115 protein-coding genes, 1 tRNA gene, 1 other RNA gene and 1 pseudogene (2 of these 118 only partly in view) are annotated in these 115,343 nt (G+C 35.0%); 82 read left to right on the top strand and 36 right to left on the bottom strand.

Annotation, left to right across the window (positions count from 1 at the left end):
• From purL to KDE13_RS06715, 8 genes are all read left to right on the top strand, one after another.
• Positions 1-1,722 carry the 3' portion of a phosphoribosylformylglycinamidine synthase subunit PurL gene (gene purL / locus KDE13_RS06750; RefSeq protein WP_212143186.1) on the top strand. The gene continues 474 nt to the left of window position 1, outside the view, so the window shows 1,722 of its 2,196 coding nt (coding positions 475-2,196); the start codon falls outside the window, past its left edge; it ends in the stop codon at positions 1,720-1,722.
• A gap of 65 nt (positions 1,723-1,787) precedes the next feature.
• Positions 1,788-2,846 (top strand): SDH family Clp fold serine proteinase, encoded by a 1,059-nt coding sequence (locus tag KDE13_RS06745; RefSeq protein WP_212141012.1) that lies wholly within the window; start codon positions 1,788-1,790, stop codon positions 2,844-2,846.
• Positions 2,847-2,850: 4 nt separating this feature from the next.
• The gene (locus KDE13_RS06740) at positions 2,851-3,603 is read left to right on the top strand and encodes a DnaJ domain-containing protein (protein WP_212141013.1); all 753 of its coding nucleotides are present in this window, start codon (positions 2,851-2,853) and stop codon (positions 3,601-3,603) included.
• A 19-nt stretch (positions 3,604-3,622) separates the two neighbouring features.
• Complete coding sequence (purH, locus tag KDE13_RS06735; protein ID WP_212141014.1) at positions 3,623-5,155, top strand: bifunctional phosphoribosylaminoimidazolecarboxamide formyltransferase/IMP cyclohydrolase; 1,533 nt, start codon at positions 3,623-3,625, stop codon at positions 5,153-5,155.
• Positions 5,156-5,658: 503 nt separating this feature from the next.
• On the top strand, positions 5,659-6,699 hold the full coding sequence (msrB, locus tag KDE13_RS06730) for a peptide-methionine (R)-S-oxide reductase MsrB (protein ID WP_420838377.1): 1,041 nt from the start codon (positions 5,659-5,661) through the stop codon (positions 6,697-6,699).
• Between the two features lie 89 nt (positions 6,700-6,788).
• Positions 6,789-7,130 carry a hypothetical protein gene (locus KDE13_RS06725; RefSeq protein WP_212141015.1) on the top strand — a complete coding sequence of 114 codons (342 nt, stop codon included), beginning with the start codon at positions 6,789-6,791 and terminating at the stop codon, positions 7,128-7,130.
• An 8-nt stretch (positions 7,131-7,138) separates the two neighbouring features.
• Positions 7,139-8,323 (top strand): peptidase M50, encoded by a 1,185-nt coding sequence (locus KDE13_RS06720; RefSeq protein ID WP_229204382.1) that lies wholly within the window; start codon positions 7,139-7,141, stop codon positions 8,321-8,323.
• Complete coding sequence (locus KDE13_RS06715) at positions 8,313-8,606, top strand: metal-sulfur cluster assembly factor (protein ID WP_212141016.1); 294 nt, start codon at positions 8,313-8,315, stop codon at positions 8,604-8,606. Before KDE13_RS06720 ends, KDE13_RS06715 begins: the two co-directional genes overlap by 11 nt.
• A gap of 421 nt (positions 8,607-9,027) precedes the next feature.
• Here the strand turns inward: KDE13_RS06715 and ftsZ are convergent, their stop codons facing one another.
• From ftsZ to KDE13_RS06695, 4 genes are all read right to left on the bottom strand, one after another.
• The gene (gene ftsZ, locus KDE13_RS06710; RefSeq protein ID WP_212143185.1) at positions 9,028-10,167 is read right to left on the bottom strand and encodes a cell division protein FtsZ; all 1,140 of its coding nucleotides are present in this window, start codon (positions 10,165-10,167) and stop codon (positions 9,028-9,030) included.
• Between the two features lie 13 nt (positions 10,168-10,180).
• Complete coding sequence (ftsA, locus tag KDE13_RS06705) at positions 10,181-11,599, bottom strand: cell division protein FtsA (RefSeq protein WP_212143184.1); 1,419 nt, start codon at positions 11,597-11,599, stop codon at positions 10,181-10,183.
• Between the two features lie 5 nt (positions 11,600-11,604).
• Positions 11,605-13,062, bottom strand: coding sequence for a peptidylprolyl isomerase (locus KDE13_RS06700; protein ID WP_212143183.1), 1,458 nt, complete (start codon positions 13,060-13,062; stop codon positions 11,605-11,607).
• A gap of 108 nt (positions 13,063-13,170) precedes the next feature.
• Positions 13,171-13,746, bottom strand: a complete 576-nt coding sequence (locus KDE13_RS06695) for a class II aldolase and adducin N-terminal domain-containing protein (RefSeq protein WP_212141020.1) — start codon at positions 13,744-13,746, stop codon at positions 13,171-13,173.
• Between the two features lie 126 nt (positions 13,747-13,872).
• Here KDE13_RS06695 and rsmH point away from each other — a divergent pair, with 126 nt between their 5' ends.
• From rsmH to KDE13_RS06680, 3 genes are read left to right on the top strand one after another with little or no spacing between them, the layout of a single operon-like run.
• Positions 13,873-14,793 (top strand): 16S rRNA (cytosine(1402)-N(4))-methyltransferase RsmH, encoded by a 921-nt coding sequence (gene rsmH, locus KDE13_RS06690; protein WP_212143182.1) that lies wholly within the window; start codon positions 13,873-13,875, stop codon positions 14,791-14,793.
• Between the two features lie 8 nt (positions 14,794-14,801).
• On the top strand, positions 14,802-15,095 hold the full coding sequence (locus tag KDE13_RS06685; RefSeq protein WP_212143181.1) for a hypothetical protein: 294 nt from the start codon (positions 14,802-14,804) through the stop codon (positions 15,093-15,095).
• On the top strand, positions 15,092-17,029 hold the full coding sequence (locus KDE13_RS06680; RefSeq protein WP_212141023.1) for an FUSC family protein: 1,938 nt from the start codon (positions 15,092-15,094) through the stop codon (positions 17,027-17,029). Before KDE13_RS06685 ends, KDE13_RS06680 begins: the two co-directional genes overlap by 4 nt.
• Here KDE13_RS06680 and KDE13_RS06675 read toward each other — a convergent pair.
• Positions 17,008-17,514 carry a hypothetical protein gene (locus KDE13_RS06675; RefSeq protein WP_212141024.1) on the bottom strand — a complete coding sequence of 169 codons (507 nt, stop codon included), beginning with the start codon at positions 17,512-17,514 and terminating at the stop codon, positions 17,008-17,010. The two genes, KDE13_RS06680 and KDE13_RS06675, sit on opposite strands and share 22 nt — an antisense overlap.
• Before the next feature lie 98 nt (positions 17,515-17,612).
• On the opposite strand from KDE13_RS06675, the gene KDE13_RS06670 reads away from it, so the two are divergent.
• From KDE13_RS06670 to KDE13_RS06645, 6 genes are all read left to right on the top strand, one after another.
• Positions 17,613-18,476 (top strand): D-amino-acid transaminase, encoded by an 864-nt coding sequence (locus KDE13_RS06670; protein WP_212141025.1) that lies wholly within the window; start codon positions 17,613-17,615, stop codon positions 18,474-18,476.
• Between the two features lie 31 nt (positions 18,477-18,507).
• Entirely contained in the window at positions 18,508-19,029 is a 522-nt protein-coding gene (locus tag KDE13_RS06665; protein WP_212143180.1) for a 2-thiouracil desulfurase family protein, read from the top strand.
• Complete coding sequence (locus tag KDE13_RS06660) at positions 19,022-19,303, top strand: hypothetical protein (RefSeq protein WP_212143179.1); 282 nt, start codon at positions 19,022-19,024, stop codon at positions 19,301-19,303. Before KDE13_RS06665 ends, KDE13_RS06660 begins: the two co-directional genes overlap by 8 nt.
• Positions 19,304-19,468: 165 nt before the next feature.
• Positions 19,469-21,544, top strand: coding sequence for a bifunctional C40 family peptidase/M15 family metallopeptidase (locus KDE13_RS06655; RefSeq protein ID WP_212143178.1), 2,076 nt, complete (start codon positions 19,469-19,471; stop codon positions 21,542-21,544).
• A 50-nt stretch (positions 21,545-21,594) separates the two neighbouring features.
• On the top strand, positions 21,595-22,902 hold the full coding sequence (locus tag KDE13_RS06650) for an ATP-dependent DNA helicase (protein WP_229204381.1): 1,308 nt from the start codon (positions 21,595-21,597) through the stop codon (positions 22,900-22,902).
• Positions 22,903-23,433, top strand: a complete 531-nt coding sequence (locus KDE13_RS06645) for a hypothetical protein (protein ID WP_212141030.1) — start codon at positions 22,903-22,905, stop codon at positions 23,431-23,433.
• Positions 23,434-23,471: 38 nt separating this feature from the next.
• Here KDE13_RS06645 and lolA read toward each other — a convergent pair whose 3' ends face one another.
• A complete protein-coding gene (gene lolA / locus KDE13_RS06640) occupies positions 23,472-23,984 on the bottom strand; it encodes a LolA-like outer membrane lipoprotein chaperone (protein ID WP_212142093.1) in 513 nt (170 codons plus the stop codon).
• 94 nt (positions 23,985-24,078) lie between these two features.
• Here lolA and secA point away from each other — a divergent pair, with 94 nt between their 5' ends.
• The gene (secA, locus tag KDE13_RS06635) at positions 24,079-26,679 is read left to right on the top strand and encodes a preprotein translocase subunit SecA (protein ID WP_212143176.1); all 2,601 of its coding nucleotides are present in this window, start codon (positions 24,079-24,081) and stop codon (positions 26,677-26,679) included.
• Between the two features lie 102 nt (positions 26,680-26,781).
• Entirely contained in the window at positions 26,782-27,978 is a 1,197-nt protein-coding gene (locus tag KDE13_RS06630; protein ID WP_212143175.1) for an ABC transporter permease, read from the top strand.
• A gap of 143 nt (positions 27,979-28,121) precedes the next feature.
• Here KDE13_RS06630 and KDE13_RS06625 read toward each other — a convergent pair whose 3' ends face one another.
• Both KDE13_RS06625 and KDE13_RS06620 read right to left on the bottom strand, forming a co-directional pair.
• Complete coding sequence (locus KDE13_RS06625; protein ID WP_212141034.1) at positions 28,122-28,499, bottom strand: heat shock protein transcriptional repressor HspR; 378 nt, start codon at positions 28,497-28,499, stop codon at positions 28,122-28,124.
• Positions 28,500-28,502: 3 nt separating this feature from the next.
• Complete coding sequence (locus KDE13_RS06620; RefSeq protein ID WP_212141035.1) at positions 28,503-29,387, bottom strand: DnaJ C-terminal domain-containing protein; 885 nt, start codon at positions 29,385-29,387, stop codon at positions 28,503-28,505.
• A gap of 156 nt (positions 29,388-29,543) precedes the next feature.
• Here KDE13_RS06620 and KDE13_RS06615 point away from each other — a divergent pair, with 156 nt between their 5' ends.
• From KDE13_RS06615 to KDE13_RS06595, 5 genes are all read left to right on the top strand, one after another.
• Entirely contained in the window at positions 29,544-30,953 is a 1,410-nt protein-coding gene (locus KDE13_RS06615) for a Do family serine endopeptidase (protein ID WP_212141036.1), read from the top strand.
• Between the two features lie 827 nt (positions 30,954-31,780).
• Positions 31,781-32,461: a response regulator transcription factor gene (locus tag KDE13_RS06610; protein ID WP_212143174.1), complete on the top strand. Its 681-nt coding sequence runs from the start codon at positions 31,781-31,783 to the stop codon at positions 32,459-32,461.
• Complete coding sequence (locus KDE13_RS06605) at positions 32,461-33,702, top strand: ArsS family sensor histidine kinase (protein WP_212141038.1); 1,242 nt, start codon at positions 32,461-32,463, stop codon at positions 33,700-33,702. The genes KDE13_RS06610 and KDE13_RS06605 overlap by 1 nt, the downstream gene beginning before the upstream one ends.
• Positions 33,703-33,728: 26 nt before the next feature.
• Complete coding sequence (locus KDE13_RS06600) at positions 33,729-34,178, top strand: pyridoxal-5'-phosphate-dependent protein (RefSeq protein ID WP_212141039.1); 450 nt, start codon at positions 33,729-33,731, stop codon at positions 34,176-34,178.
• 35 nt (positions 34,179-34,213) lie between these two features.
• The gene (locus KDE13_RS06595) at positions 34,214-35,662 is read left to right on the top strand and encodes a potassium/proton antiporter (protein ID WP_212141040.1); all 1,449 of its coding nucleotides are present in this window, start codon (positions 34,214-34,216) and stop codon (positions 35,660-35,662) included.
• A gap of 501 nt (positions 35,663-36,163) precedes the next feature.
• Here the strand turns inward: KDE13_RS06595 and KDE13_RS06590 are convergent.
• Positions 36,164-37,438 carry an O-acetylhomoserine aminocarboxypropyltransferase/cysteine synthase family protein gene (locus KDE13_RS06590; RefSeq protein WP_212143173.1) on the bottom strand — a complete coding sequence of 425 codons (1,275 nt, stop codon included), beginning with the start codon at positions 37,436-37,438 and terminating at the stop codon, positions 36,164-36,166.
• Between the two features lie 133 nt (positions 37,439-37,571).
• Here KDE13_RS06590 and KDE13_RS06585 point away from each other — a divergent pair, with 133 nt between their 5' ends.
• The 14 genes from KDE13_RS06585 (at position 37,572) to KDE13_RS06520 (ending at position 49,267) form a co-directional block, all read left to right on the top strand.
• Positions 37,572-37,904: a hypothetical protein gene (locus KDE13_RS06585; RefSeq protein ID WP_212141042.1), complete on the top strand. Its 333-nt coding sequence runs from the start codon at positions 37,572-37,574 to the stop codon at positions 37,902-37,904.
• On the top strand, positions 37,901-38,527 hold the full coding sequence (locus tag KDE13_RS06580) for an HAD family hydrolase (RefSeq protein WP_212143172.1): 627 nt from the start codon (positions 37,901-37,903) through the stop codon (positions 38,525-38,527). Before KDE13_RS06585 ends, KDE13_RS06580 begins: the two co-directional genes overlap by 4 nt.
• 52 nt (positions 38,528-38,579) lie before the next feature.
• Positions 38,580-38,834: a DUF2018 family protein gene (locus KDE13_RS06575; RefSeq protein ID WP_212142086.1), complete on the top strand. Its 255-nt coding sequence runs from the start codon at positions 38,580-38,582 to the stop codon at positions 38,832-38,834.
• The gene (locus KDE13_RS06570; protein ID WP_212143171.1) at positions 38,827-39,288 is read left to right on the top strand and encodes a hypothetical protein; all 462 of its coding nucleotides are present in this window, start codon (positions 38,827-38,829) and stop codon (positions 39,286-39,288) included. The genes KDE13_RS06575 and KDE13_RS06570 overlap by 8 nt, the downstream gene beginning before the upstream one ends.
• A gap of 9 nt (positions 39,289-39,297) precedes the next feature.
• Positions 39,298-40,191, top strand: coding sequence for a polyprenyl synthetase family protein (locus tag KDE13_RS06565; RefSeq protein WP_212143170.1), 894 nt, complete (start codon positions 39,298-39,300; stop codon positions 40,189-40,191).
• On the top strand, positions 40,191-41,477 hold the full coding sequence (gene hemA / locus KDE13_RS06560) for a glutamyl-tRNA reductase (protein WP_212143169.1): 1,287 nt from the start codon (positions 40,191-40,193) through the stop codon (positions 41,475-41,477). The genes KDE13_RS06565 and hemA overlap by 1 nt, the downstream gene beginning before the upstream one ends.
• Positions 41,477-43,183 (top strand): proline--tRNA ligase, encoded by a 1,707-nt coding sequence (locus tag KDE13_RS06555; RefSeq protein WP_212143168.1) that lies wholly within the window; start codon positions 41,477-41,479, stop codon positions 43,181-43,183. The genes hemA and KDE13_RS06555 overlap by 1 nt, the downstream gene beginning before the upstream one ends.
• Positions 43,174-43,629 (top strand): FxsA family protein, encoded by a 456-nt coding sequence (locus KDE13_RS06550; protein ID WP_212143167.1) that lies wholly within the window; start codon positions 43,174-43,176, stop codon positions 43,627-43,629. The genes KDE13_RS06555 and KDE13_RS06550 overlap by 10 nt, the downstream gene beginning before the upstream one ends.
• Positions 43,629-44,564: a hydroxymethylbilane synthase gene (gene hemC / locus KDE13_RS06545; RefSeq protein ID WP_212143166.1), complete on the top strand. Its 936-nt coding sequence runs from the start codon at positions 43,629-43,631 to the stop codon at positions 44,562-44,564. The genes KDE13_RS06550 and hemC overlap by 1 nt, the downstream gene beginning before the upstream one ends.
• A 128-nt stretch (positions 44,565-44,692) precedes the next feature.
• Positions 44,693-45,502, top strand: coding sequence for a DUF2314 domain-containing protein (locus KDE13_RS06540; protein WP_229204077.1), 810 nt, complete (start codon positions 44,693-44,695; stop codon positions 45,500-45,502).
• 8 nt (positions 45,503-45,510) lie between these two features.
• Positions 45,511-46,158 (top strand): hypothetical protein, encoded by a 648-nt coding sequence (locus tag KDE13_RS06535; protein ID WP_212142081.1) that lies wholly within the window; start codon positions 45,511-45,513, stop codon positions 46,156-46,158.
• Positions 46,159-46,373: 215 nt separating this feature from the next.
• The gene (locus tag KDE13_RS06530; RefSeq protein ID WP_212142080.1) at positions 46,374-46,520 is read left to right on the top strand and encodes a hypothetical protein; all 147 of its coding nucleotides are present in this window, start codon (positions 46,374-46,376) and stop codon (positions 46,518-46,520) included.
• Positions 46,521-46,827: 307 nt separating this feature from the next.
• Entirely contained in the window at positions 46,828-48,630 is a 1,803-nt protein-coding gene (locus tag KDE13_RS06525) for a menaquinone biosynthesis decarboxylase (protein WP_212143165.1), read from the top strand.
• 40 nt (positions 48,631-48,670) lie between these two features.
• Positions 48,671-49,267 carry a LysE/ArgO family amino acid transporter gene (locus KDE13_RS06520; RefSeq protein WP_212143164.1) on the top strand — a complete coding sequence of 199 codons (597 nt, stop codon included), beginning with the start codon at positions 48,671-48,673 and terminating at the stop codon, positions 49,265-49,267.
• A 474-nt stretch (positions 49,268-49,741) separates the two neighbouring features.
• Here the strand turns inward: KDE13_RS06520 and KDE13_RS06515 are convergent, their stop codons facing one another.
• Positions 49,742-50,326: a flavin reductase family protein gene (locus tag KDE13_RS06515; protein WP_212143163.1), complete on the bottom strand. Its 585-nt coding sequence runs from the start codon at positions 50,324-50,326 to the stop codon at positions 49,742-49,744.
• A 10-nt stretch (positions 50,327-50,336) separates the two neighbouring features.
• On the bottom strand, positions 50,337-51,386 hold the full coding sequence (locus KDE13_RS06510; RefSeq protein WP_212143162.1) for an HdrB C-terminal domain-containing protein: 1,050 nt from the start codon (positions 51,384-51,386) through the stop codon (positions 50,337-50,339).
• A gap of 90 nt (positions 51,387-51,476) precedes the next feature.
• Between KDE13_RS06510 and KDE13_RS06505 the strand changes: the two genes are divergently transcribed.
• The 3 genes from KDE13_RS06505 to rnpB all read left to right on the top strand — a co-directional run bounded on the left by KDE13_RS06505 (position 51,477) and on the right by rnpB (position 54,157).
• Positions 51,477-52,295: a thiamine-phosphate kinase gene (locus tag KDE13_RS06505; RefSeq protein WP_212143161.1), complete on the top strand. Its 819-nt coding sequence runs from the start codon at positions 51,477-51,479 to the stop codon at positions 52,293-52,295.
• Positions 52,273-53,397, top strand: coding sequence for a tRNA pseudouridine(13) synthase TruD (gene truD / locus KDE13_RS06500; RefSeq protein WP_212143160.1), 1,125 nt, complete (start codon positions 52,273-52,275; stop codon positions 53,395-53,397). Before KDE13_RS06505 ends, truD begins: the two co-directional genes overlap by 23 nt.
• 440 nt (positions 53,398-53,837) lie before the next feature.
• An RNA gene (gene rnpB, locus KDE13_RS06495) (RNase P RNA component class A) lies at positions 53,838-54,157 on the top strand.
• Positions 54,158-54,167: 10 nt separating this feature from the next.
• On the opposite strand, the gene KDE13_RS06490 is transcribed toward rnpB, so the two are convergent.
• From KDE13_RS06490 to KDE13_RS06475, 4 genes are read right to left on the bottom strand one after another with little or no spacing between them, the layout of a single operon-like run.
• Positions 54,168-54,386, bottom strand: a complete 219-nt coding sequence (locus KDE13_RS06490) for a hypothetical protein (RefSeq protein ID WP_212142074.1) — start codon at positions 54,384-54,386, stop codon at positions 54,168-54,170.
• On the bottom strand, positions 54,383-54,754 hold the full coding sequence (gene fliS, locus KDE13_RS06485; RefSeq protein ID WP_212141062.1) for a flagellar export chaperone FliS: 372 nt from the start codon (positions 54,752-54,754) through the stop codon (positions 54,383-54,385). The genes KDE13_RS06490 and fliS overlap by 4 nt, the downstream gene beginning before the upstream one ends.
• Before the next feature lie 8 nt (positions 54,755-54,762).
• Entirely contained in the window at positions 54,763-56,556 is a 1,794-nt protein-coding gene (gene fliD / locus KDE13_RS06480; RefSeq protein ID WP_212142073.1) for a flagellar filament capping protein FliD, read from the bottom strand.
• Positions 56,557-56,558: 2 nt separating this feature from the next.
• Entirely contained in the window at positions 56,559-56,927 is a 369-nt protein-coding gene (locus KDE13_RS06475) for a FlaG family protein (protein WP_212141064.1), read from the bottom strand.
• Positions 56,928-57,026: 99 nt separating this feature from the next.
• Between KDE13_RS06475 and KDE13_RS06470 the strand changes: the two genes are divergently transcribed.
• From KDE13_RS06470 to KDE13_RS06380, 19 genes are all read left to right on the top strand, one after another.
• Positions 57,027-57,371 carry an ornithine carbamoyltransferase gene (locus tag KDE13_RS06470; protein ID WP_212143159.1) on the top strand — a complete coding sequence of 115 codons (345 nt, stop codon included), beginning with the start codon at positions 57,027-57,029 and terminating at the stop codon, positions 57,369-57,371.
• The gene (rsmD, locus tag KDE13_RS06465; protein ID WP_212143158.1) at positions 57,364-57,933 is read left to right on the top strand and encodes a 16S rRNA (guanine(966)-N(2))-methyltransferase RsmD; all 570 of its coding nucleotides are present in this window, start codon (positions 57,364-57,366) and stop codon (positions 57,931-57,933) included. Before KDE13_RS06470 ends, rsmD begins: the two co-directional genes overlap by 8 nt.
• A gap of 72 nt (positions 57,934-58,005) precedes the next feature.
• Complete coding sequence (locus KDE13_RS06460) at positions 58,006-59,064, top strand: flagellar basal body P-ring protein FlgI (protein ID WP_212141067.1); 1,059 nt, start codon at positions 58,006-58,008, stop codon at positions 59,062-59,064.
• Positions 59,064-59,366, top strand: coding sequence for a rod-binding protein (locus tag KDE13_RS06455; RefSeq protein WP_212141068.1), 303 nt, complete (start codon positions 59,064-59,066; stop codon positions 59,364-59,366). The genes KDE13_RS06460 and KDE13_RS06455 overlap by 1 nt, the downstream gene beginning before the upstream one ends.
• Positions 59,367-59,419: 53 nt before the next feature.
• A complete protein-coding gene (locus KDE13_RS06450) occupies positions 59,420-59,620 on the top strand; it encodes a flagellar biosynthesis anti-sigma factor FlgM (protein ID WP_212141069.1) in 201 nt (66 codons plus the stop codon).
• A gap of 18 nt (positions 59,621-59,638) precedes the next feature.
• Positions 59,639-60,061 (top strand): flagellar export chaperone FlgN, encoded by a 423-nt coding sequence (locus tag KDE13_RS06445; protein ID WP_212141070.1) that lies wholly within the window; start codon positions 59,639-59,641, stop codon positions 60,059-60,061.
• Positions 60,062-60,063: 2 nt separating this feature from the next.
• Positions 60,064-61,935 carry a flagellar hook-associated protein FlgK gene (gene flgK / locus KDE13_RS06440; RefSeq protein WP_212143157.1) on the top strand — a complete coding sequence of 624 codons (1,872 nt, stop codon included), beginning with the start codon at positions 60,064-60,066 and terminating at the stop codon, positions 61,933-61,935.
• Entirely contained in the window at positions 61,935-62,696 is a 762-nt protein-coding gene (locus tag KDE13_RS06435) for a TIGR02757 family protein (RefSeq protein WP_229204380.1), read from the top strand. The genes flgK and KDE13_RS06435 overlap by 1 nt, the downstream gene beginning before the upstream one ends.
• 65 nt (positions 62,697-62,761) lie before the next feature.
• Complete coding sequence (locus KDE13_RS06430; RefSeq protein ID WP_212143156.1) at positions 62,762-63,295, top strand: superoxide dismutase family protein; 534 nt, start codon at positions 62,762-62,764, stop codon at positions 63,293-63,295.
• A 111-nt stretch (positions 63,296-63,406) separates the two neighbouring features.
• Entirely contained in the window at positions 63,407-64,168 is a 762-nt protein-coding gene (locus KDE13_RS06425) for a TSUP family transporter (RefSeq protein ID WP_212143155.1), read from the top strand.
• 90 nt (positions 64,169-64,258) lie between these two features.
• A complete protein-coding gene (locus KDE13_RS06420; protein ID WP_212141074.1) occupies positions 64,259-64,936 on the top strand; it encodes a F0F1 ATP synthase subunit A in 678 nt (225 codons plus the stop codon).
• A 557-nt stretch (positions 64,937-65,493) separates the two neighbouring features.
• Positions 65,494-67,440 carry an AraC family transcriptional regulator gene (locus tag KDE13_RS06415; RefSeq protein ID WP_212143154.1) on the top strand — a complete coding sequence of 649 codons (1,947 nt, stop codon included), beginning with the start codon at positions 65,494-65,496 and terminating at the stop codon, positions 67,438-67,440.
• A 207-nt stretch (positions 67,441-67,647) separates the two neighbouring features.
• The gene (locus KDE13_RS06410; protein ID WP_212141076.1) at positions 67,648-69,222 is read left to right on the top strand and encodes a flavocytochrome c; all 1,575 of its coding nucleotides are present in this window, start codon (positions 67,648-67,650) and stop codon (positions 69,220-69,222) included.
• Entirely contained in the window at positions 69,222-69,647 is a 426-nt protein-coding gene (locus tag KDE13_RS06405) for a cytochrome c3 family protein (protein ID WP_212143153.1), read from the top strand. Before KDE13_RS06410 ends, KDE13_RS06405 begins: the two co-directional genes overlap by 1 nt.
• A gap of 9 nt (positions 69,648-69,656) precedes the next feature.
• Positions 69,657-70,247, top strand: coding sequence for a cytochrome c3 family protein (locus KDE13_RS06400; protein WP_212143152.1), 591 nt, complete (start codon positions 69,657-69,659; stop codon positions 70,245-70,247).
• Between the two features lie 126 nt (positions 70,248-70,373).
• A complete protein-coding gene (gatB, locus tag KDE13_RS06395; protein ID WP_212143151.1) occupies positions 70,374-71,798 on the top strand; it encodes an Asp-tRNA(Asn)/Glu-tRNA(Gln) amidotransferase subunit GatB in 1,425 nt (474 codons plus the stop codon).
• A 47-nt stretch (positions 71,799-71,845) separates the two neighbouring features.
• The gene (locus KDE13_RS06390) at positions 71,846-72,742 is read left to right on the top strand and encodes an NAD(P)H-dependent glycerol-3-phosphate dehydrogenase (protein WP_212143150.1); all 897 of its coding nucleotides are present in this window, start codon (positions 71,846-71,848) and stop codon (positions 72,740-72,742) included.
• The gene (locus KDE13_RS06385; protein WP_212142060.1) at positions 72,739-73,791 is read left to right on the top strand and encodes a glycoside hydrolase family 3 N-terminal domain-containing protein; all 1,053 of its coding nucleotides are present in this window, start codon (positions 72,739-72,741) and stop codon (positions 73,789-73,791) included. Before KDE13_RS06390 ends, KDE13_RS06385 begins: the two co-directional genes overlap by 4 nt.
• A 69-nt stretch (positions 73,792-73,860) precedes the next feature.
• Positions 73,861-73,935: transfer RNA gene (locus tag KDE13_RS06380), tRNA-Gly, on the top strand.
• 5 nt (positions 73,936-73,940) lie between these two features.
• Here KDE13_RS06380 and KDE13_RS06375 read toward each other — a convergent pair.
• From KDE13_RS06375 to rarD (KDE13_RS06365), 3 genes are read right to left on the bottom strand one after another with little or no spacing between them, the layout of a single operon-like run.
• Entirely contained in the window at positions 73,941-74,408 is a 468-nt protein-coding gene (locus KDE13_RS06375; RefSeq protein WP_212143149.1) for a hypothetical protein, read from the bottom strand.
• Positions 74,405-75,295, bottom strand: coding sequence for an EamA family transporter RarD (gene rarD / locus KDE13_RS06370; RefSeq protein ID WP_212143148.1), 891 nt, complete (start codon positions 75,293-75,295; stop codon positions 74,405-74,407). The genes KDE13_RS06375 and rarD (KDE13_RS06370) overlap by 4 nt, the downstream gene beginning before the upstream one ends.
• Positions 75,296-76,183 (bottom strand): EamA family transporter RarD, encoded by an 888-nt coding sequence (gene rarD / locus KDE13_RS06365; protein WP_212143147.1) that lies wholly within the window; start codon positions 76,181-76,183, stop codon positions 75,296-75,298. It abuts the gene before it with no gap.
• A gap of 132 nt (positions 76,184-76,315) precedes the next feature.
• On the opposite strand from rarD (KDE13_RS06365), the gene KDE13_RS06360 reads away from it, so the two are divergent.
• The 9 genes from KDE13_RS06360 to mnmH all read left to right on the top strand — a co-directional run bounded on the left by KDE13_RS06360 (position 76,316) and on the right by mnmH (position 85,521).
• Positions 76,316-77,656 carry a class II 3-deoxy-7-phosphoheptulonate synthase gene (locus KDE13_RS06360; RefSeq protein WP_212143146.1) on the top strand — a complete coding sequence of 447 codons (1,341 nt, stop codon included), beginning with the start codon at positions 76,316-76,318 and terminating at the stop codon, positions 77,654-77,656.
• Between the two features lie 93 nt (positions 77,657-77,749).
• Positions 77,750-78,706, top strand: a complete 957-nt coding sequence (locus tag KDE13_RS06355) for an NAD(P)-binding domain-containing protein (protein WP_212141086.1) — start codon at positions 77,750-77,752, stop codon at positions 78,704-78,706.
• A 3-nt stretch (positions 78,707-78,709) separates the two neighbouring features.
• Positions 78,710-80,953, top strand: a complete 2,244-nt coding sequence (locus KDE13_RS06350) for a coiled-coil domain-containing protein (protein ID WP_212143145.1) — start codon at positions 78,710-78,712, stop codon at positions 80,951-80,953.
• Positions 80,950-81,651: a tRNA1(Val) (adenine(37)-N6)-methyltransferase gene (locus KDE13_RS06345; protein WP_212143144.1), complete on the top strand. Its 702-nt coding sequence runs from the start codon at positions 80,950-80,952 to the stop codon at positions 81,649-81,651. Before KDE13_RS06350 ends, KDE13_RS06345 begins: the two co-directional genes overlap by 4 nt.
• Entirely contained in the window at positions 81,642-82,019 is a 378-nt protein-coding gene (locus KDE13_RS06340) for a YkgJ family cysteine cluster protein (protein WP_212142052.1), read from the top strand. Before KDE13_RS06345 ends, KDE13_RS06340 begins: the two co-directional genes overlap by 10 nt.
• On the top strand, positions 81,995-83,257 hold the full coding sequence (locus KDE13_RS06335) for a tetratricopeptide repeat protein (RefSeq protein ID WP_212143143.1): 1,263 nt from the start codon (positions 81,995-81,997) through the stop codon (positions 83,255-83,257). Before KDE13_RS06340 ends, KDE13_RS06335 begins: the two co-directional genes overlap by 25 nt.
• A complete protein-coding gene (trpC, locus tag KDE13_RS06330) occupies positions 83,254-84,042 on the top strand; it encodes an indole-3-glycerol phosphate synthase TrpC (protein ID WP_212143142.1) in 789 nt (262 codons plus the stop codon). The genes KDE13_RS06335 and trpC overlap by 4 nt, the downstream gene beginning before the upstream one ends.
• Positions 84,042-84,527 carry an HIT family protein gene (locus KDE13_RS06325; RefSeq protein WP_212141092.1) on the top strand — a complete coding sequence of 162 codons (486 nt, stop codon included), beginning with the start codon at positions 84,042-84,044 and terminating at the stop codon, positions 84,525-84,527. The genes trpC and KDE13_RS06325 overlap by 1 nt, the downstream gene beginning before the upstream one ends.
• Positions 84,514-85,521 carry a tRNA 2-selenouridine(34) synthase MnmH gene (gene mnmH, locus KDE13_RS06320; RefSeq protein WP_212143141.1) on the top strand — a complete coding sequence of 336 codons (1,008 nt, stop codon included), beginning with the start codon at positions 84,514-84,516 and terminating at the stop codon, positions 85,519-85,521. Before KDE13_RS06325 ends, mnmH begins: the two co-directional genes overlap by 14 nt.
• Positions 85,522-85,904: 383 nt before the next feature.
• Here mnmH and KDE13_RS06315 read toward each other — a convergent pair whose 3' ends face one another.
• Complete coding sequence (locus tag KDE13_RS06315) at positions 85,905-87,449, bottom strand: inorganic phosphate transporter (protein ID WP_212141094.1); 1,545 nt, start codon at positions 87,447-87,449, stop codon at positions 85,905-85,907.
• A 125-nt stretch (positions 87,450-87,574) separates the two neighbouring features.
• Between KDE13_RS06315 and KDE13_RS06310 the strand changes: the two genes are divergently transcribed.
• Positions 87,575-88,495, top strand: a complete 921-nt coding sequence (locus KDE13_RS06310; protein WP_229204379.1) for a Ppx/GppA phosphatase family protein — start codon at positions 87,575-87,577, stop codon at positions 88,493-88,495.
• A 46-nt stretch (positions 88,496-88,541) separates the two neighbouring features.
• Positions 88,542-88,985 (top strand): GatB/YqeY domain-containing protein, encoded by a 444-nt coding sequence (locus tag KDE13_RS06305; protein WP_212141095.1) that lies wholly within the window; start codon positions 88,542-88,544, stop codon positions 88,983-88,985.
• A gap of 82 nt (positions 88,986-89,067) precedes the next feature.
• On the opposite strand, the pseudogene KDE13_RS09830 reads toward KDE13_RS06305, so the two are convergent.
• The 16 genes and pseudogenes from KDE13_RS09830 to KDE13_RS06225 form a co-directional block, all read right to left on the bottom strand.
• A pseudogene (locus KDE13_RS09830) lies at positions 89,068-89,781 on the bottom strand (methyl-accepting chemotaxis protein); the annotation flags it as partial.
• 551 nt (positions 89,782-90,332) lie between these two features.
• On the bottom strand, positions 90,333-90,836 hold the full coding sequence (locus KDE13_RS06295; protein WP_212142049.1) for a PAS domain-containing protein: 504 nt from the start codon (positions 90,834-90,836) through the stop codon (positions 90,333-90,335).
• Between the two features lie 61 nt (positions 90,837-90,897).
• Positions 90,898-92,127 carry a type II secretion system F family protein gene (locus tag KDE13_RS06290; protein WP_212143140.1) on the bottom strand — a complete coding sequence of 410 codons (1,230 nt, stop codon included), beginning with the start codon at positions 92,125-92,127 and terminating at the stop codon, positions 90,898-90,900.
• On the bottom strand, positions 92,124-93,860 hold the full coding sequence (locus tag KDE13_RS06285) for a GspE/PulE family protein (protein WP_212142125.1): 1,737 nt from the start codon (positions 93,858-93,860) through the stop codon (positions 92,124-92,126). The genes KDE13_RS06290 and KDE13_RS06285 overlap by 4 nt, the downstream gene beginning before the upstream one ends.
• Positions 93,860-94,399: a hypothetical protein gene (locus KDE13_RS06280; protein ID WP_212141099.1), complete on the bottom strand. Its 540-nt coding sequence runs from the start codon at positions 94,397-94,399 to the stop codon at positions 93,860-93,862. The genes KDE13_RS06285 and KDE13_RS06280 overlap by 1 nt, the downstream gene beginning before the upstream one ends.
• A complete protein-coding gene (locus KDE13_RS06275) occupies positions 94,399-94,932 on the bottom strand; it encodes a hypothetical protein (protein WP_212143139.1) in 534 nt (177 codons plus the stop codon). Before KDE13_RS06275 ends, KDE13_RS06280 begins: the two co-directional genes overlap by 1 nt.
• Positions 94,925-95,740 carry an ATP-binding protein gene (locus KDE13_RS06270; RefSeq protein ID WP_212143138.1) on the bottom strand — a complete coding sequence of 272 codons (816 nt, stop codon included), beginning with the start codon at positions 95,738-95,740 and terminating at the stop codon, positions 94,925-94,927. The genes KDE13_RS06275 and KDE13_RS06270 overlap by 8 nt, the downstream gene beginning before the upstream one ends.
• Entirely contained in the window at positions 95,733-97,259 is a 1,527-nt protein-coding gene (gene mshL / locus KDE13_RS06265; RefSeq protein ID WP_212142044.1) for a pilus (MSHA type) biogenesis protein MshL, read from the bottom strand. Before mshL ends, KDE13_RS06270 begins: the two co-directional genes overlap by 8 nt.
• Entirely contained in the window at positions 97,237-97,611 is a 375-nt protein-coding gene (locus tag KDE13_RS06260; protein ID WP_212141103.1) for a hypothetical protein, read from the bottom strand. The genes mshL and KDE13_RS06260 overlap by 23 nt, the downstream gene beginning before the upstream one ends.
• A complete protein-coding gene (gene pilO / locus KDE13_RS06255) occupies positions 97,608-98,234 on the bottom strand; it encodes a type 4a pilus biogenesis protein PilO (protein WP_212143137.1) in 627 nt (208 codons plus the stop codon). The genes KDE13_RS06260 and pilO overlap by 4 nt, the downstream gene beginning before the upstream one ends.
• Positions 98,231-99,727 carry a C4-dicarboxylate ABC transporter gene (locus KDE13_RS06250; RefSeq protein WP_212143136.1) on the bottom strand — a complete coding sequence of 499 codons (1,497 nt, stop codon included), beginning with the start codon at positions 99,725-99,727 and terminating at the stop codon, positions 98,231-98,233. The genes pilO and KDE13_RS06250 overlap by 4 nt, the downstream gene beginning before the upstream one ends.
• Before the next feature lie 53 nt (positions 99,728-99,780).
• A complete protein-coding gene (gene era, locus KDE13_RS06245) occupies positions 99,781-100,650 on the bottom strand; it encodes a GTPase Era (RefSeq protein WP_212141106.1) in 870 nt (289 codons plus the stop codon).
• 47 nt (positions 100,651-100,697) lie between these two features.
• Entirely contained in the window at positions 100,698-102,020 is a 1,323-nt protein-coding gene (hslU, locus tag KDE13_RS06240) for an HslU--HslV peptidase ATPase subunit (protein ID WP_212141107.1), read from the bottom strand.
• The gene (gene hslV, locus KDE13_RS06235) at positions 102,020-102,562 is read right to left on the bottom strand and encodes an ATP-dependent protease subunit HslV (protein WP_212142039.1); all 543 of its coding nucleotides are present in this window, start codon (positions 102,560-102,562) and stop codon (positions 102,020-102,022) included. Before hslV ends, hslU begins: the two co-directional genes overlap by 1 nt.
• Positions 102,562-103,011 (bottom strand): 50S ribosomal protein L9, encoded by a 450-nt coding sequence (rplI, locus tag KDE13_RS06230; RefSeq protein ID WP_212141109.1) that lies wholly within the window; start codon positions 103,009-103,011, stop codon positions 102,562-102,564. The genes hslV and rplI overlap by 1 nt, the downstream gene beginning before the upstream one ends.
• A gap of 203 nt (positions 103,012-103,214) precedes the next feature.
• Positions 103,215-104,435 carry an argininosuccinate synthase gene (locus KDE13_RS06225; RefSeq protein ID WP_212143135.1) on the bottom strand — a complete coding sequence of 407 codons (1,221 nt, stop codon included), beginning with the start codon at positions 104,433-104,435 and terminating at the stop codon, positions 103,215-103,217.
• 115 nt (positions 104,436-104,550) lie between these two features.
• On the opposite strand from KDE13_RS06225, the gene KDE13_RS06220 reads away from it, so the two are divergent.
• Genes KDE13_RS06220 through KDE13_RS06205 form a run of 4 tightly spaced genes read left to right on the top strand, consistent with a single transcriptional unit; the run spans position 104,551 to position 107,201 of the window.
• On the top strand, positions 104,551-104,796 hold the full coding sequence (locus KDE13_RS06220; protein WP_212142124.1) for an RNA-binding S4 domain-containing protein: 246 nt from the start codon (positions 104,551-104,553) through the stop codon (positions 104,794-104,796).
• Positions 104,793-105,203 carry a tRNA (adenosine(37)-N6)-threonylcarbamoyltransferase complex ATPase subunit type 1 TsaE gene (gene tsaE / locus KDE13_RS06215; RefSeq protein WP_212142038.1) on the top strand — a complete coding sequence of 137 codons (411 nt, stop codon included), beginning with the start codon at positions 104,793-104,795 and terminating at the stop codon, positions 105,201-105,203. Before KDE13_RS06220 ends, tsaE begins: the two co-directional genes overlap by 4 nt.
• On the top strand, positions 105,196-105,924 hold the full coding sequence (lptB, locus tag KDE13_RS06210; RefSeq protein ID WP_212141112.1) for an LPS export ABC transporter ATP-binding protein: 729 nt from the start codon (positions 105,196-105,198) through the stop codon (positions 105,922-105,924). The genes tsaE and lptB overlap by 8 nt, the downstream gene beginning before the upstream one ends.
• Before the next feature lie 2 nt (positions 105,925-105,926).
• Complete coding sequence (locus tag KDE13_RS06205; protein WP_212143134.1) at positions 105,927-107,201, top strand: RNA polymerase factor sigma-54; 1,275 nt, start codon at positions 105,927-105,929, stop codon at positions 107,199-107,201.
• Positions 107,202-107,749: 548 nt separating this feature from the next.
• Here KDE13_RS06205 and KDE13_RS06200 read toward each other — a convergent pair.
• Positions 107,750-108,565, bottom strand: a complete 816-nt coding sequence (locus KDE13_RS06200; RefSeq protein WP_229204378.1) for an adenylosuccinate lyase — start codon at positions 108,563-108,565, stop codon at positions 107,750-107,752.
• A 258-nt stretch (positions 108,566-108,823) separates the two neighbouring features.
• Here KDE13_RS06200 and KDE13_RS06195 point away from each other — a divergent pair, with 258 nt between their 5' ends.
• The 7 genes in view from KDE13_RS06195 to KDE13_RS06165 are tightly spaced (at most 50 nt apart) and all read left to right on the top strand, a layout consistent with a single transcriptional unit that may run on beyond the window.
• On the top strand, positions 108,824-109,918 hold the full coding sequence (locus KDE13_RS06195; RefSeq protein WP_420838380.1) for an MlaE family ABC transporter permease: 1,095 nt from the start codon (positions 108,824-108,826) through the stop codon (positions 109,916-109,918).
• Positions 109,915-110,655 carry an ABC transporter ATP-binding protein gene (locus tag KDE13_RS06190; protein ID WP_212141912.1) on the top strand — a complete coding sequence of 247 codons (741 nt, stop codon included), beginning with the start codon at positions 109,915-109,917 and terminating at the stop codon, positions 110,653-110,655. Before KDE13_RS06195 ends, KDE13_RS06190 begins: the two co-directional genes overlap by 4 nt.
• A complete protein-coding gene (locus KDE13_RS06185) occupies positions 110,656-111,582 on the top strand; it encodes an MlaD family protein (RefSeq protein ID WP_212141913.1) in 927 nt (308 codons plus the stop codon). It abuts the gene before it with no gap.
• Entirely contained in the window at positions 111,579-112,172 is a 594-nt protein-coding gene (locus KDE13_RS06180) for an ABC-type transport auxiliary lipoprotein family protein (RefSeq protein WP_229204045.1), read from the top strand. The genes KDE13_RS06185 and KDE13_RS06180 overlap by 4 nt, the downstream gene beginning before the upstream one ends.
• A gap of 50 nt (positions 112,173-112,222) precedes the next feature.
• Positions 112,223-113,644 carry a COG3400 family protein gene (locus tag KDE13_RS06175; RefSeq protein ID WP_212141118.1) on the top strand — a complete coding sequence of 474 codons (1,422 nt, stop codon included), beginning with the start codon at positions 112,223-112,225 and terminating at the stop codon, positions 113,642-113,644.
• 50 nt (positions 113,645-113,694) lie between these two features.
• Positions 113,695-114,735 (top strand): 3-dehydroquinate synthase, encoded by a 1,041-nt coding sequence (aroB, locus tag KDE13_RS06170; RefSeq protein ID WP_212143131.1) that lies wholly within the window; start codon positions 113,695-113,697, stop codon positions 114,733-114,735.
• On the top strand, positions 114,732-115,343 hold the beginning of the coding sequence (locus KDE13_RS06165; protein ID WP_212143130.1) for a mechanosensitive ion channel domain-containing protein. It continues 969 nt past the right edge of the window; 612 of the gene's 1,581 nt are visible here — the first part of the coding sequence; it begins with the start codon at positions 114,732-114,734; its stop codon lies beyond the right edge, outside the window. Before aroB ends, KDE13_RS06165 begins: the two co-directional genes overlap by 4 nt.

The raw sequence follows: 115,343 nt of genomic DNA, 5'->3' as shown, positions 1-115,343 counted from the left end.
GGGATACCAACAATAGGCGGTGAGACAAGCTTTGATGAGAGTTTTAACGGCAATATCTTAGTAAATGCCTTTGCACTTGGGCTTGTGAAAAGTGATGAAATTTTTTATGGCAAAGCCGAAGGTGTCGGTAATCCTGTCATATATGTAGGCTCAAAAACAGGTCGTGATGGGCTTGGCGGTGCGGTTATGGCAAGCGATAGCTTTAACGATGAGAATAAATCTTTACGCCCGACCGTGCAAGTAGGCGACCCGTTTGCTGAAAAACTGCTGATGGAGGCGTGTTTGGAGCTATTTAAAAATGACTATATAGTAGGTATTCAGGATATGGGTGCAGCAGGACTTACAAGCTCTAGCTTTGAGATGGCTGGACGAAGTGGTAGTGGTATGCGTATGCACCTTGATCGTGTTCCTATGCGTGAAGAGGCGATGACGCCGTATGAGCTTATGCTTAGTGAGAGCCAAGAGAGAATGCTTATATGTGCCAAAAAAGGGTACGAAGATAAAATTTTAGAAATTTTTAAAAAATGGGATCTTGACGCAGAGGTTATCGGCGAGGTAACAAACTCAGGCAAAATGGAGCTTTTTTGGCACGGCGAATTAGCAGGAGAGATACCTATTAATCCATTGGCACAAGCTGCTCCTATACTTGATCGCCCAATTGCACGTCCAAAATATCTTGACACAATAAAAGATATAAGCTTGGATAAATTTAGTAGAGTTGACAATGCAACAGCATTTAAAAAATTACTTCGTGATCCGCATATCCTTAATAAATCCTTTATCTATGATCAATATGATGCAAATATTGGCACAAACACGATCCGTCAGCCAGGTTGCCTAGGTGCAGTAGCGATCCGCGTCAAAGAGAGCGGTGCGGCTATTGCTATGGGTATAGAGTGTTCGCCACGCCATAACTACGTCGATCCAAAGATAGGGGCGGCACTAGCGGTAGTAGCGAGTGGGCGAAAAGTTGCTATGAGCGGAGCTATGCCACTTGCCATCACAGACTGTTTAAACTACGGTAATCCTGAAAATCCTGAGGTAATGTGGCAGTTTGCACAGGGTTGTGAAGGCATAAAACAGGCGTGTCGTGAGCTAAATACACCAGTTGTCAGTGGTAACGTAAGTCTTTATAACGAAACCGAAGGCGTTAGCGTCTATCCGACTCCTGCGATCGTTAGCGTAGGAGTAAATACGGATGCAAATAAAAATTTACCAAGCGTATTTCAAAATAGTGGCACAGCAATATATCTCATCGGCGATACGAGTGGCGAGTTTGCGGCGAGTTTATATATGAAGGCACTTTTTGACGCAGTCGGTGGCGAGTTGCGAGATATTGATTATAAAAAAGAACGAGCTCTTTGGGAGCTTGTGATAGAGGCAAATGGGCTAAATTTATTAGAATTTGCTAATTCAGTAGGCACTGGTGGCGTGGCGATAAGTCTAGCTAAGATGGCTTGTGTGAGTGGTATCGGCGTAGAAGCTAAGTGTGAATTTGGCGATGAGAGATGGATATATGATGAGAGCTTTTCACGTGCGGTTGTAGGCGTAAAAGATGAAGTTAAATTTAAAACTTTGGCGGAAAAATTTGGACTAAAAGTAGCAAAAATCGGCGTAACTGGTGGAGATAGATTTATAATCAATGGCATAAATGAGAACTTAAAGGATATAAGTGAGATATATTTTGGTGAGTTTGCTAGGATAATTAAACAAGAAGATTAAATTTATTTAGTTTCAAAATGTAATGTGCGACTAAATAGAGTAAAAATAAATTTAAAGGATAGAAAATGAGTATCAAGGAGCTTTTATTTACAAAAGATGACGAGACGCAGGTAACACAGGAGAGTAGGGCAGATGGTAAAAGTATAGCAAAGCCACCAGTGCTATTTAGGCAGACGCAAGATCTTATCAAAAAGATAGAGGTAAAGCTCGGCGGCACATTAATTACTTACTACAACTCAAACGCAGGTAGTGTCTGCGGTAACGATGCGAGTGCAATGTATGAAATTTTAAAAGGCAGAAAGATAGAAAATGCCTTTTTTTATATCAAAAGCGATGGCGGTAGCGGCATTGCCTCTCTTCGTATCATCAGTACCATACGCAGTGCGTGTAAAAATTTAACTGCACTTATCCCAGCCAACTGTGCTTCTGCTGCGACGATGATGGCACTTGGAGCAAATGAGATTGTTATGGGACCACTTGCTTACCTCACTCCTGTGGATACATCGCTAAAACACGATCTAAGCCCAACTGATAAGCGAAACGATCTAGTAAGTGTGTCAATGGATGAGCTAAGTCGTGTGATAAAGCTATGGAAATCAAACGAGAAAGATAATGATCAAAACCCATACAAATCGCTATATGAGTATATACATCCGCTAGTTTTTGGTGCAGTTGATAGGGCTAGTTCACTCTCGCTTAAAATTTGTCGTGAGATACTACGTTATCACATTGATGATGAAGAGGCTATTAAAAACATATCTGAAAAGTTAAATAGTGACTATCCTGCACACGAGTATCCGATACTTTTCCGTGAAGCTGAAGAGATCGGGCTACATGTGAAAAAGATGGATAGCGAGCTTGATGAGATGCTTCAAGAACTAACTATGCTTTACTCTGAGATGGGGCAGCGAGCATTTACTGACTTTGATGAGAATAGCTATCATGATAATAATATCGCAAATATCATTGAAGCAAACGGCAAACAAATTTATTATCAGATAGATAAAGACTGGTTTTACCGCCCTGATGAACGTAGATGGAATGCCATAAATGACGAAAGCTCATGGCGTAAAAATGAGCTAGTCGGCGGTAAGATAAAAAATACGATTTATCATTTATGGTAGGATAATGAATTTACTAACGCTCATTTTTATAATATTTGTCATATATATATTAACGTCAAATTTTAGAAAAAATCCACAGAATTTAAGTGGTTATCATCCAAATTTCGCCTTTGCAGAGGCAAAATATTTAGTTGCACTTATTGCAAAGGTGGCAAAAAGCGATGGGCATGTAAATGAGCTTGAAGCACATCTTATCAGTGAAATTTTAGATGATATCACAGCAAGGCTCGGGGGCTCTACTGCTATAAGAGAGAACTTAAAACAAATTTATAATATAGAAAAAGAGAATTTAAATAATACTTATGAATTGGCGAATGAGTACTCACGCCAGTTCATACCAAGCCACGATGTAGCGGTCGCTCGGATAGCGTTTCTTATAAATTTAGCCTATATTGACGGCTCTATCTCAAGAGCTGAGATGGATATTATAGAGAGTATTGCAAGTGGATTTGGCGTGAAAAACTCGGCTTTAAGGATAATTTTATCGCAGTTTGAGAGCTTTTATGATAACCGTAGTTCTCGAAATAGCTATCAAGATAGCAGTCTAAAACAGAGTGTAAAAAATCCGTATGATGTTTTAGGCTTACCGCACAATGTGTCATTTGAAGTAGTCAAAAAACGATACAGAGAGCTAGTCAAAAAGTATCATCCTGATATTTTAATGGGGCGTGGTGAGAGCGATGAGATGATACAAAACTCAACACAAAAGTTACAAGAGATAAACGAAGCATATGAAGAGATAAAAAATAGGCAATAAAACTTTAAAAGGAGCAAGAATGAGAGCATTAATCAGTGTTAGCGACAAGAGCGGAATAGTTGAGTTTGCAAAGGATTTAGCAAATTTGGGCTTTGAGATACTTTCAACTGGCGGAACGCACAAACTACTAAACGAAAACGGCGTAAAAGCAATAGAAGTGAGCAAATATACCGACTCGCCTGAGATGTTTGATGGGCGTGTAAAAACACTTCATCCTAAAATTCACGGTGGAATACTTCACAAAAGAGATGACGCAAACCACGTAGCACAAGCTACGAAGAATAATATCGGCAGTATTGATTTAGTGTGTGTAAATTTATATCCTTTTAAAGAAACGACTATTCGTACTGATGATTTTAACGAGATAATAGAGAACATTGACATCGGCGGACCTGCGATGGTGCGAAGTGCGGCGAAAAACTTCAAAGATGTCTATATCGTTACAAGCCCGCTTGATTATGACGCAGTCGTGGCAAATTTAAAAAGTGGTGAAAATCAATATGAGTTTAAAAGAGCTTTGATGATAAAAGCCTACGAGCATACAGCAGCTTATGATGCTATGATCGCAAACTATATGAACGAGCGATTTAACGGCGGTTTTGGCGATATGAGATTTATCTCAGCGAGTAAGGTTTTTGATACTCGTTATGGAGAAAATCCGCACCAAAAGGGAGCCTTATATGAGTTTGAATACTACTTTAGCAACAACTTCACAGCTTTAAAGGGTGAGGCCAGTTTTAATAATATGACTGATATAAATGGAGCTGTGGCACTTGCGACTAGTTTTGGTGAAGCTCCTGCTGTAGCGATAGTTAAGCACTCAAATCCTTGCGGTTTTGCAGTTAAAAGTAGTTTGCTTGAAAGCTATGTGGAGGCATTAAAATGCGATCCGATCTCAGCCTATGGCGGAGTTGTAGCGATAAATGGCACACTTGATGAATCGCTAGCGAATGAGATAAATAAAATTTACGTTGAAGTGATAATCGCTGCAAATGTTGATGAGGCAGCATTAAAAGTATTTGAGAGTAAAAAACGTATCAAAATTTTTACTCAAAATAATAAATTTTTAGTCCGAGCAAATGATAAGTATGACTTTAAACACGTTGATGGCGGATTTGTTTTTCAAGAAAGCGATGAAGTGAAAGATGATGAGTTAAAAAATATGAGACTTATGAGTAAAAGAGCAGCAAGTCAAAGTGAGCTAAAAGATGCTGATATCGCTTGGAAGGTGGCAGCTCTGACTAAAAGTAATTGCGTAGTTTATGCCAAAAATGGTGCAGTAGTGGCAATAGGGATGGGTATGACTAGTCGTGTGGATGCTGCACGTGCGGCGGTGGCAAAAGCAAATGATTTAGGGCTTGATCTAAGTGGTTGTGTACTAGCGAGTGAGGCATTTTTCCCATTTAGAGACAGTATAGATATAGCAGCAAAAGTGGGCGTAAAATGCGTTATAGAGCCAGGTGGAAGTATGCGTGATGATGAAGTAGTGGCTGCAGCTGATGAGTATGGGATGGCATTATATTTTACAGGAGTAAGACACTTTTTACATTAAAATTTTAAATTTCTATCATTTAGCTTGTCTTTTTCGTTTAGAGATTTATAAAAATTTAGCTTGGCAAACTATCCGTTTAGCATAGGCTAAATTTTTATTTTATGACATAGATATTTGTACTATCTTTATACCATTTAAATATTCAAATACCACTCACTGATGTCTTAAACATTGGTTAGCAAATTAAAATTAATAAAAGGTAATTTTTATTACAAACAAGTAAAATGAATAAAATATTGCAAAGCAATCTTTATATTTTTATAGAATTTTTGCTTAATAGATACTTCTTAAAGGGGTTAGTAGCTAAGTATCGCATTTTATTTTATAAACTTTGATTTTAGTATTTAAACGAATTTAGATATTATAAAAACAACTTTACTAATTTTAAAAGCCAAAGGCATTGATACTGATGCAATATAATAGAGTGATAAATTTAGTTATTTCACACTTTTTAACTCTTATTTTCATATAATTTTTATAAATTTATTTAAAAAGGATATGTTATGAGAAAATTTATTATTGTATTTTTAACAGTAGCGGTGGCTTTTAGCCTTATGTTTGGAGTTAATAGTGATAAAAAAATAATGAAAGAGAGTAAAAATATGCAAAATTTAACTGAAATTTATTTAGCTGGTGGGTGCTTTTGGGGAGTGCAAGGCTACTTTAAACGCATACCAGGTGTGGTGCAGACAACCGTAGGATACGCAAATGGCAAGAGTGAAAGCACGAGTTATGGAGAATTAAAACAGACTGATCACGCTGAAACTATGCTTGTTAAATTTGATAAAAATAGGGTAGCTTTAGCAGAGATTTTAGCACACTTTTTCCGTGTTATAGATCCAACTTCTGTAAATAAGCAGGGCAATGACATCGGCCGGCAGTATCGCACAGGGATTTATTACACTGATGCTTCACAGTTGCCAGTTATAGAGGCGACTATCGCATACGAGCAGAGCAAATTTAAAGACAGGATCGCTGTTGAGGTTGAACCGATTAAGAATTTCATAACGGCTGAGGAGTATCATCAAGATTATCTGGATAAAAATCCGACCGGCTATTGCCATATTGACCTTAGTCTAGCACAAAAGCCACTTTATGAGTATAAATTTAAGCCACTTAGTAAGGATGAACTAAAACAAAAGCTAACTACCGAGCAATACGCTGTAACGCAAGAAAGTGCGACGGAGCGACCTTATACTAGCGAGTATGATAAATTTGACGAGGCTGGGATATATGTGGATATTGTGAGTGGTAGACCGCTATTTTCAAGTGTGGATAAGTATGATGCAGGATGTGGTTGGCCTAGTTTTACAAAGGCTATAACAACTGATGCTTTGCAATACAAACAAGATAACTCACATGGTATGAAACGCGTTGAGGTGCGTTCAAGCGTAGCAGACAGCCATCTAGGGCATGTGTTTGACGATGGTTTAGTGAATCGTGGCGGTCTAAGATACTGCATAAATGGAGCAAGTTTGAGATTTATACCGCTTTCAAAGATGGTAGAGCTTGGATATGCCGCTTTTGTGCCGTATGTCAAATGATAAAATTTATTGAGCTAAATCAATGCTAAGTTTATTATTTAAGAGTATAATACTCTGATTTTAAAATAAATTTAATAAAAGGACAGAGTATGAGCTTTTTTGATGGTTGGCAGGAGTTTTTAGTAGATGGTGCGAGTGTGCCATTTTATAAATTTAGTGAGAACGGCATAAGCTATGTTGGCTTTGATTCACGCAAATGTATGCCACCTGAGCCTATGCTAAATGCGATGCTTGCACTCAAACTATTTGGCAAAGAGAGCAAGGTCGTAATGGTAAATCATAAATTTCCAGCTGGGCTGATACCTAAAATAGAGTCGAGCTTTGATGTGGAGCGTGAAAATTTAAGTGGTGAAGAGGTAAAACTTACATTTAGTTTAAAAGATGGCGTGGATATTAGTAGTTTTGACTTTACTCAGACCTGCCATGGCTAGTGTGAGCGATGATGCTTTTAAACACCTTTGCACCACCGTTTAAGCTAGTGGGTGGCTACTTTATCGTAGGAATTTTGTTTTTACTAATGAGCGTTTTTGTCTTTTTTATGGCTGATTTTACTACCATAACTTCGCTAAATACAGCTGGGTTTATGCATATTTATTTTGTAGGCTTTGTGATGAGTATCATCATAGGGGCGTTATATCAGCTTACTTCTGTGATATTAGAGAAGTCCTTTTTTAGTATAAAAGGAGCGTTTGTAAATTTATTTATCTATGCTTTGGGCGTGGCGGTGATGAGTGCTGGTATGATAAGTGGTAAAATATGGCTCATGCATAGCGGTGGATTGCTGCTTTTTCTCTCACTGCTATTTTTTGACGTAACATATTTGCTTAGTTTTATTGGCAATACAAAGAGAAGCCTAGCAGCATTTTTATTACTCGTTTCAGCGGTGTTTTTGCTTATTGGTTTAGTGCTCGGTTTTTGTCTGTTGATGATATTTTCAGGAGTTTTAAGTCTTGATTTTGCGATGACCTTAAAATTCCATATCTATTTTGTAGTTGGGTTTGTATTTTTCATTATAGTTGGCGTATCAACTGTGCTATTACCCATGTTTGCACTTGCACATGATCTTAAATTTACGCTCTCAAAACTAGCCTTTGGCTTTTACATTTTAGCTGGTGCTTTGTTGGTCTTTAATGACACGACGGCTTTTGTGGCATTTGCTTTGGCGGTGTTTAGCTTTGTGGCTGAGGCATTAAAGATACTAAAAAAACGTGTGCGAAAAGCACTTGATTATTGGAGTGTGAATATATTTTTATCACTCATCGCACTTATTGTATTTTGTGTCTTTTATGCATTAAGACTTGAAGATACGGCGTTGTTTTGTCTGCTTTATGGCTTTTTATACTCATTTATCGTGGCACACCTTTATAAAATCGCACCATTTCTTATATGGTATCACTATGTTGCGCCGTTTGTTGGCAAGACAAAAGTGCCTTTGCTTGATGATATGATAGTGAAGTCGCCGACATATATAGCTATAGCTTTTAATGCTTTAGGACTTGTTTTGTATGTGTTTGGTATGGCTTACGCTGGCCTTGGTGCGATACTAGTTAGTGTGGTGCTCGTAACATATAACATTATAAATGTGTTTAAATTTATAAAATTTGGAGTAAAAAATGAGAGATAAAATTTATGATGAGCTAAGATTAATAGTTGATCCCGAAGTCGGCTTTGATATCGTGTCGTTGGGGTTAATATACGACGTAGTAGTTAGTAATGAAAAGGCAGTGGTAACAATGACACTTTCAACTCGTTCGTGTCCATTGCACGAGCTGATTTTAAGCTGGGTAAATGACGCTGTGCTTAGAGTGGATGGTATCACTGAGTGCGATATAGATCTAGTTTGGGAGCCTGAGTGGAATATAAATATGGCTAATGATGAGGTAAAAGCTGCACTTGGGGTAAGATAAAATGAGTAGTTGCTAGATCACTCTAAATTCATAAAATAAATGTAAAATTTACTTATTTAAAAGTAAGATCTATTAAAATTGGATGAATTTGGTATATACATTTAGTATCATGTAATCTTGGATAGCTTTTTATAGTTTAAAATTTGACAAATATACTTTTATGATATTTACAGAGTAAATAATTAGAGTTTTAAAATGAGCTAGTTTGAAAGCCAAAAATCAGCGAGTGTAAATATTAGCTTTATATGTGGGTTTATAGTAAATATAGAAAACTTATAAACAAACATGGAGTAGTTAAATTTTTAGCTTTTTATAAAAATACTAAAAATATAGCTTAGAAATTTATATAGCTGATTTTATAGTTTATTGTATCTTTGTAAATTTAAAGCAAAAGCGGACTTATCTGTCCGCTCTGTCATTTTTAGTCCATTTGATAACGCATATATGATGGTACATCAAGTTGAGTCATATACTCTTCGCTATTGTATCCACCGCTTACCTTTTGAAGACGGAGAATCCTCTCTTTTTTGAGAGACTCATTTATATCGTTTGAACTCTCTTTGTTCTCTTTGGCTTCTTCTTTAGCACCCTTAAATCCAGTTGCTATAAGTGTTACTTCAACCCTATTGTTTTCCATATTTTCATCGCTTGTTGTACCAAATATAACATCTGCATCTTCGTCAGCAGCTTCATATACAAGCTCCATAGCTTCGCTTATATCTGTTAGCGGAGATGATGGGTGAATTCTAAAATGCACCAAGACGCCAAGTGCACCGTTTATGGTCATATTATCAAGCAGTGGCGACTGTATAGCATTTTTAATCGCTTCTTGTGCAGCATCTTCGCCACTTGCTTCACCGACTCCCATTAGTGCTAAACCACGATGCCCCATTATAGTCTTGACATCGGCGAAGTCAAGGTTTATATCGCTTTTACCAGAGTCAAGTACAATTGTACTCATACCGCTAACAGCACGAGCCAACACATTATCAACCATCTCAAAGCTCTCTTTTAGACCAGCTTTTTTATCGATGAGCGTTAGTAGTTTATCGTTTGGTATAACAACTATCGAATCACTCTCTTTACGTAGCTCGTCTAGGCCCATTTCAGCTAGTTTACGGCGTTTTCTACCTTCAAACATAAAAGGTATTGTTACTACGGCAACAGTTAGAGCACCCACATCTTTTGCCGCTTGAGCTACGATAGGTGCAGCACCTGTACCTGTACCGCCACCAAGACCTGAGGCGATGAAAACTATGTCAGAAGTCTCTAATGCACTCTTTATCTCATCAAAGCTCTCTTGTGCCGCCTCTTTGCCTACTTCTGGTCTCATACCTGCACCAAGACCTTTTGTCTTTTTCTCGCCAAGTTGAATTTTTGTATGTGCCGGAGAATTCTCGAGTGCTTGAGCATCAGTATTAGCGACGATTAGATCAATGTTTAATGCTGAATTTTCTCTTATCATATGATTTATCATATTTCCACCACCACCACCTACACCGACGACCTTGATCTTTGCACCGTAGATACTTTTATTCTCCTCTACTGTAAAGCTACCCATTTTTAAATTCTCCTTAAAATAATTGTGTAATTCGTTGCCAAAATTTTGATATAGTGCTTGGCTGCTTTTCTTGTTTGCTTATATCTGCAATATTTGCAAGCTCTTCTTTGTTGTTTGTTTCATTTGTAAAATCACTAATAAATTCTATCCCTTCATCTTCAAAATGATTTAGATCTGGTTTTTTTATACTATCTTTTTGTCTATCTTCTTCAAAAATATTACTAAAATTTAATTTTGGTTTTACTGTTATTTCACCACTATACCGCATTCTCTTCTCAGAATCGATCTCGTACGATGTAAAATTTCCAGCTCCATACATACAAAGTCCTATAGCACAAGAATTTGCAGGTTCCCTCATTATCTCATAAAGCCCATCCATCTCTTTTGGCTTTGCTATTCTAACTGGCATCTTATCAAATATAGCAGAAGCCAAATCTCGTATGCCTTCTAGTTTTGTCATGCCACCAGTCAAGACGATACCTGCACCTATAAGGTCTTTATATACACTATTTTCTAAAAATTGAGCTAGTATCATAAAGGTCTCTTCGGCACGTGCATATATGACATTTGAGATAACATCAAGTGATACTTCGTGCGTTTTGTTCTCGTCGCCAAGTATTGGTATTTCGATCATGTCGGCAGTTTTGTTTATGATTGAGCCATAGTTTGTTTTTATCTCTTCGGCTTTTGGTAGTGGCGTATGAAGTGCCATTGATAGATCGTTTGTAATATTTGATGAGCCAACACCTAAAAATTCGTTGTATCTTATCGAATTTCCGGAGTGTATAACCATATTGCACGTAGCACCACCCATATCTATAAGTACAGCACCCAACTCTTTTTCATCTTTTGTTAGTGTAGCTATGGCTGAGGCATATCCTGAAAGGACAATATTATCTATCTGAATTCCAGCCGAGCTTATGGCTTTTCTAAGATTGCTTAGGGATGATTTTTGTACTGTTACTATGTGTGTTTGTACTTCAAGGCGTGTACCATTCATGCCTATAGGATCTTCAATGTGCTCTTGTCCATCTACTTTAAAATTATATGGTAAAACGTGAAGTTTTTCATAGTCACTAGGTATGTTTGCCGTGTGATCAGCCATTTGCATGGCACGTTCTATCTCGCGTATTCCGATCTCGTGGTTTGGTATATTTACAACGCCACTACTATCAACACTCTTTGTATATGCTCCAGAGATTGATACTACCACTTTATCATAGCGTGTTCCTGCAACTCTTTGGGCTTCTAATAGTGCATTTTTGATAGATTTTGATGCAAGTTCTATGTTTGTTATGACACCTTTTTTTATACCTTGTGTCTTTTCTGTGCCTATACCTATAACTTTTAGACTATCGTTTTCATCTTGTTGTGCTATAATGGCACAAATTTGAAAAGATCCGACATCTATACCTAAAATTTTAGTACTCAAAATAATTACCTTTTGACATATTCTTTGATCTCATAACGCTTTTGTAATTCGTTGGTTAGATCTTTTATGAGTTCGTTATTTTTCAACGACAGTATATTTTGTTCTAACATACTTTTATACTCATCACTAACGTTGTTAGTAAGCAATTTTTGTTCCAATATCTTGTAGATAACGGCTTTGTTGCCTAATGTTATATAACCTTGTTTGTTAGGGGAGTCAAATATTTGATTAATAAAGGCTTGAACTTCATGATTTTGAAGTCCTTCTAAATTTGTGTTAGTGTTACGACTTATAAAGCCTATATCTTTACCTTTAAAATTATTTAGCTCCACTTTCGCTTTTTCGCTTAATATCTCTTTTAGTTTGCTCTCTTTATAAATTTCTTTTACTTGTTCTTTTGCTTGGTCAAAAGTCATAGGTTGTGGTGGCGTTATACTTTTTACTCTAACTATCAGATAGCCATCATTATATATAAAAGGCTTTAGCGTCTCACCGATCTTTGCACTATCTAGCTCATCTGTTTGTAGTTGAGTTTCTCCTTGTGTGTATGTCATCTCACTTTCGGTTGCTAACTCGCCTTTTTTAACAGCGATATATTTTTCTAGTGCGTTGGTTTTGCTTTGTTCGATATTGTAGTCATTTCTAACCCGCTCTTTAATATTGTCAAATATAAGTATCTTATCATCCGTGTCTTTATATTTCTCCTTATTTTCATTATAGTAATTAGTTAAAATACTATCATTTACATCTTCATTTTTTGAAGGGATAAATAGTGTTTCAAGTCCATATGTTCGCTTTGTCATATAATTATTTTTATTATTTTCCCAAAGCTTTTTTAACTCATCATCATTATATGTAACTTCACTTTCATCAGCATTTATGACCTGTATAGCTAACCTGTCTTGCATAAAAAAACTAGCAATTATCGCATCTTTGTCTATACTTGTAGTTGGAAGATTTAGTGCAAAAGTTAGTTTATTTAAAAGTATACTGCGTTTTAAATTTTTCTCATAATCATTTGGATTTATCCTGGCACGGCGAAGCACATCGTAGTATAAATTTTTATTAAAAACGCCATCTGTTTGGAAATTTGGATCGACTATTATATATTTTAATACATCTTCGTCATTAACGCTCAGTCCTATATCATCTGCAAAATTTAGTAGTAAATTTTCATTTATAACTGTTTGGAGTGCAAGTGTTTCCAATCCTAACTCTTCAGCTTTTTCCTGCGTTAGTTTGCCATCGAAAATACTGCTATAATAATCATATAGCTGGTTATACTTTTGTTGAAGCTCGTTTACACTAATATTTCTATGTCCAACAGATGCCACTGAAGTAGCTCTGTTTTTGTTTAGATCGTATGCACCCCAGCCAACAAAACCAGCTCCAACAAAAGCTATAACGCTTATCCAGATCGTTACAACTAGGTATTTTTTGTTTTTTTGCATCCAAGTTATCATTAAATTTCCCTTATATTACTAACAATAAAATAAGTCGCATTTTACTAAAAATAGCCTTAAATAACCTTAAAATCGAGCTTTGAAACTAAAATTTTGTTAGTAAATTTGTTAGTTGTGATCATTTACTAAATGCAATAACTTGCAACTATTTTCAAGTATCGCTATCTCTTTGGCTAATTGTTGAGATGTGCGAGCAAATGCATAAATTCCATAGCCTTTAATAATGATTATATTTGTATTTTTCTCTATCATATATCGATATATTTCAGTCTCTGCTCGTTCATACCAGTCTTCAAATTGCTTTGGATCATAGACTGAAATTTCTCCAAATCTTGTATATCCGAAATAATCTTTTGGAGTTATACTTTGATGTTTCATCGCATATGCAGTCGTATATGGCGGTATCGCATAGCATATAAATTTTGCTTCATTTATATTTTTATAGATATTTAGATGTATATCAGCATCAAGGCTAGCGTCATTCCAGCGGTAGTCCTTTTTTGAAAAAAGTAGCACTAAATCATCATCTCTAAGATCATCAAATATGGCATTTTGTCTATTTATTATGAATTGATTACGCCCATTGCGTGCAGAAATAGAGCCATGAAATACTCCAAAGAAATTTTTACGAAACATTGAAAGAGATATTTTTTTAAGTTCATTTATAGAGTGCTTAAGATCCATTTTTGCCCCTTGTTTGGCGTGATTATACTTTGAAATTTCTAAAATTTATGTAAAATTTTACATAATGATACATTTTTAAGTAAAAATTTGATAAATTTCACATAAATTTTATAAAAAGAGAGAGCTTTGCAAAGTCCACACATTAGTGTTTTATTAGATGAAGTTACTGATATTTTTGCAGATATTAAAGGCACATTTATTGACTGCACTTTAGGCTATGCTGGACACTCTAATGCAATGCTTACAAAAAATAAAAATATAAATTTGATAGCTTGTGATCGTGATGATGAAGCTATAGAGTTTAGCTCAAAACGTCTTAGCAAATTTAAAGATAGAGTAAAAATTTATAAGAGTAATTTTTCGCAACTTATGGAAAATTTAAGTCAAGATGAGCTTAAAGACGTTCGTGGTATATTTGCTGATATAGGCGTTAGCTCACTTCAGATAGATAAAAACGAGAGAGGATTTTCGATAAACTCTGATACTTTGGATATGCGTATGGATGTTTGTGCGAGGATTAGTGCGTATGATGTTGTAAATGGCTATTCTCAAGAAAAACTCTCTGAGATATTTTATAAATTTGCAGAACTACATAATGCACAAACTATCGCTGCAAAGATCGTATCAGCAAGAGCAAAGCAACCGATAAAAAGTGCAAAAGAGCTTACACAAATCATCGGTAAAAATAGATTAAATGGCCGAAGCGTGAGCTTAGCGATATTAGCATTTCAAGCCATTAGAATCGAAGTAAATGACGAGTTAGGTGAGCTTGAGAGGCTTTTAAGTAGCATAAAAAATGCAAATTTTAAAGATTGTAAAGTTGCGGTAATTAGCTTTCATTCACTCGAAGATAGAATAGTGAAAAATACCTTTAAAGAGTGGGCTAAAAACTGTATCTGTCCTAGCGATGTAATGAGATGCATGTGTGGAAACAACCACGCGATAGGAAAAATTTTAACAAAAAAGGCAATAGTGCCAAACATGAATGAGATAGCATATAACTCGCGTGCAAGTTGTGCTAAAATGCGTCTATTTCATATATATTAGGTGTTGATATGCAAGAAAAAGATGAACTTCTTAAGCTTCATGATAGCGAACAAAAACGTGAGATAAATTTAAGCTTTAAAATGCTTATTATGGTCTATTTGGCGATGTTTATTGCATTTGCTATCTGTCTTCCTAAAATTTATATTGCAAATAAAATCTACTACATAAGCCGTGATATCGCCGATATAAGTGGCAAACGTGATGTTTTATTAGAAGAAAATAAAGCCCTTAGTATAAAGCTTGAAAATCTAAGATATAAAAATCAAATTTTAAACTTACTTAATCAGCAGCAGTGGAAATGACGGCATTTTTTCGCTCTTATGATCCTGCAAATTTTTATCTTATATATTCGCTAAAAGCTACATTTGCTATCGCTCTTAACTGCTTTTTGGGGTATTATTTTTTTAATATAAATGGTGCAATCTTTTCAGTAAATATCACAATGGGTATATTTTTTTTAAGTACTCTTGAGTGTAAAGATAGCCATAAATTTGGCTTTTTAACCCTTTATATCATACTTTCTATCGCCTTTATGCCTTTTGTTGTGCCACTTATAAAGCTTGGTACAATACTTGCGTTGTTTGTTTTTATATGGGTATTTTTGCTCTCATTGACGTCGCTTTATAATGTGAATTTGCATAAAATTTTAATCGCCACAAATACAACAGGGCTAGTTGGATTTATAGTTCAAAGTAGTGGAGGCATAATTTTAGACGACGCTATTGGAGGATTAGCACTTGGTGGTGTAAGTGCAATCATCATAAAAATGGGCAAATTCGCAAAATATGGAGCATTTACTAAAGATAGTATGCGGATACTTCTTGATGATGCATATGCTTGTGTAAAAGTGCTTGGTGCAGATGATTTTTATCAACAAAGAGATCAGATGTTATCACATATTGCCAAATTTAAAAGTATCTTTGCTACTGAAAGTGTAAATTTAAAAGATATAAAGCTTGTCAGAAATTATTCTCGTGCTATATTTTATCTTTATAAGATAGAAGAGATAGCTTATGTCTTAGCACCGATTCATTCATCGTTTAAAAAGATAGAGGATACTCGATATTTAGATGAGATAAGAGAAGAAATTTTATACAATATCAATGAGTTAAAGGGGCTATTTGAAGGTAAAAGTGCAATTATAAAAATGGATATATTAAATTTAGTTAGAAGTGGAATATATAAGGTTTTTGCTAGTTCTCTTGATGTGCTTTACTTTAAATTTAAGCTTATAAAAGATGGTGGCGAAGATAAAATAGAATTTAAAAAAGCTAAAAAAACTACTTTGCTTTCAGTCATAAAAAAGATAAATTTAAAAGATGAAACAACACTTAGTGCTTTGCGGTTGGCATTTTGTATGAGTGCGGCTATATTTATATCTCAACTTACTAAGATAGATCATGGCATATGGATAGCAATAGCTGTGATGAGTATAAAACAAGATAGTCATAAAATAGTAAAAATTTCTGGTGTTGATAATATTTTGGGTGCATTTTTTGGCTTGGCTCTTGCACTTTTTACTATTTATGTATTTAGTGATGGTTTGGGTATTGTAATACTTTCCATTGTAGGTATATTTTTTGTATATTATCTGAAGCAATACAAGCAGATCGCCTTTACAACGGCATTTATGTTTGAGTTTAGTTTAGTGTTTTATATGATTAAAAATGACTTTTTGCAGCTAGTTTTGCAGAGATTGACAGATATTATGATAGGATTTATGCTTGTTTTTGTAGTGTCGCTTTTTACAGCCACAAAAGATACTAAACAACTAAAAGCTAAGCTTAAAAGCAGTTTAATGAATTTTAAAAATTTTATAGACACAACGCTCATTGAACGTAAAGGACATACGTTTAGTATACAAGAGATCGATATTGCAAATGCTATTAGATCATACGAACAAGAGCTTTGGCAAAGTGATATTAGTGAACAAAAAAGATATGAGTTAAGGCAAATTTGTAATATCTTAAACGATGCAAATATAGATCTGATAAAGCTTAGAAACTATCTTAAATTTTTAAATCAAAATGAGCTAATGGTCGACGTGAGCCTTAAAAATGACTTAGATATATTATCGAGTCGTTTCGAGATGCTTTCTAGGAAAGTAGATAATTTGCCATATTATTTTTTACAAAATGCCAAAGATAAGTTGCTTTGTAACGATGAGAGAGTACAAAAACTATCCACTTCTATCATAACAAAACAAAATGAAATTTACTCACTGCTATCTTTGTAAGAGATGAGCTTTTCTAAGACGTATTGCTCTAAGTCCTTTTTTGATACATCATTTTTTATAGCAGTATTATAAATTTCTTCGACGCGAGTTGAGTATTTTTCATATTTAAAATATGGAAAATGTACCTCCCAAGCACGTTTGATAAGCTCAGCACTCATCTCTTTTCTAGCCCAAATTTTAAACATATCAAAGCCTAAAAATACTACTGATGTCACCACTATTGTAGCCACTATAGAGATGTGAGCGTCTGTTATTGCTAAAAAATGGTGTGTTACAAGAAGAAGCGGTAGTAAAAATATTATACAAATTAGAGTATAAATTTTGTATGTTTTTGCGTGGTTAAATCTAAAATTTAACTTAGCACCATCTATTAGCATATTTTCGTTAAAAAGAGTGTTTGCCTCAAGCAGATCACGAAAAAGTACAGGCTGTTTTGAGACAACAAATATATTATCTAATATCGTTTTTTTTAATTGTTCTTGCATTTATCCAGACTTTTTAGTAAAATTTAGTCTCAATTATACCAAATTTCCATAAAACTTAACAAATTTTCGCTACAATTTTACAAAAACAAGGGGTAAAAATGGCTACAAATTTAGATATTGTCTTTATAAATGGCGAATTTCTGCCAAGCAGTGAAGCTAAAATAAGTGCATTTGATCGTGGTTTTATCTTTGGTGATGGCATATATGAGGTGGTGCCAGTTGTAAATTCACGCTTGGTTGATAGGGATGATTTTTGGGAGAGGTTTGAGCGAAGTTTGATGGCGATTGAGCTAAAGCTTCCTTATAAAAAGGAAAAATTTGAAGAGATTTTATACGAAGTTATCACGCAAAATGGTTTAAAAGAGGGTGGTGTATATCTACAGATAACACGCGGAGCTGCACCTAGGGATTTTTACTTTGTTAATGGTTTAACGCCTAGCGTTTTTGTATTTTGCTATGAGGCAAATGTGATAGATAATCCACTTGCAAAAAGTGGCATAGAGATAGTTAGTGTAGAGGATATTCGCTGGAGTCGTCGTGACATAAAGTCTATCTCGCTTCTAGCTCAGTGTTACGCTAAAAACGAGGCTCATAAAAGGGGTGCGTATGAGGGATTAATGGTACAAAATGGTTTTGTAACTGAGGGGTGTAGCTCAAGTGCTTTTATCATAAAGGATAAAACATTAATTACAAAACCACTTTCAAATGAAATTTTGCCCGGAATCCGTCGTAAAACATTGCTGAAATTTGCCGAGCTTGTTGGATTAAAAGTGGAGCAAAGAGAATTTAGTATAGATGAAGTTTATGGTGCCGATGAGGCGTTTATATCGGCTGCCACGCTCATACTTTTACCTATTATCAAGGCCGATGGTCGATTTATAAATGGTGGTAAAGTAGGCAAATATGCTATAAAGCTTCGTGAGCTTTACGTACGAAAAATGCTTGATGAAGCTGGTGTATAGAATTTGTAAATTTGATAAATTTGGCAAATAGATGAGTAAAAATGAAAATTTTACAGGTGAGAGTGTGCTTGTTAGTGCTTGTTTGCTTGGTTTTAATTGCAAATATAATGGTAGTAACAACTCAAATGATAAGCTAAACCAAAAACTTAAAGCACTTAGTAGGTTTTATATGCTCGTACCTGTTTGTCCCGAGGAGCTTGGTGGTCTAAATACACCACGTGAACCAGCCGAGATAGTCGTTATGAACTTGAAAAATAACCAGCAAGATGAAAAATCGTATAAAGTTATGACTAAATTTTCGCAAACTGACGTAACGGCTGAGTTTGAGCTAGGAGCCAATATGTGCGTAAAAATCGCTAGCAAGATATCGTGCAAGATTGCTATTTTAAAAGAGCGAAGCCCAAGTTGTGGGAGCGGACAAATTTATGATGGCACTTTTAGTAACATACTAAAAAGTGGCGATGGGTTAGCTACAAGAGCGTTAAATAAAATCGGTATAAAAATTTATGGTGAGAGCGAGATAGACATGCTTTTGGAGAGTTTAGTTGAGTAGGCAAAATGCTGTTTTAGAAGTTGTATTAAAATGTCTTGTTTTAGTGCTTTTAGTGGCATTTTTGTTGACATTGTTATTTAGCGGATATACCTTTTTACAAGGTGATTTTAGCGAGTTTAATATAAATTTATATACGTTTTTTGCTATTTGTTTAGTTGTTTTTACTACCATCTACAGCTATTTAAGCAAAGAGAAGTTAAAAAGCTCACAAAAGAGTTTAAAACACACTTTTGGCAGGCGGTGCAGTTTGATTGTAGTGCAACTTGCTTTATAAATGCACTTCAAAACGTTATTGTAGTAGAGATTTTAGCTTAGATTTATGTCGATATTGGGCGTATCTTAATGTAAATGGCATACATATGCAAAATGATGACAAGAAGATGTTTTGCGTCTTTGTTACCATTTTAGATAGTATTAAATTTAAAAAGGAAAGTTAGTTTTGAAGTTTAAAATTTTATCGTTTTTAGTGGTTTTTATATTTATTGGATGTGCGAAAAACATAAATGTTTTACCAATACAAGAAATAAATGAGCCTCAAAATGAGCGTATAAGGTTAATAGACTTTGAGTTACCTCAGACGATAAATTCATTACCATTTAGTGGGTTAAATGTAAGTTTTGACGAAAAAGAGTTACTTGAAAGACGCTTTAAAGTCTTTACGCTTAAAGGGATAAAACAGAGTTCAAAGGAGTTATTTTGGGCGTTTGATGTCTATAAACCATCAAAGACAAAGACCTATTATGGCTCAAATTTTCGCCCTATACCACTTAAATGGTTTGAAGCTCAAAAGAAAAATGCAAATTTTACCGCACTTAACTCCATTCAAATTTATGCTTTAACTACTGCAAATACGGCTTTGCGAAACTTTCCAACCGATGAGCCGATATTTTATAATCCAAGCAATCCGGGTGAGGGCTATCCATTTGACTACTTGCAACTTTCAACTTTAAGTATCGGCTACCCAGTATTTGTCTCACACCTTTCACTCGATAGAGCGTGGGCGTTTGTGAGCGATGACACGACTTGGGGTTGGCTCAAAGTTGAAGATATTAAATTTATAAGTGATGAGACGGCAAATAAATATGCAAAGCAGAAATTTTTGACGATAAAAGTGGATAAAACACCGATATATAGTGAAAATGGAGCATTTTTATTTTACGCTAGGATAGGGGCTTTGTTACCTTTTGAGAGTGAAAATACAAGTGAGTTTGTGGGACAAATTTATACTCGTGCTGGACTTGTTAGATATAAAGCATCAAAACAAGTAGCAACACACTTTCCGATGATGCTAAACGATGAGAATGTTAAATTTTTATCGCAGTCATTACTAGGTCAGCCTTATGGCTGGGGCGGCGTGGATAGATTGCGTGACTGTTCGCTATTTTTAAAGGATTTTATGGCTAGTTTTGGCGTGTGGCTACCTAGGAACTCAGGCATTCAGGCAAATGTCGGTACTAAAATTAATCTAAAAGGACTAAGCAACGACGAGAAAAAACGTATCATAAAAGAGCGTGGAGTACCATATCTCACGCTCATACACCTGCCGGGACACATTATGCTTTATGCAGGATACAAGGATGATGAAATTTATGTTATGCACGATGCTTGGGGGATAAAAACTACAGATAATGGCAGGGCACTGATCGGACAAACGGCGATAACTACGCTTGAGATAGGCAAGGGCAGAGTGGATGTGAATGATGAGAGTTTATTAATCTCAAAAATTGATTCTATCAATATTTTAAGAGATATAGAACCCTTTAAAATCTCAAGTGTCAAGAGCAAGCAAAGTGAGCCACTATCAATAGATATAAAAACAGCAAACATTAATCTAGATCCAAGGATAATAGCATTACAAGATGCTTATAGCGTTAAAATAGTGGATAATAAAGTATTTTTTGATGATGGCACGAGTATTAAATTTGATGACTTTATGCCTAAAGATAGTAAATGTAGCACTGAGGCTGATGTGCAGGATATGAACGCACTACCTTATGCCGCTTTTATGCCCTTAAATGCACCGTTAAGTGATAGCGGTAGGTGCAGAAACTACGAGTTTTTAAGTAAAATTTATGGCAGTAGCGAGAGTGAAGTAAAAGCAAATTTAAAAGATGTGGTTTGGTTAAAAGATACTTTAAACTTAAAACTTAAATTTAATAGCCAAAATGGTGCTGCGGATGCCCTACAAGCCGTAAGTGATGAGCTAAATGAGCTGGTTAAAAATGACCCTAAAATGCTTGAGTATCTTAAAAATCCTGGTGGAACATTTAAGTGGCGAGTTATCGCTGGGACTAGTCAACTCTCAGCCCATAGCTACGCTATAGCGGTAGATATAAACGTGGATAAGAGCCACTACTGGCGTTGGCACAATGGGTATAAAAATTTAATCCCTGAAAGTATCGTGCATATATTTGAGCGACATAAGTTTATCTGGGGTGGTCGCTGGGAGCACTTTGATACTATGCACTTTGAGTATCGCCCAGAAATGTTTGGCGTAAAGCAGACGGTTTGGTGATAAAAATAGCATAAAATGCGAGATAGGAGCAAGGAGTGTTAGCTCAAATTTTGAGTATTTTAGAGCATTCAAATATATTTTTAACAGGTGGCGGTGGAGTTGGCAAAACTTATCTAACACAAGCTATCATAAAATACTACCGAAATGAGCTAAAAAATGTCATAATACTTGGTTCAACTGGCATAAGTGCCGTTGGGCTAGGTGGGGTAAGCGTTCATAGCTTTTTTAAATTTGGGATATGTAAGAATTACGAAGAGTTACGTAGCTTTGATAAAAAACAACGAAACAAACTCTCTCAACTTCGTGCGATACTAGATATTTGTGACTTGCTTGTGATAGATGAGATCTCTATGGTTAGCTCTGATGTGATGGAGATGGTGCGATATCGCCTAAATACTTCTAAATTTAAAGGGCGTGTTCTGCTAGTTGGGGACTTTTATCAGCTACCACCTGTTTTTAAGAGTGAAAATAACCCAAATGCACTTTTTAAATTCACCTATGCATTTAGTTCACACGCTTGGAGTGAGCTAGGGCTTACAAATGTTGAATTGCTCGTGTCTAAACGCACACGAGATATTAAATTTTATGAAATTTTGTCACGGCTTAGAGTAGGCATTTTAGATGATGAGGTAATTGAGTATATTAGCTCACTTAGAGTTGATAAATTTGAAACTAGCGAAGATGATAGTGTGCTTTTTGGGCGAAATTTAGAGGTAGATAGGCTAAATGAAGAACGATTAAACGCTATAAACGCTCCGATGGAGACCTCTGTCGCACAGGTTAACTTAATGAGAGAAAATCTACATCCAAATACCGTGCAGAGCTGGATAAATTCGCTATCCGCACCATTAAATTTAAATATGAAAATCGGCACGAAGATAATTTTTACTACAAATAAATGGGGCGAGTATTATAACGGCGAACAGGGCAAGATAGTCCAGATCATCAAGGAAAATGGTATTTGCGAGAGCGTAATTGTGCAAAAAGATAGTGGTGAGATAAGCGAGATAACTAAAAACTTATACGAACTTGGTGAGTTTGATATAGTTGGCGATGAGATAGAGCAAAACACTTTGGCAACATTTTTGCAGTTTCCTTTCAAACTTGCCTACGCTCTGACTATCCACAAATCGCAGGGAATGAGTATAAACTCGCTCTTTTGCGATCTAAATCACATTTTTGCAAACGGGCAGCTTTATGTCGCACTATCCCGTGCCAAAGACCCAGCTAGGCTAAAACTTTTTTATAATAGAAGCGGTGATTTTAGGCAGTATTTAAGAAAAGTGGTTAAAATTGACGATGAAGTTTTTAAATTTTATAAAGAGAATAAATTTGAAAATATTAAGGAGAATTTTTAGATGAAAAAGCTTATTTTGACTGTGATTTTAAGTGTTTTTGTGTGGGCTGACGTACTTAGAGTAACGGATTTTCAGACTGATATATACTCAAAAGCGGCGGCAAATTTAACAAAGAAGATTAATCTAAACTTAGAAGTCATTGGTCGTGATGTAGTGGATAATGAATCATATATACTTGACGCTTTAAACGTTATCGTGGGTAGCTTTTACGTTGAAGATATCCTTACCTCAATGGGCAAAGAAAAATTTAAAGAGATGTTTATCAAATACGCCGCCAAAAAACATGCCATTGATATTGATGATGTATTGATACTAAATATAAAAGTAATAAATGATCTTGAATTACGAGAGATTATTAAGGCGATACAAACGCAAAATCTCTGCTCAACGCCAATGACACAAGCTGAGATAGAAAGACCACGCAAAAAAGGAAATGACATTATAATAGCACCTGATTCATCTATGATGGATCAGCGTCCAATAGATCTAAAAAACATTCAGGAATTTGGCAAAGATTTTGGTGAGCAGTAGATCGTAGAGCTTTGAAAATATCTCAAAGCTCATTAAATTTATTGATTGATTATATCATATCCTTGCGGTATTATCGGAGTTAATGTTTTAGTTGGTATAAGAGCGTCTTTGATTGTATTTTGAAGTGTGATTTTTATCTTGTTACCAAGCTTGTCTTTATAATCAATCGTGCTTGGAAGGTCATCTTTAAGGGTGATTAGATAATCAACACCGTCGTATATCGCTTTATAAAGTGTCGGCTGAATCTGCTCCGCGTGAGTTAAAATCTGCGTTAAATTTGGCGTGTCATCAAGGTGCGAGATGATAGCTTGTTCTAATTCGTCCTCTATAACTATCACACGATTTTTTTCAAAATAAATCCTTTTTGGTGTTGGGTTTTTATATATCCAAAGTGCGGTATTATCGCTTTTAGCGTAAAATATACCTGTGTAGCTTATGGCTTTACCTTCGCTATTTACAACTTGCACAAAATCGCTCTGCAAACTTTTAAAATTTAATTCAGCCGAAAAACTAGTAATTACAAATGCGGCGAGTATTATAATTTTTCTCATTTTACATCCTTTTTGCGTTATTCTAGCTCACTTTAATTAAATAAATAGTTAAAGTATGCTACAATCTATGATTTAAAATTTACAAAGGTTACAGATGATATCAGCGATATTTAGACAAATTTTTGGTACTAAAAATGACAGAGAAGTTAAGGCGTATGCAAAGCGTGTGAAGCATATAAACGCATTAGAGCCGAAGTATCAGGCGATGAGTAATGATGAGCTAAAGGCAGCATTTGAGACTTTTAGAGCAGAAATAAAAGAAGGCAAAGGCCTCGATGATGTGCTAAATGATGTATTTGCTATCGTGCGTGAAGCTAGTAAAAGAACTCTTGGCATGAGGCACTTTGATGTCCAGCTAATAGGCGGTATGGTGCTTCATGATGGCAAAATAGCTGAGATGAAAACAGGTGAGGGTAAGACGCTCGTGGCAACTCTGCCTGTCGTACTAAATGCGATGAGTGGTAAGGGTGTTCATGTCGTCACTGTCAATGACTACTTAGCTAAGCGTGATGCGACTCAGATGGGTGAGCTTTATAAATTTTTAGGACTTAGCGTAGATGTGGTGCTAAGTGGCGTTTATGAAGATGGAGTGCGACAAGCCGCCTATAAAGCCGATATAACATATGGTACAAATTCAGAGTTTGGCTTTGATTATCTGCGGGATAATATGAAATTTGATGCAAAAGACAAGGTGCAAAGAGGCCATAATTTTGTTATTGTAGATGAGGTGGATAGCATTTTAATAGATGAGGCTAGAACACCGCTTATCATCTCAGGTCCGACAAATCGAACGCTTGATGGTTATATAAAGGCAAATGAGGTGGCTCAAAAGCTTACACGTGGAGAGCCAGCAGATGTTAATGTGCCGGGTTCAAAGCCGACTGGCGATTTTGTCGTGGATGAGAAAAATCGCACGATAATGATAACCGAAGAGGGCATAAATAAGGCAGAAAAGCTATTTGGTGTAGAAAATTTATATAATCTTGAAAATGCTATTTTAAGTCATCATTTAGACCAAGCACTTAAAGCACATAACCTTTTTGAGCGTGATGTGCATTATGTCGTAAAAGAGAATGAAGTCGTGATAGTTGATGAATTTACAGGGCGTTTAAGCGAGGGCAGACGCTTTAGTGAGGGGCTTCATCAAGCATTAGAAGCAAAAGAGGGTGTGCAAATCCAAGAAGAGAGTCAAACTCTAGCTGATACTACTTATCAAAATTATTTTAGGATGTATGATAAACTAGCTGGTATGACGGGCACGGCACAGACAGAAGCGACTGAGTTTTCTCAAATTTATAAGCTTGAGGTTATCTCAATACCTACAAATGTGCCAGTCATCAGAGTGGATAAAAATGACCTTATTTATAAAACTCAGGCAGAAAAATTTAAAGCCGTTATTGATGAGATAAAGCTATCTCATGACAAGGGGCAACCGGTGCTTGTAGGAACAGCAAGTATCGAGCGAAGTGAAGTTTTACACGAGATGTTAGTAAAAGCAAAAATTCCTCACTCTGTATTAAATGCTAAAAATCATGAAAAAGAGGCTGAGATTATCGCTGAAGCTGGTGCAAAAGGTGCTGTGACAATAGCTACAAATATGGCTGGACGTGGCGTTGATATACGTATAAATGATGAGGTGCGTAGTCTTGGTGGACTTTACATAATAGGCACAGAGAGACATGAGAGTAGGAGGATAGATAACCAACTTCGTGGCCGTGCAGGACGCCAAGGGGATCCTGGTATGAGTAGATTTTACTTAAGTTTGGAGGATAATTTACTTAGGATTTTTGGCTCAGACCGCATAAAAGCGATAATGGATCGCTTGGGGATCGAAGAAGGCGAGAGTATAGAGAGCAAGATGGTAACCCGTGCTGTTGAAAACGCCCAGAAAAAGGTAGAAAGTCTACACTTTGAGGCCAGGAAACACCTACTTGAATACGATGATGTCGCAAATGAGCAGAGGAAAACGATATATAAATACCGCGATGAGCTACTGGATAAAGAGTTTGATATGAGCGAGAAAATCGCACAAAATCGCTCAGAGTATGTAGCAAATTTATTGGATATGGCTGATATTTTCCATGGCGGATTAAAAGATGATTATGATCTTAAGGGCTTATGTTTACTTGTCGCAAATGACTGCGGTGAGAGCATAGATGAAAATGAGCTAAAAGGGCTTGAGTATGATGAAATTTTAACTAAAGTTACCGACATACTCGCAAAAAGCTATAGTAATAAGATGAGCGTTGTTGCACCAGAGCAGCAGCGTGAAATAGAGAAAATTTTATACTTACAAGTGCTTGATAAGGCATGGAGAGAGCATTTGTATCAGATGGATATACTAAAAACAGGCATAGGTCTGCGTGGATACAATCAAAAAGATCCACTAACTGAGTATAAAAAAGAGAGTTATAATCTCTTTATGGAGCTTGTGCTTCGCTTAAAAACTGAGAGCATAAAGATGCTTCAAATGGTGCGTCTAAGAAGCCAAGAAGAGCAGGAGCGTGAGACAGCGGCTATGCGTGAGCGTATGCAGACCGAGCATAATGAGGGCTTGCATCAAAATAATGAGCCAAAACTAGCCGTAATGGGTGGGAAAAAGATACCACGCAACTCACTTTGTCCTTGTGGAAGTGGTAAAAAATACAAAGATTGTTGCGGTAAAAGTGGTCCTAAAAAGGGCATTTTTGCTTAAAATTATCGGTGCGTTAAAAACAAGACGAACTATAAATTTATAAAAAATTTGTGAGTGTTTAATACGAACGCCACTAAAAAGTCAAATTTAAAAGGGTCATCAATGACATTACCAAAGTATCTGTTGTTTAAATACCTACGCTTTGACAAGTCCCAGCCGTTTATTACATTGAGTGCGATATTGGCGTTTTTAGGCGTTAGCGTGGGTCTTATGGTACTTATAGTAGCGATGGCTATAATGAATGGATTTGATAAAGAGTTTGAACGTAAGCTCTTTACAATGAATTATCCTATAACGATAGCAAGTGCCTTTAAGGGTGATATAAATGATGTTTTAGTGGATGAATTAAAAGCGAAATTTCCGTCACTTAAATTTAGCCCATATATCAACACGCAAGTTATATACAAAGGTGCAAATTCGCTTGAGGGTGGTCTGCTTTTTGGTGTAAATTTTGATGATGAGAAACAGATAAATTCTGTCGTGCGTGAGGCACTTGGCGAGAAGTCGGTAAATGAGTTTGAAATTTTAATCGGTCAAGGGATAAGAAGCGGATTTAGACTTGCCGATAATGACAAGCTGACAATTATATTTACACACTCAGACCCTAGTGGCTTTGCACTCATTCCAAAGATGAAACGCTTTGATGTGAGTGCAACTTTTAGCTCTGGGCTTATCGCTTATGACAAAGCATATTCGTATGTAAATGTTGCTGATCTTAGAAAGGTGCTAGGGTATAAAGAGGGTGTATATGATGGTATACACGTATATTCGTTAAAGCCATTTGATGATATAAATTTAGTTCAAAATAATCTTCCTATTGGGTTAAAGGCGATCGGCTGGTGGCAACAAAATGGTAACTTTTTTTCAGCTCTTGCACTCGAAAAACGTGCATTATTTATCGTGCTTATGCTTATTATCCTTGTGGCATCGCTAAATATCATAAGCTCACTTTTAATGACTGTGATGAATCGGCGTCAAGAGATCGCCTTGTTGCTTGCACTTGGAGCTAGTAAGATGGAGATAAAGAATAGTTTTTTTTATCAAGGGCTTGTTATTGGTGGTAGCGGGATAGTCTTTGGGTTGATTTTAGGTTTTTTAAGTATTTGGTTACTTGGTAGTTTTGATATTATAAACCTACCGGCCGATGTTTATGGTAGTTCAAAGTTACCTATGGAGCTATCACTTATCGACCTTGCAATGATAGTTGTTGGAGCAGTCGTTATTGTAGCACTTTCGTCATTTTACCCAGCAAAAAAAGCAACGCAAATAAACGTGCTTGAGACGCTGAGAAATGAATAAATTTATAGATTTTTGAGATTATAAATTTATATTTAAAGTGGCAAAAGCAAAAAGAATATTAATATGCCTACAAAAACTTTTAAAAATTTGAAGTAGCTTTAAATTTAACTGATAATTTTGATGTAATTTATCAGTTAAATTTGCTATTTGTTCTCTTCATAAAATATCAAATCAAAGCTATTTTTACGTTTGACTAGCGATTTTTTAGTTGGTATAGTTCCTCCATTTGGCCTATCTAACTTGGCTCTTAGCTCTGCTATTGTAGTTTCAAATTCATCCATTTTTTCTTTAAGCTGCAATATCACATCAACGCCAGCTAAATTTACGCCAAGATCGCGTGTTAGACGCAGTATCATCTTGACGCGATCCACGTCACGTTGTGAATAAAGTCGCATCTTTCCCTCTGTGCGAGATGGTTCTACAAGCCCTTCACGCTCATATTGTCTTAGGGTCTGTGGATGTATGCTTAAGATCTTTGCAACAACACTTATTAGGTATAGCGGTTCATCGTAATTTTGCATATTTTACTCCGGTAAATTTTCTTTTAAGCTTTTAACAAATTCAGGGTCAAGCTCGACTAAATTTGGTAGTTTTACACGTGCTTTTAAGTATAAGTCGCCATAAATTCCGCTCTTCCTATTTTGCACTCCATATCCTTTTAGCCGTATCTTTGTACCTGTTTTTGAGCCTTCAGCTATCTTTATAGTTACATCTTTTTTGTATGTATGAATTTCTACTTTACCGCCAAAGAGCATAGTTTTGAGTGGTATCTCTACATCCTTATACAAGTCATCTCCATCCCTTTCATACTCACTACTTTGTTCTATATTTACGCTTAAAAGCAAGTCACCGACTCTGCCACCAGCACTTTTACCTTTGCCTTTTATACGCAGTTTCTCGCCATCATTTATGCCACTTGGTATCTTGATTTTTATGCTGTTGCCATTTAAATTTATAGAGTGTTCGCCACCTATGACGGCTACGTCAAACGGTATATTTATCTTTGCGTTTATATCAAGTCCTGTACTAAATCCACCAAAGTCCTCCGCTCCAAATCCGCCAAAACTGCTAAAACCACCATTAAATTTACTCCTGCCACCACTAAAACCGCCACCAAATATGCTATTTATGATGTCGTTTAGATCACCCATACCAGCTTGACCTCGTGCGAAGTCGTGGAAATTTTGTCCCCCAAACATAGTGTCGCCGTGTGTATCATACAAGGCACGTTTTTTATCATCGCTTAAAACTTCATAGGCAGCATTTATCTCTTTAAATTTATCCTCCGCACCAGGGTCTTTGTTGATGTCTGGATGGTATTTGCGGGCTAGTTTACGGTACGCTTTTTTGATTTCATCGCTACTTGCACCCTTGCTAACACCAAGTGTTTCATATAGACTTTCACTCACTTTTACTCCTTTTTTTACAGCTATTATATCATAAAACTTTAGTCTTAGTCAATCAAGTTTGTAAAAATATCCATTTACAAATTTCTTTGTTTTATTAAAATTTTATTATTTACAAAAGTTTATAATTATGCAAAATTTAAAAAATAAGGATTTTATATGAAAAAAATGGTTTTGCTTTCAGTTGCAGTTGCTAGTTGTATTTTTGCAGCTAATATAAATTTTTTAGAAGCGGATTCTGATATAACTCGTATCTCTCCACTACAAAATGATAAAAATGTTATTTTATCATATCATAGCTCGATAGCTGATGCTAAAAAATCAGTTGTAAATATCTCGACCACACGAACCACCAATAGCAGAAATGGCGTAGAACAGATGTTTAATGATCCCTTTTTTAGAGATTTTTTTGGATTTAACTTTGGTGTGCCAAGAGAGAACGAAAAGAGCACTTCACTAGGATCTGGCGTCATCATATCAGACAATGGTTATATCGTTACAAACTACCATGTTATTGAAGATAGCGATCAAATTTTAGTTACTCTACCAAACGGCGGTAAGGAGTATAAAGCTAAGATCATAGGGAGCGATCCAAAGACCGATCTGGCTGTTATAAAGATAGAAGCAAATGGGCTAAATGCGATTAAATTTGCAGATTCATCAAAGCTACTTGATGGAGATGTTGTATTTGCAATAGGTAATCCATTTGGTGTGGGCGAAAGTGTAACGCAGGGTATCGTATCAGGCTTAAATAAAGATAATATAGGACTAAATCAGTATGAAAATTTCATCCAAACTGACGCTTCAATCAACCCTGGCAATTCAGGCGGAGCGTTAGTAGATAGCCGTGGGGCATTAGTCGGTATAAACTCAGCCATACTTTCACGTGGTGGCGATAGCAGTGGCATCGGATTTGCGATACCTTCAACGATGGTAAAAGATGTTGCAGGAAAGCTCATAAATGATGGTAAGATAGAACGTGGATATATCGGAGTAATGATAGCAAATTTAACAGATGAACAAAAAGATCTATATAACAGTAAAGAAGGTGCTTTAATAAGTAGTATTGAAAAGGGCTTACCAGCAGATGAAGCTGGGTTAAAACGAGGTGATTTAGTCACGCTAGCAAATGGTAAAAGTATCAAAAATGCAACTGATCTTAAAAATTTAATAGGCTCATTATCGCCAAATAGCGAGATAAGCATAACATATGAGCGTTCAGGAAAGAGCTATGACACAAAGCTAAGACTAGCAAATATGGACAAAAATCTCAAAGCTGCAAAAGATAGCTCTATCGTGGATGGGCTTAGCGTATCAAATTTAAGTGAAGAACTTCGTTTTAAATTTAGACTAAGTAGCGAGATTATTGGTATTTTAGTAACTGATGTAAAAAGGAATTCAAAAGCAGAAGAGTTTGGGTTTGAACGAGGAGATATCATCGTGCAAGTGGGCGAAGAGAGTATAAAAGATGTGCAAAGTTTTACTAAAGCTATACAGGCTCATAAAGGCAAAAAAGCTCTAGTCTGGGTCAACCGCAAAGGCATAATGCAAGGTTTGGTTATTAAGTAATTATAAAGGCGAACACTCGTTCGCCTTTTCTCTCATTTTTACCCTAATTTTTAATGTATTTTTATATAATTGCTTAAATTAAGAAGCTATGAGCGGACTTGTAAAAACAAATTTAAGCAAATGACATAGTGTATTATCTCTTTAACGAAGAGCATAACTTTTATGATAAAAAGAGCTTGGATAAGACAAGAAAACTATCAAATTAGATGCTTTGAATATGAATGCAAGTCGTTTGATATATTTAGTGAGATTTTAACTAAATGAGCCGATGTTTGGCTAAATTTAATATCAAACTTGATATTTCTAGTTAGAAATGGAGTTTGGACTTGTAAATTTAGAGATTAGAAGCATAGTTATGAATTTAGCGATAGAGATAGAATCGTATTTTGTAATAAAGTGTTTAATTTTTCTTTTATGGCTTATGATGAGAGTGGTGTAATGGCTTGCTTAATGTATGTTTATGTAACATTTGATAAAAGATTTAGTAGCTAAAAAAGCCAAATGACACAAAATAAGAATGAAAGAAGCTAAACATAGGGTAAATCGTTAGACGTTGAGGACTATAAATATGAAGTTATAAAGGATGTGAATAGCTTTATACATTAATATTACGTTTGCTTTAAAGTAGTAATAACGCATTTGAGATACTTAAATAGTAGCTTAAAAATATAGTAGATACTATAGTCGTAATAAATTTTTAAAGCCTAACAATAAAAGAGTAATGATTTGATTGAGTTTTGTGTTTATGTGTTTTAGATATTAAATTTAGTTAAAAGCTAAGCTCATTTTTGCTATAATCGCCTAAATTATGACAATAAGGCTAAGATATGATAAAAATTTTAATGATAGAAGATGATAGTGAGTTAGCCGAGCTTTTATGTGAATATCTAAGCAAATTTGACATACAAGTAACAACTGCAGATGAGCCATATATAGGGCTTTCTACACTAAATACACAGAGTTTTGACCTAGTTATTTTAGATCTTACGTTACCTGGGCTTGATGGACTTGAGGTATGTAAAGAAATTCGTAAAGATCACAATATACCTATCATTATTTCAAGTGCCAGACACGACATCACAGACAAGGTAAATGCCTTAGATAACGGAGCTGATGATTATCTGCCAAAGCCTTATGATCCGCAAGAGTTACTTGCTCGTATAAAGAGTCATATGCGTCGCCGAAGTGTGAGTATGAACGATGAGCTGGGGCAGAATTTTAAAAAAGATATAGTGCTTAAAGAATTTGAACACGAGATATTGTTTAAAGGCAGTCCTTTAAATTTAACTGCAGCTGAGTTTGATATACTTGAATATCTTTTAAAAAAGCAAGGTGGTGCCGTTACACGCGAAGAGCTTATTTATAATTGCGATAGTATAAACGAGGACAGTTCAAACAAAAGCATAGATGTCATCATAGGTCGCATACGTGCAAAACTCAGTGAAAATCCAAAAGAACCACGTTACATTCACGCTATACGTGGCATTGGTTATAAGCTGGTTCTTTGATGCAACGTTCATCGATATTTATCACTATAACCTTTATATTTGCTCTTGCACTTATATCGATATTTTTCGCATTTTTATGGCTTATGGAGTTTGATAAGCAAAATTACACTCGTGAGCTAAATACAAAATATTCAAATGTCGCACGTGCAAATTTATTTTATATGAGCGGAATAATAAATGAAGAGGAATTTACTCGTCAACTTGGTAGCGTTGATATGCCAGAGATAAAAGATGAAAATAGAAAGACTGTAATTTTAACTCACGCAACTATCATCGAAGAAATTTCAGACGACATCGGTTCGAGTGCGATTTTACTATTTGATAAGCACCACTATCTAAAGATACAGCATCTTGATGAAGTAAAACTACTCAAAGATAAAGAGTTTCAGCCGTATAGATATGAAGTTATAAAGGTCGTATTTGTAGTAGTTGCATTAATTTTACTTGGTGCTTACATATTTGTACTTTACAAGATAAAGCCTTTGCGTCGGTTAAAGCGACAGATAGATAAATTTGCTGCTGGGAATTTAAACGATGTTGCAAATGTTAGTCGTGGAAATGATGAAATTTCAGAGGTTTCACAGGCTTTTTATGATGCGGTTTGTCAGATAAAGACACTAAATGACTCACGACATCTATTTTTACGTAACATTATGCATGAATTAAAAACGCCGATTACTAAAGGTCTTATAGCTGCCCAGATGATAGAAAGTGGAAAAAATCAAGAGCGACTTATATCGGTATTTCATAAGTTAGAAAGCCTTATAAACGAACTTGCTGCTATCGAACAAACGACATCGAAGATCGCATTAAGCAATAAGACAACTTGCTTTATTGAGGATTTGATGGATGAGGCTCTTGATATAGCTATGATCGAAAAAGATCAGGTTAGCATTAATGAACTTGATGAAGTTAGGCTAAATGTTGATTTTAAACTTTTTGCTATAGCGATCAAAAATATGATAGATAATGGTATAAAATATTCAAGCGATAAACATGTAAATATTACGATTAGCAACGAGTATATTAAATTCATCACACAAGGTGAGCGACTAAAAAATGACTTGAAATTTTATATCGAGCCATTTATAAAAGGTGAAAATGCACAAAAAAGCTTTGGTTTGGGGCTTTATATCGTCAGCAATATCCTTGAAGCACATGGATTAAGGCTAGGATATGAATATAAAAACAGTCTAAATATATTTTCTTTTGAGAATTTAAAAGGTATAATAACGAAATAAAAGTAAATAAATTTAAAAGGACAAAAATGGCGGCACAAGTCTTTTCATCTATAATTTCACCAAAAAATATTTTGTCTTTAGTCGAGCTAGAAATTTCTATCATAGAGCGTTATCATACCGTAGATAAGGGTGCAGATAGCATATCTTTGATATATTTTCGTCTTCCTAGTGAGTTTGGGTATGATAAAATTTTTGAAGAAATTTTAAGACAAACTGATGTCGTCATAAAAGAGCGAGAACACTGTATAGCGATACTTTATGCTACTGATAAACTTGGTGCGTCATTGCTTTTAGGAGGAATTCAGGAGTTTTTAAATGAAAAACCTATAGACCTAGTGCTAAGCTATCCAAATGATGCTAGTAATGCATGGACTTTGCTTACTAAATTTCAAGATGAGATAAAAGATAATTATGGCGTTTTACTTGATGTTTTAAGTATTGATAACGAGTATGAAATTTTTGAAAATATTTTATAAAATTTTAAATTGACTAAATTTTAAAAAGGGATTTTATGGAAAATTTACTTCTATTTTTTGCTATTTTACTATTAGCAAGCATTTTTATGAGTAAAATTTCTGATAAATTTGGTATCCCATCATTGCTCGTATTTTTGTTTATAGGTATGCTTGCTGGCTCAGATGGCTTGCTCGGAGTGCAGTTTGATAACCAATACATCGCTCAAAATGTTGGTATGATTGCACTAATTTTTATTTTATATGCCGGTGGTCTTGATACAAATTTTAACTCTATTAAGCCAGTTTTTGGACGTGCGTTGACATTAGCGACGCTTGGAGTTGTTCTGACAGCCGTTTGTATAGCACCGGTGGCTAAATTGTTACTTGGATTTGATTGGTTAGAGGCATTTTTACTCGGTGCTATCATCTCTTCAACTGATGCCGCTGCGGTATTTGCAATCCTTAGAGCAAAGAAAATTTCACTTAAAAATAACCTTGCTCCACTTTTAGAGTTTGAATCTGGCTCAAATGACCCTATGGCTATATTTCTTACAATGAGTATAGTTCAGATGATTTCACTTTCGACTATGCCGACGCTTACGGATTGGATTACTACGCTTTGTATGCAGTTTGGTATAGGAATTTTGATTGGTTATTTATTTGGAGTAGCACTTCCATCAATATTTAATAAGCTAAGACTTGATAACTGGGGACTTTATCCAGTGTTTTCTATTGCGTGGGTATTGTTGCTATATACACTATGTTTTAAAGTCGGTGGCAATGGATATTTAGCTGTTTATATAGCAGGAATTTTTATAAATAAAAAAGAATTTGTGCATAAGAAAAATTTGATAGGTTTTCACGATGGTATCGCTTGGACTATGCAGATAGTAGTGTTTTTAACGCTTGGCTTGCTTGTATATCCATCTCAGCTTCCAGGTATCGCACTATTTGCTTTTATCCTTGCTATGTGGCTCACATTTATTGCACGACCTGTTGGTGTTTTTGTATCGCTTGTATTTTCTAGATATAAGATAAACGAAAAACTCTTTGTGTCTTGGGTAGGGCTTCGTGGTGTTGTGCCTGTTGTTCTTGCTACATATGCATATGTTGATGGTATAGAACACGCAAATATGATATTTAATATCATATTTTGTATGGTTTTGATATCTATATTTATGCAGGGTATGTCTCTTGGACTCGTTGCTAAAAAGCTAAAAGTTAACGAAGAACAGCAGATAGAACCGATAAAAGCAACAGAAAACTCACCTATCTTAACATACGCACTTCGTCAACATACGATACATTTTGGCTCAAAACTCATCGGTAAAAACTTGGCTGAGCTTGAATTGCCTGAGAAATTTCTTATTATTCTAATCAAACGTAAAAATGAGTATGTAAAAGCTAGTGGTTCGTCTATATTTGAAGAGGGCGATTTGTTGCTTATTCAGTGTGAAAACCATGCACTTTATCAAGAGACTATTAAGAGTTTTATGATAGATTAAAAATATCTTTTATGTCTATGATTGAGTGCTTTTAAAATTTTATATGCTTTAAATTAAAATGTTTGCCTTGTCTTATATTATTATAAGTTGAATAAATATTGCTAAATGAATACTACTCTCAATTTTAATTACAAAGTCTAGTTGTGATAGTCTTACCTTTTTTAAATTTATGTTTGATAAAAGTTTAGAATTGCTTTTCATCAACTTTATTAAATTTATGATTTTTAGTTATTGCTATTGATTTTGTGATTCTAAAAGTTAACAAGATAGAGATAAATTTATATAAAGAATTGCAAAAATCGTTAAGACAACAACTTTGAAAGAGATTTATTTATAGACAGATATATCGTAGTTGTGGCTTGAAAAGCTATTTTTTGAAAAGCTATTTTAAAATATGACAACAAATTAATATTTGATGGTGGAGATTGTGATATTGAAAGTATTTTAAATAATTAAATTTATAATTTTTAAAGGCTCATTTTGAGCCTTTAACTTATTGACTTACGCATCTAACGCTTGTTTTAGATCGGCTATTAAATCATCGGCATTTTCTATGCCAATACTTAGGCGAATCACCCCTGCACCTATACCATTTGCATTTAGCTCAGCTTCGCTTAGTTGCGAGTGGGTTGTACTAGCTGGATGAGTGATGAGTGATTTTGTGTCGCCGATATTTACTACTATTTTGAAAAGTTTAGTTGAGTTTATGATATGTTTTGCTATCTCTTTATCACCCACATCAAAGCTTATTAACGCACTTGCAAACCCATCTTTTAGATATTTTTTAGCTCTATCATTAAATTTATCACTCTTAAGTCCTGGGTAGTTTACCGCTTTTACCTTATTGTGTGAGCTTAAAAATTCAGCCACTTTTAGAGCATTTTCGCAGTGTTTTTGCATCCTTATACTAAGCGTCTCAAGTCCTTGGATAATCTTAAATGCACTATCTGGAGAAAGCACAGCACCGATATCTCTCATAAGTCCAACACGTATGCGAAGCGTATTTATATCAAATATCTCAGGTAAACTCGCAAATACAAGTCCGTGGTAGCTCTCATCTGGCTCATTAAAGTGCGGATAGCGTGGGTTGCCTTTTAGTAGTGCATTTAATTCCTTTGAACTAACTATCATACCGCCTAAGGCATTTCCCTGACCGCCGACATATTTTGTTACGCTATATACTGCCATGTCTATGCCGTGTGAGAATGGTGCAAACAGCACGGGTGTTGCCACTGTGTTATCAACTATCGTCACAACCCTATGTTTTTTGGCGATTTGCGTGATTTTTTCTATATTTGGGATGGCGATTTGCGGATTTGAAAGGGATTCAAAAAATATCGCTTTTGTCCTATCGTCTATCAAATTCTCAAGCTCATCTGCACTATCAGCGTCAAATATTCTAGCCTGTAAACCAAACCTCTTCATTGTATGTGTAAATAGTGATGTTGCACCACCATAAACTTTACTGGCTAAGATGATATTGTCTCCTGCCGCAGCTAAATTTGCCACAGCAAAAAACATCGCTGCTTGTCCGCTTGAAGTACTTATCGCAGCTGCTCCGCCATCAAACTCGGCAAAACGGGTCTCTAAAATATCAAGCGTAGGGTTTGTAAGGCGTGAGTATATAGGTCCAAGCTCAGCTAATGCAAAGCGGTTTGCTGCTGTGTCAGCCGTACCAAAGTCAAATGCTGTAGTAGAATAAATCGGCACCGCCATAGCTCCTGTACCTTGTTTCGTATCGTATCCTGCGTGTATTGCAATGCTCTCTTGTTTCACTCTCTCTCCTTTTTAAAAATTTGGCTATATTCTACTATTTTGTTGCAAAAAAAGTAAAACAAATGTAAATTTAACGTAAATTTTTATAAAAAGTGTGTAAAAACTGCTATAATTTATAGCTTAAAGGGTAAAAATGAGTATGACAGATGAAAAAGCAAAACGTGTAAAATACCTTCGTGCTTTAGAAAAATTTGCTAAATTTGCCATTGCTTCGCTAAAACGTAATGACTTTGATGAGGTTACTTTTCGTGCTAGAGTAGCGAAAAATGCGGATATTGTAGCTAAGGTCGAGCCTGTATTTTTAGACCAACCTTATAGCAAAGCACTACAGAGTTTTATAAATTTACTTATCGCGGGGGCTAAACGAGACGAGCTTTTACGTAGTGCAAATGCACTTGATAAGCTAAAAAACTCAAAAAATTATAAAAAAGATAAACATAAAAATAGATTTAAGGATGAGAGTTGAAAGCGGTAATATTTGATATGGATGGCACAATAATTAATAGTGCAAAGGCGATAGAATGCACGATAAATGAACTTCGTAATGAGATGGGCTTAGCACCGCTTGATACAGACTTTATAGTTAAGGCGATAAATGAGCCAGGGCGTAATCTCGCACTTGATTTTTATGGTATTGATAATCCAAGTGCTGGACTAAAACAGGGTTTTGAGGATAAATTTAAAGCTTATTATGATAAATTTGCTGTATGCTATGATGGTGTTAAAGAGCTTTTAATAAAGTGCCGAAATGCTGGGTATGCTGTGGTTTTAGCAAGTAATGCACCGCAAAATACGCTTGAAGCAATTTTGAGAAAAAATGAAATTTATGAGCTGTTTGATGAGATTATTGGCGTTGATGAGGGTGTGGCACAAAAGCCTGATCCAGCTATGCTATTTCTTGCTTTGAAACGTACAGGGGCGGATATTGCGATATTTGTAGGCGATAGCAAAAAGGATGAGTTGGCTGCCAAAAACGCTAATATAGCGTATATGCAGGTAAGTTGGGGCTTTGGTGATGGGAGCAAGACTGCTGAGTTTAACGCTAAAGATGTAGATGAAGCGTGGAGTATTATAGATAATTTGACATAAAATTTATCTTATTTGGTTATAATTTGGGCTTATTTTACGATGAAAGTTAGCTGTGATTGATATTTTTGAAGGCACCCCTAGAGATAAATTGATAGATATTGTGCGTAATGCAAGTCCTACGGTAGTCGCAAAAGAGCTTGAGCGTGTATTTGAAGAGCTCGTTATAATGCGTGAGTTTTGCGATAAAAATGGCTTTAACGAAGCGATGATAAATAGCTACAAAGCACAAAATCCTGATGTGCTTGAAGATGGTTTAAACGATTTATATATCGCATTAAGCGGAGAAATTTTAAGCCAAAATGAGTAGAATTTTTTACATTTGTATGCTATTTTACACTCTTTGCTATGCTGGTGCTCCTAAATTTGATCCAGCCCAGACACATACTTTTGAGCTTAAAAAAGATGAATGGGCTAGGGTGTTTATCACTGAAAAGGCAACTCAAAAGCAAGATGTATTTGACTTTCGTTGGACGCTCTATGATAGCACAAATATCGTAGTACAGAGCTTTTTCCGTCGCTATCCACGCCAAATGAGCCTTTCGCTTAGACACGGAGTTGATACATATATGCAACGAATTTTACCTGATTTTACTATGCCAACGACAGATGCTGTGAAATTGTATCTATCATTTGTAAAATTTGAAAATCGAAAGGCTAGTTTTAATGTAAATATCCTTGATGAGAGCAAACGCATAGATGTGAACTTTATTGACCCGCCTGTGCGAAGTGTCGTAGGTAATACCATGAATAACGAGAACTAAAGGCAAGATATGAATAAAATAGATGAAATAATGCTTGAATTTATAGATGAGTTGGGCTATATCGGGATAAATGAGATGTTTGCTTGCATAAGCTCAGGTAAAAAACTACGCTCAAAACTAATATTAAAAATTGCCAAAGAGAGCAAGGATTCACTTAGACTTTGTGCGATAATAGAGCTCATCCATCTGGCTAGTTTACTACATGATGACATCATAGATGAAGCAAAGCTTAGGCGAGGACAACCTAGCATAAATGCCATTTTTGGTACAAAAAATGCGGTAATGCTGGGTGATATATTATACTCAAAAGGCTTTTTTGAGCTTTCTAAATTTACTCCAAATATCGCTCAGTGTCTTTCGCAGGCGGTTAGCCACTTAAGCATAGGTGAGTTGCTTGATGTGCGTCTTGGAGAGAGCTTTAACGCTGATAAGCAAAAATATATGGATATGATATATTATAAAACCGCCGTTTTGATAGAGGCAAGTGCTAGATGTGGAGCGATACTTGCTGGATTAGATGAAGAGAAGTTTAAAATTTATGGTAAAAATCTAGGACTTGCATTTCAGATAATAGATGATGTGCTTGATATAACGCAAGATAGCACAACTCTTGGTAAGCCATCACTTAATGATTATAAAGAGGGCAAAACAACTCTGCCTTATATATATCTGTATGAAGCACTTTCAAAAAGTGATAAAGAGCGTCTAGTCTCACTTCATGCCAAAGAGCTAAATAATGAGCAGAGTGAGTGGATAAAGCAAAGCTTGATTAAATTTGGTTGCATAAAGCGGTGCATAAATGAGGCCAAATCGATATGCGATGAGGCATTAAAAGCTATAAAAGAGTATAAAAATGAAGAGCTTGAGAGCATTATTACAAGTATGATAGATAGGGAATTTTGATGAATTATCTAAATATTAGTTTTACACATAAAAATACCAACATCGCTGTACGCGAGAAACTAGCCCTTGATAGCGATGAGAAAAAAGATCAAATTTTAAGGCTGATAAAATCAAGTAAAAATGTAGATGAGTGTATGGTATTAAGCACTTGTAACCGCGTAGAAGTCCTAGCTTATGTTGATGAGACGAAACTAGCTACTACGCATATTATACGCTGTATGGCGGTATTTTCAGGGGTTTTTGAAGATGAGCTATTTGAGAGAGCTGATATCTATGAAAATAGCGGTGCAGTCCATCATCTCTTTTCAGTGGCTAGTTCACTTGATAGCCTTGTTGTGGGCGAGACGCAGATAGTTGGACAGCTAAAGGCAGCTTTTAAATTTGCCTGTGATAACGGTGTGTGTGGCGAAAATATCAGTAAGGCGATACACTACGCTTGTAAGTGTGCTGCCCGTGTGCGAAACGAGACGCAAATCTCTAAAAACCCAATATCAGTCTCAAGCGTAGCCGTGGCAAAGGCAAAAGAAATTTTTGGTACATTAGAGGGCAAGACTGCCGTCGTAGTCGGAGCTGGCGAGATGGGTGAACTAGCAGCACGTCATCTAATAGCAAGTGGAGCTGATGTTATTATTATAAACCGCAGTACTGAGCGAGTAGAACAGCTAGTTGATGAGCTAGGTGAAAAGGCTAGTTGGGATACGATATTAAAACTAAAAGATTACATTAATAAATTTGATCTCATTTTCTCAAGCACATCTGCACCGCACCCTGTCATAACAGGACTACTTATAGAACCACGCGAGTTTCACCGTTACTTTTTTGACATAGCCGTACCTCGCGATATAGAGCTTGTAAATTCAGAAACTATTAGCGTTTATAGTGTAGATAATCTTGAAGAGATAGTCAAGAAAAATTTAGCTTTACGTGAAGAACAGGCACAACTCGCATACTCAATCGTAGGTCAAAGCACGAATGAGTTTTTAAAATTTATGAAAGATAACATAAGTATACCGGTTATAAAAGCTATCCGTATCAAAGCTCAGCAGTGTGCTGAGGCGGAGCTAGAAAAGGCTATAAAAAAAGGCTATCTAAGACATAGTGACAAGGATGAAGCTTATCGGCTTATACATCAGGTTTTTAAGGCATTTTTGCATAGCCCAACTGTAAATTTAAAACAACTTGCATCTCGTGATGACGCACAGGATGTGGCTAAGGCTATGGGATTTGTCTTTGACATAGTTCCGCAAAATAAAGTGATAAAGATAGAAAAAGATGGGGAGATATAATGAAATTTAGTAAATTTTATGCACCAACAACAAAAGAAGCACCAAAAGACGCAACGCTACCTAGCCATATCTACCTTGTGCGTGGCGGATTTGTAGAGCAGATGGGTTCAGGGCTTTATAATCTCTTGCCACTTGGCAAGATCGTGCATGATAAAATCGCAAATGTCGTGCGTGAAGAGATGAATGCTGCTGGAGCATTGGAAGTAAGTTTTAGCGTTACTACAAGTGGTGAACTATGGAAACAGAGTGGACGCTTCAATGTCTTTGGCAAGGAGCTTTTACGCTTTAAGGATAGAAAGGATAATGACTTTGTCTTAAGTCCTACTAACGAAGAATCAGCAGTCGCACTTGTGCGTGGTAAGGTAACGAGCTATAAGCAGTTACCGTTAAATTTATATCAGATAAATACCAAATTTAGAGATGAGGCAAGACCTAGATTTGGTCTGCTTAGAGGTCGTGAGTTTACGATGAAGGACGCTTATAGCTTTCACGCTAATGAGAGTGATTTAAAACGTGAGTTTGATCTAATGGAGGAGACTTATTCGAGGATTTTTACCCGTTTGGGGCTGAATTTTCGTGCAGTTGAGGCTGATAGCGGTGCGATAGGTGGGAGTGGGAGTAAGGAATTTATGGTGTTAGCTAAAAATGGCGAAGATGATATACTTTGCTGCAACTCTTGCAAATATGCCGCAAACATTGAGGCTGCAAAAAGAGCTAAAAAGACAACTACATCTGAAGCACCAGAGGCTGATGCTGCTAAATTTCTAACACCAAATACAAAGACTATAAAAGCTGTGGCCGATTTTTTTAAAGTTGATGAGTATTACACGATAAAAGCGGTCATTAAAAAGGCGATATATGAAAATGAGCAAAAAGTGGTAGTCTTTTTTGTGCGTGGCAACGACGAGTTACAAGAGACAAAGGCACAAAACGCTTGTGGTGCATTAGAGCTAATAGATGCTAGTGAGGATGAGGTCGTAGCGGCTGGGATTGTAGCTGGATACTGTGGTCCTGTTGGGCTAAAAAATATTGATTTTTACATAGATAATGAGCTAAAAAACGCTACTTCTATGATATGCGGTGCAAACGAGCATGAGTATCATTTTGTAGGAGTTAGCGTATCTAGCTTTAACAATGAGCGTTTTAAAGACTTAGTTGCGGTTAGTTCTGGTGATAGATGTCCGCACTGTGGTGGTGAGCTGGAAATTCACAAAGGTATTGAAGTGGGACATATCTTTCAGCTTGGGCAGAAGTATTCAGCCGCGATGGGTGCGACATTTTTAGACGAAAATGGCAAAGCAAAGCCATTTTATATGGGGTGTTATGGCATAGGTGTGAGCCGTTTAATAGCTGTTATGATAGAGGCTAGTCATGATGAGAGAGGATGCGTGTGGAACAAGGCTTGTGCACCATTTGATTTAGAGATAATCATATCAAATTTAAAAGATGAAAATGCTATTGAATTTGCTACTAAGCTTTATGAAAGCTTAAAAAATGATGGCGTGAATGTTTTACTTGATGATAGAAATGAGCGATTTGGTATAAAAATCAATGATTTTGAACTTATTGGTTTTCCATATGCATTGCTTGTTGGTAAAGATTTGGCTGAGGGCAAAGTGGAGTTGATAGAGCGTAAGAGCCTAGCTAAAACCAAGATAGAAGCAAAAGACGCATTTAACGTGATAAAAGACGTTTTATGTCATTAGTGAAAATTTTATTTACGCCATATATTATTGTTGAGCTTATAGCGACGTATTTTTTCATAATCTCTTATGGCTTTTTTACGCTTTTACTTGAGATTTTAATAAGCGGTGCAATTGGTTTGGCACTCATTTTTCGTATGGGGCTAAATGGGACAACAAATATAAATGGGTTTTTAAATTTATTTGCAAATGGTAGCATTGTAAATACGCTTAGTTTAGGAGTTGCTGGATTTTTACTATTTATGCCAGGTATTTTGAGTGATATGCTTGGCGTTGCGGTACTTATCGCCTCGCTATTTATAAAGCCAAAAATGCAAAATATGCATAATACAGAAAATTTTACATATTATGAGTTCAAATCTAGACAAAATAGCACAAAAAATTATAATGAAGATGATATTATAGATGTTGAAGTGATATATGAAACAAGAAATTTAAAGGATAGATGATGAGAGAGTTAAAGATAGCAACAAGAAAGAGCATACTAGCACTTTGGCAGAGCGAGCATATCAAATCACGCCTAATGCAGCATTATGCTGATTTAAACGTTGAGCTAGTCGGTATGAAGACAAAGGGCGATGTGATACTTGATACTCCACTAGCCAAGATCGGCGGTAAAGGGCTTTTTACAAAAGAGCTCGAAGATAGTATGCTTAGTGGTGAGACGCATATTGCTGTGCATAGCTTAAAAGATGTGCCTGTGGTATTTCCTGATGGTTTAGTGTTAGCGGCGATATGTTCTCGCGAAGATGTAAGGGACGCGATGATAAGCGAGAGATACGCTAAATTTGATGATTTACCACAAAGAGCAAAGGTAGGTACAACAAGTCTTCGCCGTAAAATGCAACTGCTAAAAATGCGTCCAGATCTGCATATCATCTCACTTCGTGGCAACGTCCAAACTAGACTCAGAAAGCTAAAAGATGGTGAGTTTGATGCGATCATTTTAGCGATGGCTGGGATAAACCGCTTAAATTTAAAAGATGAAGTTAAATTTATCTATCCATTTGATCTTACAAAGATGATACCTGCTATGGGGCAGGGAGCTTTAGGCATAGAGGCGGTAAATAATGATGAGATTTTAGACAAAATCGCCTTTTTGCGTGATGAAAAAGCGGTCATAGAGACTAGTATTGAACGGGATTTTGTCGCTATGCTCGAAGGTGGTTGTCAAGTACCTATTGGTATAAACGCTACTTTAAACGGTGATGAGATCAGCATATCGGCGATTGTTGGTCTGCCTGATGGAAGTGAGAGTTTAGAAAAACACATAGTTGCTAAAAAGAGTCAATACCAAAGTGTCGGTAAGGAGTTGGCAAGAGAATTTATTTCAAAGGGGGCAAAAGAGCTACTTCGTCGTGCTGAAGAGATGGCAAATTTATAGAATAAATTTAATCGCAAGGTACAAAAGTATAATTTGTGCCTTGCAAAATTTTTTTACGCCACAATCTACAAAAATTTTAAGCAAATCAAAAAATTTTATATAATAAATAAAATTTAAAAGGATAGAAAATGGGAATTTTTAGTTCATTTTTCGGTGATAAAGACAAAACAGTGGCTCAAAAGAATAGCAAAAAAGAGGTAGTTTTTGAAGTTGATGGCGATAATGCAAGAATGTTAGCAGCTTTTAATGAGGCTCGTAAGACGTTTAGGTATTTTTGGCGTGAGCAGTCTTGGGAGTATCAGCGTATCATTCCAAAGCTTGATTTTTCTTGTGTAAAGGTAATGTTTAGCGAAGAGATAGACGGTGAGTTACTAGTGGAGCATATGTGGATAAATGATGTCTATTTTGATGGTAAATTTATCTACGGTACTTTGATAAACGAGCCAAATGACTTGCGTGGCACCAAAAACGGCGACAAGATCAAAGTAGAACTAGCTGATATAAGCGACTGGATGTTTGCTAGTGATGGTAAGGTTTGCGGTGGATTTAGCATACAAGCGATGAGAGCGACTATGAGTACTGATGAGAGAGTAGAGCATGATAAGGCATGGGGGATGGAATTTGGCGATCCTTCTCGTGTCATGCTAGTGAGTGAGCAAGATGAGCATCCTGAGAACTTGCATGAACATCCGATGAGTGTGAATATGAAAAAGAGTTTGACTGAGTTTTTAGATAAAAACCCAAGTGAAGCGACTAGCGTTGATGATGATGGATATACTATGCTACATCGCCAAGCGATCGCTGGAAATGCGAGTATGGTTGAGATTTTGCTAGAATACGGAGCTGATAAAAATGCGAGAACACCTGATAAGCTAACGGCCCTTGAGCTTGCTCGTGCGGTTGGCTGGGAGCATGTAGTAGCTGTGCTTGAGAGATAAATTTAAATATGAGAGCGGTTTTGATATTTTTACTTAGCCTTAGCTTTATCTTTGCAAATACCGACATAAACGTGTTACGCAAATACGCCACCGAGCTAAACACTCGTGGATTTGAGCTTAAAGATATTGTCAAGCTTGGCAATAGTGATGAGTATGAGATATATCGTATCGCAATGAGTAAAAGTGGTTGGGCAGTGGATCTTTATGCATTTATTAGCGATGGCAAGATAGTGGCGGTGCGAAGTCTGGTCCAAACTGCTATGTTGCGTGAGATAGTAAGCGAATATGATGGACTTGATAATGATATTAAAAGTGAGATAGATATCATAAATTTACGCCTTATTTTAGCTAGTGATAGTGAACTTTTAAAATTTGGTAGAGAAAATGCAATAAAATTCGAGAGAGTTTACGAGCTATATAATGACGGCGAGAATAGTGTGGCAGAGCTAAAGCGTGAGCTTCTTGACTTGCACTTTAATATGGCTGAGCTTAACGAAGAATATGGCGTATTTACTCTTATCATCGGTGGTATGCTTGATAATATAGTAGGATTTTTCCGTTGCGATGATTTGCAAAATATGCCACAAATGAGCCCAAATCGTATAATAATGATAGAAAAAGTTGCCAAAAACTGGTATCTTTTTAAGACGACTTGATTTAAATTAAAAGTAATAAAATGAGATAAATAAACCAATAAATATTAAGCTATTTAGCCATCATCACCCATACGGTCAATAAATTTAATGCATTACTTGCTGTTAAAGCGGTGCAAGATGCTTATGTATGGTTTTAAGCCATAGAGATAACTTTATTATAAAAATAGTTATATTTTAGTAATTAAGTGTAGTAAATTAACTTAACCAAAGAGTATGTGGTTGCAATATTAGGATTTGATGGGAAAACTTGGCAGTATTTTGATATGGCTAAATTTATGGTATATAAGTCAAATTTACTTAAAATGCCAAATATGAGATGCTTGCTGGGTGCTATAAAACTAGCAAAAGGCTACGAACAATAGTAAATAGCTGTCTTTAACGACAGACATGTTAAAATCTGGCGAGATTTGCATCATTACTAATAAACTTTGCACTAGATACTAAATTGGTTTTAAATTTGACTTAAAAACTAAGATGAAAAAGTAAAATTTTAGTCCAAAAATAGCTAAAATAAAACTAACATTGTGTCTATTTACCATACATCAAGCCTTTATCGGATTTGTCTATACATTTATCGTTATTTATATCGCATTTTCTAAATCGCTGATACATAAATTTAAAAATCACTCTTAAATTTGCTATAATCACCTTTAAAATTAAGGACTTAAAATGGACTACATTAAACTTTTAAAAGACAATGGATTGCTTCGCGAAATAAATGAGCCTATTGATATTGATCTTGAGATAGCACATACTAGTTACATAGAGGTAAAGCGTAAAGGCTCCCAGGCTCTACTTTTTACAAATGTTGTGGACAAAAATGGTAAAAAGTATCCGCCAGTGTTGACAAATATCTACGGTTCAAAAGCTGCTTTAAAGCTAATATTTGGACGAGATCCAGATGAGATAGCGAGTGAAATCTCAACTCTTTTAAAGCCCCAAAGACCTAAAAATTTCAGTGATAAATTAAATTTTTTAAGCTATCTTTTTTCCATGCGAAAGGTATTTACAAAGCGTCTAAATGGGCGTGGCGAGTGTCAGCAGGTATTGCAGAATGATATAAATTTATACGAGTTGCCAGTGCTTAAGACGTGGGAGATGGACGGTGGAGCATTTATCACGATGGGGCAGGTCTATACACAAAGTCTTGATGGAGATATACAAAATATTGGTATGTATCGTTTACAGGTTTATGATAAAAATCGCCTTGGTATGCACTGGCAGATACACAAAGATGGGGCAAATTTTTTCCACGAGTATAAAAAAGCAGGACGAAAAATGCCAGTTTCTGTAGCAATAGGTGGCGATCCGCTTTATATCTGGTGTGGTCAAGCACCGTTGCCAAAGGGTGTGTTTGAGCTATTGCTTTATGGCTTTATACGTAAAAGTCCTGCAAAACTCGTAAAGTCGCTTACGAATGAAATTTATATACCATTTGATGCAGACTATGTTATTGAAGGTTTTGTGGATACGGATAAGACTGAGCTTGAGGGACCATTTGGCGATCATACTGGATTTTACACGCCGATTGAACCATTTCCGGTAATGGATGTAACTGCTATCACGCATAAGCAAAACCCAGTCTATCATGCTACTGTTGTTGGTAAGCCACCACTTGAGGATAAGTATATGGGCTGGGCGACTGAGCGGATCTTCTTGCCACTTTTGCAAACGACAGTGCCAGAGCTGATTGATTATAATATGCCTGAAAATGGGGTTTTTCATAATCTAATCTTAGCTAAATTAAATACGCTTTATCCGGCTCATGCCAAACAGGCTATGCACGCATTTTGGGGCATAGGGCAGATGAGCTTTGTAAAACACGCAATCTTTGTAGATAATGATGCACCAAATTTAGAAAACTACGGGCAAATTTCACACTATATACTAAACCGCTTGGGGACAAAAAGTTTGTTGATAAGCGAGGGAGTGTGCGACCAGTTAGACCATGCTAGTCCAAACTCATGCTTTGGCGGTAAGCTTGGTGTTGATGTTACACAAGACTTTTCAAGTAGCGAGATATTAGAAATTTTAAGTGACGACAAACTGCTTTTTAAATTTAAAAGTATTTCAAGTGGTATTTTGGAGTTAAAACAATACAAAACCGACACAAAATGTCCGATATGTATTATAAAATTTGATAAATCAAATCTTGTAAAAGAAACTTTTGAAAAGCTAATGGAATTTAAACAGCACTTTAAGTTACTTGTCTTTGTTGGCACTGAAAATCACTTAAATAACGTATACATGTTGCTTTGGCGAGTTGTAAATAATATAGATGCTCTGCGTGATATATTTATAAAAGACGAGAGATTTTGCATAGATGCGACAAGCAAAGATAAACAAGATGGTTATACCCGCGAGTGGCCAGCTCAAACTGATTGCACTTATGAAGTTATAGAAAGCTTGATAAAACGCGGTATTGTAAAAAATGAGCCTGAATTGTTTGAGAAATTTGAGATATTTGGTTGATATTATTTTAATTATAACTTAAAAATTTAAAAGGAAAATTTTGAACGCGTTTATTTCAGGATTTGGGCTTGGATTATCATTGATTTTAGCTATTGGAGCACAAAATGCATTTGTGTTAAAGCAGGGTATTAAAAAAGAGTATGTTTTTATTGTATGTCTTATCTGTGCGGTGTCTGATGCAGTTTTGATAATGGCTGGTGTGTTTGGGCTTGGGTATTTGGTGCAGAAATTTACCCACTTGCAAGACGTGGCACGTTACGGTGGTGCGGCATTTTTATTTATTTATGGCTTAAAGAGCTTTTATACGGCTTATATTATGAGCCACGAGCTAAAACCACAAGAGCATAAAGCTCCTAGTTTGAGTAAGATAATGACTTTGACTTTAGCATTTACATGGCTTAATCCGCATGTATATCTTGACACGGTCCTCCTACTAGGCTCGGTCTCAACTAAATTTGGTGAGCTCTCACTTATATTTGGCTTTGGTGCGATGTGTGCTAGTTTTACTTTTTTCTTTTCGCTTGGATATGGTGCAAGGCTCTTAGCACCGCTATTTTCAAAGACTATATCGTGGAAGATGCTTGAGATTATCGTTGGTTTTGTAATGGTTGCTTTGGCAATTTCGCTACTTTTATAAGGATAAAAATAAGAAAATTTTTATAGCGATTACGCTGGGGTTTGTGACGAGAAGAAATTTTGTAGCATAGATAAAAGTGGCAAAGTTAGTAGGGCTTTTTAGCGGCTGTTAATGAAGCAAAAACTAGCTTTTGCAGAGCATAAAGGTAAGGCATTTTTGTAAATGAGATAAATGGAGTGATGAAATTGTTTTGCTTATTTATGCCGGTGCTAAGTTCTAGCAAGGATAGCTTGGTAAAGACAAAAATGTTTCATTGTTATTAAGAGTATAGAAATTAAAATCGTGTTTTTTATCTTGTAGCTATACGCAAAACGTGTTATTCTAACCCATCTATTCTTTTTTGTGCAATTTCTAGCATAGCACTATCTATAATAAAGTCTGCTGTCCGTTTAGAATAAAGGCTTTTGTATTTAAGACAATTCATAATTGCCTAGTAGCATTATAGTCTCTAAAGTCGCCCTTAGATTTCTTATATTATGCATCCAAGCTTATATTTGTTTTTAGTCCTTTACCGATGAGATAAAACTGACTACCAGCCACATAGTGCAAAGTTCGCCACTCGTCGCCCACTTCATCAAATTTAAAATGACCATTCTCAAAAACCCTATCATCGCTAAACGCCCCAACGACTTCGCCAATGAAAAGTCCGTGTTCGTTTTGATTCATTTCATTTGGCAGTAGTTTACATATAACCCAACCGATACAACCTTTGATAAGTGGCAAATCAAAACCATCTATATAAAAGACCTCTGCACCGCAGTTTGCGATCTTGTTTTTATCGTCATTTCCACTTGTTGTGCCAAGCTTCATAACCATATGTGCTTGTGGTGCCACAGGTACTTGTATGGCGAAAAAGCCGCTTTTTAAAATAAGTTTGCGTGTAAAGCTATCATCACCTAGTACAACCATCGCCTTTGGCATAGGGGCATAGTCAAGCGGATACGCCCAAGTAGCAGACATCGCATTTTCTTGCTCTTTAAATTTTGCTGAGATGATATTTGTGCTACCGATATTTAACAAACGATAAAATTTGTTTAACTCTACTGGTTTGATTGCCATTTTTTATCCTTTATAGTGTTACTTTTAGTCTATGTATTTTTAAATATTGTGGCATTTCTCCACAAGATATGGCATAAAATTCATCAAGTTTTAAAATAAAAAAGTTATTTAACTCTCTACATGCTACTTTTTGTAACTCTTTACTTAATGAGTCAAACATATAAAACGCCTCCGTGCTATCAACTAGCATAAAATCAGCTCCATTATCAAGTGCATCAAATACGATCTTAGAGGCGATTTTAATGGCAAGTGGTTTATTAAATTTAAGCAGGTTAAATCCACAAGGCAGACTTATAGAGTCTAGTTTAATAAATTTGGCTTTTAAATTCATAGCATTTTTTGTTTTACTATCGCCATAAAATGCTATGTTAAATCCGTTAAAATCGTGTTTTATCTTATTTTGATCTAAATTTTGTGGCTTAAACTTAACGCTGTAAAACTCACTCTCAAACTTACTTATACCCGGGAGTGGTAGTCTATCTTTTAGCCATTTTAATGCCTCTTTATAAATTTCGTCAGACCAGCAGATATAGCCGTCTAAATAAGTCTCAGCAATAAAAATATCATCTTTTACTACATTTAAAATTTCATCTTGTCTTTGCGGATATTTTTCACATAGATATTTAGCAAAAATTATCCCAGAACAACCCATAAAACTAGGCTCAAATTCTCTTATATATCCAGCATAAAAGTATGGTAATAGCTCATTAAACTCAACTCTGTCCTCGTCGTTACAGAACTTGGCAAAACGCTCAAAACTATCTTTAAAATCGCTAGTATCAATAATAAGATCCTTTACTGCTCTGCGTATACTAAGTGGTTCGATGACTAGCTTATTGTTATGTGGCATAATGTCTTTAAAATTCCAGCTAAGCGGAGCTATCATACCATTTACTTTGACATATTTTAAATCTTTAAAGTCGAGATAGGGGTCTTGTTCTTTTGTTGCTTTTAGCAACTCATTAAGAGATAAAAAGTTGAAGTTATCAAAAATAAATGGTTTATAATGGCTTGTAATATCATTTTTTGCATTAAATTTAAAGATTTTTACACTTAGCATCCTATCTCCTTTTTAAGGATAATGATATAAAATTTTAGCTTAAAATAGCGTTGAAGTAGATTTTAACTCATTTTTTTATAAAATCGTAAAATGAATAAAGAGAGCTTTTTAATAAATCTAATCAAAAATAAATTTATCGGTGATGATGGTGCGGTGATTGGTAAGTGGGTTTATTCAAGTGATATTTTCGCTGAAAATTCGCACTTTAAGCGTAATTGGTTGGGACTAAAAGAGATAGGCTATAAGGCTATGATTGTAAATATATCAGACGCTATCGCAATGAATGCTGACGCAAAATACGCTCTTGTCGCACTTTCACTACCACGAAGCATAAATCCGAGGCAGATAGAGCAAATTTATATAGGGATAGACGAAGCGTGTGAGAGATTTGGTGTGAAAATCATCGGCGGCGATACAATTTCAAGTGATAAGATAAGCATTGCAATTACGATAATATCACATACAAAAAAGCCTATATTTCGTAGTGGAGCAAGAGCTGGAGATCTGATTGCTTTTACTGGAGACTTAGGTGAGAGTTTAAAAAATTTAAAAACTCTTAAAAATGGCGGTCAGATCGGCACTCACTCACGTTTTAAAAGACCTATTTTAAAAGATAAATTTATGCAAAAAGCAGGACATTTTATAAATTCAGCTATGGATATATCTGACGGACTTGGTGTGGATATGGCAAAGCTAGTAAGTGCTAGTAAGCTCGGCGTAAAATTTAAAAAAAGGCTACCAAAGAGTACTTTAAATAGTGGAGAAGAGTATGAATTGCTATTTACTTTTGCTCCCAAAAATCTACAAAAAATGAGACGAATAGCACAAAAAACACGCACGAAGATAAATATATTTGCAAAAGCAATGAAAGGAAAATTTAAATATTATGCAAGAAATCACCACTTTTAAGCCAATGTATGCACTCACTCATACAACTATAAATGCGTATTTTAGTAAGAATTCTGACGATTTTGTCGTGCGTGAGATACCGCTTTATGAGTTTAGTGGCGAGGGCGAACATCTTATTGTTGAGATAGTTAAAAAAGATATGACGACACAAGAAGCGTTACGAGCATTGGCGGATTTTAGTGGCGTAAAACTACGTGAGTTTGGCTATGCTGGGCTAAAAGATAAGCAAGGAATGACAACACAGTTTATCTCTTTACCACGTAAATTTGAAGCAAATTTATCAAATTTTAACCATGAAAAGATGAAGATCTTAAACGTAACAGCTCATAATAATAAGCTACGCATAGGACATTTAAAAGGTAATAGCTTTTTTATTCGTCTTAAAAAGGTATTACCAAGTGAAGCAATAAAGCTTTCAAATGTTATTGAAACACTTGATAAGATTGGCTACGCAAACTACTTTGGCTATCAAAGGTTTGGTAAATTCGGGGATAACGCACAAAGTGGGTTTGAGCTATTACAAAAAGGAACACTAAATGGCAAACGGCTAAACAACCCAAGAATGAGCGAGTTTCTTATATCGGCGTATCAAAGCGATCTTTTTAATCGTTGGCTTAGTAAACGTGTTGAAATTTCAAGGTTTATGCAGGATTTTAGCGTCAAAGAGTTAAGTGAAATTTATAAATTTTTTAGCCTTGATGAGATAAAAAGCATAAAGACTCAAAAGCAGTTTTATAAGCTAATTAGTGGCGAAGTTTTAGGGCATTATCCGCATGGAAAGTGCTTTTTATGTGAGGATATAGACGTTGAACTGGCTCGTTTTAATGCACGTGATATAACTAGTTGTGGTCTTATCGTGGGTGCAAAGGCATATAAAAGTATTGGCACAGCAAAGCTTATTGAAGACGAAATTTTTAGCCAAGCACGTGAGTTTGAGGATAAGATGAACTGTAGTAGGAGATTTGCGTGGTGCTATCTTGAGAGCGTAAAGTATAAGTATATCCCTGAAAATGCACATTTTACGATGGAATTTACATTGCAAAAAGGGTCGTATGCTACGGTTGTATTAGAAGAGATCTTGCATAGAGATATTTTTGAGTGAAATTTCTCGGTTAGAGTGGGTTTAGAAGATTTTTTGCATAGTTACTTTAGTTGCAAAAACACAAAATATAAATGTGCTTACGTTACCATTTGACGTTTAGAGTTGCTTTGTCAATAATAGTAGAGAGTAGTTATTATTTGAAGGAAGTAGATGAGAGTAAGGGTTGTTGCAATGATGAATGTTTGACAGATAAATATGATTGTAGTGTTGGCTGTAAAATTTAAGTTATGAAAATGATGATAAATGCGAAAACGATCAAAATGAGGAGCTTAAAAGCTTAGATGAGTTTTGATAATTTTTTAGATGGTTTTACTATAAGCTTTTAAATTTTAAATATTTTTTGTACCAAAATGATAAAAATGGCGAGCATTATGAGCTTGGCATGGGTAAGATAACTGACAAAATTTGGAAAAGTGTTTAAAATTAGTTATAATTCACGCTTGGCACGGTAAGTGATTGCTTCAGTAGAAGAGGAAAGTCCGAGCTGCAAAAGACAGAAGTTCCATCTAACGGATGGCTAGGGAAACCTAAGGGAAAGTGTAACAGAGAGCAGACTGCCGCTAATGGCGGTAAAGGTGAAACGGTGGGGTAAGAGCCCACCAGCGTTGCGTGAAAATGCGACGGCTTTATAAACCCAACTTGCAGCAAGAAGGGATGGTTTTAGTCTTTATTTTAACCCTTCGCTAGAGCTGGTTTGTAAAATCCAGCGTAGATAAATAATCACTCACGACAGAACTCGGCTTATCGCCGTGCCACTTAAATTTATAGATTTATGATATATAGTTACGGATGTTTTTTAGCTTTTTTAGCTCTAAACTTAAGGAGTTTTTACTTTCTTTAAATATTTTTATTGCTTGTTGCGTGAGTATAGTGGCCTCTTGTACTTCATTTATATCTGTGAATTTGCTTGGTCGCTCACTTATTAAACTCTCTATAGTTTGTAAGTCTGAGTTTAAAATAGCTATTTTAAATTTATTAAGCCAAGTCATTGTGCAGTCGCCTCTTTCCACGCTTCAAGTAGCTGTTTTACGACATTTACGACCTCGTCTAGGTGCTTTTCATCGTTGCTTATATTTGCTTGAGAGAGTAGCTGAATTTGTCTAGCATATAGTCCGCTTAGATAGTGCGAGATATTACCCTGAGTGTAGTCAAGTGAGTTTAAAAGCTCTATAAATATTGCATTTGCACGGTTTATAAAATACACCTTTTTTTCTACATCATTACTCTGCATAGACTTTCTTGCTCTAAAAATAAATCTCAAAATTCCCTCATAAAGCATCTCGATGAGTTTTTCGGAGGATTCTATACCTCCAACGGTATTTTGAGAATAGGCTGCGTAAGCTAAGTTATTTTGCATTTAAATTCCTACTTTTTTGATATTAGTTCAGCATCTATCATCGTCTTTAGTGTTGAGAATTGCCTCTCTAAATTTGCTATGACTTTATCGTAAGCTAAAAATCTTTCACTCATAATCTCATATTTTGTATTTAAACTCTCAGCCGACTTTGTTTTTTCAGTCTCTAGCTTTATTTTTTCATTTGTCAGTTGCTTTCCGTAAAGCGTTAAAGAGCCATTGTCTTTGTTTGTAAGACCATCAAGTGCTGTGTTTAAAGATGAAAATACACCTTCTGTTGTTGTCTTTTTAGATGATACGCTAAGCGATGATAACCCAAATTTATTTAAAATATTATCATCTCCTTTGATATCAATAGTCGTGCCGTCTGTGCTTTTTAAGATGATGCCATCTTCTGAATTGTTAAGCGATGCTTTTACGCCACTTATGCCAGCCTCATTTATAGCTTGAAGTAACGTCAATGCGTTTTGTTTTGATGTATGGCTGCTAGTCGTTTTTAGCTTTATCTGTGTGCCATTTATAGTTAAATTGTTACCTGTCAGCTCAAGTTCACCAGCTTCTACAGCTTTTGAACCTACTACTTGGACGGTTGAGTATGTTGTGCTACCGGTGAAAAATTTCTGCACTTCTTTTAGATTACTTGTTAGTTTTGAGTTTAGCGTTGAGCTATCAAGCTTTAAAAGCCCATCTTCACTCAGTGAAAGGCCAAAGTCTGTTAAGCTAAATATTGAGCTTCTTGGTATTTTTTTAATATTTCCGTCTTCAGCCATTGAACGCAAACTAAAACTATCTTGGTCGCCAATGGTTTTAGTCGAAAATAGAATTTTATTTATCGTTGATTTAATACTTGTTATTTCGTTTACACCTTGGAATGTACCTGAATTTTTAGTTTCAGAGTTGTAATCAGTCGCTACACTTAAGTTATTCATAAGTTTATTATAGCTATTTACTAGATTATTTATCTCTTCTTTTATAGCTTCTGTATCTTCTGTGATCTTAAATGATGTCTTTCCGGTCTCTTTAAGTGTCAATCTTAAACCAACGCTTAAATCCTTAACTTCATTTGAACTACGCTTTATGTTTACATTATTGTAGGTAAATTCTGCATCTTGTGCCTTTGAAATTCTTGCACTTTCGATATTGTCTGTATCCCAGCCAAATACTTTTAAAAGCTCATTTGAAGTTACTGCTCCATTATTTTGTGTGCCACTAGTAGCGATATCACCAAATGTTATAGCGTTATCTGCACCAGTATTTTTAGATTGAAGTATTAGCTGGTATGGATTATCTCCGCCGACATTTAAAATTTTAGCTTGAACGTCACCACCAGTTTTTTCATTTATCATATCGGCTAGTTCTTGAAATGATGTTGATGATTTTACTTCGATTTTGTAGTCTATACCACCAAATTTTAGATTAAAAGATCCAGCTTTACCAATGATAGAATCTGCACTTTTAAATTTTGAGCTTTGGTATACATCACGTTGTGCCAATTGCTTAACATCTATATCAAAATCTTGTAAATTTACACCAGTTTCAGCTACTAGTGTGGCACTTGTGCCGTTTGAAGTAGTGCCACGTTTTAGGTATAAAGTCTCATTGCTTAGTGATGAAACTGATGATTTAAGAGTGCTTACAAGCGTCTTTATAGACGAAAGATCTTTTTGTTTTGTTACATTTTTTTCAATTTTGCTTGTTATTGGCGTTACTTGTACCTTTTGATCTGCTGCTTTTAGTTTATCGATGACCTCTTGCGTTAAAACGTTACTTCCAAGTCCTAGTGAAGTTACTGTTCCTAATGCCATTTTTAACCTTTCTTGTCAAATAAAACTCCAATGGCCTCTCTAAAATATTCACTTAATTTTATAATCTGCTCATTTGGGATTTTTCTTATTATATTACCTGTTTTTGAGTCCATTACATCTACATAAAGGGCTTGTATTTTGTCATTATAGGCAAATCTTACGCTAGTATCAAGTGCTTCCATATTGTCATTTAGCTTATTAGTTGCCTCATTTATCATCTTTACCATATCTTCTTGAGACAGCTCTTGTTTGTCTTCGACTACATCAGGTCTAATTTGTGTTTGTTCGATCTGTCTAGTCTGGCTTGATTCTTGCACAGTAGTAGCTAACGACGCTTCAACGTTTTGATTGGCTACCTTGAAAATCTCCATATTTTACTCCTTAAAAATTTCCTTACAGGAGTTATATCGGCAATATTTTAAATTTATTTATATATAAATTTGATAAAATCCACAAAAAGGATCAAAAAAATGAAAATTTCTTGTGAATGCGAGTGTATTTTATTGCAAAACTCGCTTATGTTGTTTTTAAAAGACCATATTTCTCACTATAAAGATTGTGATTTTGTAATAACCGATAGACGATTAAACATACAAAAACCGCAGTTTATCATCGCAGATAATGCCGCTCATCTTAGTGTGCCATTTAGCAAAAATACCCTTTTTAATATGTTAGATGAGTTTTATTCGGCCATTCAACTTAAACAAGTTTTACACAAAGAGATACAAAATGTTGATATAGAAGCTCAAGTCGGTGCTTTGGTGGATAAATTTAAAGCCGATCTTATAGCACTTTTAAGGGCAAAATTTGAATAAGCTTTACACTATAATATCAAGCGGAAAATTTAAAGGCAGAAGGCTTGAACTGCCAAATTTAAATACTACTAGAAGTACAAAGAGCATAGTTAAAGGCTCGTTTTTTGATACACTTAGAAGTGAATTAAAAGACAAGGTGTTTATCGAGGGTTTTGGAGGAAGTGCAGTAATGGCGTGTGAAGCTCTTAGTAACGGTGCTTTTAAAGCTATTGCGATAGAAAAAGACAGATTCGCCTTTAAGATAACTCAAAAAAATATGCAAAGTATCGATTCTATAAATTTAAGTGCGATAAATGGCGATAGCTTCGTTCTTTTGCCAGATATTATCGCTAAACAAACAAAACCAGTTTTATTATATCTTGATCCACCTTTTGACACTAAAGAAGGCTTTGATGGCGTATATGACACACTTGTCGAGCTTGTGAATAAATTTAAAAGAGATAAAATTTTTATGATAGTTTTTGAACATGCAAGTAGTTTTAAATTTAGTAAAAATATTGCTGATTTTACCCTTGTAAAATTTAAAAAATTTGGAGCTACAACACTTTCTTATTTTGCTTGATTTTTATCTTAGCTTTTCTTTGGAACGCTTTTTGCTTCAAAACTTAATAGAGTATAAAAATTAGGAATAAAAATGGTTAAATTTTCATCTTTTATTTTGGCTTCGTTTTTAGCTACTAACGCCTTTTCAACACAGATAAAAGATCTAGCAAATGTCGTAGGAGTGCGTGAAAATCAACTTATAGGATATGGCTTGGTTGTAGGACTAAATGGCACTGGAGATGGCTCAACGTCTGAATTTACGCTTCAATCTTTATCAAATATGCTTCAAACTGTCAATGTTAAGATTAATCCAGATGATATAAAGTCAAAAAATACTGCCGCAGTCATAGTAACGGCGACTTTGCCACCATTTGCTAGACATGGCGATAAGCTAGATGTCATTATCTCATCGATCGGTGATGCTAAGAGTTTACAAGGCGGAACGCTACTTATGACACCGCTAAAAGGAGTAGATGGCGATATATATGCGTTAGCACAAGGATCGATGAGTATCGGCGGCAAGAGTGCTGGTAGAGCAAATGCTGGTGGTAATCACGTAACAGCCGGGACAATATTTAACGGAGCGTTAGTTGAACGTGAGGTTATCTATGATATTTACAATCAAAAATCTATAAATTTAAGTTTAAAAAATACAAATTTTAAAACTGCTATCGATATAGAAAATGCTATAAATGCTAACATCGGCGATGAGATAGCAAAAGCGATAGATCCACGCACAATAGTATTAAATATACCGCAAGATGCTAATATTATCGAGCTTGTTAGTAGTGTTTTAAATTTAGATATTGATTATGAGATGGAGCAAAAGATCATCATCGATGAACGGACAGGCACGATAGTCAGTGGTATAGATGCTGTTATCGATCCGGTCGTGCTAACACACGGTAATATAACTATCAAAATCGAGCCAAATACATACGATGATATAGCTGATGGAGATATTGATCTACAAGGCGATATAGCGATCACACCAGGAGCAAATTTACTCAAAGTTTCAGGTGAGAAAACAACTGTTGCAAACATAACAAGAGCCTTAAATCGCCTTGGTGCGACACCGACTGATATCATCTCAATACTTGAGAACTTAAAACGAGTCGGTGCCATACATGTGCCGTTGGAGATAATTTAATGCAGATAGATAACACAATGGCGTTAAACGCATATAACGCGATCAGTGCAGACGAGATAAAAAATTTAAAACAAAAACAAGATAATGAGCGTTTACGTGAACAAACTGATGCATTTGAGTCGTTTATGATAAAAGCCGTTTTAGATATAGCTTTAAAAGATGACGAGCAAAATCAGCTCTTTCCAAAAGCGGCTGGATCTGACATATATAAGTCAATGTATAATGATACGATGAGTAGAGCGTTAAGTGGTGGACTTGGATTTTCACAACTTTTATATGATTTTTTAAAGCGAGAGGCTTAAGAAAAATCAAATTTTGCCGATGTAATAGCTGAATAAAATTTAAAGGAAACAATATGATAAGCTCAATAAGCTCACAATCAAGTATTCAGTCAAATACATTTGGTAAATCAAACGTCAAAAAAGAGCCTAAAATCTCGGCTAGTGAGATTAAGGTAAACGACAAATTTAGTGCAATAAAATCAGCGATACAAAATGGTACTTACGAGATAGACATCTCAAAGACAGCAAAGGCAGTAGCTGAAGTAATTGCTTGATAAATTTAAAGGAAGTTAATGTTAAAGAGATATTTGGACAAAGCCATATGCGAGATAGACGCTCTTATAGAGATAACTACGCAAGATATAGAAAATATCAAACAAGCTAAGCATTCAGCTGTTGACGAGAGCGTAAAAAAGAAAAATGCTTTGGTTAAAGAATTTGAAGCGACTAAAAAGGCACTTGATGCAGAGCTAGTTCGTGTATCAAAAGAGAATAACACCACTACGTTTACTGATGTGCTAGATGATGAGATAAAGGATAAACTTGTATTAATGCGTTCAAAGCTCGAAACATTATACGCTAAAAATAAAGAGTATGCAAAACACGTTGTAGCCGTAAAAGGATTTTTTGATTCTCTTAGTAAAAAGATCTTTGGTGAAAGTGTTAGCGAATATGGCTCAATTGATAAGAATAATATATATAAATCAAGGGTTTAATAATGGCAAATATCTTTATGTCTTTAAATACTGGTGTCTCTGGACTAAATGCCGCACAGCTACAGATAAGCACAACTGGAAATAATATTTCAAACGCAGATAGCTCATATTATACAAGACAGCGTGTTGTCCAGTCTGCGTCTATGGCTATGAATACAGTTTCAGGTGGCGTCGGCACTGGCACACAAGTAGATACCATAAAACGCATACATGATGAGTTTGTCTATTCAAGATTAAAAAATGCTTCATCAAATTTAGAAAATACCGAATATAAACAACGCATACTTCAGGAGATAGCACAAAATTTTCCAGACCTAGATGACAAAGGATTAATAAAAGATATACAAAATTACTTTGGTGCGTGGAACGACTTTGCCTCTAATCCAGACGAAGCATCACAAAAGATAAATTTAATAAATTTAACTAGCGTTATGACATCAAGACTGAATGAATCAGCAAAAACACTATCATCTTTACAAAAAAACGTAGATGAGACGATACGGATAAATGTTGAAGAGATCAATGACAAGATAAAACAGATCGCAAACATAAACAAGGAGATTCAACGCGTCGAAGCTGGGGCGGATGCAGGCATAAAGATAAATGCCAATGATCTTAGAGATAAACGCGATGAATTAGAACTTGCACTATCAAAACTTGTAAATATTTCATCTTTTAAAAGTGATCTTAGAAGCGACGCTACAGTCGATACTGGTATAACCGATCAAGGTAGATACTATACTTTAAATATAGGTGGCGTAAGTGTTGTTGATGGGATAAACTATCATAAACTTTCGCTAGATACTAAAGATAATAATGGCTTTACTAAAATTTATTATGAGCGTGAAGATGGCAAACGCATACCAATGGAGGATAAGATAACAAATGGCAAGATCGGTGCAACACTTGATCTTCGCGGTCGTAACTATGACCCTAGCACACAAAAATTTAGCGATGGAATGATACAAAAATATATAGATAATCTTGATACTTTCGCTCAAACTTTGATAGTAAATACAAATAATATCTACTCAAAATCAGCTGTAGAAATTTCATCTAGTAATGATTTTAGTTATCTTGAAGATGATAAAACGCTTAGAAATTTTAGCAATGTTATCCAAGATGGTAGTTTTGATGTCATTGTCTATGATAATCAAGGCAAAGAGATCGCTCGTAAAACAATAAATGTAAATGGCACAACTACGATGAATGACACTACATACGGCAACTCTATTGTTGATGATTTTAATTCAAATACTGATGATAATAATGACAACAATATGACAAATGACGTTAATGACTATTTTACCGCATCGTATTATTATGATAAACAAAAAAATATCGGTAATTTTAGCATAATCCCAAAGCAACTGCAGGGGCAATACAGCATAGCATTAGTTGATAAAGGCACAAATTTTCCAGGAGTTATCGGTACTAATAGATTTTTCAATGGTACAAATGCTAGCAACATAAATATAAATAACGACTTTACTCAAGATCATACAAAACTACGTGCCTACTCGACACCTATAGTGGGTAATAATAAAGTAGCAAATGAGATGTTGCAACTTCAGTATAAAAAGGTTACATTTTATTCAAATGGCATAGCACTAAATCGTGACGAGACGATCGAGGGGTATTATCGCTATCTTACGACTAATATCGCAAGCGATACAGAGTCAAACAACATAACAAACGATACAAATACATCACTTCAAAAAACCGCTCAATCGGAATTTCAGTCTATTAGTGGCGTTGACACAAATGAAGAGCTTACAAATTTGATACGTTTTCAAGCAAGTTATGGAGCGTCTGCAAAGATCATCACAACCGTTGATGAGATGCTTGATACTCTGCTTTCGCTAAAAAGATAATGCTTAAAGAAATTTTAGATGCTTACGTGCTGGAGAAAAATACCAGCACAGCACTATTTGATGCACCAGATCCACTGCAAGTTGCTACTAAATTTAAAGACCCATTTATCTCGCTTATATGTGCATTATTTGCTTACGGTAACGCTAAGCTTATAGTTAAATTTTTAAACTCTCTTGATTTTACTTTGCTTGATGAGAGTGAAGATTTTATTGTTAAAATTTTAAAAACTCATAAATACCGCTTTCAAACTTGCGAAGATGTAAGGCAGATTTTCATTACTCTTTCACGGTTAAAAAATAGTGCAGATATATGTGATATTGTAAAAAGCGGCTTTGAGCGAGATGGCAAGATGATAGATGGGATAAATGACCTTATTAAATTTATTTACTCGCTAAATGATTATCGCTCGGACGGATATGAATTTTTCTTTGGTAGAGATTTTAAAAACGCTCCAATATCGCCCTATAAACGTTATAATATGTATCTAAGATGGATGGTACGAGATAGTGATATTGATCTAAATTTGTTTAAAACATTGCCAAAGAGTGAGTTGCTTATGCCGCTTGATGTACATACACATAGAGTTTCACTAAATTTAGGCTTGATAAATCGTAAAAGTTACGACTTCAAAGCAGTTTTAGAACTAACACAAAAGCTACGTGAATATGATCCAAAAGACCCTATAAAATACGATTTTGCACTCTATCGCATAGGTCAAAGCGGTGAGCTTGATCGTGTGCGTAAAATGCTAAATTTATAATTTACCATATCTTTACTATTTTATGATAAATTTCTATTAATAAAATTTTTTATTAAGGAGTATAAATGAAAAAACTAGTTTTATTAAGTGCACTTGTTGCAACTATGCTTTTTGCACACGATGGGCACTTTGACCCAAAAGCTGGTAAACACGTGGTTATTTCTATGGAGCAACTAAGCCTGGAAGGCAACAAAGCTGTTGGTGAAGTTGTAGCCGTTGATACAAACTATGGTGTTGCATTTTTCCCAAATTTAAAAGGTCTTGAAACTGGTGCTCACGGATTTCACGTACATACTAACCCTGATTGTGGCTCAACTGAGAAGGGTGTAGGTATGAAAGCTGGCGGACACTGGGATCCAACTGATACCAAAAAGCACTCATTTTCTTGGGATGACAACGGACATAAAGGTGATTTACCGGCACTTTACGTAGACGCTGATGGTAACGCTGTTTATCCTGTTTTAGCTCCAAAGATTAAGAGTGTTGATGAGTTAAAAGGACATTCGCTAATGATACACGTTGGTGGCGATAACCATAGTGATCATCCAAAGCCACTAGGTGGTGGCGGTGCCAGAATGGTTTGTGGCGTAATAAATTGATAACCAAACTACTCATGGGCCTTGAAAAAGGCTCATAAATTACATATTTTATCTAAAATTTTTAAAATTTATTGTAAAATTTACTCTTTAATATTTATTTAAAGCATTATTATGGAATTTGATCTTTTTGCCTATTTTGTATTTTTTGGTGCCGCATTTTTAGGTGGTTTTGTTGATGCGATAGCTGGTGGTGGTGGACTTATTACACTTCCGGCGATTATGGCTATGGGCGTGCCCCCGCACGTAGCCCTTGCCACAAACAAGCTTCAAGGAACATTTGGTAGCTTCACAGCTGCTTTAAATTTTACTCGCAAAGGGATGATTAATTACAAAGAGGCATTTTGGGGTATTATTTTTACCTTTATCGGTGCTATTATCGGTGCAGCACTTATCCTTTTGCTTGATCCAAATTTTTTAAAAACTATCATACCGTTTTTACTCATTGCTATCTTTATCTACACGCTTTTTATGCCAAAAGTAGGTGAAAGCGATAGAGCTTCACGGATGAACTCAAAGGTATTTTATATCATCTTTGGAATGATTTTAGGCTTTTATGATGGCTTTTTTGGACCTGGTGCTGGGTCATTTTGGACGTTTGCACTTGTGATGTTGATTGGTTTAAATATGAAAAAAGCAGTCGCTCATACAAAGCTTTTAAATTTTATTAGTAATGTTGTATCGCTTGGTGTATTTTTACTCGCAGGACACGTACTTTGGATAGTTGGGCTACTTATGGGGGCAGGGCAGATGCTAGGTGCTTATGTGGGTTCAAATATGGTTATCAAAAAAGAGATTAAATTTATAAGGACGATGTTTTTAATCGTAGTTGGTGCGACTATCGTCAAGTTAGTTTATGACTATTTTTGTGGGTGAAGTTAATAAATTTGCCAAAATTGAGTGACCTTAAAAAAAGATTAATCAAATTTTAGATAAAATCACACAAAAATTCTTAAAAGGTTAGGCATGAAGGATTTATTTCTATTTTCAAATATGATTTATCACAGCCACGCATTTGTCTATGCATTTCATTTTTGTCTTGTTGCACTTATTGTAGTTTTAGTTGCAAAACTGTCAGTTAGCAATATGCAACTTGTTCCACGTGGATTACAAAACATAGTAGAGGCGTATCTAAGTGGCGTTCTATCAATGGGTAGAGATACTCTAGGTAGTGAAGAACTTGCTAGAAAGTATGTTCCACTTGTTGCGACTATAGGTTTTGTAGTATTTTTTTCAAATGTTATAGGTATCATACCTGGCTTTGAATCGCCAAGCTCTAGCCTAAATTTAACACTTACATTAGCACTTATTGTCTTTATTTATTATAACTATGAAGGCATTAAAAAGAATGGATTTTCTAAGTATTTTGCCCATTTTATGGGGCCCAGCAAGGCTTTGGCACCACTTATGTTTTTAGTTGAGATCATATCTCACCTATCACGTGTTGTATCCCTATCTTTTCGTCTTTTTGGCAATATTAAAGGTGATGATTTGTTCCTTTTGGTTATGCTTACACTTGCACCTTGGTTTGCACCGTTACCGGCGTATGCTTTACTAACGCTTATGGCAGTTTTACAATCATTCATCTTTATGATGCTAACTTATGTTTATCTGGCTGGTGCAGTTGCTATTGAGGAGCATTAAAATTTAAAAAGTGCATCTAGATTTTAGATGTACTTTGATTTTTATTTGCGGTGGTTGTATCTCCGTATATACTTTCTAACTTATGAACTATCTAAACAAATATAATCCGTTGGGCAATCAAATTCTTTTGCCTTTTTTTATAAATTAGCTTTCATTAATTCTCCTGTGGCTACAGTTTCAGCTATCTCTTTTATTGCAAATTGTGGCTGAGTAAACTCCAAAGTCTATTATATCATCAGGTGCTTGACTTTTTACAAATTTTAAATTTACAAGCTAAGGTTTAGTTGTCATTATGATAGAGGCTTTGTCTTATTCATCGTGTTATAATCCATCTAAATTAAAATACCACTTTCAACCTATCGTCTGTGATATTTCACTAAGCAGAGATAAAGACAAGTCTGGCATTTATTACTGTCTTTGACCTTTCTAACTACTATCTTAAGGTGCTGTGCTACTAATATCATGTTGTGCAGGATTACAAAATTTAAATTTATTAAATAAGTTTAAAGAGTATTTTTGTAATAATGATGGTCTAAGATATTACAAATGGATGAAATTTGCAGTTTTTCAACAAAAAAGATAGTAAATTTTTTATAATTATTAGTATTGTATTTTTACTTTTTCTTGGACTAAACTACTATCTAAACTATAACCTGTTAAAAGATAACATCAGACGGTATGAGACTGAGCTATTTGGACGGATACACGCAAAGGTAGAGGATTGGGCTAGTTCAAATTTTAAGGATATAGAAAAGATAGCACGTCTTTTACAAAATGAAAATATTGCTGATAGCTCGCAAATACAGCCACTGCTTTATAAATTTCAACAAAGTTCAAATTTTCCATACCTTATAATGGGGCTTGATGATGGCAATTTTTACATTTCAGATTATGATTATGTCACACCACACAACTATGACTTAAAGTCGCGTGGCTGGTATAATGATACGCTAAAAGCTGGTGCAACTATCGCTTCAAATCCCTATATATCAATGCGACTTGGGCTTCGTAGTGTCTCTATCTGCACACCTATTAAACTAATCAGTAAACGTGGTGTGTTTTGCGGCGGACAGCCGTTTGAGTTTATGCGGAGCTATTTTAAGGAGTATCAGACTCTTTATGATAAAAATTTATATCTTATAAATAGTGGTGGCGAGATACTAGCTAGTTTTGCAAATTTAAATGAAACTATATCATTTGAAAACATCACTTTGCCAAATGAAAAGTATGTGGCATTTACTATCAAAAACACAAACTGGCAACTTGTTTTTGAAAAAAACCAAGAGCTTTATGCAAGTGAACTTGGTAAATATCTTTTTATAAATTTACTGCTATATGCTTTGTGTGTTTTGATGTATGTGCTTATAAATTTATTTTGGTTTAACAAAAGCAATGCAAGTTCAAAGCAGCTTGATGAGCAAAAAAATTATATTAAAGATATACTTACAAAACAGGTGAGTGGTATATTTATAAACTGCAACGAGAGCTTTGATATCATCTCTGCTAGCACTGAGTTTGAGAATTTTTATGATTTTAAAGATACAAATAATCTAAAAAACAGTATAAATTTAAGTAAGTTTTTAACAGATGATGAAAAGCAAGGCTTTGTAAGTGAGCTAGAGATCTCTCTCACGTCAAGCCAGATACGATATTTTAATATAAATATTGGCATAAATGAGCCTAAGAAATACATTATAACTACCGCACCACTTAGTCAAAATACACCATTTGCTATATCTGTTTTATTTCAAGATGTTAGCTCTATGCAAGAAATTTATAAGACAAGCAACAAGCTTTATAATGCAAATGTAGAAAAATTACTGCTTTTTATAAAGCAAAATATTGACGACGATGGGCTTTGTATAGAGAAGCTCGCTAAAGTAACAGGATACTCTAAATTTCACATACAAAGAGTATTTAAAAACTATATGAATGACAATATCTCTGGATATTTAAGGAGCTATCGTCTTGAACGTGCGGCATTCTTGCTTAAATTTAGCGATGAAAAAGTAAGTGTGATAGCTAAAAAGTGTGGTTTTACTCACAATGAGACGTTTATAAGGTCTTTTTCTAAAACTTATAATTTAGCACCCATAGCATATAGGCAAAATTTAAATATCTTACCGCAAAATCAGCTAGTATTTGAGGAGATAAAACAACAACCAATGAGATTGGCTATAACGCATAAATTTGAAAATTTAGACTTTCTAAAGTCAAAACAAAAAAGCAATATAAAAGACATATTTATATTTTTAGAAAATGGTAACATTGAGCATAAAATTTATGCCACGCACAGTAATGATAGCGAACTATCTTATGTCGAAATTCCAGCTGGTAAGTGGGCGAAAGTAGATGTTGGTGCTACAAATTTATCTTTTGATGAGTTGATGCAAAAGATAAATGAGGTGTTTTATGATGTGAATTTTTATAAATTTAAGCCCCCTTTTATCTATTTTTTATTGACAAATAGTGCAGCTCCTGAATTTATTTACATAAAAATTTAATATTTTATTGACAAAAACATAAATTTATAAAATTTAAATTATATTTCAAATATCTATAAAATAGCTTAAAATAGCTACTTCACATATATTGATAAAAAATGCTTTTAAATTTCATCACACTTTTTATCAAAAATAAACCAAAAAATTTATATTAATATTCCTTTAAAAGATTTTTTAAAGTCTTTGTAAAATTTAAAGGAGAAACAGATGTTTAACGCTTCTAAAAGAAAAGCACTTAAAACCATCGCCTGTTGTTTAGCAACGACGGCTGTGCCTACGTTTTCATTTGGTAAGATGTCAGATAAGGATGTGGGTAGCTGGGACGATGAGTTTGATGCTATTGTGGTTGGCAGTGGATTTGCTGGTTCTGCTGCTATGCTATCACTTCTTGATAGTGGTATAACAAACTGCATAATGATAGAAAAAATGCAGTATCTTGGTGGTAATTCAGCTTATAGTGGAGGTTCTATGGCAGTGGCTGGGACGCCGATACAAGATAGAGATGGCATAAAGGATGATCCAGAGCTTCAGATAAAAGATACGCTAAAAAGCGGACACAATCTAAATGACGTGGAGCTTGTGCGTGAGATGATATATGAAGGTCCTACGACGTTTAAATGGCTCGTTGATAGCGGAGTTAAATTTAAATGGGTGAGTAGGAGTGGCGGACATACCGTGCCTCGCTCACACTCAGCTGGAGCTGGTAGCTATATCACTCGCCCACTTCAAAAAGCTATACGAAAAAATGGTGGCAAGATCGCGACCCGTGTCATAATGGATGAGATTATTTACAATGACAATGGTGAGGTTGTCGGTATAAAAGTGCGTGAGAAGTATGAGTTTAAGTTTGATCCCAAATTTGAAGAAAAAGATAACAAAAGCGGGCAGGTAAGATACTACCGATGTTATGGTGGACTTATACTAGCTACTGGCGGCTGGGGTGCGGATCTTAAATTTAGACAGATTTTTGATCCAGCACTTAGAGATGATGTGCTAACGACAAATCATATGGGTGCGACTGGTTACACGGCACAAAAACTAATTAGCGATGACATTAAATTTATAGATATGCAATATATCCAACGTATGCATGTTACATCAGCGGATGAGCCATTTTTTGGCTTTGCGTATCGCTGGATCACTCGTGGGTATGCTTATGGCATAATGGTAAATCCAAAGACTGGGCTTCGCTTCGTAAACGAGATAGCTGATCGTAAGGTCGGCTCAGACGCTATTTGGGCGATGAATGAAAACGGTCAAAATCATCCTATTTTGATAATGGATATAGAAGGGACAAAGACTGTCGATATCAAGGATTTTCAGCGTGGCTTGAGTGTTGGAGCTATAAAGAAATTTGATACTATGGATGAATTGATCGCACATTATGGCATTAATAAAGAGCCATTTTTAGAGCAATTAAAGAGATATAACTCATTTGTAGACGAGGCCAAGAAGGATAAAAGCTACCGTGATCCTGAGTTTAATAGAAATTTTTCTGATTATAAAGGCAAGTATATTAAAGTAGAAAAGCCACCGTTTTTCGCCTCTCGCCCAGGGCCAAAGGTGCATCACTGCATGGGTGGAGTTAAGACCACGATAGACTGTGAAGTATATAATAATGATATGCAAATAGTTAAAAATTTATATGCTTGCGGAGAGTTAACAGGCGGTAGGCATGGCTTTAATAGACTAGGCTCAAACGCCGTTCTTGACTGTCTTGTTTATGGCAGACGTGCTGGTGTGAAACTAGCACAAAACTATAATTCAAAAAGGGGTGCGTGATGAAAAAATTTATGTTTTTATTATCATTTTTTACTATTCTTTTAAACGCAACCGATCTACACCAAATGAGCCTAGCTAAGATACTAAGAGACTCAAATGGAGAGATAGTGACAAATTTTAGCAAAGAGACTTTTGCGATTAAGGGTATTCATCAAAAGCTAGGACTTGACTGTACTGACTGTCATAAAGAACCAGATGAAAAGATGTATTCATCAGCTATGAATAACTCATGTCTTGAGTGTCACGGTAGTTATGCCAAGCTAGGCGAGAGGACGGGTGCTTTGGGGCATAATGACAACATTCACGCTAGCCCACACTTTGAAGCACTTGACTGCGATACATGTCACAAGTCGCATAAGCCAAGCGTAAATATGTGTTTGCGTTGTCATACTCAAGATAGTATTAAAAATTTAGAAGTAAGATAGGAGTGCAAGATGAAAAATAAAATTTTTATAGCAGTGATACTAACAGCTTTTGTTACTCTTATAGCAACTTATGGTGGTTATCATATGATAAAGGCTACCGGCGAGTATCCATTTTGTGGTAGCTGTCATGAGTGGGATGGAGCTATCGCACAGACAAATTTAGTCGACCCCATCCATGGAGCGGCCAATAAAAGAGGGCTTGGGGCAAAATGTAGTGACTGTCACCTGCCACATGATAGCCTTGCAAACTATATCTTTTCAAAGGTAAAAAATGGTATCGCAGAGGGTTGGACAACTATGATAGGCGATCCTAGTAAAAAAGACTGGATAGCTAACCGTGAACATGCAAGAGCAAACTACACATTTGATAGCTCTTGTATAAAGTGCCATAGCAGTATAACACAAAAAATAGACGCCAATACAACAATAGCAGCTGAGAAAATGCACTTAAAATACATTGAGTTTAAAAATACAAGCGATGAGCTAAAATGCACGAGTTGTCATAAAAATGTAGGACATTATGAGCTTGGCAAGATGCTTGTAGAGCAAAAATATAAAGTGGCTGATAGTTGGGATGAGTGGATAAAGATGAATAAATAGACTAAAAAATAATAAATTTAAGGGAGTGTCGTCTCCCTTAAATTTAAAATCCCCAATTTTTAGATAACTTAAAAGAAATAATTGATAAAATACAGCTTTAAAAATACGTAATATCAAAGGTAAATTATGTTTGAAGTTGTTATCGGCTTAGAGGTTCATACCCAACTTAATACAAAAACTAAAATTTTCTGTTCTTGCTCGACTAGCTTTGGAGATGAGCCAAATACTCACGTCTGTCCGACTTGTTTGGCTTTGCCGGGTGCGTTGCCTGTGCTAAATAAAGAGGCGGTTAAAAAGGCGATTAGCTTTGGCACGGCAGTGAATGCAAAAATCAATAAAAAATCAATCTTTAACCGCAAAAACTACTTCTACCCAGATCTGCCAAAGGCATATCAAATTTCTCAGTTTGAAGTGCCGATAGTCGAGAATGGAGAGCTTTATATAGATGTAAATGGCGAGAAAAAGCGTATCGGCATTACTCGGGCTCATCTTGAAGAAGATGCGGGTAAGAATATCCACGAAGATGATCATAGCTTAGTTGATCTAAACCGTGCAGGTACACCGCTACTTGAGATAGTTAGCGAACCAGATATGCGTAGTAGTGATGAAGCGGTGGCATACCTTAAAAAGCTACATTCAATTTTACGATTTTTAAACATAAGCGATGCAAATATGCAAGAAGGTAGCTTTCGTTGCGATGCAAACGTGAGTATTCGTCCAAAGGGCGATACAAGACTTTATACCCGTGTTGAGATAAAGAACCTAAACTCATTTAAATTTATTCAAAAAGCAATTGATTATGAAGTTGAACGCCAAAGTGAGGCTTGGCAGAGCGGTAAATATGATGATGAGGTTTATCAAGAAACACGACTTTTTGATACTGTAAATTTAGTAACTCGCTCAATGCGTGGTAAAGAAGATAGTGCAGAATATCGCTACTTTCCAGACCCTGACTTACTACCTGTTATCGTTGAAGATGAGATGTATAATGAGGCAATAAAGATACCTGAGTTAGCCGACGAGAAAGTTGTGCGTTACCAAAAAGAGTTTGGCATAAAAGAAGACGATGCCATAAATTTAGTAAGTACGGCTGAGATGGCTAGGTATTTTGAAGATCTTGTAGCAGCTAAAATTTCACCTAAGCTTTGCGTTACTTGGCTTTTAGTTGAGCTTCTAGGACGTCTTAAAAATGGCGTTACTATTGAGACAAGTCCGGTTAATAGTATAATGATGATAGAGCTTTTAACTCGCATAGAAGATGGCACGATAAGTGGCAAGGCCGGGAAAGAGGTTCTTGATTATCTGCTTGAAAATCCAAATGAAAATGTGGATAATATCATAGAAAAGCTTGGCTTAAAGCAAGTTAGTGACGATGGTGCGATACTAACTATAATAGATAAAATTTTAAATGAAAATACTGATAAAATCGCCGAATACAAAGCAGGCAAAGATAAGATGTTTGGCTTTTTCGTCGGCCAGGTTATGAAAGAGGGCAAAGGTGCTTTTAATCCAAATAAGGTCAATAGTCTACTAAAGGAGAAATTAAGCTAAGTTTGGTATTTTAATGTGCTTAAATTGTGAGATCAAACGGAGATAAAATGAGTGAAAAGATCGCCATCATCGGTGCTGGAAAGTGGGGAAGTGCGTTATTTCACGCATTATCACAGGAAAATGAGTGTATAATTAGCTCACGTACTCCGCGAGAGATGAGAAATTTTGTCTCACTTGATGAGGCATTAAGATGTAAATATCTTGTATTTACTATACCTACACAAAGTATCGGTGAGTGGTTAACACAAAATTTTAAAGATAGTGGACAGAAAATTTTAGTAGCAAGCAAAGGAATAGAGACTAAAAGCTCACGATTTTTAAATGAAATTTACGAAGAGTTTGTGTCGAGCAAAAATTTAGCCTTTTTGTCTGGACCAACGTTTGCTAAAGAGGTTGAAAAACAGCTACCTTGTGCCTTAGTCATAAACTCTTATAATGCAGAACTTGCAGCAAAATTTGCTAGTTTTTTTCCAAAATATATAAAGGCTTACACTTCTGATGATGTCATTGGTGCAGAGGTTTGCGGTGCATATAAAAATGTCATAGCCATAGCTGGTGGGATATGCGATGGGCTAGGACTTGGTAACAACGCACGAGCTAGTCTGATATCACGCGGGCTTGTTGAGATGGCTAGATTTGGTAAATTTTTTGATGCAAAAGACGAGACATTTTTAGGGCTTAGTGGGGCTGGAGATCTGTTCTTAACAGCTTCAAGCATACTTTCACGCAACTATCGTGTGGGACTAGGTATCGCTAAAAATGAAAAGCTTGAGAAAATTTTAAATGAGCTTGGCGAGATCGCTGAAGGCGTAGATACTGCACGTGCGATAGCAAATTTAAGCCAACAAAATGGCATTTATACACCCATAGTTGATGAGGTAGTTAAGATGCTTGATGGTAAAGATGTTTATGAGAGCTTAAAGTCTCTTTTAGTGCGAAAATGAAAGTTTTTAAGCTATTTTTTATAGCGTTTTTTACGTTAAGCTCAAATGCTGCTGAGCCGACATTACGCCAAAAAGTTTCACAGATGATTATAGTGGGGTTTGATGGCAAAAGTACCAAAGATGCAAGTGTGAGAGCTATGCTAAGCGACGCCGGATATGGGCGTTTTGGTGGCGTGATGTTACTTAGTAGAAATGTGCAAGATAAGGCTCAACTAACTGCACTAAATACTGCAATAAAGGCAAAACAACCAAAAATTTTTATAGCGATTGATGAAGAGGGTGGTAATGTAACACGTATGAAAGACGTTAGTTTCGGGAGTGCCTATCCAAGTGCTAGGGAGGTTGCAAGTAGCCTTAATATAAATCAAGCAGCTGAGCTTTATGTAAAAATGGCTCAAAGTTTAGCTCAAATTGGCGTAAATTTAAATTTTGCTCCAGTTGTTGATCTGCACGATGATGACTCACCAATTATCGGTGCAAGAGGTAGGGCGTTTAGCGAAAATGCTAGTAAAGTTATATTTTATGCAGATGTTTTTATAAGAGCTTTTGCTCAAAATAACATTATGACGACACTTAAACACTTTCCAGGACACGGCAATTCACGACAAGACTCTCACAAACAAAAAAGTATCGTAAATATTGACAGAAACGCACTTTTACCGTATCGTGAGATGAGTCATAGGGCGGATATGATTATGGTCGGGCACCTTTTTGTAAAAGATGTAGATGAGAGCAATCCCGCCACGCTTTCAAAGGCGGTAATAAGTGGCATATTGCGTGACGAGTTGGGATATAATGGCGTTGTTATAAGCGATGATATGCTGATGCTTGGTGCTGGTGATGAGCCACTTAAACAAAAGATTATTAAATTTATAAATGCAGGTGGCGATATATTATTATTTAGTGAGTTTAAAATAGGCGATCGTCGCACAGCTGACATAGTCACACAACACATAATAGACGCAATTAGTGAAAAAAAGATAAGCAGAGAGCGGATAGATATTTCATATAAACGTATAAAAATGCTTAAAGATAAATACATAAAATAGTGAGTAAAATTTTATGTATTTTAGCTGGAATTTATAAATTTTAGCTAAAATACATTTAGCTTTTAAAATGCGGGAATAGCTCAGGGGTAGAGCACGACCTTCCCAAGGTTGGGGTCGCGAGTTCGATTCTCGTTTCCCGCTCCATAAATTTACAAATTTTCAAACGCTACTTTTAAATTATCCCTAACTTCATCATTTATAGCTTCACTATCTTTTAAATTTTCATCTATAATCACCGTTAATCGCTCAAGTAGCTCTGTTATCTCATTTTCCCATTTTTGTGGATTTTTTGTGTTTAAATTCATTGTTTGTATAAATGTTAGCTTTTTGCTAAGGTTGCTTAAAGACTCTAAAAAGCTATCTTTTAACTCATCATTTTTTAGTTTGCCATCATAAAGCCCCTTTTGTTTTATCTCACGAATCTGGATATCAATCGCATCACAAAAATGCTGATATTTGCGTGTATCAATCACTTCATCAACACTTAGTGAGTGGGTATTTGATGATAGGTTTTGTGCTTGTGTTTTATCTATATTGCGTGTTAGTTTTTGGATATTCATATATAGCACAAAGCCAGCTACTATCGCTATAAATAGATATAATTGTATTTCATTCACCTATGATCCTTTTTATATGTGTAAATTCCATAAGCACTAACTACAAAAAGAGCGAGCCAGATAAGGCAAAATGAGACTAATTTGTAGGTAGCTATGCTCTCATTATATACAAAAATAGCTAAAAGCATAGAGATACTTGGATTTATGTATTGAGTATAACCTATGGTGCTTAAGCTGATTAGCTTTGTTGCGGCAGTAAAAAATAGTAGTGGCACGATTGTAACTGGACCACAAAGGATTAATAACATTCCATTTTTATCTAGATTAAAATGGTTATCTCCTACGCTAATAAGATAGAAAATATATGCGATACCGATAGGTGAAATGAGTAAATTTTCTATAAAAAGCCCCTCCAATGCACCGATTTTGACCTTTTTTCTAATTAAGGCATAAACAGAGACAATTGCCGCTAAAGAGATTGCCAAAATAGGAAGTGTCCCGACTGCAACCACTTGAATACCAATAGCAATCATAACAATAAAAAATGAAATTTTCGCACCAAAGCTAAGCTGTTCTTTGAGTATAAAATACCCTATTAATATAGAAAATATAGGGCTTATAAAATTACCCAAACTTGCCTCTAAAACTAGATCATTATCTACTGCATACACAAAAATACACCAACTTAGAGCAAGAGCAAAACCACTTACAAAAAGCCAAAAGCTTACACGAAAATTTAATAAATTTGCTCTAACACTTTTAAGGCGTCCAAGCCAAGCTAATAAGATAAACAGCACTATCACTGACCACAAAATGCGGTGAGCGACTATCTCGTATGGATTTACACCTTCAAATTGTTTAAAAAATACGACTAAAAAGCCCCATAGCACAAAAGCTGATAGTGCGTATATAAGACCTATTTTATCTGTTTTTTCGCTATTTTTCACCTATTTTTGTCCTTTAAATTTATGTAAAAATCCATTTGTACCGATAAGAAAAAGTGCAAACCAAATAAGCGTAAACGATATTATCTTATAAATATCTAAATTCTCGCCAAATACAAATACCGCACAAAGCATTCCTATCGTTGGACTGATGTATTGTAAGTAGCCTATTGTGCTTAAATTTATACGTGATGTTGCAGCATTAAAACATATCAAAGGAATGATTGTTGTTATGCCTGAAATTATCATAAGTATTGAGTTTGAGCTACTCATAAAATGCCCTTGACCAATAAATGCAAGATATAAAATGTATCCGATAGCAATCGGAGAAATGAGTAAAGTCTCAATAAAAAGTCCGTCTGTCGCCGCAACATTTATATGCTTTCTAACAGAGCCATAAAGTGCAAATGACAAAGGTAAAATGATCGCAATAAGTGGTAATCTACCAAGTGCGTAAATCTGAACCATGATTGCTATAATAACAATAAACATTGCTATTTTTGAGATCGTATTTAAGCGTTCTTTAAAGAATATCACACCAAAGAGCATGTTCATCAAAGGATTTATGAAATATCCTATGCTACTTTCTAAAATTTTACCATTATTTACACCATAAACATACACTCCCCAGTTGATACTAATAAGAGCACCGCTAATAAAAAGAGCCTTTAATATTGTATGATTTTGCAATAAAATTTTGATATTTTTAAATTTTTTTAGTGTAATTAAGGCTATAGTAAGAAATAAAAACGACCAAATAATACGGTGAGCCAAGATCTCATACGCATCTACATTTTTATCAAAAAGGTTAAAAAATAGTGGTAAAAACCCCCACATTACAAATGCACTAATTGCAAAAATAAGACCTTGTTGTTTATCATTTAGATGCATTTTTGATTTTACCTTCTTAAATTTATAAAAGTGTGATTATAGGCTTTTTATCTTTAATTATGTATTAACGATTTTTTATTTAAGTTTACCGTGATATAATCAAGCTTTTAATTTTAATAATTAGGACGAAAAATGAGCTGGAGTCGTGAAAGCTGGAGAGAGTATAAAATTTTACAACAACCAAAATATGAAAACTTAGATGAACTTAAAAGGGTTGAGAGTAGGTTAAAGACGATGCCGCCGCTTGTTTTTGCTGGTGAGGCTAGAAATTTAAAGCAAGATCTGGCTAGAGCTTGTGAAGGTAAAGCGTTTTTGCTCCAAGGTGGCGACTGTGCTGAGAGCTTTTCAAATTTTAGTGCAAACAACATTCGTGATATGTTTAAGCTACTTTTGCAAATGGCGATAGTTCTTACATTTGCAGGTGGCTCCCCTGTAGTTAAGGTCGGTCGCGTGGCAGGACAGTTTGCAAAGCCTAGAAGTAGTGATTATGAAGATATAAATGGCATAAGTTTACCAAGCTATCGCGGAGATATAATAAATGGCTTTGACTTTAATGAGGTTGCTCGTGTAGCTGACCCTGCACGAATGCTTGAGGCTTATTACCAAAGTGCCTCTACGATGAATTTACTTCGTTCATTCTCTCGAGGTGGTTTGGCTGACCTTCATCAGGTGCATAAGTGGAATTTGGGCTTTATAAAACGTCCAGAGATAGGCGAAAGATATGCAAAACTAGCCGACGAGCTTACTAAGACTTTAGCGTTTATGGAGGCAGTTGGGTTAAATTCACAAAATACTCCAACGCTTAATCAAACTGCTGTTTATACATCTCACGAAGCACTTTTATTGCCTTATGAGGAGGCTTTAACACGTGAAGATAGCTTAACTGGTGAGTGGTATGATTGCTCGGCACATATGCTTTGGATAGGGGAGAGAACTCGTGGTATTGATGACGCTCATGTGCATTTTTTAAGTGGAGTTAAAAACCCACTTGGTGTAAAGATAGGACCGAATGCAACTGCTGATGATGTTAAAAAACTAGCTGCAAAACTCAACCCAAGCAACGAAGCAGGGCGACTAAACGTTATCATTAGAATGGGTGCAGATAAGATAGGCGATAAGCTACCACAAATTTTACGTGAGTTAAAACGCGAGGGACTAAATATCCTTTATAGCACAGACCCAATGCACGGTAACACAATAAAGACATCAAACAACTACAAAACTCGTGAATTTGCTAAAATTACAAGTGAAGTTAAGAGCTTTTTTGAAATTCATCGTGCGGAGGGGACGCATCCAGGTGGTGTTCATTTAGAGATGACAGGGCAGGACGTAACAGAATGCACGGGTGGTGCGTTTAGGCTAAGCGAACAAGATCTATCCGATAGGTATGAGACGCAGTGCGATCCTAGACTAAATGCAGATCAAGCCCTTGAACTAGCATTTTTGATAGCTGACTTTGTAAAAAAAGGCTAGTATTGACCGCTTCGGCGGTCTTTATAAAATTTCTTAAATTTTAATCTATTTTCTGTTAAATTATCAATAAAAATATCAATTAAGGGAGATATAATGTCAAACGTCTATGATATAGTTGTCGTAGGTGGTGGTCCTTGCGGTATAGCAGCGGTTGTAGAAGCGACAAAAAATGGTTTAAAAGATGTTCTTTTGTTAGAAAAAGGGGACAACCATAGCCAAACTATACGTAAATTTTATAAGGACAATAAGCGTGTAGATAAGGAGTACAAGGGACAAGACAGTACTATACACGGAGTCGTGGCATTTGAAGATGGCACAAAAGAGAGCACGCTTGATTATTTTGATAAGTTGCTTGATGATGAAAAGATAGAGGCACACTTTAACTCAGAAGTTGAGAGTGTAAAAAAAGTCAATGATATCTTTGTTATAACAACGGCAAGAGCGAGATACGAAGCCAAAAATGTTATGATAAGTATCGGCAAAATGGGGCGACCAAATAAGCCTGATTATAAAATACCACCGTCATTAAATAATGTGATAAATTTTAACCTTGATAACTGCTCAAAGGGTGAGAAGGTTTTAGTCGTAGGCGGTGGAAACTCGGCAGTTGAGTATGCCATAGAGCTTTGTGTTTATAACGACACCACTATCGCATACAGAAAGGATAGTTTCTTGCGTGTAAATGATACGAATAAAGAGGCACTTTTTGAACTTGAAAAGCATAATAATATCAGAGTTAGACTAAATCACGATGTGTCCGAGCTAGAAAATGAATCAGGTAAGGTAAAGGTAACTTATACAAATGGAAAGGTGAGGTTTTATGACCGTATAATATATGCTATCGGTGGGTCAAGTCCAGTTGATTTTTTACAAAGATGTTCTATAAAGATGGATGAGAAGGGTAATCCTATCGTAAATGAGAATTTTGAGAGTGATATAGCCGGGCTTTATGTAGGTGGTGATATAGTGCTAAAAAATGGTGGTTCTATCGTTGTAGCACTTAATCATGCTCATAAAGTCATACAAGATATCATTGCAAAAAGAGGATAATTTTTGAATTTTTTAAAAGCTTCATTTGTTGCTATTATCACAGTTTTTTTGATGTTAGTTGGATTTGAGTTTGATATTTTTAAATTTCAAAAAGCTGAAGTTAATTCAACTTTAAGTGAAGAGACGCAGAAAATTTATGCCATAACGTTTGCAAATTTGCCAGATGAAGAGAAACAAAAATATATCAGTAAAGAAGACCTTTATGAATATGGTGGATATATAACTCCAAAAAGCTATACTGAAAATTTTAGTGTAAAAGATGATAAACCACTAAGCAATAATATAGAAGAGCTTCAATCTAAAGTGCGTGAGCTAAGTGAGAAAAATGCTATTTTAGCACAAGACAATATAGATATAAGCGAAAAAAATTTAGACTTTATTACAAAAATCAGTCAAATGAAAAATAGTATAGAAGATGAGAAAAATGAAATTTTAGCTGATAATGAGCGAAAGCTAAATGAGTTAGAAGCACAACACCTTGAAAATATCCAGATACTCACAAAACGACTAAATGAAGCACAGGCTGATATGATTGAAAGCTCAAAAGGGTATGAAAAAAAGATAATCGACCTTGAAAATTTGATAAATGACACTAAACTAAGTGATGAAAAAGAGATTATGGCTCTTGTAAATGAGTTTGGTCATTTTCGCCAAGTAGCTGAGGCAAATTTTACTGATCTTAAGGCTAAAAATAATGAGTTAAATACGCAAATAACACAAAAAAATATACATATATCAGAACTTGAAAACAATATAAGCAAAAACACAGACGAGAGCAAAAAATATATTGAAATTCTTAAAAATGAACTAACTCAAAGTAAAAATGATATGCAAAATATTAAATTTTCATACGATAAGGAGCTTGAGCGTATAAAAGATGGTTTTGAGATGCAAAAACTTACACTAGAAGATGAACTGTCTAAAAAGTCAAATGAAATTTTAGATCTTAAATCAGCTATAGATGCAAACCAAACAGCATTTCAAAATAGCGTATTTGAATTAAATGAATTAAAAAGAAATTTAAATAATCAAAGTTTAACCGTTAAGGACTATAGTGGACAAAATTTGGAGCTAAATGCGAGTTTAACAACGCTTAAAAAAAGCTACGATGAGCTAAAAGACAAAAATACCAAGATAGAGCAAGAGCTACGATCAAGTCGTGATATAATAGAGAAATTTAAAAAAGAGGTAAGCTCAAATTTCTCTCAAATTTCAAAGTTAGAGAGCCAAAACAATGATAAAAATGCTAGCATAATATCGCTTAATATAAAGCTTAATAACGCGATTAATGAGCTTGATAACTCACAAAATAAGCTTAAAATTTTAAATGAAAACTTAAATAAAAAAAATAAAATAATAAGTGAAGCAAATGAAACTATAAACTCATATAAGATTCGTTTAAATAAAGCTGATGATAGTTTAAATAAGCTTAAAAATACTATCGAAGCTAAAAATGAAAATATAAGAAATTTAGAAAATAATATAAGTATATTAAAATCAGAACTAAGTGCCAGACAGAGCGAAAATGAGATACAAAAGCGAACGCTTAAGATTGATATGCAAAATTATGAAATTTTACGCCAACAAATCGCAATGTTGGAAAAAGAGATAACCAACAAAGGTGCAATAAAATATATGCAAACGTTACAAAATGAATTGAATTTAGCAAAAACAAGCTTAGCAGAGAGCAATAAAACTATACAGCAGTTAAATTTAAAGATAGCTCAACTAAACTCAAAGTCTTTTAAAAATGATATTAATGCCCAGATCGCTGAGCTACAAAAGGATATAGAACAAAATTTAAATAAACAAGATGAGCTTGAAGATGAAAATATAAACTTAAAGATGATCCTTCAGGCTCAAACTAAGCCTGAAACGCCTACAAAACTAGTGCTGATCTCATCTATCACTTGTAATGATATGGATGCAAATAGCAAGATAAGTGTGATGTGTAAAAATCGTGTAAGTGAGTTTTTGCAACGATTTAACTCAAACTATATCTATGAAATCGTGCCAATCGTTGATAAAAGAAATTTTGTTCTACCTCAAAATGTAACTCAAAATATCAAAAAAGACGACCTTGGCCGGTTGAATAATTATGTAAATTACGGCGTTGGTAAAGAACGTTCAAAGGTGGCAGAGCAACTTTTAAGAGATGAATTTGGTGATTTTGCAAGGATTAGTTTTAGCTCGGATGTGATTATTAAAGATAATATTCGCGGATTTGTCATAAAAGTGTATAGATGATACTAGCTCAACTTGATAATGCTTACCGATACAATAGCGATACACTAGTTCTTTACGACTTTATCTCAAAAATTTTAAAGCCATATTTTAAAGGTGAAGTGCTTGATGTTGGGTGCGGATGTGGGATACTTGGGCTTTTGCTAAAACGTGATTTTGATGGCATAAATTTAAGCTTGCTTGATATTCAAGAGATAAATTTAGAGCTTTCAAGACAAAATGCTAATACGAATTCGCTTGAAGCTAAGTTTATTCATGCTGATTTTACTAAATTTAAAAGCGAGAGTAAATTTGATCTAATCATCTCAAATCCGCCATTTTATCACGATGGAGTAAGTAAAAGCACAAACGAGCATATCGCGATTAGTCGTTATGCCACGCACCTACCTTTGCGTGATTTTATACAAAGTGTAAATTCAAATTTAAAACCACGTGGAGAGATGATATTTTGCTATGATGTAGCGAGTTTGGCGGAAATTTTTGCTATTTTAAAGGAGTTTAAAATGACGCCTATTTGCATTAAATTTATCCATTCAAAAGCAAATAAAGACGCAAATCTGGTTATATTTCACGTTAAAAAGTCATCTCATTCAAAGTGTAAGATTGCACCACCACTTTTTATGATGTGCGGAGATGATTTTAGTGATGAGGCAAAGCGAATTTTTAGTAAAGCACAGACAAAGAGTGAGCTATGGCAGTGATAAAGCAGCAAGGGTTTTGTTATGAATTTGATACAAGTTTTTGTGACAGTTGTGGTGGCAAGTGTTGCACTGGTGAGAGTGGCTATATATGGATAGACGAGGAAGAGATGGCTACTTTAAGCCAACATTTAAATTTAAATATAGATGAGTTTAGGCGAGAGTTTTTGATAAATGTCGGAGCAAAATATAGCATAAAAGAGAAGTCCTATAATGGCGGTTTTGCTTGTGTATTTTTTGATGAGATTAATAAAAACTGCAGTATTTACGAGTATCGTCCGTCGCAGTGCGTGAGTTTTCCATTTTGGGAATATTTTTTAACAAATTTAAAGGAACTTGAGAAAGAATGTATCGGCGTAAGATTTTTATAAAATTTTATATTATTTTTGCTGTTTTTATCAAGGTTGTATTTGCAAATGAAGATGAAGATTTAAAGATAATGCAAGCACTGATGTTTCAAGATAGCGGAGATACACGGAGTGCGATAGTTGTTTATGAGGGGCTTTATAACGAAACAAAGCATAACACATATTTAAAAGAGGCATTAAAACTTGCATTTGTTTCGCAGGATAAAGACTTTGATAGGCTTTTAAAAATTAGCAGCAAGGTGTTAAAAGAAGATAGTGATTTTATACGTATAAAGGTTGCTGATTTTGTCAATCATAAGCGTTTTAGTATAGCACGTCAGATAATTAAAGATCTTGTCACTCGTGAACCAAGCGTCCAAAATATCATAATATTAGGTACAATATGTATGCTTGAAAATGATAGTATAATGGCACTTAAATACTTTGAAGAGGCTTATTCTTTAAGCAAAAGTGAAGATAGCGTTTTGCGTATAGCTGATGTATTGTTAAATCGCCTTGATAACCAAAATGAGGCATTGAAGTATCTTGAAGATTTTAGGCAAGAAAATGGCTGCACTATAGCAGTTTGTGGGATATTGTTAGATCAATATCTATCTCGCGGTGAGCTAGATAATATGATACAGATATATGAAAAACTCTATGAGATTAGTTTGGATAGTAGTTATCTTGATAAGGCGGTTGAAATTTTTGTTTATAAAAAAGATATAAAAGGTGCGATAGAATTTCTTAAAAAGCATAACTATAATGAAAAAATGCTTATGCAACTTTATGTCGCGATGTCAAACTATGGTGATGCGTATGTATTAGCAGCAAAGCTTTATAATCAAACTCGTGATGTCGAGTTGCTCGCACTTATGGCAATATATGAATACGAGATGCACAGGGAAAACATCAATGAAAAACAACTTCAAAATGTAATAGCAAATTTTGAATCAAGTGTCGTTAAGCTTGATAATGCCATATATCTAAACTACTATGGTTACTTGCTGATAGATCGTGGCATAGACGTGAGAAAGGGCATAGGACTAGTTGAAAAAGCGTTAGAGCTAGAGCCAAACTCTCCTTACTATCAAGACTCACTCGCTTGGGGATATTTTAAACTTGGAGAGTGTAAAAAGGCTAAAAGTATAATGCTAAAAGCTATGGAAGATAGCGAATTTTCAGGCTCTCAAGAGGCTCAAAAACATCTGCATGATATACGAAATTGCATAATAAATTTAGATAAAAGGTTAGCAAAATGATACTTGATGAGATAATAAAGAGAACAAAACAGGACTTAGAAAAACGCAAAATAGACTTTCCAATGGAGTGGCTGGGACGCTCGTTGGCTTTTAATCCATATGTTCCACGGGATGTCATAAGTGTATTAAAAAGTACTGCCGATGAGCCACTACGCATAATAGCTGAAGTAAAAAAGGCAAGTCCAAGCAGAGGCGTGATACGTGAAAATTTTGAGCCAATAGTAATCGCAAAAGAGTATGAGACTAGCGGTGCAAACGCTATTAGTGTTCTGACTGAGCCGCATTGGTTTAAGGGCAATGTAGAGTTTATCACTCAAATTCGCAGGTATTGTGGTTCTCCGCTACTTCGCAAGGATTTTATCGTGGATAAGTATCAAATTTTAGAAGCACTTGTTTATGGTGCTGACTTTATACTTCTTATCGCAAAAGCCTTAAGTTCGCGTGAGTTAAAGGAGCTATTAGAATACGCTTTTAATTTGGGGCTTGAAGTGCTTGTTGAGACGCACGATGTAGATGATGTAAAAAAGGCGGTCTATGCAGGAGCAAATATAATTGGCATTAATCACCGAAATTTAGATGATTTTAGTATGGATATGAGCCTTTGTGAGAAGCTCATACCTCTACTTCCGCAGGGCAAAATAATAGTTGCAGAAAGCGGATTGGAAAAATATGAACAGCTTTTAAATTTAAATAAAATTGGTGTTGATGCGTTTTTGATAGGTGAGCATTTTATGAGATGTGAAAATATCTTAGATGCTGTCAAACAAATAAAGGAGGGGAGATAATGCAACATATTTGTGCACCTTGGAGAAGTGAGTATTTTAGTCAAAAAGTCGATGGTTGCGTATTTTGTGATGTGATAAATCGCCCAGAAGATGACGATAAAACAGGTGTGCTTTTTCGTGCTAAGCACTGCTTTTGTGTAATGAATCTATTTCCATATTCGCCTGGGCATTTTATGGTGATACCATTTAAACATACAGATAAAATCGAAGATCTAGATGAGACAACTTGGCAAGAGATGAGTTATTTTGTGCGTTGTGGAGTTCAAATTTTAAAGCGTGAGCTAAGGGCTGAGGGGGTAAATATCGGTATGAATCTCGGAGCTGCTGCTGGTGCTGGGATAGCTGAGCACGTACATTATCATCTTGTGCCTCGTTGGAATAGGGATACAAATTTTATCACGACTATCGCCGATGTGCGTGTAAATGGCGTGCCGTTTCATCCATTGTTTGAGAAGCTAAAAAGGGCATTTGGTGAGCTTGCGTGATCTTTGTGTTGATGAGTGGCTAGGTAGACGTAATAATTATGCAATAATAATAGACGCAAGGTCACCGCGTGAATTTGAGTATTCACATATAAAAGACGCCATAAATTTGTATGCATTAAGCGACAAACAGTACCAAGAGATCGGCATAATATACAAGCACGATAGAGCCTATGCAAAAGCACTGGGAGCAAGCTACATATGTGCAAATTTACAAGATATCATAAAGCAAGTTTATAAGCTTTGCAAGGTTGGCTCGCTTTTAGGGATCTACTGTGCTAAGGGTGGCATGCGATCAAATTCTATAGGCGTAGTTTTAAGTATGATAGGATACCGTGTAGAGCGACTTGGTGGCGGATATAAAGCATATCGGACACAAGTTTTATCTAGTTTAAATAAGCCTTGTAGCACAAAATTTATAACACTTTTTGGAAATACTGGAAGCTATAAAACGAAACTTATTCAAGCCCTAAATCCATCCATAAATTTAGAAAAAATGGCAAATCACCTTGGTTCAGTGTTTGGTGCAATCGCAGGAGCTCAGCCAAGTCAAAAGTGCTTTGAAGATGGGCTTTTTGAGAGGCTTTTAAATTTAAAAGATGAAGTTTGTTTTATAGAGGGCGAGAGTCGAAAGATAGGTTCGCTTACTTTACCTACAAGCATATATGAAGCTATGAGAAGTGGAGTAAATGTCGAGATCACGGCTAGTTTGCATAGACGTATTGAGTGTATAATGAGTGATTATGCTAATATAGATGATAAATTTTTTTATGAATGTATGAATAAAATTTCGCCATTTATTTCGCGAGACGCTAAAGATGATGCGAATGCAGCTTTTGAGCGTGGCGACATAGCAAAAGTGTGTGAAATTTTACTTATAAAGTATTATGATAAGGTCTACAAAAAGCCAAGTCGTGTTGATGTGAGAATTTGTTCAGATGACTTTAAAACGGCATTAGATGAGCTTAACTATATAAGGTCAATGCTAGTAAAATAGCTTAAAATTATCTTTAAAATTTATAAAATTCTCAACTAAAATATAAATAAAACTATTAGAGTGTCTTTATCCCTAAAATACAGACTTTTTAATGAGTATGATATTTTCCATATTTATTAAAATGTCTAATGTTTGGCACACTTTTGATACAAAATCATAAAGAGATAGTGAAATATGTGGAGTTATTTAAAATTGTATATTTAAAGATTTGCAAAGCGAAAGTTCGCTCTTGCTTTATTTATTGATCTATTCTTACCTTGCAAGATTTTAAGCTTATTAATACATAATCATAAAATATTTGTTGTAACTTATACATTTTAGCCATATTGCTAACGCCAGTATTTGCAAATATTATAAATTAATATATGCTAGGAGTAAAATATTTAAAGCCCTAAAAATGTTTTAAGTATCATATAAATAACCGCTGATGAGATAGCTGCTGTTGGTAGTGTGATAATCCATGCCAAGATGATTGGCTTTACCATATTCCAATTAGCATTTTTATTTGCCACCCCAATACCTAGCACAGCACCTATAAGGATATGCGTCGAGCTAACAGGTATGCCTAGTTTTGTCGCAAAGAGTATAACGATACTAGAGGCAAGTTCTGCACTAAAACCAGTTGTAGGTAAAATTTCAGCCAGTTTTGATCCAATAGTTGTTATAACCTCTTTACCTAAGAACCACAATCCAACGACCAAAGCTATACCAAATGTTACCATTGCTATTGATGGTATTGGTGAGCTTTCGTTTATATAGCCAGTTTTTAATACATCAAGCACGGCAGCGAATGGACCTACTGCATTTGCAATATCGTTTGCTCCGTGTGAAAATGCAAAAGCTGATGCGGTAAAAATTTGAAACCAAGAAAAAAGACGATTTATGCTCTTTTCACTATCATTTTTATTCATCACATTTATTATAGCTAGGCTTGCTAAATATGCTAAAGCACCGATGACAAATACAATCCAAAGCGTCTGAATGGTGCTAAAATTAAAATTTAGATGTTTTAGTCCCTTAAATAACATCATACTTGAGATAATCATCGCTGCAAATCCGGCTACAAATGGTATATGTCGCTTCATCGCACTAAAAGTATCGACTTGTTTTTCTCGTTCTTTCATAGCTCTTATGTGTGAGCGATATTCACTATAATCGGTATTTTCTATATCATCTTCGTCGATTAACGCGATACGCGAAAGTGTTGCTATCTGTTCATCTTGCGATTTGTTTGATAGTGATTTTATAAAATTCTCTTTATAAATTTTACGTTCATTTTTAAGTGCTTTTAATGAAATTTTAAGGGTCTTAGTTGGCTCTATGATACGACTTTTTATATATTTATAGATGAAAAACGAAGCTATACCGCCAAGAATTGGCGATGCGACCCAGCTTATAGCTATGCTGCTTATCTTGCTCCACGAAACCATATCAAGCGGACTTGAGCCCTCGTAGACTGTATAGCCCATTATAACGCCAGCTCCTACGATACCGCCGACGATTGAGTGTGTAGTAGATACTGGCAATCCCCTTTTTGTTGCGTAAAATAGCCATAGACCTGAGCTAAGAAGTGCTGAGATCATTATGATGACAAATAGCATAGGATTAAGATTATTTGGGAATTTTATGATATCATTTCTTATGGTATTTGTTACCTCTGCACCAGCAAATATCGCACCGCTGAGCTCAAATATAGCCGCTATTATAAGGGCTTGTTTTATCGTCAAGGTCTTAGAACCGACGCTTGTTCCAAAACTATTTGCAACATCGTTTCCACCGATATTAAATGCCATAAATATACCAAAAATTCCTGCTATCATAAATAGTATAAAGTTATTTGTTGGTATATATTGGTAGCCCCAAACGAAGAATCCTATCGTGCATATCGTAAAAACGGAGAGTGCGAGTAGATTGTCTCTTGAAAACAAGAAAGCTCCTTTTTGAAAAATGTTATATTATAGCTTTAAATTCATTAAAGTTTTTAAAATTTTGCACTTTATTTAATTTTTATTTTTGTAATATATTATTTTAGTTTTAAAAATATAAGGAAGAGATGAATATGGTTATATCGATAGATCTTGGTTCAAACACCTTGCGTATAGCACTTATGCATATGCGTAGCGATGGAAGCTGTGAAGTAATGCACTCTTTTGAACGTATCGTTGGGTCAGCTCGTGGTTTAAAACAAAGTGGCGAGATAGGAAAGGAGGCTGTAGCAAATATAATGGCAGCATTAGATATGGCAAAAGATGAGTTTGACTTTAAAAATTTACCTTGTGTGGCTGTAGCGACTGCTGCGTTTAGAGTGGCACAAAACTCACAGGAGATATTTGATGAAATTTGGCAAAAATTTGGTATAAAATTTCAACTTATTGATGGTGAGCGTGAAGCAAGACTTACATTTTTAGGTGTGAAAAATGCCATAAAAAGATTAGGATTAACGCAAGAAAATATCGTTTGCATCGATATAGGCGGAGCTAGCAGTGAGATAAGCGACGGGTGTGAGTTTAGAAGTTTTGACTTTGGTATCATAACGTTTTATGAAAATTTTAAAGCTGATAGTAAAACTCAGACTATTAAAAATTTAAGAACAAACGCTCAAGCAGTCACTTTAGACGCGACTAAATTTATAAAGAGACTTAAAAAAGATACGATCATTTTAACTTCTAGTGTGCCTACTACGATGGTGGCGATTAAGATGGGTATGAACTATGCGGAGTATGAAGCTAACCAAATAAACGGTAGCGAGTTAAAATTTTACGACTTTATCGAGCTTTGTGAGTGGATTTTTAGACTTGATGACGTGAGTGCTGATATCGCTGTCGGTACAAATCGTCGTATGCCACTAATCGCCGGTATGATATTGTTTGAGCAAATTTTAAAAGATGAGACGGCAAAGCTCATCGTTATAGATGATGGATTGCGTGAAGGTGTTGGTGTTGAGTATCTGTATTCAGCGAAATTTAAAGGCTAAAAAAGCAAAAATTTGGTAGTATTTTTAAAAATTTGAAAGGATATATATGAGTATAAGAGAGCAAATTTTATCTGATATTAAAGAAGCTATGAAAGCTAAAGATGAGTTTGTGCGTGATACGCTACGCACAGTAAATGCGGCACTTAAGCAGGTCGAAGTAGATCAGCGTATACAGATGAGCGATGAGGTTGTGTTACCACTTTTGCAAAAAGAGATCAAAAAGCGTCAAGATTCGGTTGAGCTATATCTAAAAGGCGATCGTAAAGACTTGGCTAATAAGGAGCAAAAGGAGATAGATATAATCAGCAAGTATCTACCAAAACAGCTAAACGATGATGAGCTAAATGCTAAAATTTTAGCCATTATTGCCTCAATAGGTGCAAGTAGCATAAAAGATCTTGGAGTGGTTATGAAAAGTGCTAAAGAGACTATCGGAGTGAGTGCTGACGCAAAACGCATAAGTGAAATTGCTAAAAAGCTCTTGGCTTGATTTAGTTGACAAAAATTATTTTTAATTTATAAATTTAAATTTTGGCGAAAGATATTAAAAAATCAATCGCCAAATGAGCTATTTAGCTTTTATTCTCTTGTATAATCGTGTCATAAAGCTTGAAAATATCATTACTAATATTTTCTATGCGTTCAAATTTAATTACAAACTCTTGTAAATTTTCGCTATTATAGCCATTTTCTGCTTGCAGTATATTCTCTTTTATAAGCGAATTTAGCTCATCTATAAGTGGTTTCATGTGCGTATATGAGCTAGTTTTGTCAAATTTTTCTTTGCATTCGTTTTCATACCATTTGCAAAGCTCATCTGCTATATTTTTCAAGTCATCCGTGTAGCCCTTTTCATTTATCACATCGGAATAGGCTTTTGTTTTGTAGATGATTTGTGATATTTTGGCGATTATGCCGAAAGTTTTATTTTCAACATATTTTGATGTTCTTGCTGTCGTCTGTGCGTCTTGGTTAAATTTATCTAAAGTTTGTTTAAACTCTTGCACATTGACATTTGCTGCTTTTGCGATCTTGTCGATCTCTTCTGCATTAGAGCTGATCTCTTTCGTCTCTTGTTGGAGTGTTTGTATGCTTATGCTTATTTCATTTGTAGCTTTTTGTGTATTTTCAGCTAGTTTTCGCACCTCGTCTGCAACGACTGCAAATCCCCTTCCATGCTCACCGGCACGAGCTGCTTCTATGGCTGCATTTAAAGCTAATAAATTTGTCTGTTCGGCTATATCTTTTATGAGATTTACAACAGATGATATATCGTCTGTTCTGCTATTTAGCGTATGTATCGCACTTGTTGAGTTACTAATAAGTTCTTCAAGTGAGTTCATATTTGAGCTTAGCTCATTCATATTTTCCATAGTTTTATTAGCAGTTTGAGCAGTTTGCTTCGCTATTCCAGCCATTTTGCCTAGATTTTCTATACTTTCATTTAGATCGCGTTGGACATCGTTTATGCCACTATTTCCATTGCCAAGTTTATCAAATTTTTCAGACAGTATCCCGCGTGCTTTGCTAGTTTGTGCCGCCTTTATGCCATCTACTCCCTCGCTCATTGAAACTGCATTTATATTAAATGCACCACGAAAACCTTCGGAAAATATATTTCTATATGTTATGCCATTTTGTGCGGAACTAACGCAAGTTGAAATTTCACGTTGAAGAGCCTCGATTTGATCTAATAAATCATTTATACCAAGTGCTATTTCATGCATCGGATTTTTTTCATCTATATTTACTATACGAGGCTCAAGTATGCCATTTCTTGCAGATTGTATTACTTTTAATATCTCTTCGTTATTATGTGATGATTTTCTTCCAAACATTATATAAGCCTTTGTAGTTTATTAACAAACTCATCGTATGTGGTTTGCTTTTGTGCTAAAAATTTTTCTAGTTCCATTTGAGAGGCTTCTATGCCACCATTTTGTTCTGCTGATTTTAGCTGTTTGTAAAGTGGTTCTATTATCTGTAGAGCTTTTTCGTTTGGTTTGCGTCTTACGGAGTAGTAGCCAACGATCTTACCGTTATTGTCAAGCGAAGCGGTAATATTTGCAAACACCCAGTAAAAAGAGCCATCAAAGCTTCTGTTTTTAACATATGCAAAAATTTCTCTTTTGTTTTTGATATACTCCCATAAAAACTTAAAGATTACGCGTGGCATATCTGGATGACGCACGATATTGTGTGGTTTCCCGAGCAATTCACTCTGTCTGGCACCGACTATTTTTAAAAATGGTTCGTTACAATAGGTTATCTTGCCAGTTGTATCGGTTTTTGAGACTAAAAATGCATTAGCATCTACTTTTTGCTCTTTGCTTTGCATCATTGAGCTCCTTTCTTAAATTTATATTGGGATTATACTTTATATAGTGGATTATATCATAAATTTAGCTCTTTACGGCTTGTGCCATATCCCACATCGGCATAAATATCCCAAGTGAAAGTATAAGTACCATAATGGTTATAAAAATAAGCAGTATCGGCTCGATATAGCTTGATATGTTATCAACTATTTCGTTGAATTTGACCTTATAATACTCACTTATTTTCTCAAGCATACTATCTAAACTACCACTTTGTTCACCAGCTCCTATCATCTGTATAAGCATACCTTCGTAAAGTTTAGTTTGTTTAAAAGCATCTGTTAGGCTGATACCACGACGGATTAAAATTTTTACACTGTTTAGCTTAGTTTTAAGCTTGGCATTTGAAAGTGTCATAATAGCTGTATCAAGGGCATTTGTTATTGGTAATCCAGCACGAACAAGCTCTGTAAATATCAGATGAAAACGGCTCATATTTGAGTAAAATATAATTTTGCCTATGAGATAAACCTTCAGTAAAAATGTGTCAATTTTAGCGTGAAAAAGCTCATCTTTAAGATATAAATTTCTTATAAAAGCACCACTTACTACAAGTATAATTAAAATAAATGCACCATAGTCACTAATAAAACTTTGCGTAAAAAGTAAAATTTGCGTCGGTAGAGGTAGCTCTGCGTTTAATTGCTCAAAAATCTCTCTAAATTTAGGCACAACAGCTATCATCATAATAATAAAAGCAACTATAATCGTAGTTATAACAAGTATCGGATATCGAATGGCTTTTTTAAATTTTTGTTGATTTTGCCATAACTCATCAAGGATATTTGCTAGTTTTTCAAAGGCATTTGCGATATTTCCAGTACTTTCGCCAAGTCGCACCATAGATATGCAGATATCGCCTAGCTCTTGCCTATAGCTCAAAACAGCACTACTTAGACTCAAACCTTGATTTAGTTCATCGTTTATATGCTTGAAAGTCTGTTTTAGTTGTTTATCATCACTTGAATTTACGACCTCTTTTATGCTATCGTGTATAGATATACCAGCATTACTCATCACGCTTAGTTGCCTGATAGTTGCTATCAAAGATGGTAGCTTTATCTTTGGCGATAAAAAATTTTGTAAAATTTTGCTATTTTGAGCTATTGCTATGGGTTTGCTTGTAGCGATTTTTGTGATAGTTCCACGATTGTTTATAGTTGCTAAGCTTTTTGTGTCAAATTTATTATCAGTTTTTAGCGTAATCTTATGATGTTTACCATCATTTTCACACTCGAGATTAAAAATTTTCATATCTTAGCAACCCTGTAGACTTCTTCGATCGTCGTTATACCACGTGCTGCACACAATATCCCATCGCTAAATATATCTACAAAACCCTCTTCGTAAGCCGCTCTTTTTAGTTCGTCTTTGTTTGCATTATTTGCAATTAAGCTTTGTAGTTTATCGGTAACAGGAAGCACTTCGCTTATCATTTCTCGTCCTATATAGCCAGTTTGAGCACATCTAGGACAGCCAACGTGAGCGTAAAACTGATAGTTTTGTGGTAGATATCCTTCAAGCCTTTTAAATGTATCGTGTGGTAATGTGATCTTTTGTTTACAATGTGGACAAAGTTTACGTATTAGACGTTGTGCTTGGATACATATGAGTGCCCCACTAACTAAATATGGCTCAATGCCCATATCTATCATCCTAGGTAGAGCACTTATAGCATCATTTGTGTGAAGTGTAGAGAAGACTAAGTGTCCAGTAAGTGCTGACTGGATTGCGATACGAAGTGTCTCTTGATCGCGTATCTCGCCGATCATTATAATATCTGGATCCTGACGTAGGATCGAGCGTAGGGCAGAGACAAAGCTTAGTCCTGTTTTTTCATTTACTGCGACTTGCTGGATCATATTTAGCTGATATTCGATAGGATCTTCTATGGTGATTATCTTTGTTTTGACATTTTTTATATCATTTAATGCACCATAAAGCGTTGTCGTCTTACCGCTTCCAGTTGGTCCAGTAACTAGTATGATGCCATAAGGCTCTGACATCGCTTTTTTAAATTTTATGAAATTTTTCTCGTTCATACCCAAATTTTCTAAATTTATAATAACTTTTGATTTATCAAGGATGCGTATAACGACGCTTTCGCCGTTTAATATCGGCAGTGTTGAAATACGAAAATCATACTCTTTATCTAAAATTTGAGTAGAAAACCTTCCATCTTGAGGTTTTCTTCGCTCAGTGATATCCATATTGCAAAGCAGTTTTATGCGACTAAGCAATGGCGGATATATGTCTTTATCAAATATAAATGTTTCGCTTAACATTCCATCTATTCGGCTTCTTATAATGCAGTTTGTTGGTGTTGGTTCGATATGTATATCACTAGCATGGCTTTGGATTGCAGTTTTTAAGATAACATCTATTAAATTTAATATCCCTGAGTTTTGGGTATTTGAGGAGTTTGCTGAACTTGAAAGCTCCTTGCGTATATCGGTGATTATATCTTTGATATTTTCATTTATAGCTAGTTTTGTTGTGTATTTTTCGATTTGGTTTGGGTTAGCACAGATGACTTTTAGTAGTTTTTGGCTAAAGAGATTTTGAATTTTATCTTGTGCGATGAAATCAAAAGGATTTTTAAATGCGACATATACGTTTATATCATCGTCTTTTATAGGTAATGCACCGTAGTTTCGTAGCTGATTGACACTTAAGCTCTCACAAATTCTGTAATCTATATCTATATCATCAAGATCTATAAAATCTAGTTTAAATTTCTCACAAACCTGCTTTAAAAAACTCTTTATATCTATGCATAAGTCATTTGCTATATCGTTTATATCGACGTGTCCTTGTTTGTAAAGCTCAGCTAAATTTGATATAATCTCATTCTCACTTACACCTTTTTTAGATAAAAACTCAATTAATTTTGTACTTTGTAAATTTTCAAGTTCAAGTGCCATTTGTGGCGATATAAGTCCATTTTGTTCTAATGTTTTTAGCAGTGTTATCTTTGTTGCATTCATCACCAATACTCTATCTCTGTCTTTATCTCTTCATCTTTAAATATCCTTAAAACAAGCCTTTTTATCTCGCCATCTTTTACCGAAAGCTCGTAGTGTGTATCTGAGTTTGCCTCTTTAAATATATATGTTCCACTATCGTTTATGTACTCTTTTTTTACAAATTTATCAAATATAAATGACAATATATAATCACTCCTAGGAAGACGTATATAGCTAATATCTACATCATCGATCACAGCGTGATATAGCAACTTTTTTTTAAGCAAAATATCAGCAAAATATGCTGCGTTTTCACGCGATTGTTTATTTCTAACTAGTTTAAACATAGGTGCAGCAAGACGATTAATCTCGTGTAACTTTAAACACGCCATGCCATAAAGACTCATAATCTCCTCATCATCACTCTTTTTAAAATAGCTTTCAACGGCATTAGAACAGACCTTTTTATACTCTCCAGCACTAAAATCAGCTACTATCTCACTCGCACTTATAGCAAAAATTTGATTGCAGATAATACATAAAAATATAAATTTTCTCATTATTTTTCACCTTTTATATCGTGCATTTGTATCTGTATCTTTGGCGTTGAGCTATTTTGATCAAAACCAGCATTTGGCTCACCCATAATCTCTATAAAATTTAGTTTAAGCCAACCTTGTTCATTCGTGTCATTTTGGTTGCTTTGAGTTTGACTTATGTCTTGATTTGTATCCTTAGGCTCTTTTATCTTTAGGCTTTGTTCTATCTTTTTAGCGATTTTATTGGCTAGTTCGTCTTGCCTTTGACTTTCTTCAAATTTTGCCTTTGCCTGTTCGCTTTTAAGCTTAACTTCATATATTATTTGTGCAGTTTGGTTGTGCTCCTTTTGTGGTTGTGTGTGGTGGATGGTGGTATTTTGCATTACTATCGTGTTTTGTTTTGATTTTGGATTGATAGCAAATAAATATATGGCAAAAATTACAAAAATAGCAACTAAAAATAAAATTTTATAATCAAATTTATAGCCTTTGTTTTTACTTTTATAAATTTCATAAGCCTTTTCAAGCCTTGCTATATCGCTACTTTCAAGCATTTATAAGCTCCGTTTCTAGTGCTGCCATCGTTAGAATTTTCTCATTTTGATTATAAAGAGCTGATGGGCGATGCTCGTCATAATATTCGCAAATCTCAAAAAATTTATACATAAGTTTGTTTAAATTTCTTAAGTTCCCACCACAAAAATCATACACTAAAGCATAATCAGCATCGCTAAAATTTAGATATTTCTCATACTCTTTTTGCTCTAGCTTTTTTTGGATATATAGCGTTATTTCACTTTTGTTTATACTTTTTAGCTCTATGCTTTCCCATATACGCGTCGTGAAATAATCTTTTGCTAAAACATCTTCATCATTTGTCTTGTGTATAGTAAATAAAAATTTAAAATACCGTGTATCAGCCATAAGGCGGATCTTTTCTATAAGCTCATTTGGATATAGTTGAGCCTCGTCAAGTATGATTATGGCTTGATTTTTAATCAGATTTTTATCTTTAAAATTTAAGCTATAAAAACTTATAAATTCTTCAAAATTATCAAATTTTTCACCATTGTTAAGTAGTTTTTCGCTTAAAGCAGTGATAAAGCTACTCTCTTTGAAAAACGGATAGCTAAAAAATATTACATTTTTATTGCCACTTAGATCGTTTACGATTTTATTTAGTAAAAATGTCTTACCACTGCCTGGCCTACCGTAAAATAGTATAAGTTTTAGCGGTTTTTGCATAGCTGATATGAGTTTGTTATAGCAGGACATAGATTGATCTAAATTTACAAAGCTCTCTATATCATCTTCATTTATAAATATATCTTTTATATTGGTGTATGCGTTAATTTTACTCATATGTTGACCTTGATAAGTCAAGCTCTTTTAGCTGTTTTTGTATATCTTGTGGTTTTGTCATATCTATAACACGTGGTGTGATGACAAATATAAGCTCGGTTGTTTTTATGCTGTCTTTTGTGCTTTTAAATACATGGCCAACAAGTGGAATATCTGCAAGTATTGGCACTCTTGTATTATCTTTACCCTTTGTTTGACCGATAAGTCCGCCAAGCACGATCGTATCTCCGCTATTGACCCAAACGACTGTTGAGAGCTTTTTTTGTATAGTATCTGGTGCGATCTCGCGTATAGCTGTATTTTGTGTAGCAGAACTATCATCGTCGTATTTAAATGTACTTAAAGACGGATTTATGCGTAGCATTATCTTATTATCATCTGAAACTTCTGGTAATAAATTTAACAAAATACCTATAAAAACGGAGTATTGTTTGTAAGTCGTGGTTATGCGATCGCTTGAAGTGTTGGTATTTTCGGTCTCTTCTAGAACTCTGTAGTTTATATTATCGCCAACACTGATTAGAGCTTGTTGGTTATTTAGCGTAGTTACCTTTGGACTTGAGATAATCTTTGTTTTACCGTTTGTTTCAAGAAAATTTATCATACCATCAAGGCTAAAATTTAAATTTGCGGCGATGTTTAGTGTGTGAGAGAAGCCGCCACTTAGTTTATTTGAGCGATTGTTCCATGTTATGCTAGATGGCTTATTTGCTACGTTATTACCGATATAAGAGTTAAAACCAAGCTCAAATTTAGACCAATCAACGCCTTGTTTATATCCACTGTTTAGTTCAACTGATATGATTGAAACATCTATAACGACCTGTTTTTTAAGTCGTTTTTGTAGTTCATCTATATAGTGTTCAACACGTTTTAACTGCGACGGTGTCGCTGTAACACTTATAAGTCCGGCATTTTGATTTATGATAGGATCTGGAGCGATGATACTTTCGCTTGTATTGTTTAGTATCGCTTTTATTTCGATATTTAAATTTCGCCAGAAGTCGAATTTTTCAGTAGTTTTTATGAGATTATCACTATTTTGTGTATCGTTTTGACTATTTTGTGTTTGTCTTGAAGATGAGCTATTCTCTCCGATTTCCACAGGAGATGCATCTACTGAAGCCTTTGTTATAGCTGTGCCTTCACGCACAGATGTGATGTAGTCGATTTTAAAAATTTTTGTCTTTAAAGATGAAATTTTTAAGATATTATTTGAAAATTCATAGTTTAAATTTTTCTCACTCAAAAGTAGATTAAATACTTCATTTAGACGCATATTTTTAATATTTACTCCAAATAGATGTGCGTTTAACTCACGTTGGCTATGAATATCTTTTGTTACGATGCTAAACTCACACATATCTGAAAGCTCATTTAAAACATCACTTAAAGTTACTCCATCTGCTATCTTCATGCTAAAGCTTTTGTTGTGACAAGTGTTGGCAAATACCGTACTGATACAAGTTATGCAGAGCATAAAAATACAGATAAATTTATTGAATTTTGATAGCAACATTTTTATTTCCATTTAAATTTAGTTCTATTTTTTCACCATTTTTTACAAGTGTAACACTACTTTTACCTATTTTTATAAGACTAAATTCATCTATTTTTTCGCCTACTTTTACCCATTTGCTATTTATTTTTGCTCGGTTGTTTATGATTGCCGTTAGTGTTAGATCGCCTATTTTGCTCATTTCGTTTGTTAAATTTTTATCAAAAGTTTCCTCTTTAAAAGGATCTTTTACTGAGTTTAGCTCATCTTTGCTTAGTCCGATGCGAGGCTCTTTGATAGATGAAATCATATCATTATAATCTAATGAAAAAACGACACAAACAAAACAAAAAAGCAGTGCCAAAATTTTCATTTATAACTCCAAGTAGACAACGACATATTTACCCCAAGCATATTATTTGTGCGATTTATATCTAATTTTTTTATCTGTATTGATGATTTTATTCTTTCGATACTATCTATATAGCCCAAGATATTTTTAAAGCTCCCAAGCAGTGCTATATCGGCATTTATTGTTTTGTTTGTTTTAAATTTATTATCAATATTTAAAATTTTAACATCATTTTGTTTGGCTAATACTATTATTTGCGGTAAAAAATCGCTCCAAGCCTCATCATCAAACAATAAATTTGATAATTCGTCTAATTTTTGTGCAAGATGCCTATCGGACTCTTTAGCCTCTTGCTTCCTATCTTGAAGACTTTTTAGTATATTTAGTTGTTTTTTTATCTCAAATTCTATATCACCATCATCAGAGCTGACAGAGCGAAGATATTGCTGTGTATTTTTAAGTTCAAGCTTTGCATTTTCATACTCATTTATGCCGTTGTTATAAAATTCCTTCGAGCTTTGAAAGCTCAATACAAAAATAACATATATGATTAAAAAAGCACAAGTAAATGTCATAAGTGAAATTTCTCTTTTGCTTCTTAGTTCTAAAAATTGATCTAATTTTGCTAAAATTTTCTCGCTCATCTTATCGCCACACTTATGTTGCTTTCATAGTTTTTTTGCGTTTGATTAAAGTAAATTTTATCAGCTCTTACACTATATTTAGGCACATTTAAGAGCAGACGTATCAGGTTTGCTATCTTTTTATCATCGTTGCTTATTACTGCTAAAGTGATGTTTGTGTCATAGTTTGAGAGTGCTAAAATTTGAGTCTCGCTCTCATTTATAAGTCTACTTATCTCATAAATATTTATACTTTTCATCACGTAATTATTTTTTCTATTATAAATTTGAGTAATAAAATTTTGCTTTTGTGCTAAAGCTTCTAATACCACCTTGTTTTGCTCTTGTAAGATTGCATTTTGACTAGCTATCTCATTTAGTCTGTTTTGTATACGCAAGGCTTTGTCTTTTAGTCCATTATCGAGTGTTTTTGCACTTTTTTGTAGGATAAACCCAGCTATGTAATTATATATAGGATAAGCTAAGCTTAAAGCAACAACGCAAAGTAGCGTGAGTATAAATTTACCACTTTTTCGCCTTGCAAATGGGGCAGGGCGTAGCATAACTGAGAAGTTAAACTCTGGATAAAAATCACTCTTGTAATTTTTAGCTAAAAGTGCCATAAGTTCGTGTTTATTGTTCGGTTTAGTTTTTGATCTATTAGAATTTAGTATTAAATTTTCACTCTTTATTTCAAGTTTTGCCTGCATTAGCTTATCTAAATTTTTGATCTCGCCTAACTGAGAATCTATAAAAATTCTGTCAATATCTATCAGATAAATTCTAGAAATTATGCTTATTATATTATTTACAGCAAATGCAAAATCGCTCAAAATACTGTCAAGATCGGCATTATAACCATTTTCATCATCGTTTATTTTTATCCCATTTTGCAAAATTTCATAAAAGCTCATATCGCTTATTCGTTCTTTGCTTTGTTCGATAAATTTATCTTTTATGTAATTAATACTATATCTTAATGGGCGTGAACAAAGATATTTTGTGTTTGAATATACGCAGATAAAGGCATCGTCTTTTGATAAGCTTACAAAGCAGTCATTGCTTGTATGTTGCAAATCTTGTTTATATACAACGCTATAAAGAAGCGGTGCAGCGATGAGATAGTCGATGTAAGGTATCTTTGTGCTGATATTTTTATATGCTTTAATTATTGTTTCATGTTCGGCGATAAATACATTAAACAAGCGATTTTGAGTATCACTAAAGCTTTCAAGATAGCTTATCTTGTACTCATTTTGCGGATTTAGTTCAAGCTCTTTATAAATACTTTGCGAGATTTCATCTAGCAGGTCATCTTCGCTGGTCTCTTTTGGTATCTGAATCGTCGTCGTTGCTATATCTTTAAAATTTAAGTAAGAGATAAATGTGCTTTGCTTTGATATAGAGTCTTTAGCGTCTATCAAGCTAACACTGCCATTGCTAAATTTATAAGCTGTAAGCTCATACATATCGGTAGTGATGATTGGATTATTACCATTTCTCTTTCTAAGCATTGCAACTCTTTATTAAGGTTTTCACTTTATTTTAATATAAGCAAAATAAAAAATCAATAATTATTTAAATTTTTGATAGTTTTTTCATTTTTACTCCAGCCTTTTTTAACGATGACTACAAGTTTTATGAAAATTTTCTTTTGAGTTAAAATTGCGATTAGTTTTCGTGCTGTTATGCCGATACGCTTTATGGTTTCTCCGTTTTTACCTATTATCATTGACTTATGTGTGTCTCGTTCGGTAATGATGGTGGCGTATACGTTTGTGACGTTATCTCTTTCTATAACTTTATCAACTATAACTTCGCTAGAGTAGGGGATCTCATCACTTAAATTTTCATATATCGCTTCTAAAATAAAGTCGCGAAATATCTCCTTTTCGTTTGTCGTAGTGATAAACTCAGGGTTGTAAAAATATGGATGCTCTGGTAAAAATTTACAGATTTCATCTAAAAGTGGTTTTTTGTATGTAAGCTGCTTCGTGCTAAATGGTACGAGTGAGACGAAATGATCGCTAAATTTATTATACTGCGTCATTTTTTTTAGTACTGCTTCATTTTTGGCTTCATCAATTTTGCTAAGCACTAAAATATGTGGTTTCGTCGGCTTTAAACTTAGGAATTTCTCATAGTTTTCGGTGCTATCATGAATGGAAGCGATAAATATAATAAGGTCGCAATCGCCCATTGACTTTATCGCCTCATTTATCATTAGCTGATTTAACTTTTTATTACTCTCGTGAAGCCCTGGTGTGTCTATGAATATAACTTGATCTTCGCCATTCATCACTATACCATTTATCTTGCGTCTTGTTGCATTTTGTTTGTGCGAAACGATAGCGATTTTTTCATTTAGCAAGGCGTTTAAAAGAGAGCTTTTGCCTGCATTCGTCCGCCCTATAATACTTACAAATCCTGATCTCATAAGCCCCCTTATTTTTAAATTTAAATTAGACTAAAGTAATCTTAAATTTATAATATATATCTTGCTAAGTCTTGATTTTCAACGACATCACTTAGCTTCTCGCTCACCAGCTCTTTGCTGATGATTATACTTTCGCCACTTCGCTCACTAGCCTCAAAGCTGATATCTTCTATAACTCGCTCTATAACTGTGTGAAGTCTCCTTGCACCAATGTCTTCCATCTTTTCATTTGCACTTTGAGCAATCTTAGCTATCTCACGGATACTCTCATCGCTAAATTCTAGACTAACATTTTCAGCTCCGAGTAAAGCGATGTATTGTTTTAGTAACGAGTTTTTAGGCTGCGTTAAAATTTGATAAAGTGCGTCTTCATCAAGACTATTTAGCTCCACTCTTAGCGGAAAACGTCCTTGTAGCTCTGGGATTAAGTCGCTTGGTTTACTTACGTGAAATGCACCAGCTGCGATAAACAAGATATGATCAGTCTTTAGATTTCCAAATTTAGTTGATACACTTGAGCCTTCAACGATAGGCAACAAATCTCTTTGAACGCCTTCCTTACTAGGATCTTGACGACCTCCATTACCAGAGCTAACTGCGACCTTATCTATCTCGTCAATGAAAATAATACCTTCGTTTTCAGCCCTACGAAGTGCTTCGGCTTTAACATGTTCTAAGTCTAAAATTTTATCATTAGCCTCGCTCTCAAGAGCTTTTTTAGCATCTTTTACTTTTAATTCTTTTTTAACAGCTTTATTTGTTATGCCTATTATCTTTATAAAGCTCTCTTGCATTTGTGCCATATCTGGCGGAACATTTGAGCCGGCTTCTAATGCATTTTGTTGCACTTCTATCTCAATACTAAGGTCATCTAGATCGCCATTTCTTAGTTTTGACACCATTTTTTCATAGCTTCTTTCATACTCAGCCATCTTCTCATCACTCGCACCCTTTGGAAGAGGCGGAAGTAATTTTTTGATGATTTTATCTTCTATGTATGCGTCTATTTTATCCTGGTTTTTTTCTATCTGCTCTGATTTTACTAGATTAAACGCTGCCATTGCAAGGTCTCTTACCATACTCTCAACATCACGCCCAACAAAGCCAACTTCAGTATATTTGCTCGCCTCTATTTTTACAAATGGTAGTCCCATCATCTTTGAAAGTCGTCTTGCGATCTCTGTTTTACCTACACCAGTTGAGCCTATCATCAAGATATTTTTAGGCATTATGTCATCTTGCATAGCTTTGCTTAGTTGCATTCTGCGGTAGCGATTGCGAAGTGCAATTGCTATTATCTTTTTTGCCTCTTTTTGACCGATAACATAATCATCAAGAAATTCAACGATCTGTTTTGGTGTCATATTCATTATTTTTCATCCTCAATTACATAAGTTTTTATATTTGTATTTGTATATATGCAGATTTCACCTGCGATATTTAGACTCTGCTTTACCAGCTCCTCTTCATCCATATTGGCAAATTTATCCAAAGCACGTGCTGCTGAAAGTGCATAGTTACCGCCACTACCAATCGCTGCTATCTTGCCATCTTCTGGCTCTACAACATCGCCAGTTCCACTTAGTAAGAAAATTTTCTCACGATTTAACACTAACATCATCGCTTCAAGCTTACGTAGATATTTATCTTTTCGCCACTCTTTGCTAAAATTTATAACAGCTTTTAGTAGATCGCCTTTAGTATTTTGAAGTTGTGTTTCAAACATATCAAAAAGGTTAAATGCATCGGCGGTGCTACCAGCAAAACCAGCCAAAACATTGCCGTCTCCGACTTTGCGAATTTTTACAGCATTGCCCTTTAATATAGTATTGCCAAAGCTAACCTGTCCGTCCCCGCCAATTACTGATTTATGTGCCCCTTTATAGGCTAAAATAGTCGTTGCGTGAAACATTACTCACCTACAACTTCAACTTTTAGTGTAGCATTTACAGCATGTCCGAGCTTTATGCTAACGTCATAAATTCCAACTGCTTTTAGGTGATTGTGCTCTATCTCAATAGCTTTTTTATCTACGATTAAATGGTGGGTTTTTTCTAATTCTGTAGCTATCTCCTCTTTTGAAACCGCACCAAATAAAGCACCATTTGCACCAAGCTGTTTTTTAACTACAACGACTACTTTGCCAAGCTCATCTTTTAGCTTTTCTAAATTCGCAAGTTCATAGCTTAGCTCTTCGGCTTTGCGTCTTTGAGCTGCTTCGTACTGTCTTATAACATCAGGTGTTGCAGCTTTTGCAAGACCTTTGCCTATTAAAAAGTTATTGCCATAGCCGTCTTTTACCTCTTTTATCTCACCAGCTTTTCCTAGTGATTTTACATCTTTTATTAGTAATACTTTCATTTAATTTTTCCTTCGTAAAATTTAACTTTGTAAACGAATAAATTTCGTCTTTGTGATAGGAGTATCTGTACTCCACTTTTACTTCGTTTTACTCATAATTGCAAACAGATTGACTTGCCTAAAGCATAAATCACTTATACACGACCTGTATTATTTTAACTCTATTATCAAATTTAAAGGTAGAAATTCGCTATTAAGTCAATTTAAAATTTTCTACCATTTTTGCGTGCAATAATAAATCTCAATGCATTTAACTTAATGAAACCATTTGCATCTTTTTGATCAAACACCGTATCCTCTTCAAAAGTGCTAAACGCTTCGTTAAATAAGTTATCAGTTTTGCTATCACGACTTAAAATGATAACATTACCCTTGTATAGCTCAATCTTTACTGTACCATTTACGTGTTTTTGACTCTCGTCTATCAAGGCTTGCAACATAACACGCTCGGGCGAGAACCAATAACCGTTGTAAATCAGCTCTGCATATTTTGGCATAATTTCATCTTTTAAGTGAGCCGCACCACGATCAAGTGTTATACTCTCTATTGCTCGGTGTGCTTTTAGCATTATTGAGCCACCAGGAGTTTCGTAACAACCTCTGCTTTTCATGCCAACTGAGCGGTTTTCAGCCAAGTCAAGGCGACCGATACCATGCTTCGCACCTAGGCGGTTTAGCTCGGTTAATAGCTTGGCTGGACTTAATTTTTTGCCGTTTATGCTTACCGGATCACCATTTTCGTAGCCGATCTCAATGATCTCACTCTCATTTGGTGCATCTTTTGGATCGACCGTCCAACGCCACATATCTTTTTCAGGTGCGTTTGCCGGGTTTTCAAGCACTAAGCCCTCATAGCTAATGTGAAGCAAGTTTGCATCCATTGAGTATGGACTTTTACCAGGTTTTTTGCTGATATCAATGCCATTTTTCTCAGCATATGCGAGTAGTTTTTCGCGACTGTTTAAGTCCCACTCACGCCAAGGAGCGATTATGGTTAGATCATCGCCAAGTGCGTAATAACCTAGTTCAAAGCGGACTTGGTCATTACCCTTGCCAGTGGCGCCGTGACTCACGCCATCAGCTCCTGTTAGCCTTGCTATCTCGCTTTGACGTTTGGCTATAAGCGGACGTGCGATAGATGTGCCTAGTAGGTATTCGCCCTCGTAAAGTGCGTTTGCACGAAACATTGGAAATACAAAATCACGGACAAATTCTTCACGCAAGTCTTCTATAAAAATATTTTCAGGTTTTATGCCAAGTGCTAGGGCTTTTTTGCGAGCTGGTTCTAGCTCCTCGCCTTGACCGATGTCGGCGGTAAATGTCACAACTTCGCACTTATACTCATCTTGTAACCATTTTAAAATGATGCTTGTATCAAGTCCACCAGAGTAGGCTAGAACTACTTTTTTTACATCTTTTCTCATCGCTGAAAATCTCCTTATACACTAAATTTAATAATTTCGTATTTTAGCCAAAAATGATTAAATTTTATTAAATTTAGTGATTAAATTTAAGCAGTTTTTGGCTAAAATCTCGCCTATGAGAGTAGATAAATTTTTAAATGTAGTAAATATTACTAAGCGACGTTCAGTCAGTGAGGATATGTGTAGAAGTGGAGTTGTAAGCATCAACGACGTTGTAGTAAAGGCCGCAAAGGATGTAAAAGTCAACGATGTAATAACGATAAAATTTCTCACTCGTGAGGCAAAATATCAAGTTTTAGCTATTCCGACGACAAAAAGCATACCAAAATCGGCACAAAATGAGTATATCAAAGAGCTATGAGAGATAAATTTATTTTAGGATTAAACGAGCTTGATAGGCTAGTGGCTGTGTTACCAAAGCAGGGTGTGGTGCTATTTCGTGGTGATCTTGCAAGTGGTAAAACCACTCTTATTAAAGCTATTGCTAAGGCTTATGGAGTGCAAAGTAATGTAACATCACCGACATTTTCAGTTATGCAAAGCTACGTTGGAGATATACAAATTTATCACTACGATATCTATCAAAATGGCTTAGCGGGGATAATAAAAAATGGACTTTTTGAAAATTTAATGGAAGATGGATTGCACCTTGTAGAATGGGGCGATAATGAGCTTGAAAATATGCTTAAACGTTACGGCATAGAGTATTGCGTAGTGAGTATAAAAACGCAAGAAAATAGACGAGAATATGAGGTTTATAGTGCATAAATTAGAAGTTGTAAATTTAACAAAAACGATAAAAAAAACGCAGATAATCAAAGGAATTTCGCTTGAGGTCAAGAGTGGCGAGATCGTAGGACTTTTGGGTCCAAACGGGGCTGGAAAGACAACTACATTTTATATGATATGCGGGCTTATAAGCCCTAGTAGTGGAGCTGTTATGCTTGATGGGGCTGATGTTACAAATGTCGCTTTGCATCGTCGTGCAAAAATGGGAATTGGCTATCTGCCACAAGAATCAAGTATATTTAAAGAGTTAAGCGTAGAAGAAAATCTACTTTTAGGTGCTGAAATATTATACAAAGATGAACAAGAGTGTGCTAAAAAAGTTGATGAGATGTTAAATTTATTAAACATTGAGCCGATCCGTTTGCGAAAGGGTGTGAGTCTAAGTGGTGGTGAGCGTAGGCGTTGTGAGATAGCTAGGAGTCTTATGATAACGCCTAAGTTTTTGTTGCTTGATGAGCCATTTGCTGGAGTCGATCCTATAGCGGTTAGTGATATACAAAGTATCGTCCGTGATCTTAAAAATTTAGGCATAGGAGTGCTAATAACCGATCACAACGTGCGTGAGACGTTAGCTATCTGTGACAGAGCATATGTCATAAAAGATGGCTCGTTACTAGCAAGTGGTGGAGCAAAAGATGTTGCAAATGACAAAAATGTCCGCACTTACTATCTTGGTGAAGAATTCCGTCTTCTTGAGTAAAAATGCTACGACAAGCCCAAGCTTTAGCACCAAAAACTAAACTGAATCAAACGCTTAGAAGTTGGCTACCGATACTTCAAAGTAGCCTTGATGAGCTAAAAGAGACGCTTGAGCCGTTCGTTGCAGAAAATCCTTTTATAAGCATAGAGCATAAAAATTTAATCCAGCCAGGCAAAAATACAAAGAAAAATTTTTTTACTGAGATCACGCGTAGCTCAGTCTCAGACACGATTGAAAGCGTAAGTATCTATAAGCAAAGCTTATATGAAAAGCTAATCGAGCAGATAAATCCGCCACTTTTCCCCACTACAAAGTCCCAAGAGATAGCACAAAAGATAGTGGAGTGCATAAATCACGAAGGATATTTTGAGTATGATGTAGCGGTTTTTAAAGAGATTGAGAGAAATGATGTAGAGCGAGTGAGAGCGAGGTTTGCATACCTTGAGCCTGTTGGTGTTGGAGCGGTGGACTTTAAAGAGAGCTTTTTATTTCAACTTAGTCAAAGCGAAGTGAGCGACGAAGTGTATGAATGTGCTAAGCAAATTATATTAAATTTTGAAAATATTGAACGTCTGATAAAACTAAAACACTATGATGAAGCTCTAAAAATCATCAAAAAATTTAAAAATCCACCCGCGATTGAGTATATGGACGAGCCGTTGCCAATCACGCCAGATATAATTATAAGCACTGACGAGAATGGCATAAGCGTAAGCGTAAATGATGATTTTTATCCGCAAGTGGTGTTAGACACTCAAGGACATAATGAGAGCGATGAATTTATAAGTAGTAGAGTAAAAGAGGGGAGAGACCTGATAGACGCACTTTCTATGCGAAAAGCAACGCTTTATAAGATAGGGCTTATGATAGTTGAGTATCAGTATGATTATTTTTTCGGCGGGGATATAAAGCCGATGAAATTGCGTGATATAGCCGAAGACTTGGGGCGTTCGGCTTCTACTATCTCACGTGCGATAGCAAATAAATTTATCGCCTCTCCACGTGGGACGATCGCTATGAAGTCATTTTTTACCGCTGCACTTGATGAAGATGTCTCAAACGCTATGATAAAGGAGTTTTTAGTAAATTTAATCAAAAATGAAAATAGGGCAAAGCCACTTGGAGATCAGCAAATTTTAGAGCTAATACAAAAAGAATTTAACATAACTATCGTGCGTAGGACGATCACGAAGTATCGCAAGGCACTAAATATAGGCAGTTCAAGTGAGAGAAAGAAAGCTTATTATATCAGTGGCTTATCCTTTGAGCGTCTTTAGTATGGCAATTAGCAGTTGCGACTATATTTTAGTGTGTGGGCTTGAATATTGCTTAGATGAGTTTCGTGCTAAAAATACAACCTAATTTATAAAATGTTTTAGCTAATTGCTTATAACATAAATAAGCCCCAGTAGCACAACAAAATAATGCTTGGTGATTTTTGATTTGATTAAAATTAAAGATAATCAACTTAATAAACTATTTTAAATTAGAATGAAAGCTGACAACGATATAGATAAAATAATAATTGCATTATCAAATTTTTGTTAAAAAATATAAAAATGCTAAAATGTATTGGATTTAGTCAAGAGGTTAAAAGAGTATGAGGTCTTAACTCTTAAATTTAAACTAAAAGAGTTAAAGTTGCATTAGCTTTATCTCTTAAGTTTTGAAAATCGCCTTTGTATTGTCTCTTTAAAGCTTCTAAATGTTACATATTTTACTCCAACTAAATTTTATAAAAGCTATTATAGCTCACTCATTATTGTAAATATTTTTTACTTTACAAACTACTTTTATTATAAAAATATTTATAAAACAAAGTGAGCTATGCACTCACAAATGCCTCTTGATTTTTATAAAACGGCTTTAACGCTTCATATGCGTTTTGTATCTTTTCAAAATTTGCTCGGTACTGTTCTTGTATCTTTTGTGTTTTATTTGCGTGGCGGTCTGGATGGTAGATTTTTACAAGTTTTAGATAGCTCTCCCTAATCTCATCAAAGCTATCATTTTTGTCGCAACCTAAAATTTCAAAATTCTCTTCAAGCATACTGGCTAATGCTGAGAAGCGGTTTATAAATTTAGATGAGTTTTGCACCTTAAATTTATGTTTAAATCTCTCAAAGTCCGTCATATCAAAGTCAAAATGCACTATAAATTTCATATGTTCTTTTTTAGCTAAAAACTCGCCAAGCACGTCAAAATCGCTTTCCAAAGCTACTTTTACACTTAGTTTATTTAGCTTATGATTATAGTTTGTTGCGTTGTTTTTAAATTTTTGCATTAGATACGTGGTAAATATCTTTGGAGTCTCATTTAAAGTAAATATCACCTCATCTCTTAAAAAATCAACTTCAATATTTAATACACTAGATATAGCATTTTTTTGAATATAGTTTAGCTTTATAGTTTTGTATTCGGCGAAATTTAGATTAAGTGATTTGCCACTTTGCTTTTCATATAATTTTTTTATAAATTTGACAAAGCATTTACGTTGCGGTATCTCACTCTCTTCGTAAAATGCTATAACCTTGCCTTTATTTGCTATGTTGTTTTTAAAATTTTTATTTATCATATCTCGCAGATCGCGAAATAGCACATCATCTGTGGTTTGTATACTAAGTGACTCTAAAGTATGCATTATGTTCATTGAACTCTCCATTTTAACTATAACTTTAAATCTAAGCAATAATTGTTCCAAAACTGCTATTTTATTAAATTTTTACGCCATTATAGTTTTTGTCACATTAAAACTTTTTATTAAATTTTGATATATTGTAGCTTAAAGCGACATTGAGCTAAAGCCCAATAAAGCATATAAATTAACCTTAAATTTAAAATTTTTATAGTAGCATAAGTAAATTTTTAATAAGGAATATATTTGTCTGATACTAAAGGCATAAATTTTAACTCAAAAAATGGCACAGCACAGTTGATTTTAAGTGGAGAGATTAGCTATAAGGATGCCAAAATCGTACAAAATACATTAAGCAAACTAAACAAATTTAAAGACCAAACAAGTATAAGAATAGATATGAGTGAGTTAAAGCGAGTTGATTATTCGATACTGATACTCATAAAACGTGCCTTAGTAGGTAAAAAATTTGAACTTATAGCAAATGATGAAAATATCAAAGCTATGTTTAAGCTTGTTGATGATGAGCATATCGATTTTACCTATATGCCACCACAAAATAAATTAAATTTTTTTGCTAGACTTGGTAAGAAAATTTGTAGCGGTGGGATAAATTTGCTTGAGTTTAGTGCATTTTTTGGTGAGTTTATTGTCAAGTCGTTTAAAATTTTATTTAACCCGCAAAATCTACGGCTAAAAGAGTTTAGCAACTATATAAAAGATGCTGGTGTAAATGCCATATTTATCGTATCTCTGACCGCTTTTTTGATCGGTATAGTTTTAGCTTATCTTGGTAGCTCTATGCTTGCAAATTTTGGTGCGAGTATATTTATCGTTGAGATCATGGGGATCTTAACGCTTCGTGAAGTAGCTCCTCTTATTGCCGCTATTGTTGTTGCTGGGCGATCAGCATCAAGCTTTACAACACAGATCGGTGCGATGAAGATTACTGAAGAGATTGACGCGATGAAGACGATGGGCTTTGAGCCATTTAACTTTCTGGTCCTACCGCGTATCATCGCGATGGTGCTATCGCTACCGATTGTTATATTTATCGCTGATTCTATTAGTATCTTAGGTCAAATGATAATCTGCAATGGTCTGCTTGACATAAGCTTTAATGACTATTTAAGTCGTTTTAAAGATATGGTTGAGCTAAGACACTTTGCGGTTGGTATGATAAAAGCCCCATTTTTTGGTATTGCTATTGCTATCATTGGGTGTATGCGTGGAACAAATGTCGCTATGAGTACACAAAGCCTTGGAGAGATGACAACAAAAAGTGTTGTGGATTCGATCTTTTGCGTGATTGCACTTGATGCATTTTTTGCGATAATGTTTATGTGGATAAAATTATGAGTGTTATAATACGCGGAGAAAATATTACAACTAGTTATGGCGAACGTATAATGCATGATAATGTCAGCTGGAGCATAAATGAAGGTGAAATTTATGGCTTTTTGGGTGGCTCTGGTAGTGGCAAAACAACACTTATGAAGACGATGATGTATCTTAAAGCTCCTGATAGTGGCGATATATTTTTTGATGGCAAAAATATTTGGAAAAGCGACACAAAAACACAAAAAGAGATAAAGCTATATAGTGGAACGATGTTTCAATTTGGTGCTTTGTATAGTGCGATGACGATACTTGATAATGTTGGTGTTTTACTAAGTGAGTATTCAAAATTTACAAAGCGTCAGATTGATGAGATATCGATGTTTTGGATACAAAAAGTAGGGCTTAAAAAAGAGGTGGCAAGTTTGTATCCTAGTGAGTTAAGTGGTGGTATGAAAAAGCGTGCAGCACTAGCTCGTGCCTTAGTACTTAGCCCAAAGGTGCTATTTTTAGATGAGCCAAATAGCGGACTTGATCCGGTCAGCTCACGTCAGATGGATGCACTTGTAAAAGATCTACGTGATAGCATCGGACTTTCAGTAGTTATGGTTACTCACGATGCTGATAGTATATTTGATATACTTGATCGATTTTTGATAATAGAAAATAGAAAAATAGCCTTTGAAGGGACGATAGCTGAGCTTGAAAAATTCGGGCATAATCCACTTGAAGAGCTGTTTAAAACAAGGAAGAAATAGATGGAAAATAGAAATTCTTATACTATAGTCGGTATGTTTTTTGTATTTTGTATGAGTGCGTTAGCGATATTTTTGTGGTGGATGACAAGCGGTGAAAACTCAAAAGTTGAATATAAAAATTACTATATCCAAACCGCCGAACTTCCAAGTGGTGTTAAAGTTGATTCTCAAGTTAAATTTATAGGCGTTGTGGCTGGTAGTGTTAGTGCGATAGACTTTGTGCATGGCGATACAACACTTATAGAGATCACTATGAAAATTCGCGATGATCTACCGATAAAAAAAGATAGTTTAGCAAGTATTGAGCTAAATGTGATAAGCGGAGTAGCGGTTATAAATATCTCACGAGGAATGCTAGACTTTGATAAAAATGAACGTCCTATTATAAAACTAGATGCAAATTTACTATCTAAAATCAGTAGTAATGCTAAAAATATAACTGAAAAGATAGATCAAAGCCTAGATAAACTTAATAACTTTTTCTCAGACAAAAATATCGCAAAGCTTCAGTCAATACTAGAACATATTGACGTTTTTACGGCAAATATCAGTGACCCTAAAGCGACAGAAAATATAGATATAATGATACAAAATTTAAGAGATATCACTACTAAATTAAACCAATCTGATACAAAAGAGCTGATAAGTAATCTAAATACATTACTTATAAATTCTAATAAATTTATAGGCTCAATTAATAAATTGGCACAAGACTTTGACAATATGCAAAATTTATTAGCTTTAAAGATCTCAGGTGGCGAATATGATCTAAGAGCACTTTTAAACCCTGCTGTTGTTGAATTTAGTAGATTTTTAAATGATTTTCAAAAGACGTTACGTGAGTTTAGAGGGGCACTTTATAGGTTAGAAGAGAGCCCGTATGAATTTTTCTTTAAAGATACACAAGAAAATGGAGATAGGAAATGAGATTAAATTTTATGTATAATTTTACGCAAAATTATTTTAAGTTGGCTATTTTAGGAACTTTTATATTATTAGTATTTTCTGGATGTTCGCTTAAATTTGGTGTTCCAGCTGCAACAATGTATGAGATTTACTATTCTAAAAAAGAGTGTGCGATATATGACATAACACGCAAAAATATCTATATCGAAAGTGTAAGTGCCCTTGATATGGTCGATACTAGACAAATTTTAGTCGTAGCTGAAAATAATCAGATAAGATATTTAAAAGATGCTAAATTTGTATCATTGCCAAGCGAGATGATATATAAAGCTTTGGTTAAAGGGGCTTACTCAAACTGCCATGCAAAGCCTATTTTTGCACCAAACCCAGAGGATCTTCGCTTAAAAGTAAGCGTCATATCTTTACAAATAAGAGGTGATAAAGCAGAAGTTAGTTTAGCTTATGAGCTATTTAACGCGTCAAAATCAATCAAATCAGGTATGATAAACAAAGAGCTTTTTTGTCCAGATCCAAGTTCAAAAATGGTATTTGATACAATAAATAATGCAACAAATTTAGCTATAGACGAGCTTTTGGCACAGATTATTTAGCTAAATTAATCTCATTTTGCTATAATCAAACTTTTAAATTTGGAGCAATAATGAAAAAAATTTTGATAGTAGCAGATGGGATATTTGCCGATAGCTTTTTAAAAAGGCTTTTTGAATCAAAGGCGGCACAGCACGACTATACGATAATAAGCCAAAATCAAGGTAAATTTGATAATAAAGATAATCTAGAAAATTTTAACTTTCACTACTTTGATCCAACAAGCCTTTCAAAGTTAAAAAGTGTTGCAGATGGCTATTTTAGCCAGTTTTGTATCATTATGCAAAATTTAAATGAAGCGTTTGAAGTATATCTAAATTTACGCAAAATAAGCACAAAAACTAACATTGTTTTTACAAATATCTGGCATTTTGATGACGAGCAAAAGACTATAATAAGTTCGGATAAACATCTAAAAATCGTTGATGCTAGGGATTTGGTAGCTTCAAGGCTTATAAACTATATCCCAGATGTGCCAGTTTTAGCTGATAACATCGGCATTAGCGAGGGTGAGATAATGGAGGTAAAGGTGCCCATAGGAAGTGCATATATGTATCGTCACCTTAACTCAATCCAACAAAAAAAGTGGCGTATAGCTTTGATATATCGCACAAATGAGATAATACTGCCAAGTCCAAGTGTTATGATACATCCAAATGACACTCTCTTAATTGTAGGTGATCCAAAAATATTACAAAACGTTTATCGCTCAATAAAACGTGAACCAGGTCAGTTTCCTAGCCCCTTTGGCAACAACATATATACAATTATCGATATGCGTGTAATGAGTAAAGAGCGTGTTAAAAGATTGATAGAAAACAGTTTATATACTCACTCAAAATTGACAAATAGACGACTTATATTTAAGGTCTTAAATCCAACTTTATGTGAAAATTTAAACACATTAAAGATGATAAATGATAAAAATATCGTTGTTTTATTTGATTATTTTGCCAAGGATAACTCTAAAGTTAAATTTGAGATAAATATGCTTGATGTTGGGCTTTTGATAACTGACAATGAGTATTTTTTCAAATTTAAACGGCTATTTTATGATGTAAAATTACCTATATTAAAAACTGGTGTGCTTAAGATAGAAGAGATAAAACAAGGTGTTATCTTGGGTGCTGGTGGCGACGAGATAGAGAATCAAAGTGCTGTTATTATGGACTGCTGTAAACAGCTTGATGTGGATATTAAATTTTATCATTTTGATACAAGTGGCGACAAAGATGCACTAAGTGAGCATTTTGAAAGTCTTAGTAATCTCTTTTCAAAATGCATAATGATCGAAAGTAGCAATGAGAAAAATCCTTTAATTACACTTAAAAATAGCAAAAATCTCTTGCAATTTGTGATATTTGATGAAAAATTTATAAGAGTTGATGCATTTGCGTTTTTATCCACTGATATGAATAGACTCTATAGACGTTTAAGTAAAAATGCACAGCTTTTTGTGCCAGTAAGTATTTAAATTTTAGCCAAATTTGAGAGTTTTTGGGTAAAATGTCTAAAAGGTTAAATATGCAAATAAATTTAAATTTAGTGCAAAAAGAGCAAAGTTATAACGTTTATATCAATGAACTTAAGCGGTTAACACTCAAAGGTAAAGTAGCGATCGTAACAAATCCAAAAGTCGCAGGTCTACACCTTAAGACGCTTTTAAGTTGTCTTGAGTGTGATAAATATTTTATCATTAGCGTCCCTGACGGTGAAGAGTATAAAAATTTATCTACTATCGAGCTTATATTAGAGCAACTTTTTGTTAGTAGGCTTGATCGTAGCGATACTCTTATAGCTTTTGGTGGCGGGGTTATTAGTGATATGGTGGGATTTGTAGCAAGTATTTATGAACGTGGGATAAAATTTATAAATATCCCAACTACACTTTTATCTCAGGTGGACGCTAGTGTTGGTGGTAAAACTGGAGTTAATAATAAATTTGGTAAAAATTTAATCGGCTCATTTTACCAACCTAAGGCGGTTTATTGTGAGAGTAAATTCTTGCTTACTCTCTCGCAGCGTGAGTTTGCAGCAGGTATGGCAGAGGCTATTAAAATGGCGATTTGCTTTGATAAAGATATGTTTGAGTGGCTTGATAATATAGAGCTAAAAGATGAGAAAAATTTAGCCGAGCTTGTATACAAAGCGGTGCAGATAAAAACACGTGTAGTTGAGCTTGATGAAAGAGAGCGTGGCTTAAGAGCACTGTTAAACTATGGACATACATTTGCACACGTGATAGAACAGCAAACAAATTATAAGACTTATTTACACGGTGAAGCAGTGGCTATAGGTATAAATATGGCTAATGAACTTGCCTTACGTTTAGGACTTTTAGTTCAAAATGAGTGTGAACAAATTCGCAAAGTGTTACATAAATTTAATCTGCCAACATCGTATAGTATCAATGATGTAGAGGGCTTTTATGATGCATTTTTTTTAGACAAAAAGACCGAAAATAAAATGATAAAATTTATATTACCAAACGGCATAGGTAATGCTATTATAAAAAATGATGTTAAAAAATATGATGTTATAAAAATTTTAAGAGAATTTGTATGAGAATTTTAGCATTTTTATTTGTTATATTTGTTGCACTTTATGCTGAACAAAATGCAAGTGTACCACAACTAAATGATAGTATAAACGATATAAAAAAACAGATAGAAGCTATAGATGAGTCGTTAAAAGGTAACATCTGGATAACTCGTTATGCAAACTACAATACATATCAAAAACTTGCTTTTGAGCTTGAAAATGCCCAAGCCGAGTTTAAAAAAATGGATAAAAAATCAGCAAAAAGCTCCGAACTAGTAAGACATATCGATACACTAAAACAGCAGATAAATTTATTACAAGAGTATGAAAACACGCCATTTTCTAATATGCTTGTTGCCCCAGAAGTTTCAAGTCCACCGCGTATTACAAATCCGATCGCACTAATCTCTGGATTTTCTTATATAAAGCAAGTAAAAAATGATAAACAGGAGTATTCGCGTCATATTACAGAGCTTGATTCTATTATTTTAAAACTTGAAAATAAAGAAATTTTACTAGTTAGTATAGTCGAAAATAATGGAACCGAAAAAAATCGTGAGACGCTTTATGATGTTAGGCAAGAGATTAGCGACTTTAATGGAGCAAAGCAGATAGCCACTACTACATTTGAC

Origin of the sequence: Campylobacter anatolicus (assembly GCF_018145655.1) — a bacterium.
Classification (GTDB): domain Bacteria; phylum Campylobacterota; class Campylobacteria; order Campylobacterales; family Campylobacteraceae; genus Campylobacter_A; species Campylobacter_A anatolicus.
Note: the sequence above shows the minus strand (reverse complement) of the source record. Positions and strands in the feature narration are given on the sequence as shown.

Bases quoted from the DNA above. Each gene is read 5' to 3' on its own strand.
- KDE13_RS06745 (WP_212141012.1), top strand. From the start codon at position 1,788: ATGAGTATCAAGGAGCTTTTATTTACAAAAGATGACGAGACGCAGGTA.
- KDE13_RS06740 (WP_212141013.1), top strand. From the start codon at position 2,851: ATGAATTTACTAACGCTCATTTTTATAATATTTGTCATATATATATTA.
- purH (WP_212141014.1), top strand. From the start codon at position 3,623: ATGAGAGCATTAATCAGTGTTAGCGACAAGAGCGGAATAGTTGAGTTT.
- msrB (WP_420838377.1), top strand. From the start codon at position 5,659: ATGAGAAAATTTATTATTGTATTTTTAACAGTAGCGGTGGCTTTTAGC.
- KDE13_RS06725 (WP_212141015.1), top strand. From the start codon at position 6,789: ATGAGCTTTTTTGATGGTTGGCAGGAGTTTTTAGTAGATGGTGCGAGT.
- KDE13_RS06720 (WP_229204382.1), top strand. From the start codon at position 7,139: ATGATGCTTTTAAACACCTTTGCACCACCGTTTAAGCTAGTGGGTGGC.
- KDE13_RS06715 (WP_212141016.1), top strand. From the start codon at position 8,313: ATGAGAGATAAAATTTATGATGAGCTAAGATTAATAGTTGATCCCGAA.
- ftsZ (WP_212143185.1), bottom strand. From the start codon at position 10,167: ATGGGTAGCTTTACAGTAGAGGAGAATAAAAGTATCTACGGTGCAAAG.
- KDE13_RS06700 (WP_212143183.1), bottom strand. From the start codon at position 13,062: ATGATAACTTGGATGCAAAAAAACAAAAAATACCTAGTTGTAACGATC.
- KDE13_RS06695 (WP_212141020.1), bottom strand. From the start codon at position 13,746: ATGGATCTTAAGCACTCTATAAATGAACTTAAAAAAATATCTCTTTCA.
- KDE13_RS06685 (WP_212143181.1), top strand. From the start codon at position 14,802: ATGCAAGAAAAAGATGAACTTCTTAAGCTTCATGATAGCGAACAAAAA.
- KDE13_RS06680 (WP_212141023.1), top strand. From the start codon at position 15,092: ATGACGGCATTTTTTCGCTCTTATGATCCTGCAAATTTTTATCTTATA.
- KDE13_RS06675 (WP_212141024.1), bottom strand. From the start codon at position 17,514: ATGCAAGAACAATTAAAAAAAACGATATTAGATAATATATTTGTTGTC.
- KDE13_RS06670 (WP_212141025.1), top strand. From the start codon at position 17,613: ATGGCTACAAATTTAGATATTGTCTTTATAAATGGCGAATTTCTGCCA.
- KDE13_RS06665 (WP_212143180.1), top strand. From the start codon at position 18,508: ATGAGTAAAAATGAAAATTTTACAGGTGAGAGTGTGCTTGTTAGTGCT.
- KDE13_RS06645 (WP_212141030.1), top strand. From the start codon at position 22,903: ATGAAAAAGCTTATTTTGACTGTGATTTTAAGTGTTTTTGTGTGGGCT.
- lolA (WP_212142093.1), bottom strand. From the start codon at position 23,984: ATGAGAAAAATTATAATACTCGCCGCATTTGTAATTACTAGTTTTTCG.
- secA (WP_212143176.1), top strand. From the start codon at position 24,079: ATGATATCAGCGATATTTAGACAAATTTTTGGTACTAAAAATGACAGA.
- KDE13_RS06630 (WP_212143175.1), top strand. From the start codon at position 26,782: ATGACATTACCAAAGTATCTGTTGTTTAAATACCTACGCTTTGACAAG.
- KDE13_RS06625 (WP_212141034.1), bottom strand. From the start codon at position 28,499: ATGCAAAATTACGATGAACCGCTATACCTAATAAGTGTTGTTGCAAAG.
- KDE13_RS06615 (WP_212141036.1), top strand. From the start codon at position 29,544: ATGAAAAAAATGGTTTTGCTTTCAGTTGCAGTTGCTAGTTGTATTTTT.
- KDE13_RS06610 (WP_212143174.1), top strand. From the start codon at position 31,781: ATGATAAAAATTTTAATGATAGAAGATGATAGTGAGTTAGCCGAGCTT.
- KDE13_RS06605 (WP_212141038.1), top strand. From the start codon at position 32,461: ATGCAACGTTCATCGATATTTATCACTATAACCTTTATATTTGCTCTT.
- KDE13_RS06600 (WP_212141039.1), top strand. From the start codon at position 33,729: ATGGCGGCACAAGTCTTTTCATCTATAATTTCACCAAAAAATATTTTG.
- KDE13_RS06595 (WP_212141040.1), top strand. From the start codon at position 34,214: ATGGAAAATTTACTTCTATTTTTTGCTATTTTACTATTAGCAAGCATT.
- KDE13_RS06585 (WP_212141042.1), top strand. From the start codon at position 37,572: ATGAGTATGACAGATGAAAAAGCAAAACGTGTAAAATACCTTCGTGCT.
- KDE13_RS06570 (WP_212143171.1), top strand. From the start codon at position 38,827: ATGAGTAGAATTTTTTACATTTGTATGCTATTTTACACTCTTTGCTAT.
- KDE13_RS06565 (WP_212143170.1), top strand. From the start codon at position 39,298: ATGAATAAAATAGATGAAATAATGCTTGAATTTATAGATGAGTTGGGC.
- hemA (WP_212143169.1), top strand. From the start codon at position 40,191: ATGAATTATCTAAATATTAGTTTTACACATAAAAATACCAACATCGCT.
- KDE13_RS06555 (WP_212143168.1), top strand. From the start codon at position 41,477: ATGAAATTTAGTAAATTTTATGCACCAACAACAAAAGAAGCACCAAAA.
- KDE13_RS06550 (WP_212143167.1), top strand. From the start codon at position 43,174: ATGTCATTAGTGAAAATTTTATTTACGCCATATATTATTGTTGAGCTT.
- hemC (WP_212143166.1), top strand. From the start codon at position 43,629: ATGAGAGAGTTAAAGATAGCAACAAGAAAGAGCATACTAGCACTTTGG.
- KDE13_RS06540 (WP_229204077.1), top strand. From the start codon at position 44,693: ATGGGAATTTTTAGTTCATTTTTCGGTGATAAAGACAAAACAGTGGCT.
- KDE13_RS06535 (WP_212142081.1), top strand. From the start codon at position 45,511: ATGAGAGCGGTTTTGATATTTTTACTTAGCCTTAGCTTTATCTTTGCA.
- KDE13_RS06525 (WP_212143165.1), top strand. From the start codon at position 46,828: ATGGACTACATTAAACTTTTAAAAGACAATGGATTGCTTCGCGAAATA.
- KDE13_RS06515 (WP_212143163.1), bottom strand. From the start codon at position 50,326: ATGGCAATCAAACCAGTAGAGTTAAACAAATTTTATCGTTTGTTAAAT.
- KDE13_RS06510 (WP_212143162.1), bottom strand. From the start codon at position 51,386: ATGCTAAGTGTAAAAATCTTTAAATTTAATGCAAAAAATGATATTACA.
- KDE13_RS06505 (WP_212143161.1), top strand. From the start codon at position 51,477: ATGAATAAAGAGAGCTTTTTAATAAATCTAATCAAAAATAAATTTATC.
- truD (WP_212143160.1), top strand. From the start codon at position 52,273: ATGCAAGAAATCACCACTTTTAAGCCAATGTATGCACTCACTCATACA.
- KDE13_RS06490 (WP_212142074.1), bottom strand. From the start codon at position 54,386: ATGACTTGGCTTAATAAATTTAAAATAGCTATTTTAAACTCAGACTTA.
- fliS (WP_212141062.1), bottom strand. From the start codon at position 54,754: ATGCAAAATAACTTAGCTTACGCAGCCTATTCTCAAAATACCGTTGGA.
- fliD (WP_212142073.1), bottom strand. From the start codon at position 56,556: ATGGCATTAGGAACAGTAACTTCACTAGGACTTGGAAGTAACGTTTTA.
- KDE13_RS06475 (WP_212141064.1), bottom strand. From the start codon at position 56,927: ATGGAGATTTTCAAGGTAGCCAATCAAAACGTTGAAGCGTCGTTAGCT.
- KDE13_RS06470 (WP_212143159.1), top strand. From the start codon at position 57,027: ATGAAAATTTCTTGTGAATGCGAGTGTATTTTATTGCAAAACTCGCTT.
- KDE13_RS06460 (WP_212141067.1), top strand. From the start codon at position 58,006: ATGGTTAAATTTTCATCTTTTATTTTGGCTTCGTTTTTAGCTACTAAC.
- KDE13_RS06455 (WP_212141068.1), top strand. From the start codon at position 59,064: ATGCAGATAGATAACACAATGGCGTTAAACGCATATAACGCGATCAGT.
- KDE13_RS06450 (WP_212141069.1), top strand. From the start codon at position 59,420: ATGATAAGCTCAATAAGCTCACAATCAAGTATTCAGTCAAATACATTT.
- KDE13_RS06445 (WP_212141070.1), top strand. From the start codon at position 59,639: ATGTTAAAGAGATATTTGGACAAAGCCATATGCGAGATAGACGCTCTT.
- flgK (WP_212143157.1), top strand. From the start codon at position 60,064: ATGGCAAATATCTTTATGTCTTTAAATACTGGTGTCTCTGGACTAAAT.
- KDE13_RS06435 (WP_229204380.1), top strand. From the start codon at position 61,935: ATGCTTAAAGAAATTTTAGATGCTTACGTGCTGGAGAAAAATACCAGC.
- KDE13_RS06430 (WP_212143156.1), top strand. From the start codon at position 62,762: ATGAAAAAACTAGTTTTATTAAGTGCACTTGTTGCAACTATGCTTTTT.
- KDE13_RS06425 (WP_212143155.1), top strand. From the start codon at position 63,407: ATGGAATTTGATCTTTTTGCCTATTTTGTATTTTTTGGTGCCGCATTT.
- KDE13_RS06420 (WP_212141074.1), top strand. From the start codon at position 64,259: ATGAAGGATTTATTTCTATTTTCAAATATGATTTATCACAGCCACGCA.
- KDE13_RS06410 (WP_212141076.1), top strand. From the start codon at position 67,648: ATGTTTAACGCTTCTAAAAGAAAAGCACTTAAAACCATCGCCTGTTGT.
- KDE13_RS06405 (WP_212143153.1), top strand. From the start codon at position 69,222: ATGAAAAAATTTATGTTTTTATTATCATTTTTTACTATTCTTTTAAAC.
- KDE13_RS06400 (WP_212143152.1), top strand. From the start codon at position 69,657: ATGAAAAATAAAATTTTTATAGCAGTGATACTAACAGCTTTTGTTACT.
- gatB (WP_212143151.1), top strand. From the start codon at position 70,374: ATGTTTGAAGTTGTTATCGGCTTAGAGGTTCATACCCAACTTAATACA.
- KDE13_RS06390 (WP_212143150.1), top strand. From the start codon at position 71,846: ATGAGTGAAAAGATCGCCATCATCGGTGCTGGAAAGTGGGGAAGTGCG.
- KDE13_RS06385 (WP_212142060.1), top strand. From the start codon at position 72,739: ATGAAAGTTTTTAAGCTATTTTTTATAGCGTTTTTTACGTTAAGCTCA.
- rarD (WP_212143147.1), bottom strand. From the start codon at position 76,183: ATGCATCTAAATGATAAACAACAAGGTCTTATTTTTGCAATTAGTGCA.
- KDE13_RS06360 (WP_212143146.1), top strand. From the start codon at position 76,316: ATGAGCTGGAGTCGTGAAAGCTGGAGAGAGTATAAAATTTTACAACAA.
- KDE13_RS06355 (WP_212141086.1), top strand. From the start codon at position 77,750: ATGTCAAACGTCTATGATATAGTTGTCGTAGGTGGTGGTCCTTGCGGT.
- KDE13_RS06345 (WP_212143144.1), top strand. From the start codon at position 80,950: ATGATACTAGCTCAACTTGATAATGCTTACCGATACAATAGCGATACA.
- KDE13_RS06340 (WP_212142052.1), top strand. From the start codon at position 81,642: ATGGCAGTGATAAAGCAGCAAGGGTTTTGTTATGAATTTGATACAAGT.
- KDE13_RS06335 (WP_212143143.1), top strand. From the start codon at position 81,995: ATGTATCGGCGTAAGATTTTTATAAAATTTTATATTATTTTTGCTGTT.
- trpC (WP_212143142.1), top strand. From the start codon at position 83,254: ATGATACTTGATGAGATAATAAAGAGAACAAAACAGGACTTAGAAAAA.
- KDE13_RS06325 (WP_212141092.1), top strand. From the start codon at position 84,042: ATGCAACATATTTGTGCACCTTGGAGAAGTGAGTATTTTAGTCAAAAA.
- KDE13_RS06310 (WP_229204379.1), top strand. From the start codon at position 87,575: ATGAATATGGTTATATCGATAGATCTTGGTTCAAACACCTTGCGTATA.
- KDE13_RS06305 (WP_212141095.1), top strand. From the start codon at position 88,542: ATGAGTATAAGAGAGCAAATTTTATCTGATATTAAAGAAGCTATGAAA.
- KDE13_RS06295 (WP_212142049.1), bottom strand. From the start codon at position 90,836: ATGATGCAAAGCAAAGAGCAAAAAGTAGATGCTAATGCATTTTTAGTC.
- KDE13_RS06290 (WP_212143140.1), bottom strand. From the start codon at position 92,127: ATGAAAATTTTTAATCTCGAGTGTGAAAATGATGGTAAACATCATAAG.
- KDE13_RS06285 (WP_212142125.1), bottom strand. From the start codon at position 93,860: ATGAATGCAACAAAGATAACACTGCTAAAAACATTAGAACAAAATGGA.
- KDE13_RS06280 (WP_212141099.1), bottom strand. From the start codon at position 94,399: ATGAGAAAATTTATATTTTTATGTATTATCTGCAATCAAATTTTTGCT.
- KDE13_RS06275 (WP_212143139.1), bottom strand. From the start codon at position 94,932: ATGCTTGAAAGTAGCGATATAGCAAGGCTTGAAAAGGCTTATGAAATT.
- KDE13_RS06270 (WP_212143138.1), bottom strand. From the start codon at position 95,740: ATGAGTAAAATTAACGCATACACCAATATAAAAGATATATTTATAAAT.
- mshL (WP_212142044.1), bottom strand. From the start codon at position 97,259: ATGTTGCTATCAAAATTCAATAAATTTATCTGTATTTTTATGCTCTGC.
- KDE13_RS06260 (WP_212141103.1), bottom strand. From the start codon at position 97,611: ATGAAAATTTTGGCACTGCTTTTTTGTTTTGTTTGTGTCGTTTTTTCA.
- pilO (WP_212143137.1), bottom strand. From the start codon at position 98,234: ATGAGCGAGAAAATTTTAGCAAAATTAGATCAATTTTTAGAACTAAGA.
- KDE13_RS06250 (WP_212143136.1), bottom strand. From the start codon at position 99,727: ATGCTTAGAAAGAGAAATGGTAATAATCCAATCATCACTACCGATATG.
- era (WP_212141106.1), bottom strand. From the start codon at position 100,650: ATGAGATCAGGATTTGTAAGTATTATAGGGCGGACGAATGCAGGCAAA.
- hslU (WP_212141107.1), bottom strand. From the start codon at position 102,020: ATGAATATGACACCAAAACAGATCGTTGAATTTCTTGATGATTATGTT.
- hslV (WP_212142039.1), bottom strand. From the start codon at position 102,562: ATGTTTCACGCAACGACTATTTTAGCCTATAAAGGGGCACATAAATCA.
- rplI (WP_212141109.1), bottom strand. From the start codon at position 103,011: ATGAAAGTATTACTAATAAAAGATGTAAAATCACTAGGAAAAGCTGGT.
- KDE13_RS06225 (WP_212143135.1), bottom strand. From the start codon at position 104,435: ATGAGAAAAGATGTAAAAAAAGTAGTTCTAGCCTACTCTGGTGGACTT.
- KDE13_RS06220 (WP_212142124.1), top strand. From the start codon at position 104,551: ATGAGAGTAGATAAATTTTTAAATGTAGTAAATATTACTAAGCGACGT.
- tsaE (WP_212142038.1), top strand. From the start codon at position 104,793: ATGAGAGATAAATTTATTTTAGGATTAAACGAGCTTGATAGGCTAGTG.
- KDE13_RS06205 (WP_212143134.1), top strand. From the start codon at position 105,927: ATGCTACGACAAGCCCAAGCTTTAGCACCAAAAACTAAACTGAATCAA.
- KDE13_RS06200 (WP_229204378.1), bottom strand. From the start codon at position 108,565: ATGCATACTTTAGAGTCACTTAGTATACAAACCACAGATGATGTGCTA.
- KDE13_RS06190 (WP_212141912.1), top strand. From the start codon at position 109,915: ATGAGTGTTATAATACGCGGAGAAAATATTACAACTAGTTATGGCGAA.
- KDE13_RS06185 (WP_212141913.1), top strand. From the start codon at position 110,656: ATGGAAAATAGAAATTCTTATACTATAGTCGGTATGTTTTTTGTATTT.
- KDE13_RS06180 (WP_229204045.1), top strand. From the start codon at position 111,579: ATGAGATTAAATTTTATGTATAATTTTACGCAAAATTATTTTAAGTTG.
- KDE13_RS06175 (WP_212141118.1), top strand. From the start codon at position 112,223: ATGAAAAAAATTTTGATAGTAGCAGATGGGATATTTGCCGATAGCTTT.
- aroB (WP_212143131.1), top strand. From the start codon at position 113,695: ATGCAAATAAATTTAAATTTAGTGCAAAAAGAGCAAAGTTATAACGTT.